Annotated in this window: 103 protein-coding genes, 1 pseudogene and 1 riboswitch (2 of these 105 only partly in view); of the genes and pseudogenes, 80 read left to right on the top strand and 24 right to left on the bottom strand. The window is 30.3% G+C overall.

Annotated features, from left to right (window positions below):
- The 6 genes from AXY43_RS07715 to AXY43_RS07690 form a co-directional block, all read left to right on the top strand.
- Positions 1-2,709, top strand: the 3' portion of a protein-coding gene (locus tag AXY43_RS07715; RefSeq protein WP_105411351.1) for a sigma 54-interacting transcriptional regulator. Its footprint begins 87 nt before the window's first position; 2,709 of the gene's 2,796 nt are visible here — the last part of the coding sequence; its start codon lies off the left edge, out of view; its stop codon occupies positions 2,707-2,709.
- Positions 2,710-3,173: 464 nt separating this feature from the next.
- Positions 3,174-3,596 carry a PTS sugar transporter subunit IIA gene (locus AXY43_RS07710; RefSeq protein WP_065416863.1) on the top strand — a complete coding sequence of 141 codons (423 nt, stop codon included), beginning with the start codon at positions 3,174-3,176 and terminating at the stop codon, positions 3,594-3,596.
- Between the two features lie 170 nt (positions 3,597-3,766).
- Positions 3,767-4,258 carry a mannose/fructose/sorbose PTS transporter subunit IIB gene (locus AXY43_RS07705; protein WP_105411350.1) on the top strand — a complete coding sequence of 164 codons (492 nt, stop codon included), beginning with the start codon at positions 3,767-3,769 and terminating at the stop codon, positions 4,256-4,258.
- Between the two features lie 52 nt (positions 4,259-4,310).
- The gene (locus AXY43_RS07700; RefSeq protein ID WP_041898903.1) at positions 4,311-5,102 is read left to right on the top strand and encodes a PTS mannose/fructose/sorbose transporter subunit IIC; all 792 of its coding nucleotides are present in this window, start codon (positions 4,311-4,313) and stop codon (positions 5,100-5,102) included.
- A gap of 21 nt (positions 5,103-5,123) precedes the next feature.
- A complete protein-coding gene (locus AXY43_RS07695) occupies positions 5,124-5,945 on the top strand; it encodes a PTS system mannose/fructose/sorbose family transporter subunit IID (RefSeq protein ID WP_105411349.1) in 822 nt (273 codons plus the stop codon).
- A gap of 361 nt (positions 5,946-6,306) precedes the next feature.
- The gene (locus AXY43_RS07690) at positions 6,307-10,335 is read left to right on the top strand and encodes a GH32 C-terminal domain-containing protein (protein WP_105411348.1); all 4,029 of its coding nucleotides are present in this window, start codon (positions 6,307-6,309) and stop codon (positions 10,333-10,335) included.
- Positions 10,336-10,511: 176 nt separating this feature from the next.
- Here the strand turns inward: AXY43_RS07690 and AXY43_RS07685 are convergent, their stop codons facing one another.
- Positions 10,512-10,703, bottom strand: a complete 192-nt coding sequence (locus AXY43_RS07685) for a hypothetical protein (protein ID WP_181246145.1) — start codon at positions 10,701-10,703, stop codon at positions 10,512-10,514.
- A 150-nt stretch (positions 10,704-10,853) separates the two neighbouring features.
- Here AXY43_RS07685 and AXY43_RS07680 point away from each other — a divergent pair, with 150 nt between their 5' ends.
- Both AXY43_RS07680 and AXY43_RS27755 read left to right on the top strand, forming a co-directional pair.
- Positions 10,854-11,459, top strand: coding sequence for a DUF2087 domain-containing protein (locus tag AXY43_RS07680; RefSeq protein ID WP_242986347.1), 606 nt, complete (start codon positions 10,854-10,856; stop codon positions 11,457-11,459).
- 2 nt (positions 11,460-11,461) lie between these two features.
- Entirely contained in the window at positions 11,462-11,653 is a 192-nt protein-coding gene (locus AXY43_RS27755) for a hypothetical protein (protein WP_242986348.1), read from the top strand.
- 196 nt (positions 11,654-11,849) lie between these two features.
- Here AXY43_RS27755 and AXY43_RS07675 read toward each other — a convergent pair whose 3' ends face one another.
- Both AXY43_RS07675 and AXY43_RS07670 read right to left on the bottom strand, forming a co-directional pair.
- Positions 11,850-12,173: a hypothetical protein gene (locus AXY43_RS07675; protein ID WP_105411347.1), complete on the bottom strand. Its 324-nt coding sequence runs from the start codon at positions 12,171-12,173 to the stop codon at positions 11,850-11,852.
- Positions 12,174-12,564: 391 nt separating this feature from the next.
- Positions 12,565-14,922, bottom strand: coding sequence for a PEP/pyruvate-binding domain-containing protein (locus tag AXY43_RS07670; RefSeq protein ID WP_105411346.1), 2,358 nt, complete (start codon positions 14,920-14,922; stop codon positions 12,565-12,567).
- 420 nt (positions 14,923-15,342) lie between these two features.
- Between AXY43_RS07670 and AXY43_RS07665 the strand changes: the two genes are divergently transcribed.
- Positions 15,343-16,644 (top strand): IS110 family transposase, encoded by a 1,302-nt coding sequence (locus AXY43_RS07665; RefSeq protein ID WP_105410909.1) that lies wholly within the window; start codon positions 15,343-15,345, stop codon positions 16,642-16,644.
- A gap of 125 nt (positions 16,645-16,769) precedes the next feature.
- Here the strand turns inward: AXY43_RS07665 and AXY43_RS07660 are convergent, their stop codons facing one another.
- Positions 16,770-17,393, bottom strand: a complete 624-nt coding sequence (locus AXY43_RS07660; RefSeq protein ID WP_105411345.1) for a TetR/AcrR family transcriptional regulator — start codon at positions 17,391-17,393, stop codon at positions 16,770-16,772.
- 470 nt (positions 17,394-17,863) lie between these two features.
- Here AXY43_RS07660 and AXY43_RS07655 point away from each other — a divergent pair, with 470 nt between their 5' ends.
- From AXY43_RS07655 to AXY43_RS27740, 4 genes are all read left to right on the top strand, one after another.
- On the top strand, positions 17,864-18,316 hold the full coding sequence (locus AXY43_RS07655; RefSeq protein WP_105411344.1) for a MarR family winged helix-turn-helix transcriptional regulator: 453 nt from the start codon (positions 17,864-17,866) through the stop codon (positions 18,314-18,316).
- A 289-nt stretch (positions 18,317-18,605) separates the two neighbouring features.
- A complete protein-coding gene (locus AXY43_RS27750) occupies positions 18,606-19,904 on the top strand; it encodes a PEP/pyruvate-binding domain-containing protein (protein ID WP_242986338.1) in 1,299 nt (432 codons plus the stop codon).
- A 36-nt stretch (positions 19,905-19,940) separates the two neighbouring features.
- Positions 19,941-21,005: a hypothetical protein gene (locus AXY43_RS27745; RefSeq protein ID WP_242986337.1), complete on the top strand. Its 1,065-nt coding sequence runs from the start codon at positions 19,941-19,943 to the stop codon at positions 21,003-21,005.
- A complete protein-coding gene (locus tag AXY43_RS27740) occupies positions 20,915-21,148 on the top strand; it encodes a PEP-utilizing enzyme (RefSeq protein WP_341457897.1) in 234 nt (77 codons plus the stop codon). Before AXY43_RS27745 ends, AXY43_RS27740 begins: the two co-directional genes overlap by 91 nt.
- Positions 21,149-21,630: 482 nt before the next feature.
- On the opposite strand, the gene AXY43_RS07640 is transcribed toward AXY43_RS27740, so the two are convergent.
- The gene (locus AXY43_RS07640; protein ID WP_105411343.1) at positions 21,631-22,227 is read right to left on the bottom strand and encodes a TetR/AcrR family transcriptional regulator; all 597 of its coding nucleotides are present in this window, start codon (positions 22,225-22,227) and stop codon (positions 21,631-21,633) included.
- 464 nt (positions 22,228-22,691) lie between these two features.
- Here AXY43_RS07640 and AXY43_RS07635 point away from each other — a divergent pair, with 464 nt between their 5' ends.
- The 26 genes and pseudogenes from AXY43_RS07635 to AXY43_RS07510 all read left to right on the top strand — a co-directional run bounded on the left by AXY43_RS07635 (position 22,692) and on the right by AXY43_RS07510 (position 49,403).
- Positions 22,692-23,669 carry an alpha/beta fold hydrolase gene (locus AXY43_RS07635; RefSeq protein WP_105411342.1) on the top strand — a complete coding sequence of 326 codons (978 nt, stop codon included), beginning with the start codon at positions 22,692-22,694 and terminating at the stop codon, positions 23,667-23,669.
- A gap of 428 nt (positions 23,670-24,097) precedes the next feature.
- Positions 24,098-24,864: pseudogene (locus AXY43_RS07630) on the top strand (ABC transporter ATP-binding protein).
- Complete coding sequence (locus tag AXY43_RS07625; RefSeq protein WP_105411341.1) at positions 24,854-26,845, top strand: FtsX-like permease family protein; 1,992 nt, start codon at positions 24,854-24,856, stop codon at positions 26,843-26,845. Before AXY43_RS07630 ends, AXY43_RS07625 begins: the two are co-directional and overlap by 11 nt.
- A 26-nt stretch (positions 26,846-26,871) precedes the next feature.
- Positions 26,872-29,118, top strand: coding sequence for a M1 family aminopeptidase (locus AXY43_RS07620; protein ID WP_105411340.1), 2,247 nt, complete (start codon positions 26,872-26,874; stop codon positions 29,116-29,118).
- Between the two features lie 231 nt (positions 29,119-29,349).
- Complete coding sequence (locus AXY43_RS07615) at positions 29,350-31,338, top strand: FtsX-like permease family protein (RefSeq protein WP_181246138.1); 1,989 nt, start codon at positions 29,350-29,352, stop codon at positions 31,336-31,338.
- Positions 31,339-31,366: 28 nt separating this feature from the next.
- Complete coding sequence (locus AXY43_RS07610) at positions 31,367-32,230, top strand: ABC transporter ATP-binding protein (RefSeq protein WP_105411338.1); 864 nt, start codon at positions 31,367-31,369, stop codon at positions 32,228-32,230.
- 2 nt (positions 32,231-32,232) lie between these two features.
- Positions 32,233-34,431 (top strand): M1 family aminopeptidase, encoded by a 2,199-nt coding sequence (locus AXY43_RS07605; RefSeq protein ID WP_105411337.1) that lies wholly within the window; start codon positions 32,233-32,235, stop codon positions 34,429-34,431.
- A complete protein-coding gene (locus AXY43_RS07600) occupies positions 34,424-35,134 on the top strand; it encodes a hypothetical protein (protein ID WP_181246137.1) in 711 nt (236 codons plus the stop codon). The genes AXY43_RS07605 and AXY43_RS07600 overlap by 8 nt, the downstream gene beginning before the upstream one ends.
- Before the next feature lie 126 nt (positions 35,135-35,260).
- Complete coding sequence (locus AXY43_RS07595; protein ID WP_026886939.1) at positions 35,261-35,932, top strand: response regulator transcription factor; 672 nt, start codon at positions 35,261-35,263, stop codon at positions 35,930-35,932.
- Complete coding sequence (locus AXY43_RS07590; RefSeq protein WP_105411335.1) at positions 35,929-36,948, top strand: sensor histidine kinase; 1,020 nt, start codon at positions 35,929-35,931, stop codon at positions 36,946-36,948. The genes AXY43_RS07595 and AXY43_RS07590 overlap by 4 nt, the downstream gene beginning before the upstream one ends.
- A gap of 146 nt (positions 36,949-37,094) precedes the next feature.
- Entirely contained in the window at positions 37,095-38,024 is a 930-nt protein-coding gene (locus AXY43_RS07585) for a tyrosine-type recombinase/integrase (protein ID WP_236897329.1), read from the top strand.
- Positions 38,025-38,028: 4 nt separating this feature from the next.
- Positions 38,029-39,183 (top strand): IS91 family transposase, encoded by a 1,155-nt coding sequence (locus AXY43_RS07580; protein ID WP_105411058.1) that lies wholly within the window; start codon positions 38,029-38,031, stop codon positions 39,181-39,183.
- 384 nt (positions 39,184-39,567) lie between these two features.
- Positions 39,568-39,834 (top strand): hypothetical protein, encoded by a 267-nt coding sequence (locus tag AXY43_RS07575; RefSeq protein WP_105411334.1) that lies wholly within the window; start codon positions 39,568-39,570, stop codon positions 39,832-39,834.
- A gap of 162 nt (positions 39,835-39,996) precedes the next feature.
- Positions 39,997-40,620, top strand: coding sequence for an HAD family hydrolase (locus AXY43_RS07570; protein WP_105411333.1), 624 nt, complete (start codon positions 39,997-39,999; stop codon positions 40,618-40,620).
- A 142-nt stretch (positions 40,621-40,762) separates the two neighbouring features.
- Positions 40,763-41,581: an EFR1 family ferrodoxin gene (locus tag AXY43_RS07565; protein ID WP_105411332.1), complete on the top strand. Its 819-nt coding sequence runs from the start codon at positions 40,763-40,765 to the stop codon at positions 41,579-41,581.
- A gap of 200 nt (positions 41,582-41,781) precedes the next feature.
- Positions 41,782-42,639, top strand: a complete 858-nt coding sequence (locus AXY43_RS07560) for an AraC family transcriptional regulator (RefSeq protein WP_105411331.1) — start codon at positions 41,782-41,784, stop codon at positions 42,637-42,639.
- 627 nt (positions 42,640-43,266) lie between these two features.
- Positions 43,267-43,767: a DUF5673 domain-containing protein gene (locus AXY43_RS07555; RefSeq protein WP_105411330.1), complete on the top strand. Its 501-nt coding sequence runs from the start codon at positions 43,267-43,269 to the stop codon at positions 43,765-43,767.
- A gap of 239 nt (positions 43,768-44,006) precedes the next feature.
- Positions 44,007-44,681: a hypothetical protein gene (locus AXY43_RS07550; RefSeq protein WP_105411329.1), complete on the top strand. Its 675-nt coding sequence runs from the start codon at positions 44,007-44,009 to the stop codon at positions 44,679-44,681.
- A 96-nt stretch (positions 44,682-44,777) separates the two neighbouring features.
- On the top strand, positions 44,778-45,248 hold the full coding sequence (locus tag AXY43_RS07545; protein WP_105411328.1) for a GNAT family N-acetyltransferase: 471 nt from the start codon (positions 44,778-44,780) through the stop codon (positions 45,246-45,248).
- 171 nt (positions 45,249-45,419) lie between these two features.
- Entirely contained in the window at positions 45,420-46,019 is a 600-nt protein-coding gene (locus AXY43_RS07540) for a sugar O-acetyltransferase (RefSeq protein ID WP_105411327.1), read from the top strand.
- A 150-nt stretch (positions 46,020-46,169) separates the two neighbouring features.
- The gene (locus tag AXY43_RS07535) at positions 46,170-46,457 is read left to right on the top strand and encodes a YciI family protein (RefSeq protein WP_105411326.1); all 288 of its coding nucleotides are present in this window, start codon (positions 46,170-46,172) and stop codon (positions 46,455-46,457) included.
- Positions 46,458-46,629: 172 nt separating this feature from the next.
- Positions 46,630-46,953 (top strand): DUF3784 domain-containing protein, encoded by a 324-nt coding sequence (locus AXY43_RS07530; protein ID WP_242986333.1) that lies wholly within the window; start codon positions 46,630-46,632, stop codon positions 46,951-46,953.
- 23 nt (positions 46,954-46,976) lie between these two features.
- A complete protein-coding gene (locus AXY43_RS07525) occupies positions 46,977-47,288 on the top strand; it encodes a DUF3784 domain-containing protein (protein ID WP_105411324.1) in 312 nt (103 codons plus the stop codon).
- Between the two features lie 57 nt (positions 47,289-47,345).
- Complete coding sequence (gene plsY, locus AXY43_RS07520; RefSeq protein ID WP_105411323.1) at positions 47,346-47,939, top strand: glycerol-3-phosphate 1-O-acyltransferase PlsY; 594 nt, start codon at positions 47,346-47,348, stop codon at positions 47,937-47,939.
- A 118-nt stretch (positions 47,940-48,057) separates the two neighbouring features.
- Positions 48,058-48,513 carry a GNAT family N-acetyltransferase gene (locus tag AXY43_RS07515; protein WP_105411322.1) on the top strand — a complete coding sequence of 152 codons (456 nt, stop codon included), beginning with the start codon at positions 48,058-48,060 and terminating at the stop codon, positions 48,511-48,513.
- 242 nt (positions 48,514-48,755) lie between these two features.
- The gene (locus AXY43_RS07510) at positions 48,756-49,403 is read left to right on the top strand and encodes a DUF975 family protein (protein ID WP_105411321.1); all 648 of its coding nucleotides are present in this window, start codon (positions 48,756-48,758) and stop codon (positions 49,401-49,403) included.
- 156 nt (positions 49,404-49,559) lie between these two features.
- Here AXY43_RS07510 and AXY43_RS07505 read toward each other — a convergent pair whose 3' ends face one another.
- The 4 genes from AXY43_RS07505 to AXY43_RS07490 form a co-directional block, all read right to left on the bottom strand.
- Positions 49,560-50,300 carry an acetoacetate decarboxylase gene (locus tag AXY43_RS07505; protein ID WP_105411320.1) on the bottom strand — a complete coding sequence of 247 codons (741 nt, stop codon included), beginning with the start codon at positions 50,298-50,300 and terminating at the stop codon, positions 49,560-49,562.
- A 72-nt stretch (positions 50,301-50,372) separates the two neighbouring features.
- A complete protein-coding gene (locus tag AXY43_RS07500; protein WP_105411319.1) occupies positions 50,373-51,038 on the bottom strand; it encodes a 3-oxoacid CoA-transferase subunit B in 666 nt (221 codons plus the stop codon).
- Positions 51,039-51,692: a 3-oxoacid CoA-transferase subunit A gene (locus tag AXY43_RS07495; protein WP_105411318.1), complete on the bottom strand. Its 654-nt coding sequence runs from the start codon at positions 51,690-51,692 to the stop codon at positions 51,039-51,041.
- A 91-nt stretch (positions 51,693-51,783) separates the two neighbouring features.
- Positions 51,784-53,190, bottom strand: coding sequence for an aldehyde dehydrogenase family protein (locus tag AXY43_RS07490; RefSeq protein ID WP_105411317.1), 1,407 nt, complete (start codon positions 53,188-53,190; stop codon positions 51,784-51,786).
- Positions 53,191-53,757: 567 nt separating this feature from the next.
- Between AXY43_RS07490 and AXY43_RS07485 the strand changes: the two genes are divergently transcribed.
- The 19 genes from AXY43_RS07485 to AXY43_RS07400 all read left to right on the top strand — a co-directional run bounded on the left by AXY43_RS07485 (position 53,758) and on the right by AXY43_RS07400 (position 77,697).
- The gene (locus AXY43_RS07485; protein ID WP_105411316.1) at positions 53,758-54,402 is read left to right on the top strand and encodes a tRNA-uridine aminocarboxypropyltransferase; all 645 of its coding nucleotides are present in this window, start codon (positions 53,758-53,760) and stop codon (positions 54,400-54,402) included.
- Between the two features lie 1,073 nt (positions 54,403-55,475).
- Positions 55,476-55,868 carry a hypothetical protein gene (locus AXY43_RS07480; protein WP_105411315.1) on the top strand — a complete coding sequence of 131 codons (393 nt, stop codon included), beginning with the start codon at positions 55,476-55,478 and terminating at the stop codon, positions 55,866-55,868.
- Positions 55,869-56,118: 250 nt separating this feature from the next.
- A complete protein-coding gene (locus AXY43_RS07475) occupies positions 56,119-56,697 on the top strand; it encodes a DJ-1/PfpI family protein (RefSeq protein WP_105411314.1) in 579 nt (192 codons plus the stop codon).
- 294 nt (positions 56,698-56,991) lie between these two features.
- On the top strand, positions 56,992-57,243 hold the full coding sequence (locus AXY43_RS07470; RefSeq protein ID WP_105411313.1) for a kinase to dihydroxyacetone kinase: 252 nt from the start codon (positions 56,992-56,994) through the stop codon (positions 57,241-57,243).
- Between the two features lie 532 nt (positions 57,244-57,775).
- Positions 57,776-58,888 (top strand): helix-turn-helix domain-containing protein, encoded by a 1,113-nt coding sequence (locus AXY43_RS07465; protein WP_105411312.1) that lies wholly within the window; start codon positions 57,776-57,778, stop codon positions 58,886-58,888.
- 4 nt (positions 58,889-58,892) lie between these two features.
- Positions 58,893-59,810, top strand: a complete 918-nt coding sequence (locus AXY43_RS07460; RefSeq protein ID WP_105411311.1) for an ABC transporter ATP-binding protein — start codon at positions 58,893-58,895, stop codon at positions 59,808-59,810.
- 18 nt (positions 59,811-59,828) lie between these two features.
- On the top strand, positions 59,829-60,623 hold the full coding sequence (locus AXY43_RS07455) for an ABC transporter permease subunit (RefSeq protein ID WP_041898819.1): 795 nt from the start codon (positions 59,829-59,831) through the stop codon (positions 60,621-60,623).
- 330 nt (positions 60,624-60,953) lie between these two features.
- Positions 60,954-61,502, top strand: coding sequence for a GNAT family N-acetyltransferase (locus tag AXY43_RS07450; protein ID WP_105411310.1), 549 nt, complete (start codon positions 60,954-60,956; stop codon positions 61,500-61,502).
- Positions 61,503-61,913: 411 nt separating this feature from the next.
- Positions 61,914-62,759 (top strand): methyl-accepting chemotaxis protein, encoded by an 846-nt coding sequence (locus tag AXY43_RS07445; RefSeq protein ID WP_023975638.1) that lies wholly within the window; start codon positions 61,914-61,916, stop codon positions 62,757-62,759.
- A gap of 666 nt (positions 62,760-63,425) precedes the next feature.
- The gene (ltrA, locus tag AXY43_RS07440) at positions 63,426-64,340 is read left to right on the top strand and encodes a group II intron reverse transcriptase/maturase (protein ID WP_012059836.1); all 915 of its coding nucleotides are present in this window, start codon (positions 63,426-63,428) and stop codon (positions 64,338-64,340) included.
- Between the two features lie 132 nt (positions 64,341-64,472).
- Positions 64,473-64,769, top strand: coding sequence for a group II intron maturase-specific domain-containing protein (locus tag AXY43_RS27735; RefSeq protein WP_171786255.1), 297 nt, complete (start codon positions 64,473-64,475; stop codon positions 64,767-64,769).
- A 526-nt stretch (positions 64,770-65,295) separates the two neighbouring features.
- The gene (locus AXY43_RS07435) at positions 65,296-65,658 is read left to right on the top strand and encodes a hypothetical protein (RefSeq protein WP_065419141.1); all 363 of its coding nucleotides are present in this window, start codon (positions 65,296-65,298) and stop codon (positions 65,656-65,658) included.
- A 371-nt stretch (positions 65,659-66,029) separates the two neighbouring features.
- The gene (locus AXY43_RS07430; protein ID WP_017211971.1) at positions 66,030-67,355 is read left to right on the top strand and encodes a TIGR00366 family protein; all 1,326 of its coding nucleotides are present in this window, start codon (positions 66,030-66,032) and stop codon (positions 67,353-67,355) included.
- A 187-nt stretch (positions 67,356-67,542) separates the two neighbouring features.
- Positions 67,543-68,481, top strand: a complete 939-nt coding sequence (locus AXY43_RS07425; protein ID WP_077310144.1) for a 3-hydroxyacyl-CoA dehydrogenase family protein — start codon at positions 67,543-67,545, stop codon at positions 68,479-68,481.
- Between the two features lie 58 nt (positions 68,482-68,539).
- Complete coding sequence (locus AXY43_RS07420) at positions 68,540-70,066, top strand: acyl CoA:acetate/3-ketoacid CoA transferase (RefSeq protein ID WP_017211973.1); 1,527 nt, start codon at positions 68,540-68,542, stop codon at positions 70,064-70,066.
- Between the two features lie 210 nt (positions 70,067-70,276).
- Positions 70,277-72,100 carry a two-component system sensor histidine kinase AtoS gene (gene atoS, locus AXY43_RS07415; protein ID WP_105411309.1) on the top strand — a complete coding sequence of 608 codons (1,824 nt, stop codon included), beginning with the start codon at positions 70,277-70,279 and terminating at the stop codon, positions 72,098-72,100.
- A gap of 333 nt (positions 72,101-72,433) precedes the next feature.
- Positions 72,434-74,404, top strand: a complete 1,971-nt coding sequence (locus tag AXY43_RS07410) for a methyl-accepting chemotaxis protein (RefSeq protein WP_031276040.1) — start codon at positions 72,434-72,436, stop codon at positions 74,402-74,404.
- Positions 74,405-74,642: 238 nt separating this feature from the next.
- Positions 74,643-76,121 carry an ISLre2 family transposase gene (locus tag AXY43_RS07405; RefSeq protein WP_077870071.1) on the top strand — a complete coding sequence of 493 codons (1,479 nt, stop codon included), beginning with the start codon at positions 74,643-74,645 and terminating at the stop codon, positions 76,119-76,121.
- A 157-nt stretch (positions 76,122-76,278) separates the two neighbouring features.
- Positions 76,279-77,697 (top strand): sigma-54-dependent transcriptional regulator, encoded by a 1,419-nt coding sequence (locus AXY43_RS07400; protein ID WP_105411308.1) that lies wholly within the window; start codon positions 76,279-76,281, stop codon positions 77,695-77,697.
- A 148-nt stretch (positions 77,698-77,845) separates the two neighbouring features.
- Here the strand turns inward: AXY43_RS07400 and AXY43_RS07395 are convergent, their stop codons facing one another.
- The 7 genes from AXY43_RS07395 to AXY43_RS07365 form a co-directional block, all read right to left on the bottom strand.
- Entirely contained in the window at positions 77,846-78,061 is a 216-nt protein-coding gene (locus AXY43_RS07395; protein WP_105411307.1) for an IS3 family transposase, read from the bottom strand.
- Between the two features lie 28 nt (positions 78,062-78,089).
- Positions 78,090-78,482 carry an IS3 family transposase gene (locus AXY43_RS27730; RefSeq protein ID WP_279220087.1) on the bottom strand — a complete coding sequence of 131 codons (393 nt, stop codon included), beginning with the start codon at positions 78,480-78,482 and terminating at the stop codon, positions 78,090-78,092.
- Between the two features lie 176 nt (positions 78,483-78,658).
- Entirely contained in the window at positions 78,659-79,339 is a 681-nt protein-coding gene (locus tag AXY43_RS07385; protein ID WP_105411305.1) for a helix-turn-helix domain-containing protein, read from the bottom strand.
- A gap of 288 nt (positions 79,340-79,627) precedes the next feature.
- Positions 79,628-80,854: an L-lactate MFS transporter gene (locus AXY43_RS07380; protein ID WP_039773734.1), complete on the bottom strand. Its 1,227-nt coding sequence runs from the start codon at positions 80,852-80,854 to the stop codon at positions 79,628-79,630.
- 173 nt (positions 80,855-81,027) lie between these two features.
- Positions 81,028-81,750, bottom strand: coding sequence for a LytR/AlgR family response regulator transcription factor (locus AXY43_RS07375; protein WP_039773735.1), 723 nt, complete (start codon positions 81,748-81,750; stop codon positions 81,028-81,030).
- Between the two features lie 4 nt (positions 81,751-81,754).
- On the bottom strand, positions 81,755-83,410 hold the full coding sequence (locus AXY43_RS07370) for a sensor histidine kinase (protein ID WP_171780461.1): 1,656 nt from the start codon (positions 83,408-83,410) through the stop codon (positions 81,755-81,757).
- Positions 83,411-83,681: 271 nt separating this feature from the next.
- On the bottom strand, positions 83,682-84,422 hold the full coding sequence (locus tag AXY43_RS07365; protein ID WP_242654939.1) for a GntR family transcriptional regulator: 741 nt from the start codon (positions 84,420-84,422) through the stop codon (positions 83,682-83,684).
- Between the two features lie 180 nt (positions 84,423-84,602).
- Here AXY43_RS07365 and AXY43_RS07360 point away from each other — a divergent pair, with 180 nt between their 5' ends.
- From AXY43_RS07360 to AXY43_RS07340, 5 genes are all read left to right on the top strand, one after another.
- Positions 84,603-85,991: a glycoside hydrolase family 1 protein gene (locus AXY43_RS07360; protein ID WP_105411304.1), complete on the top strand. Its 1,389-nt coding sequence runs from the start codon at positions 84,603-84,605 to the stop codon at positions 85,989-85,991.
- A gap of 16 nt (positions 85,992-86,007) precedes the next feature.
- Positions 86,008-87,309, top strand: coding sequence for a PTS sugar transporter subunit IIC (locus AXY43_RS07355; RefSeq protein ID WP_023975629.1), 1,302 nt, complete (start codon positions 86,008-86,010; stop codon positions 87,307-87,309).
- 38 nt (positions 87,310-87,347) lie between these two features.
- Positions 87,348-87,650 carry a PTS sugar transporter subunit IIB gene (locus AXY43_RS07350; protein ID WP_105411303.1) on the top strand — a complete coding sequence of 101 codons (303 nt, stop codon included), beginning with the start codon at positions 87,348-87,350 and terminating at the stop codon, positions 87,648-87,650.
- A gap of 11 nt (positions 87,651-87,661) precedes the next feature.
- Entirely contained in the window at positions 87,662-87,985 is a 324-nt protein-coding gene (locus AXY43_RS07345) for a PTS lactose/cellobiose transporter subunit IIA (protein WP_009172400.1), read from the top strand.
- 157 nt (positions 87,986-88,142) lie between these two features.
- Positions 88,143-89,036 (top strand): ROK family protein, encoded by an 894-nt coding sequence (locus AXY43_RS07340; RefSeq protein WP_105411302.1) that lies wholly within the window; start codon positions 88,143-88,145, stop codon positions 89,034-89,036.
- A gap of 394 nt (positions 89,037-89,430) precedes the next feature.
- Here AXY43_RS07340 and AXY43_RS07335 read toward each other — a convergent pair whose 3' ends face one another.
- From AXY43_RS07335 to AXY43_RS07325, 3 genes are all read right to left on the bottom strand, one after another.
- Positions 89,431-90,270 (bottom strand): methyl-accepting chemotaxis protein, encoded by an 840-nt coding sequence (locus AXY43_RS07335; RefSeq protein ID WP_105411301.1) that lies wholly within the window; start codon positions 90,268-90,270, stop codon positions 89,431-89,433.
- Positions 90,213-90,965, bottom strand: a complete 753-nt coding sequence (locus AXY43_RS07330; protein WP_105411300.1) for a methyl-accepting chemotaxis protein — start codon at positions 90,963-90,965, stop codon at positions 90,213-90,215. The genes AXY43_RS07335 and AXY43_RS07330 overlap by 58 nt, the downstream gene beginning before the upstream one ends.
- Positions 90,966-91,288: 323 nt before the next feature.
- On the bottom strand, positions 91,289-92,734 hold the full coding sequence (locus AXY43_RS07325) for a hypothetical protein (RefSeq protein WP_105411299.1): 1,446 nt from the start codon (positions 92,732-92,734) through the stop codon (positions 91,289-91,291).
- 530 nt (positions 92,735-93,264) lie between these two features.
- A riboswitch (cyclic di-GMP riboswitch) is annotated at positions 93,265-93,348 on the top strand.
- 84 nt (positions 93,349-93,432) lie between these two features.
- On the opposite strand from AXY43_RS07325, the gene AXY43_RS07320 reads away from it, so the two are divergent.
- Complete coding sequence (locus AXY43_RS07320; RefSeq protein WP_242986284.1) at positions 93,433-94,983, top strand: methyl-accepting chemotaxis protein; 1,551 nt, start codon at positions 93,433-93,435, stop codon at positions 94,981-94,983.
- A gap of 321 nt (positions 94,984-95,304) precedes the next feature.
- On the opposite strand, the gene AXY43_RS07315 is transcribed toward AXY43_RS07320, so the two are convergent.
- Complete coding sequence (locus AXY43_RS07315) at positions 95,305-95,793, bottom strand: MogA/MoaB family molybdenum cofactor biosynthesis protein (RefSeq protein WP_012059968.1); 489 nt, start codon at positions 95,791-95,793, stop codon at positions 95,305-95,307.
- 276 nt (positions 95,794-96,069) lie between these two features.
- Here AXY43_RS07315 and AXY43_RS07310 point away from each other — a divergent pair, with 276 nt between their 5' ends.
- The 12 genes from AXY43_RS07310 (at position 96,070) to AXY43_RS07255 (ending at position 107,613) form a co-directional block, all read left to right on the top strand.
- Positions 96,070-96,420, top strand: coding sequence for a Na-translocating system protein MpsC family protein (locus AXY43_RS07310; RefSeq protein WP_023975240.1), 351 nt, complete (start codon positions 96,070-96,072; stop codon positions 96,418-96,420).
- Positions 96,421-96,693: 273 nt separating this feature from the next.
- Positions 96,694-98,835, top strand: a complete 2,142-nt coding sequence (gene fdhF, locus AXY43_RS07305; protein ID WP_105411298.1) for a formate dehydrogenase subunit alpha — start codon at positions 96,694-96,696, stop codon at positions 98,833-98,835.
- 217 nt (positions 98,836-99,052) lie between these two features.
- Positions 99,053-100,264 carry a molybdopterin molybdotransferase MoeA gene (locus AXY43_RS07300; RefSeq protein ID WP_023975238.1) on the top strand — a complete coding sequence of 404 codons (1,212 nt, stop codon included), beginning with the start codon at positions 99,053-99,055 and terminating at the stop codon, positions 100,262-100,264.
- Positions 100,242-100,820, top strand: a complete 579-nt coding sequence (mobB, locus tag AXY43_RS07295; RefSeq protein ID WP_023975237.1) for a molybdopterin-guanine dinucleotide biosynthesis protein B — start codon at positions 100,242-100,244, stop codon at positions 100,818-100,820. Before AXY43_RS07300 ends, mobB begins: the two co-directional genes overlap by 23 nt.
- Entirely contained in the window at positions 100,798-101,589 is a 792-nt protein-coding gene (gene fdhD / locus AXY43_RS07290) for a formate dehydrogenase accessory sulfurtransferase FdhD (RefSeq protein WP_023975236.1), read from the top strand. Before mobB ends, fdhD begins: the two co-directional genes overlap by 23 nt.
- A gap of 423 nt (positions 101,590-102,012) precedes the next feature.
- Positions 102,013-102,567 (top strand): 4Fe-4S dicluster domain-containing protein, encoded by a 555-nt coding sequence (locus AXY43_RS07285; RefSeq protein WP_023975235.1) that lies wholly within the window; start codon positions 102,013-102,015, stop codon positions 102,565-102,567.
- A gap of 367 nt (positions 102,568-102,934) precedes the next feature.
- On the top strand, positions 102,935-104,320 hold the full coding sequence (locus AXY43_RS07280; RefSeq protein WP_105411297.1) for a [FeFe] hydrogenase, group A: 1,386 nt from the start codon (positions 102,935-102,937) through the stop codon (positions 104,318-104,320).
- On the top strand, positions 104,321-104,890 hold the full coding sequence (locus AXY43_RS07275; RefSeq protein WP_039773742.1) for a 4Fe-4S dicluster domain-containing protein: 570 nt from the start codon (positions 104,321-104,323) through the stop codon (positions 104,888-104,890).
- Positions 104,891-104,894: 4 nt separating this feature from the next.
- On the top strand, positions 104,895-105,506 hold the full coding sequence (locus AXY43_RS07270) for a molybdenum cofactor guanylyltransferase (RefSeq protein ID WP_077868231.1): 612 nt from the start codon (positions 104,895-104,897) through the stop codon (positions 105,504-105,506).
- Between the two features lie 235 nt (positions 105,507-105,741).
- On the top strand, positions 105,742-106,698 hold the full coding sequence (gene moaA / locus AXY43_RS07265) for a GTP 3',8-cyclase MoaA (protein ID WP_023975231.1): 957 nt from the start codon (positions 105,742-105,744) through the stop codon (positions 106,696-106,698).
- 4 nt (positions 106,699-106,702) lie between these two features.
- A complete protein-coding gene (moaC, locus tag AXY43_RS07260; protein ID WP_023975230.1) occupies positions 106,703-107,173 on the top strand; it encodes a cyclic pyranopterin monophosphate synthase MoaC in 471 nt (156 codons plus the stop codon).
- An 8-nt stretch (positions 107,174-107,181) separates the two neighbouring features.
- Complete coding sequence (locus AXY43_RS07255) at positions 107,182-107,613, top strand: MOSC domain-containing protein (RefSeq protein WP_039773827.1); 432 nt, start codon at positions 107,182-107,184, stop codon at positions 107,611-107,613.
- A gap of 220 nt (positions 107,614-107,833) precedes the next feature.
- Here AXY43_RS07255 and AXY43_RS07250 read toward each other — a convergent pair whose 3' ends face one another.
- The 4 genes from AXY43_RS07250 to AXY43_RS07235 are packed head-to-tail and all read right to left on the bottom strand — an operon-like array spanning position 107,834 to position 110,134.
- Complete coding sequence (locus AXY43_RS07250; RefSeq protein ID WP_105411296.1) at positions 107,834-108,337, bottom strand: hypothetical protein; 504 nt, start codon at positions 108,335-108,337, stop codon at positions 107,834-107,836.
- 4 nt (positions 108,338-108,341) lie between these two features.
- On the bottom strand, positions 108,342-108,647 hold the full coding sequence (locus AXY43_RS07245; protein ID WP_105411295.1) for a hypothetical protein: 306 nt from the start codon (positions 108,645-108,647) through the stop codon (positions 108,342-108,344).
- The gene (locus AXY43_RS07240; RefSeq protein WP_023975226.1) at positions 108,628-109,164 is read right to left on the bottom strand and encodes an RNA polymerase sigma factor; all 537 of its coding nucleotides are present in this window, start codon (positions 109,162-109,164) and stop codon (positions 108,628-108,630) included. Before AXY43_RS07240 ends, AXY43_RS07245 begins: the two co-directional genes overlap by 20 nt.
- A gap of 4 nt (positions 109,165-109,168) precedes the next feature.
- A complete protein-coding gene (locus AXY43_RS07235; RefSeq protein ID WP_105411294.1) occupies positions 109,169-110,134 on the bottom strand; it encodes a LiaF transmembrane domain-containing protein in 966 nt (321 codons plus the stop codon).
- A gap of 663 nt (positions 110,135-110,797) precedes the next feature.
- On the opposite strand from AXY43_RS07235, the gene AXY43_RS07230 reads away from it, so the two are divergent.
- From AXY43_RS07230 to AXY43_RS07215, 4 genes are all read left to right on the top strand, one after another.
- Positions 110,798-112,069: a sensor histidine kinase gene (locus tag AXY43_RS07230; protein ID WP_039773747.1), complete on the top strand. Its 1,272-nt coding sequence runs from the start codon at positions 110,798-110,800 to the stop codon at positions 112,067-112,069.
- Between the two features lie 2 nt (positions 112,070-112,071).
- Complete coding sequence (locus AXY43_RS07225) at positions 112,072-112,734, top strand: response regulator (protein ID WP_105411293.1); 663 nt, start codon at positions 112,072-112,074, stop codon at positions 112,732-112,734.
- Between the two features lie 107 nt (positions 112,735-112,841).
- Complete coding sequence (locus AXY43_RS07220; RefSeq protein ID WP_105411292.1) at positions 112,842-113,609, top strand: hypothetical protein; 768 nt, start codon at positions 112,842-112,844, stop codon at positions 113,607-113,609.
- Between the two features lie 271 nt (positions 113,610-113,880).
- Positions 113,881-115,343 carry the 5' portion of a beta-glucoside-specific PTS transporter subunit IIABC gene (locus tag AXY43_RS07215; RefSeq protein WP_105411291.1) on the top strand. It continues 382 nt past the right edge of the window, so 1,463 of the gene's 1,845 nt are visible here — the first part of the coding sequence; its start codon is at positions 113,881-113,883; the stop codon falls past the right edge of the window.

Here is a 115,343-nt window from a genome sequence, read left to right as displayed (position 1 = left end):
AGTGCGCAGCAAGTTGCTGAACACTTGGGAATATTAAGAAGCAATGCTTCTAGAGAGCTTAATGTTCTTTGTAGGGAAAGGAAAATAATTAAAATTAGAAATAGACCTGTTCTATATTTTGATAGAGAACAGTTTATTAGAATATTAAATGTAAACTTAAATGATGAATGTGAAGAGGGGATAGAAATTAATGATTTTATCAATTTGTTAGAGGATAAAGAAGAGAAATCACCTTTCGACTCGTTAATAGGATTTAATACAAGTTTGAAAAATCAAATAGAACAAGCAAAGGCTGCTTTATTATATCCACCGAATGGGTTGCATACTCTAATAATCGGTAGTACTGGTGTTGGTAAAAGTTTATTTGCCAATATGATGTACAAATACTATAGAAATATAAAACAGTCACAAGAGGATCCGCCATTTATAATATTTAATTGTGCTGATTATTCTAATAATCCTCAACTTCTTCTATCACATATATTTGGACATGTCAAAGGCGCTTTTACAGGAGCTGAAAAAGAAAAGGAAGGGATAGTTGAAAAAGCTGATAGAGGCATATTGTTTCTAGATGAGATACATAGATTACCACCAGAAGGGCAAGAAATGGTATTTTACTTTATGGATACGGGAACCTATAACAAATTAGGCGAAACAGATAGACAGCATAAAGCAAATGTGCTATTAATTGGAGCTACAACAGAGGATCCAAATTCTACGCTGCTTAAGACTTTTATTAGAAGAATCCCTATAACAATAACTATTCCACCTTTTGATGAAAGACCTATTAATGAAAAATTGGATCTTGTACAATATTTACTTTCTAAAGAAGCACAGAGAGTGAACAAAACTATTAAGATTTCTTCGGAAGCAATTAAAGCCCTCATAGGCAGCACTAATTATGGAAATGTGGGACAGCTAAAATCTAATATACAATTGGTTTGTGCAAAGGGATTTTTTAATTGTATTAACACAAATAAGGACATTGAAATAAATTTAAGTACATTACCTCCAAATATAAAAAGCGGAATATTAGCTTTTGGGAATCAAACTAAAGATAAAACGACTATATGGAATATGATTCCTAATAATATTACGATTCAGCCAGATGGAAATAGAAAATTTTTAGAAACAGATGATTATGAAACACCATTTAATATTTATAGAATAATAGAGAGTAAAACTTCTGTGCTTCAAGAAGAGGGCATGAATGATGAAGAAATAAAGACATTTATTACTACAGATATTAGCATTCATTTAAAACAATTCTATGATCGATTCAACAATGATATAAGTCGTAGAGAAGGCCTATTAAAGATTGTTGATAAAAATATTGTAGAATTTTCAGAAAAGATAAAAATATTAGCTGAAAACAGATTGAATAGAAAATTAAATGAACGTTTTATCTATGCAACAAGTCTTCATTTTAGTGCATTATTTAATAGGATTAAGAAGAATACTGTTTCCTATGAATCAAATATTGATTTATCGATACCAATTGAAAGCAAAGAATATGAGGTCGCTAAAGAAATTCATGCACTTATTGAGAAGAACTTTAATCTAAGTATACCTAATGTTGAGATTGAATATTTAGCATTATTATTAAATTCAATACGAGAATCATCTCGTCAAGAAAGAGTTGGAATTGTAGTAGCATCACATGGGTCAGGAATTGCAACTAGCATGGTTAGTGTAGCTAAAAAGCTATTTGAAGCTGATAATATTCTTGCTGTTGATATGCCTCTTGAAAGATCACCATCGGATGTTTTAGATAATGTTATAGAAAAAGTTAAGCAAGTTGATGAGGGAAAAGGCGTATTGCTTTTAGTAGATATGGGATCGTTAAATAGTTTTGCAGATGTTATTACAGAAAAAACAGGGATAAACATAAAAAGTATTGATATGGTTTCAACTCCACTAGTTCTAGAAGCTGTTAGAAAGTGCTCTGTTTGTGACGTTGATTTAAATTCAGTATATTCGTATTTACTTACTGATTTTAGGGGATACACTAATAATATTAACACGCAGACAATTCAAGAAACTAAGGAAAAAAATAAGGCTATAATTACAGTATGTTCTACAGGAAAAGGGGCAGCTATAAAGCTTAAGGAATTGGTAGAAACTGTTACAAACAATATTGGTATTAAGAACATTAATATTATTTCACTTGGGCTTAAGAACTTAACTAAGTCAATTAAGAAAATTCAGGAAGAAAATAATATTTTGGCTATTATAGGTATTGCAAATCCGAATCTTGGAATTCCATTTATATCTATAGAACAATTAATCGATGGAACAGGGGAGAACATATTAATAAGTATTATCCAAGGTAAAAAGATAGAAGCTATAAAAAATACGGGAGATAAGCAAATAATATTTGAAAATATTTGTAAAGAAACCATTGCCGAGTTTATAACATTTCTTAATCCACAAAAGATCTATTCCCTATTAAATGAATTCTTGAATTGTACTGAAAGGTTATTGAGTGAAAAATTTGAAAATCCAGTTAAATTACGAATCATGTTTCATGTTGCATGCGCATTGGAGAGAATGTTGCTGAATAATGGATTAGTATATGATGAATGTGATATAAATTTTGACAAAAAAATTATAGAAGCATTAAAAGAAGCTAGCGTGATTTTCAAAAATGCATTATCAATAAATCTAACAGATGATGAAATATATTATATTGCTGATATAATTGGATGAAACTTGGTTTAGTATAGGACTTTAACTAAAACATTAAATTTTAATTAGTATATATGTTGTGATAATAATTTTAAGCTCAAAACTCTATTAAGCTGAGTGCACGATTAAAACCAGGATTTGGAAAATTAATCGCAATATATAAAAAAATTATGACTTGAAAATATGAAATTTAGAAGTTTACTGCCATTAATACATGGATTTAAAAGGATCGTGTGTTAGTGGCAGTTAATTTTTATATACATGTGTGTTAATTCTACAAAATTATTTAATAAACTGTGTTAAATGTGATTTGAAGTATGTAAATCTTAAATTCATAGTGTAATTAAAAATATTTAAATATCAAAAAAAGGTAGTTATAGCCTTAGCTTTGGATGATTTTTTTATTTACATTCTTAGTTGGCATAGGAATTGCTATGTATATAAATATAAAAATAATATATGTAGCAAGAAAGGATGATAAAGTAATGATCTCAGTAATTATAGGTACCCATGGTATATTTTCAGAGGAGATTCTTAAATCAGCAGAAATGATTTTTGGAACTCAGGAAAATGTAGGTGCCGTTACATTTAAACCAGGTGAAGGAATTGAATCACTTGTAGAAAAATATAACACTCTTATAAAAGAGTTAGATTCAACAGACGGAGTACTATTTATGGTAGACCTGTTTGGAGGAAGTCCATTTAATGCGGCAAGTATAATTGCAATGCAACATGAGAATATGGAAATTGTAGCAGGTGTTAATCTGCCAATGATTTTAGAGGTTCTAGGAAGTAGAGATTTTTCAAGCATAACCGAATTGTTAAGAGTAGCAGAAAACTCTGGAAAAGAGTCTATAAAAGTTTTAACTAAAAATATCAATATAGATGAAGATGAAGAAATTATATAAGTATTTCAGATAACTGCATTTTTAGTTCCATAATTATAATAGGTAAAGTTAATTGAGAATGCTAATACATAAGTTCTTTGGAAGATAATATTGAAAATTTATGCAACAAGTTATATCAATATAAGCGCAATTTAAGTAAATATAAAAATTAAAAGATAGGAGATAAAAAAATGGAAATTAGCTTTGTAAGAATAGATGACAGATTAATACATGGACAAGTAGCAACAGTTTGGACTAAGGAGAGTGGGTGTAACAGAATATTTGCCTGCAGTGATGAAGTTGCAGCAGATGACTTAAGAAAACAATTAGTAATTCAAGTAGCACCTCCAGGAATAAAAGCATATGTGCTTCCAATAGCAAAAGCAATTGAAGCATATAATAATCCTAAGTTTGACAGTTTTAAAACTTTATTTTTATTTACAAACCCTACAGATGTATTAAGAATGGTTGAAGGCGGAGTACCTATTAAATCTGTAAACGTTGGAGGAATGTGCTATAAGGCTGGTGATAAACAGGTTACAAATGCATTATGTATGAATGATAATGATATTGAGGCGTTTAAAAAGCTTAATGAAAAAGGTATCGAATTAGAGGTAAGGAAACTAGCAAAAGATACTAAGATAAACTTAATGGACAGATTAAAAGAATTACAATTTATATAAGTATATAAAAACTTTTTTATATAAATTAAAAAAAGAAAGAGAGGAATTATAAATGAGCACTTTACAATTAATTTTATTAGTAATAGTTGCAGCAATTACTGGTATGGCAAGTGTACTTGATGAGGCACAGTTCCACAGACCAATAATTGCATGTACACTAGTAGGCCTTGTACTAGGGGATATTAAAACAGGAATTATACTAGGTGGAACACTTGAAATGTTAGCATTAGGATGGATGAATGTTGGTGCAGCTATGGCACCAGATGCAGCACTTGCAAGTGTAATTTCAGCAATACTTGTTATAATTGGTAAACAGTCAATTGGAGCAGGTATAGCAGTTGCGGTTCCAATAGCAGCAGCAGGACAAGTTCTTACTATATTTGTGAGAACAATTACAGTATTTTTCCAACACTTAGCTGATAAATATGCTGAAAAGGGTAACACAAGAGGAATAGAAATGTGTCATATACTAGGTTTATCACTTCAAGCAATACGTGTGGCTATTCCAGCAGCTATAGTAGGAGTACTTGCAGGAACAGATGCAGTAAATGCGGCACTTGCAGCTATACCACAAGTTATTACAAGAGGACTTCAAGTTTCAGGTGGATTTATAGTAGTTGTTGGGTACGCAATGGTAATGAATATGATGAATAGTAAATCATTACTACCATTCTTCTTCATTGGATTCCTACTAGCAGCATTTACAAACTTCAATTTAATTGGTTTTGGTGCTGTAGGTGTTATTGCAGCAATATTCCATATAAAATCAATAGCTAATGAAGGTAAAGTAGCAGTAGCTGGAACTGGAAGCATTGATGATATCGATGATTCAGACTTAATGTAAGTACAGAAAGGAGATAAAATAATGAGTGAAAAGAAATTAAATAAAAGTGATATAGTAAAAATGTTTATCCGTTCAAATTTCTTATTGGGATCATTTAATTTTGAAAGAATGCAAGCAATAGGTTTTTGTGTTACATTAATTCCAGCTTTGAAGAAATTATATAAAGGTGACGAATTAAGTGCAGCACTTAAAAGACATTTAGAATTCTTTAATACACAACCATTTATGGCAACACCAATTATGGGAATAACAGCAGCAATGGAAGAACAAAAAGCAAATGGTGCAGATATAGATGAGGGATCAATAAGTGGTGTTAAGATTGGTCTTATGGGACCACTTGCTGGAGTTGGAGACCCAATATTTTGGGGAACACTAAGACCTGTACTTGCAGCATTAGGGGCAGGACTAGCACTTACTGGAAGTATAATCGGACCACTAATTTTCTTCATAGGATTCAATGTAATAAGACTTGCAACAAACTGGTATGGAATGTTCTATGGATATGAAAAAGGAACTCAATTAGTTGCTGATATGGGAGGAAATAAACTTAGATATCTTACAGAAGGAGCTTCAGTACTTGGATTACTTGTTATAGGTGGTCTTGTTTCAAAATGGACAACTGTTAATATACCTTTTGTTCTCTCTAAATATACACAAGCTGATGGAAAAGAAGTAGTTACAACCATTCAAAGTGTATTAGACAGCTTAATGCCAGGATTAGTTCCACTTTTACTAACATTTTTATGTATGTATCTACTAAAGAAGAACGTGAATCCATTAATAATAATCTTTGGATTATTTGCAGTAGGTATTTTGGGCGTAGCTTGTGGAATATTACAGTAACTATAAGTTCAACCTATAACTTAATTTAAAAAACTATAAGTATAAACCAACTTGTACAATAAAATAGCATAGATTACTAATTATTATATATTTGGATTTAGATTCAATATAGTATAGTTGTGAAATCTATGCTATCAAATTACTCGAATCATATCTTGATAAATTAAAGTCCATATGAAAAATTTGATTACAAAGTAAACGTTATCTAAACGAGGGGCTTTTATAATAAAGTAAATTCATATGAGGTCTTTAGATAGAAATACAAAATGTAAATTACTTAAAAATTATATTCATAAGATTAATTTGTTTAAGGAATAAAAAGATAAACATTATTAAAAGTAATGAGAAACGGGGTAAAGAAATGAAAAAATTAAAGTTAAAATTATTAGCGATAGCGGTAGCAACTACTACAACGGCAACAGCAGTTCCTTTGATAGGAGTGTCAGCAGCTTGGAAACAAAATCAGGGAGAGTGGAAATATTTAAATGATTCTGGAGAAGACAAAACAGGTTGGATTAATGACAATGGTACATGGTATTATTTAGATAGCTCAGGAACAATGAAAACAGGTTGGGTAAATGATGATGGTACATGGTATTATATGCAACCATCAGGGGCAATGAAAATAGGTTGGATTAATGATAATGGTACGTGGTACTATCTAAATAATTCAGGAGCAATGAAAACAGGCTGGGTAAATGATAGTGGTACATGGTATTATATGCAACCATCAGGGGAAATGAAAACAGGTTGGATTAATGATAATAATACATGGTATTTTTCAGATATATCAGGAGCAATGCAAACTGGAGTAGTTCAAGTAGATGGAAAAGTTTATTATTTAGATGAAACTACAGGAGCTATGCAAATCGGAAATATAACGGTAGCTGGAAAAAATTATATATCTAATCAGAATGGAGAAGTAATAGGAAAAGATTTATTACCAACTAAAATATTTGATTCAAATGGAATTAAAGTAAGTGGTAATGCAACTACTACTAGTAATAATACACCAGCAGCAAATGAACAAAATAGTTCTAGTAGTAATGGTAGCAGTAGTGGTCATCATCATAACAATGATAATAGTCAAGTTAATAAAGTGTCTTTAATAAATGCAATAGCAGCGGCAAAATTAAAATATACAGCAGCAGTAGAGGGGACAGAAGTAGGGCAGTATAAAGTTGGGTCAAAGTCCACATTTAAAATAGCTATTGATGCAGCACAGGCAGTTGCAGATAATACAGGTTCTACGCAAAAAGATATAGATTCGTCAGTAACAGCAATGGCAACTGCTACGACTATATTTGATAACAGTATCAATAAAGATGTTGATTCCAGTACTTCGACTAATTATTTAGAAAATTATCGTGAACAGTATCACTATTCTCCGGCTAAAGCTTGGGCAAATGACCCGAATGGAATGGTTTACTTTAATGGAGAATATCATTTATTTTATCAGTATAATCCAGATGCCTCAGTATGGGGACCAATGCACTGGGGACATGCTGTTAGTAAAGATTTGATTCATTGGACAGAGTTACCTATTGCTTTAGCACCAGACGATGGTGGAACAATTTACTCAGGATCAGCAGTTATAGATAAGGATAATACTACTGGTTTCTTTGATGGAATTGCAGGCGGAGGATTAGTCGCGATTTATACTCAAGATTATATGGATAACGGTGCAGAAAGACAAAAACAAAGTATTGCTTATAGTAAGGATAATGGAAGAACGTGGATTAAGTATGAAGGTAATCCTGTAATAGCATCAGACGCTGATCCATTAAATAATTCTGCATTTAGAGATCCTAAAGTATTCTATAATGAAGAAGCTAGAAAATGGTTTATGGTAGTAGCAGGAGGTCCATTAAGATTTTTCTCATCAGATAATTTAAAAGACTGGCATCCAGAAGGAATGCAAGATGAAATTCAAACAGAGTGTCCAGATATATATAAATTAGAAGTTGGAGATACTGGAACATATAAATGGGTATTAAGTGAAGGTGGCAGATATTATCGAATTGGAGATTTCAAAGAAGTAGATGGTGTGTGGAAATTCGTTACTGATAATGATGAACATTTGCCTATGAATTTTGCTAAAGACTCATATGCGGCCCAAACTTATTATGGTACTAATGAAAACGGTACACCAGATGGACGAAGAATTATGATTAATTGGATGAATAACTGGGATTACTGTAATAATGTTGCTCCTATAACAAAAATTTTTAATGGATCTTTTGATTTACAAACTGAATTAAAATTAGTTAACACAGATGCAGGAATTCGTTTAATACAACAACCAATAGACGAATATAAAACTTTACGTAAGGCACCTACGACTTTTAATAATGTTACAATTTCTCCAGATCAGCCTAATGTTATGAGTAATTTATCAGGTAGCCAATATGAAATTGTAGCAGAGTTTACACCTGATGCATCTACAAAAGAAGTTGGATTCAAATTAAGAGTTGGAAAATCTGCAGATCAGGAAACTATAGTTAAATATAATACTCAAACTGAAGAAGTAACACTTGACCGTTCAAAATCGGGAAAGTCACCAAGTGCAGATAAATTCTTACAAGCTTATAGTCAAAAAATGGGTAAAACATCTGACGGTAAGATTCAATTACACATTTTTGTAGATGCAGCTTCAGTAGAAGTATATGGAAACAATGGTGAAGTAACTGGTTCAGCTCAAATTTTCCCTAATCGTTCTAGTGATGGCGTTGAAGTATATTCAGTTGGTGGAAATTCGACAGCTACAATTCAATATTACCCATTAAGTAGTATTTGGAATAATGAGGTTGCTGGTAAAGATTCTGCATTAGTATCATTGAGTGAGGGTGATCTAGGCAAAAAAGTAGGTGATGAATTTACTATTTATACAGCTACAGTTCCAGAAACAGCAGAGCAAGGTGTTACTTGGGAATTTAATCATGATGTCTTAGAAATTGTAAGTCAAGATGATGAAAAAACAACATTTAGAACAAAAAGTGTAGGAAGCACAACTTTAACTGCTGTGTCTAAGGATCAAAAGTCAAGGAAAACAATTAATATAAACGTATATGATAGTAACCCAAGTAGTATAATTGCAAGTTTAACTAATTTTGCTACTGCTGGAGACTGGTATGTAAAGGATGATATCTATATAGGAAATAGTTCGGGCGATGGATTTGCGGTAGCAGAGCAAACTTATAATAGTGAAGTAGCATCTACATTAGAAGTTAATGCAGATGTATCAGATGGAAATACTGCAGGTCTTGTGCTATTATCTCAAACTGCAAATCCCAAAGAAGGATCTATTATAGCAAATGTAAATAAAAATGGTGAATATAGAGTGTTTGTATTCACAGGGATTGATGGGAATGGAAATGCCGCTGTTAGTGATTTAAATAGTGGTATAGTTCCAAAAACTGAAGATAATATATATAAATTAAGAGCCGAAGTAAATGGTGCACATATTAAGTATTGGATTAATAACGAATTAGTTTGTGATACTAATCAAGATTTTACAACAGGAAGATTTGGATTAAATGTTTATGGAGGAGCTACATCATTTAAAAATGTAACCCTTAAAAACAATACTCCAAGCACTGAAACAAGTGTTTCAGGTTCAGGTTTAACTTTTGATAATACACCAGAAGACTTACATGTTTCTGATGATAGTTATGTAGTAGATGGTGGCAAGAACAACAATGGTTTTGCAATTTCAGACCAGAATATAGATACAAGTCAAGGAACTTATATTTTAGATACAGATTCTAAAATTTTAGGTGACTGGCATAATCAAAATCCAGCAAATGGTGATGTAGTAGGAGTTGTATTACTTGCTCAAGGCGATAATTACTTTGGAGATGGAGGAATTATAGCTAATGTTGGAAAATGGGGTCATTATAGATTGTTTGGACAAGTTCCAGATGGAACTGGCGGCATGAAAGAGGTTACATTTGCAGAGGGTGATGTTCCAGAAGCACAATATAATAGATACCATTTAAAAGTAGAGCTAAATGGAGATCATATTATTTATTGGATAAATAGTAAAAAGGTATGTGATATAACTCAGGATTATTATACAACCGGGAAATTTGGATTGAATGTATGGAATGGAGCATCCGAGTTCAGGAATATAGTACTTAATAGCAATTCTATAGGAAGTGAAATAGTGAAAACTGAGACAACAACAGGAGCGGCAGTCACAGTAGATGAAACAGCAGGAATAGAGAAAACGGAAATCGCGATGACAGGAGATAAAACTACATCGGCTGAAATAGTAGCAACAGATGTAGCTGGAACTGATACTTCAGGAGATAAAACAACAGGAGCAGATGCAACTGAATCCGGCGTGACAGAAACAGCAGAAAAAGTAAATGAAAATATAAAAAAGTAAAGTTTTGATTGTGTGGAAGTAGAGAAATTTAAGCCTAATTATATTTAAATTACTGTAAGAAAATGAGACAATACTATCTCAAACTGAAAGGTAGTATTGTCTTTTTAATGAAGAAAAGAAATATATAGTTTGTAGTTTTTATTGAATTTGTTTCTATAACAAAAATTCTAATTAAACTATTCCGTAGTTAAAACAGCTCTAAAGTGAACCTTAGCAGTCATCATTTTTTCATACGCTGAATTTATTTGTTCTAGTGGAAAAGTTTCAACCATTGAGTGTACATTTGTTAGAATACTAAAATTTATAGTATCTTTTCTAGCATTAGCATCTGTGGCTAACCATCCTTGTATACTTTGTCTTCCAACCAATAATTGATCAGGAGAAATTTGAATTGGATCATTTATTTAAATTATAGTATTTCCAATATTAATATAACATACGAAGTATTCAAATTTGACGTAGCAATTAATAAAAATTATGTTCTTATGAAAATTAAATAAATAGACAAGGAGAATAAAATGAAAGAGATTATTCGTGATGCAACTATTGACAATTTTAAAAGAGGCTACATATGGGATAGTAAAAAAGCAGAATTTGTTTGTTTGGTATTCGGAAAATATGTTGGTAAAAATAGTGGTAGCATAAATACTCATACTGCAAACCATGGGAATCCTATTAATAGATTGTTGATGGTAGATAAAAAATACACTGGGCTTACAGAAATTCAGAAAGAGCTTTTAGAAATGGTATCAAACAAGTATAGTAATAACGAGATTGCAATTAGGCTTGGATGCGTAGAATCAACGGTAAGAAATATGAGATTTGCTTTGAGAGAAAGAGCAAGACAAGCAAGAGCTTTTTTGGCAACTATGGAGTTAGTTGAAGAAGAGAATATCAAAACGGCAAATCCAAAGCTTAGAGTTTCTCCTGTTAAACAGGAGAAGAGAAAAGCACTATTACCAAGATTTACTGATTTATTTGAACCTAATAAGGAATATTCGGAAGCTGAAGTAAAGAAAATTATTAAGCTTATCTATGAGGATGATGCAACAATACGACGATACTTGGTAGATTATGGGTACTTGAGAAGAAACGTTGACGGAAGCAAATATTATTTCAGCTAAATTTGGGTAGAGGTAAATCTAAAAAACTAAAGGAAGATTGGGCTGCTTATGGAGAGAGTGCCTTCGAGTTCAAAGTTGTTGAAAAACTTAAACCTAATGAAGGGGCTACAGATAAGGAAAAGATTGAGGAGCTAAAAGAACTTTTAAACTTGTGGATTGAGAATCAAGGAAATAATTTAAAGCTATATAAATAAATAGTTTAATTTATAATTTTATATGGATATTTTATAAGATTATTAGTGATAAAAATAGTAAAAGCCCCTCAAGGGGGGCTTAAAAGTCACTAGGTGAAAGCCAAAAATGACTATGAATAAAAGAGTGAGAAAAAGAGTAATAGCGAAGAGGTTTCTTTTAATTATGTTAATATTAACTTCAAGTAGTTTGATGCTATTACTCTGTGAGGGTTATTGCACCAGGACCTAATATTACAAGTTTATCATCATATTTGAAAGGACCAATGTTGTATTTAGCTGAGTTTGCCGGCAAACGACGTGATTCTATTATCTGCTCGTTATCATCTACTATGATCATAAAAATGGTTGCGGAAGAGCCATTTTGAATATTGTATATAATATTTTCCATTAAGTCTAAGTCTTTCATTCTATAGATACCTTCAGACAAGGTTTTATTTAAAGGCTGTGCCATAACAATTGGACTTTTTATATTAAATGACAAAAATAGAAAAATAGAAAATATAGCAATAAATTTTTTCATTAGATTATCCACCTTTCAAGTTCCTTATAATAAATAAAATATTAACTCATTTAATTCTTATTATGTGAAACTTAAAAAAAACTATTCGAATATTAAGATGTTAAGTAAATTATTGCACAATGTTAAAGTATTAGGGATTATAAAGAAAATACATATATAATGGGTGAGCTCAAAAAGGAAGGTACAAATAAGAAAGTTGATTTGGTCTAGCTATTCTTATAAAAAATCCGTGCATCAAATAGTGATGCACGGATTTTTTTCGTTATGTTTCAAGAAATTATGCCACGCTATAAATCTTTACATCTGGGTCAGCACTCCAAAGTGGCTTTAAGCCTACGAATACATCATTTTGGAACATTGAACTTGATAGGTAAGAGTAAATTTATTTTAATCAACTATTTAAAATTTGTACCACTCCATGACCACCGTCAACTATGACTTTATCTCCTGTTTTAAGTTTTGTGGTCGCATTGCCACATCCTACAACAGCTGGAATACCAAGCTCTCTGGCTACTATAGCAGCATGGGATAACGGTGCTCCAATGTCAGTAATTATAGCTGAAGCCTTAGGAAAAAGAGGTGTCCATCCAACATTAGTAGTTGACGCAACTAAGATTTCGCCTTTTTTAAGGTTTTCTCCTTCTTCAGGATTTGTTAAAATACGTACAACTCCTTCAATTTTTCCTGATGCTCCTGCAAAACCTTTAAGAGTTTCAGAATCTTGTGTAGTAATAGGCATAGATTCGTCATAGTAATCAACTCTTCTATTAGAATTTTTTACCCATTTAAAGGGATCAAATCTTCCGCGAATAATTGATGGTAATGGTGGAAGTGATTTATATTTTTCATAATTTTCCTTTCTAACTGCGATATGATTTAATGCTAAGTCATTTCCTGAAAGCAAATCTAAAACTTCATTGATGTAAAGAAAAAATATATCATTTCCTATGCCTGTAAGTTCCCCAGTTTTTAGTGCAAAAGCACGATTAACTCTAAATGCTCTAGTCCATTCTGAACGAACAGACTCTCTAAGACGAGCTGCTTCAGCCACTTTTACAATTTTCTTTTCAAAATTATTAGCTTCTTTAGGAAAATTTTCTTTTAATCTTCTGAGAGCTTCTTCATATTGATCATGTTGTTTATTAAGAAGATTTTCTACATCTGTGTTTGAATTCTTAAATTCTTCTATCTGCTTTTCAAGCCAAGTTTCATCTTCTCCAGGATGAGGTATGGATAATTCAAACTCATGTGGCCCACGATGTCCGTATTTCATTCTGTATTCTTCACGATTCATTTCTCCAGTTATAATCTTTGATATACCAATAATAGGTCCAAGGCTCTCGAGGGATGAATCTCCTCTAAAATTAGACATAAGTGTATTTGTATCTTCAATTCCTGCTACTTTTATTAACTCATCCTTTAATTTATTAGCTATGACCATTTTTCTTCCACCAGCAAGTGCAATCCACAAAGCCTTAAAATTAAAAGGTAAAATTTCAGTTTTCCATAAATCAATTAATTCTTCTTTTGTCTTTACTTCTTTAATAGTTTCAGTCATCCTTCTACACAAATTTGGAGATTCATTCAAATGTTCTGGAATTTCCTTAGAAGCTTTAATAATATTTTTTAAACGATGTTTTAATTTTGGGGCCATCCCTTTTATCAAGCCTAGTTTTGAAAATGGATAAATAGGAATTTCTATTTCCTCAGGCATTTGACCAAAGACTTCACTCATTGTTTTTATTAGACTCTTAATATCTTTGCCGAAGGCAGGGTATAAAGACAATGCATAACTGATGTTTGTATATGCTCTTCCACAAATGTTGCCTGAAAATAAATAATATCCAGGAATGGTCATTTGTTCTTCATCCAAAGCCCTTATTATAGACCAGCTTAGGGGAGTGAAAACATCAGACATTGCTTCTCCAACATTAGTATTAGTCCATAAGAAATCCCCATCCAAAGTATCGTTCCATTCATATGTATCTGGATTACCAGTTATCAAGGTTGTAATAGGTCTTGCTTGTAATATATATAACTTTCCATTTGATACTGCCCATTCAATATCTTGATGAGCACCATATTCCTTTTCAAGTTTAGATGCATATTTATATAACTCTGGGGCATATTTCTTAAATTCAGATGGTCCTTCATATTTTCTTTTAGGTCTCATAATATTAAATGGATATGCATTTGCTTCTCCTGATACAAGCTGTTCTCCTAATCCAAATACAAAATTACCGGTCATGCTCTCGTGACTGCCTGTAATTGGATCAGCAGTAAATAATACTCCTGAAATTTCAGACTGTATCATGATTTGAATCACTACCGCTATCTGATGAGATTGATCCATTCCTTGAACTGAACTGTACGCTTTTACTCTTTCTGATTCTCTTGAGCTAAAAACTTCATATATTGCGCTTTGAATTTCTTCATCTGTCTTAACATTTAAAACTGTTTCAAATTCTCCTGCAAAAGAAGCTTGAGCAGAGTCTTCACTTAAAGCAGATGATCTTACTGCAAATAAAACACTTTCATTATCTTTTCTAATTTCTTTTAAATAATGTTTGATTTTATTCCAAGCATCCTCATTAAGACTATTCTCATTAAAAGCTGATGGTAAGATCACAAATCCGTCAGGAACAGGATATCCCGCTTGAAACATTTTTGATAACATACATCCTTTTCCACCTGCAAGTGATTGGAGTTCAGGGGTTAATTCTTTAAAGCTTTTGACCATATCCAACATTTTAATACCTCCTTGTATAATCTAGTTGTAACATTTGATAGAAAACTATTTATCTTTCTAACGAACATTACACCTCTTATTATTTTTAATATTCTAATTTATTACTTTGCCTACGCCCCGATAGGGAATATGCATTTCATATCTTAAATAGTTTTTTATTTAAATTCCTTAAAGGAATCTAACCAAGTTTTATATAGTCTAGTATAATACTCCTGAATAGAAGATAGATGTAAACCTCCTGGGAGGTCTTTTAGAACCTATACCCGTAAAAAAGCGTATCATTTCATCAGGTAGAATTCTATGTTTAGCTGGTTGGGTTTCCCTTCGGGAATTACCCGTGTCACAAACAAGGTTATAAGCTATCTGACAGAGTGGAAGTTCTATTCTATATCTAAAATTTAATTTAAGGAGATATATACAATGTCTAATTTTTTTTATAGTCCTGTAATAGGAATTGATGTTTCAGCTGATTTTTCATATACTGCAATACTCGCACCGAATGGTGATATTTATAAGAAGTCATTTAAAATAAAGCATGATCTCAATGGCTTCAACCACTTAGTTGATGAAATAAAAAAAGTGGAAGAAGAGTTTAACATGAAAACTGCAATTTTCATGGAGTCCACTGGCGTGTACCATTTATCTCTTTTCCACTATCTTAATAAATATTTCGATAACACATTTGTTATCAATCCACTCGTTACTAAGTCTAACAAAAATGGCGACATAAGAAAAGTGAAAAATGATAAAAAAGACGCTTTATCTATTGCAACAATAGGAAAATTTCAAAACATTAAGTTATCACAACAACTTAGCCTTGATATTTTTCTTCTGAAAAATCTTGTAAGAGAGTATTACAAACTTACAGATACTAGCTCTACTTTTAAGAAAAAATTATCCGCTGATTTAAGAGTTATTTTTCCTGGCTATAATACTATATTTTCAGATTCAACATCTAAAAGTTCAATTGAGCTTTTAAGTCAATACCCAACGCCACAATCAATTTTAGAGGCACCTAAGGAAAATATAATTAAGATTTTCCTTAATAGCTCTAAAAAGGGCATTATCTGGTCGGAAAATACATATTCCAAATTATTTAAGGTTGCTAATGAAGCTAAAATAATTGGCTTACCGTTAGACGGTTTAGCCGTCAAAATAGCCAGCTCTATAACATTAATAAAAACTATTCAATCAGAGATTGATACATTGCTACAGAAAATTAACAATTTTATACAGTCTGAAACTTTTCCTGAATCTATTAGAGCTAATATTGAACTAATTGATTCAATTCCTGGCATAGGGCAATTAACTGCTATTACTATAATAGCTGAAATAGGTGATATTGATGGTTTTCTTAAGCCCAAACATCTTGTAGCTTTCTTTGGTATTGATAGCTCAGTTAATCAATCAGGTAATTTTAAAGGCGATGATAATAAAATTTCAAAAAGAGGAACTCGAATCGGTCGAAGAGCATTATATTCTGTTGCACTAGCTTCAATCCGTAACAATCGTAATGGAGTTCCTATAAATAAAGTCCTATTAGATTATTATCAAATAAACCTTAAAGGCAAAAAGCCTAAAATCGCCTTAGTCGCTATAATGCATAAAATTATAAACTACATTTTTGCTGTTCTCCGAAATCAAACTCCGTTTGAGCAAAGAGATCCAAAAATACATAAGCAAATGTTCCTAGAAAATAACTCTTTAAACAAAGTCGCTTAATTTTATTCCAATTTCTGTAACCGTTCGTGTTTTGAAACGGTTTGTTTGCCATACTCTTTTTCCAAAAACTATTTTTTTTAAAATTAACTTGACTATTATTAGCTGGTCTTTTTAAAACTCAATACTTATTTATAAAAACAACTTTTAAGCATTTCTGTATAAGCTTCTGCTTCAATAAAAGCCTTATCATAATTAATTTGTTTTGAAGATGATAACTTTGCTTCTTCCAGAACTTTTGCATTAAATCCTTGAAAGGACCATATAACAACGTTTATTGCCTTTTCTATATCTATTCCATATCTAAACTTAGATAAATCTATACCATCAAATACTCTTTTTGAAGCACTTTCCAATTCTTCTTTATTTATCGTATTTAAATCATTTTCTATATCACTTGATTTTTCCATATTTGCAACTTCAATAAATTTAAGCATTTTAGGATATTTATTCAATAATTCTGCTTTAATCAAATGGATTTGACGTAACCTAACGAAAAAATCTCTTTCGTTTAAATCAATCTTTTTGTAAAATTCAGTCATGCTAACATCTATGCAATAATCATATAAAAATAGAAATAATTGCTTCTTATTTTTAAAATAGTGAAATAATAACCCTTTAGATATACCAGCATCTTTAACAATTTCATTTGTAGAGGCATTCTCATAACCTTTCTCAGCAAATTCATTTATTGCTGCATTTAAAATACGATTTTGTTTTTCTGAATCTAAATTTAAAAACTTCGATACCACAGTATTACCTTCTTTCAGATTTATGTAAGATTAATAAAGAATTTTACATAAATATTTGTTCTATTAAGTCATGCTCATTACTTTAATGAAATATTAGTATTGTAATTTAAGTAGTAAAAAAATAATTCTTTTTATTATTTAAGAGGATTATAACCCTATTGACCAATGCGGTCAACAAATAAATTTAATACTTAAAAGTAAAAAATTGTATTATCACTTAATCATATAATCAATATCAAGAGGTGTTTGAAAGAATGATTGATGCTGTGAGAGAAGTAAGTTTATAGTAAGTAGATTTCTTTCTATTATTAAAAGTTGCCTCTTTCATTTTTTGCAACCTTAAACAACTAAAGAGAATAGGTTAAATCTATGATAAAAATGATACTGAAATTTAAATTTATTGACAATAAGATATATTGTATATATTATTAAGTAGAGGTCTACCTAATTTGAAGTGAGGAGGATAAATAATGAAGAATAGAGAATGGGAATACCCATATGACTTATTTATAAAGAGCATTGCTCAAAAGATGAGATATATAAATGACGAAAAATTAAAGGAATATGATCTGACTTCACCTCAAGCTTTATTGTTGGAGCTTATCCAAAGAGAAATAAGACACGGAAAAGAGATAACTCGCAAGAATTTAGAGAGTGTTATGAATTTAAAAGGCTCATCTATAACAAACCTTTTAAATGGATTAGATAGAAAAGGTTGCATCATACGTAGTGCTGGGATATCAGATGGGCGTACTTTTCAAATCCAAGTTACTTCAAAAGGAAAAAATATATTAACAGAGATGGAAAAGGTTTTTGAAGAAACTGAAGAACAGTTATTAAAAGGAATGTCACAAGAGGATAAAAAAGTTTTTTTGGATCTGCTTATTAGAGCTTATAAAAATTTATATGGAGAGTCTGATTAATAATAAAAAGCAAATTGCTGCTTTTTATTTAGATAATTATGTAGAAGTCTACATAATTTCTTAGTTCCTATGAAGCTTTGTTTTATTACTTATTAAATGTGTTAACTAACTTTGAAAAATTTAATTGTTTATAAATTAAGTTATGCAAATACTTTAAAGAGTCCTAAGTTAACTCTCATTTAACAAAATAAGTAGAAGTCTACATATATCATCAAATATGATATCAGATATTTTAAATTAAGGCATTATAAGCATTAGGATTAAATTCATTAAGATAGGAGAAATAATTATGTCAAAATATATGAAAATATTAAAGGAATTAAATAAAGATTCATTGCCTGAAGCGGGAGGAAAAGGAGCTAACCTTGGAATATTAATAAATGCTGGACTTCCTGTACCACCTGGATTTGTGATTACAACAAGTGCATATGATGTTCATCTTGAAAGCTCTGGTCTTAAAGAGAGAATAACAAAAAGGCTTGAAAAGATTAAGGGACAAAATATTAATGAAATATCAGAGGCAAGTAAAGATATCTCATCATGGATTGAAGAAGCACCAATGCCTATTGAAATTCAGAAGGAATTAAACATAGCTTTTGACGGTTTGTATAAAAAAATGGGAGCAAGTGAAAAGATGTCAGTTTCAGTACGATCAAGTGCAACGGCTGAAGATTTACCAACAGCTTCATTTGCAGGGCAGCATGAAACTTATCTTGGCATCTATGGAAAAGAAAATGTCATTAAACATGTAAAAAAATGCTGGGCAAGTCTTTGGTCATCACAGGCAATAAATTATAGAATAAGTATGAATTTTGAGCACCTTAAGGTGGATCTTGCAGTTGTAGTTCAGGCAATGATAGATTCAGAGGCGGCTGGAGTGATGTTTACTGCAAATCCTGTAAATGGAAAGAGAGATGAAATATTAATAAGTGCAGGATATGGACTTGGTGAAGCAGTTGTTAGTGGTTTAATAACTCCGGATTCATTTGTTCTAAGCAAAAAGGGAGATATAAAAGAAAAGAGTCTTGGCTCTAAAGAAATTAATATTAAATTAACTAAAAGTGGAGTTGTTACAGAAAAAGTACCTGATTTAAAGAGAAAATCCTATTGTCTTGGGTCAAATGAACTTAAGCAGCTTACAAAGCTAGCAGAGCTTGTTGAAAAACATTATGGCAGTCCTCAAGATACAGAATGGGCTCTTTCTGAAGGTAAGATATATTTACTTCAAGCAAGACCAATTACAACAATGGAAGCTGAGAGTGAGGATTTTAATATACTTGGATCTGAGGAGAAAATAATTTATCAAGGGAAAAAGGCAGATTTTGGTCTTCAAAGTGTAATGGAACATAGTCCATATCCACATACTCCTTTGGATTTTGCATGTTTTACTCATTTTTATCAGGGTATATATACTTCTTTCTCCGAAACAGGCTTTAAGATGCCTAAGGAGCAGAATATACCTATAGAAAGAGAAAGTGGATGCGTGGCCTTAAGCTATCAGGCACCATCAATATCTCCAGCTATAATATGGAAGGGGCCTAAATCAGCAATTAATAGTTTATTTAAAGATACAAATATCCTATGGTAGGATTTTTCAAGAGAAGCTAATGAGTGGATTAAGAGGATGGATACTGCGAAAAAGAATACAAATGATGCAGAGAAGCTTATAAAACTTATTAAACAGGGGATGAAAGAATACGAGAAATTTGTTTATAAAAGATTTTCTTTAATTGGTATGCCTGGTGGGATTACTGAGTATAAGTTCAATAAACTTATTAAAAAAGCTGTAGGAAAGGAAAAATTTGAAGAGGTTAAAGAAAATCTTCTTAGAGCTTTGCTTTTTAGGACTGCACTTCAGAACAAAGAAATGATAAAAATAGCACAAACAGCAGCCATAAACGGAAAGGGTAGCCAAGCTTTCAAGGATGCAATTGATAATTTCTTGAAAGAATATGGAGATAGGCCTTCTATAGGTGCGGGACGTATGATATCACCTTCTACATGGAGTGAAAAACCTGAAATGATAAATGAAATTATTGATGCATTATTATGCGATGCCCCCATATTAGATTCGGAAGAAAGTTTTAAGAAACAGGAAGAAGCTTATAAAGTTGCAAAAGACTTAGTTAAGAAAGGTCTAAAATGTGATGATTATAAAAAGTTTACTAAAATTCTAGAGAGAATACGATATATGGTAATAATCAGAGAGGAAAGTGTATTTTACTTAGAAAAAATAGCAGGTTGTTTGCATAGAATGGCTTTAAAGCTAGGAAGCCTTTTAGTTGAGAAAGATTATATTAATGATGCAGAAGATGTATTTTTCATTTTTCTTGAGGAACTTAATTCAGTGGCAGAAGGCAAGTTAAATATAGAAGAAAGATTAAATAAAAGAAAGAAAGCTTTTGATAAGGTTTATGAGGCTCATGAAAAAGGCGTGCATTGGCTGGTAGCTACAGGGTCAATTCCAGTATTTGAGTCAAAGGAAAAAATTAAACAAGATAAGAACGATGCTTCTAATTCAATTAAAGGAAGTGCTGCAAGTCGTGGAGTATATGAAGGACAAGTATGTATAGTAAGAAATCCTTCTGAATTTAAAAAATTAAAAAAGGAGATATATTCGTATCGCCATACACATCTCCGATTTGGACACCTCTTTTTAAGGTTGCATCTGCAGCTGTTACTGAAATAGGAAGCCCAACTTCCCATGCAGCAATTGTAGCTAGAGAGTATGGTATACCTGCTGTTGTGGCTATTGATAATGCAACAAGTATATTAAAGGATGGACAAAGAATAAGAGTAGATGGAACAAATGGAGTAATAACATTATTATAAATAATTGTGAATATAATCCGTCTAATTAGAGAGTTTTATAAATGTATTAAAGGATTTAGAGTTTGACATTTGTTTTCCAGGACACTCATCACCTATAAATAAAACTGAGATCATTGAATATTTAGATTCACAGCATAAGAAAATCTATGAAGACAATAAATAGCTATTTATTCTTTAAGTAATTAAGATCTGTTTATTAGTGCTGTATTCTAATATTCTTTACAATAAATATTGTGAAGAATAAATATTCTAAACCATATATATTCTGAAGAATATATATTCTAATATTCTTCAGAATATGCTTGAATAATGCGGGTTTGAAGGCTGTGGACGTAAATAAACCATATGTTTTATGCGATTTAAGAGAGAAAATCTATGGCCATATTTAGTAGAGAAGAATTTTAATAGGTGTTCATAAGAATACTAAATAGATTATTAGGAAGAATTCATGTATGAGTTAAATAAATTGAGATTAATTAAATTTAATCTAATTCGGATGTTAGCCAAGAAGTCATGAAAGAAAGAATCTCATCAGCTAATGCAGAAATTGCAGAAGCATCTTTCAAGTTACCTTTACTATGCCAACGTTTTGTAGCGCAATATATACCGCTGCTCATCATAACAGTAATCAATTCTAATTTTTCTTCTTCATTCTTTGAACAAGTTCTAGTATTGTTGAGCATATTTTGTACTATATCTTGTAATTTAAGCTGAACTCTCATATCAATTAACATATTGGCAGATTTATATAATCTTATATAGCTAGTGCCCACAGTCTTATGATAATCACACATAATAAAAATTAAATCACGCAAAGTTTTCTCATTTAACTTTGCATCAGGACTAATCCTGCTGGATACAATTGTCATGAATTTATCTGATATAAAAGAATCTAATAAATCATATTTATCTTTAAAATGGGCATAAAAGGTTGCTCGGTTTACGTTAGCTCTTTCTGAAATATCCTTCACGGTTATATTTTCAAAGGGTCTTTTATTAGCTAATGAAAGAAATGCATCTTGGATGAGTTTACGAGATTTAGTTATGCGTTTATCATTTATTTGAGATTTTTGTATCATACCTGCTGCTCCTTTCTAAATATATATTCTATAAAAATATTAATTTATAGAAGTTTGCCTTAAACTATTGGAAAATTCAAATCAGACAACCTTATAACGAATGAATTATATTATTTAGAATTTATATAGTGTGGATATTTTAAGTAAGTCCTAAATTATAATTTTAATTGAGCACTTGGTTTAGTGCATAGATAACACAATCATAAATTATATTATTCATTTCGGTGAGCTATACGAATAAGTATAGATTATATTTGGTTTATTATTGCAATATAAATATTTTTTAATAAATTCTTGTTATTAATATTTTTTCTTAATAACCGACATTTCGTGATTTCTGTTGGTTGAATAGCTAATTTTAGTACATTATAATAATAGCATGCATAAATCGCTACAACAACACGTGTTTAATAATTTGACGATTAAGCTGCTATTTACAATTATGTATACGAGGAGAAAGTAAAATGAGTGAATTAAAACATAGAATTATTGAAACAAATGGTATAAAAATGCATATAGCTGAACAAGGAAAAGGGCCTCTTGTATTATTACTTCATGGATTCCCTGAAATATGGTACTCATGGAGAAATCAGATACCCGTTTTGGCTGAAGCAGGTTACCATGTAGTGGCGCCAGATTTAAGAGGATATGGTGATACAGAAAAACCAGAAAATATTGATCAATACACTTTACTTCATTTAGTTGGAGATATAGTTGGATTGTTAGATGCATTAAATGAAGAAACAGCAGTAATAGTAGGAAATGATTGGGGAGCAACAATAGCATGGAATGCAGCATTATTAAGGTCAGATAAATTCAAGGGCGTTATAGCTTTAACGGTTCCAATGATGCCTCAACCACCAATTCCGCCAACCACTGTTTTCCCACAAACTAGTGAGGAGTTATTTTATACTTTATATTTTCAAACACCAGGTGTAGCAGAAAAAGAATTTGAGAAAGATGCACGATCTACAGTTCATAACTTACTGTATTCAGCTTCTGGAGATGCAGGGCCACGTAAAGGCAATGATGGAACTCCAAATCCATTTAGTATGGTATCAAGAGAGAAGGGATTGCTTTCAGCATTACCAATGCCTAAAATAACATCTTGGCTTAAAGAAAAAGACTTAGAGGTTTATGCAGAAGCATTTGCTAAAACAGGCTTTAGTGGCGGATTAAATTATTACCGTAATTTAGATAGCAATAGAGAATTATTAAGCTGTTTCAATGGATTAAAAGTAACAATTCCTGCATTATTTATAGTAGGAACTCGTGATGTTGGCTTAAGCATTCCAGGAATGGACCAAATAATTTCTGAAATGAAGAGTATTGTTCCAAACATTCGTCAAACTATATTTCTTGAAGATTGCGGACACTGGGCTCAACAAGAAAAACCAGAAGAGGTTAGTGCAGAGATAATTTCATTTCTTAATAGTTTATAATACCTTATGGAAATTAAAATAAAAACTTGTGGGCTTTGAAGTCATCACTTCAGCGTCCACTATAAAACCCATGAAAATGATATGCTCACTTTATAGGAGATAGTTAAAATAATAAAACTGTTTCTATAAAGGGGGCATTTTATTTTTTAATTATATTTGCCTAATTATATCAACATAACAAAAATGTAATATTAATGAAATGTAGTTAAATTGATGAAGTGGTTATAATCATATAAAATGATTAACATAGAGCCAAGTTAAGTACATTTATTATAGATATATATTCAAAGCAAAAGTTAGAGATATCATGTTTAATCTGAAATTAAATACATATTTATTCCAGCGAACGTATGAAATTTTTACTGGATGAGTCCTAAGTGAAGGAATGGATACAAAGCAAAGGTTTAAGAAAAAAGGGAGAATTATAGATGAAAAATATATTGAATGTAGAAAAAATCGAGAAATATTATGGCAATAAGGGGAATTTAACAAAGGCAATAGATAATATAAGCTTTAAGGTAGATGAGGGGGAGTTTGTTGGAATAATGGGACCTTCAGGAAGTGGTAAAACTACACTTCTTAATTGTATATCAACTATTGATAGTGTTACCGCAGGAAAGATATTGATAAATGGTAGTGACATTACAAGGTTAAAATCAAAAGAATTAGATAAGTTTAGGCAAAATGAGTTAGGATTTATATTTCAGGACTTTAACTTATTAGATACACTTACAGCTTATGAGAATATTGCTTTAGCCTTAACAATAAAAGGAGAGGACACCTATAAAATAGATGAAGAAATACAAGCAGTAGCAGAACATTTAGAAATAGGACAAGTGCTTAATAAGTATCCTTATGAGATGTCTGGGGGGCAAAAGCAAAGAGTTGCTTCAGCAAGAGCAATTGTAACTAATCCATCTTTAGTTCTTGCCGATGAACCAACAGGGGCACTAGACTCTAAGTCAGCTAGGCTGCTACTTGAAAGGTTTGAAAACCTAAATGATAATTTAAAAACTACAATACTTATGGTTACTCACGATTCTTTTACAGCAAGTTATGCTCATAGAATACTCTTTATTAAGGATGGTAGAATTTTTAATGAACTCATAAGAGGTAAGGACACAGAAAGGAATTTTTTAATAAAATCATAGAAGTTATATCTCTTCTTGGAGGTGATGATAACAATGTATTTTAAGCTGGCCTTTGGCAATATAAAAAAGAGTTATAAGGATTATACTATATACTTCTTAACATTAATATTAGCTGTCTGCATATTTTATAGCTTCAATTCTATAGATTCCCAAAAAGCACTTTATGATATAAAATCTTCAAATGCTAATTATATAGAAAAGTTAACAGTTATTATGTCTTATTTTTCAGTATTCGTATCAGTAATACTTGGAAGTTTAATCTTGTATGCTAATAATTTTCTAATAAAAAAGCGTAAAAAAGAATTAGGGATATATATGACATTAGGAATGGGAAAGAGAAAAATATCTAAGATTTTAGTAACAGAAACTTTTATGGTAGGCGCTATATCTTTAGTTGCAGGACTTACATTAGGAATAGCAGCTTCACAAGTCTTATCTACTCTTATCTTAAAGCTTCTCGATGTTTCTATGAATGAATATAGATTTACAATTTCCATAAATGCTATAGGAAAGACTATATTATACTTTGGAATAATGTTTTTTCTTGTAATGATTTTTAATGTATTTGTAATTTCTAAATATAAAATAATAGACCTACTAGCAGGAGAGAGAAAAAATAAAACAATGAAATTTAAAAATCCATATATATATTTAGCAGCATTTCTTATAAGTATAGTATCTCTAGGGATTGTATATAAATTTCTATTAAAGATAGGTATAGAAACATGGAATCCAATGTTTACACCTTCGATAGTAATTGGTGCTATGAGCACAGTATTATTCTTCTTTAGTTTATCTGGAGTTATATTATATTTTTTAAATAAAAATAAGAAAGTATATTTCAAGGGATTAAATATATTCGTTATAAAGCAGGTAAATAGTAAATTTAATACACATTTTTTATCCATGTCAGTAATATGCTTAATGCTGTTTATTACAATAATTGTATTATCTACAGGAATAGGTCTTAAGAAGAATTATGAAGCAGGCCTTGAAAAAATAACACCTTTTGATGCAAGTGTAGCCATATATCCTAATGATGAAGATGTTACTTTAGATGAAGTGTTTAATAAAATTGACTTTAAGTTAAGCGAAAATGAAAAATTTCTAATTTATAATGAATATACTTCATCAATAAAATTGAAAGATTTATTTAAAGCTGATGATGAAGCCTTTAAAGATGGTGGGGCAAGCTTTGTTAAAATATCTGATTATAATGAAATGTTAAAACTCAAAGGCGAAAAAGAAGTTAGCTTAAATGATGATGAAGTTTTAATCCTATCGAATTACAATAAATTAGTTGATCCAATTAATGAAAAATTAAAGCACAGCCCCAAAGTTAATATTAATGAAAAAGAATATCAAGTTAAAAATCATGAAGCTATACAAGGAAATCTTGAAACCTCTATAATGGGAGAAAGTTATTGCATAATAATAATAAATGATGAGTTTTTGCCAGATAGTAAAATTTATAAATCAGTCCTCAATGTAATGTATATCGATGAGAATAGAGAAGGAAATAATAAAAAATATGAAGAAATGGACAAGAATTCTTGGATTGGTGGAAAGTATGACAGTTTAAATCTCCCACATATAAGGGCTTATTCAAAGGATAGAATTTATTCTAACGAAAAGGACTCTTCAACTTCTGAGTTATTTCTTGGATTATATTTAGGTATGATATTTTTAATATCAAGTATGGCTGTATTAGCACTTCAGCAATTATCAGAAGCTAGTGACAGTATAGAAAGATATAAAGCTTTAAAGAGAATTGGTGCAAATAAGAAAATGATAAATAAAACCATCTTTCTTCAAACCTTAATATATTTCAGTCTTCCAGTAATTCTTGCGTTAATTCATTCAGTAGTTGGTATTATAGTAGTTAACAAAGAAATAAATGATTTTAATCAAATAGATATTAGATTTTCAGCGTTAATGACAGCTGTAATATTTATGATAGTATATGCAGGGTATTTCTATACAACATATACAGGGTATAAAAATATTGTAAAAAATAACATATAAGAACTAGTCAAGGAGGTGAATTAATCATGAAATTTCTTTCATATTTAAGGGTGGAATTAAAACGTATTTTCCATTCAAAAATTGTTTATTTAGTAATGATACTAACCATATTTAGCCCAATGGCTGGCTATAAATTGTACAATGATGGCATGCTGGACGAAACTATAACAGGTCACTTTATTGGAAACCCAACTGTTGCAGGTGCTCTAATTGGAGGAATTTTATTTGCTATGTTGACTTTTCTTAAGTTTGATCAGGGACGTAAGTATAAAACTGAGATATTATTGAGCAGCATTGTATCTCCATTAGCTCTAAATGCGGTTAGATTAATTGTTATAGAAGTATCAGCAATTATTACTGTTTCTATTGAAGCTGTATTTTATTATCCATATACGGTTATGAAAATGGGAAGAGTTTTTGATGGATATACGTATTGGAATAGTTTCTTTCTTTTAATACTCCCATCTGTGATGTTGTCAATTTTAGCAGCTTCAGCTTTGTATCAGATTTTTCAAAGAGTAGATCTTAGCGCTGCTGTATTTATTGTACTTGTCTTACCTAATTTATTTCAACGTGTTCCTATTGGTAATATTATGCGTTGGATAAAGCCTGCAGTTCCAGAACTTTCAGATTATTTCAGTAATACAGAAGTATTTCGTTTAATGGAGCATAATAGATTATTTTGGTTTTTAATGTTTGGAGGAGTATGGTTAATTTCGGTATTAGGTGTACGTATTTATGGTAAAGGATTATTTACCTCTATATTTTATAATTCCAAAAGAATAATTTATATTCCTCTAATTGCTGTGGTAATGATAAGTGAAGCAGGCTATGCATTTGTAAATCAACCAGGTGTCTATATATTATCTAAGAATCAAATTGCTGATTTGCTTGAAATATTTAAAGATAAATCAGAAGATAATCGTTATAAGGTGAATAAAGAGCTCCAATTATTAAACAGTGATTTTAAGATTTCATTTGATGGAAGCAAGGGAAGTCTTTCTGCAAAAGCGGTGTACTCTTTTAATAATCTAAGTGATAGTGAGCAGGTGTGTAAATTGAAGCTTAATCCAGGATATTCTATTAGAGTGGTAAAAATAAACGATAAAGTTGTTCCTTTAAAAAATTTGGACACATTAGAAGCTAATGCTGAATTTATTATTCCTGTTGGAAAAGATATTAATGTAACTATGGAATACGAAGGAAAGTCTAAGATTTTTTATATGGTAAGTGATGATATTCTAGATACAACTATTAGTGATAAATATATAGATTTAAGCAGTAAAGAAATTATTCCTGAAATGCAGGTTACAGATAGCAAAGATAATTCAAATATTACAGCTGAACTTACCATGTCTTCAGGTCTTATGCCAATAATTAACCCATGTCAGATGGATGAGAATGGCAAAGGAATTGCTAATATTACAGGTGATACTACCAAGTTAATCTCAGAAGAGGGGGATAAAAAAACTTGGCTTGTTAAACTTAAAGGTACTCGTTTTGATTTAATGGCAGGGGATTATGTTATGAAGCAGCTAGGAAGTAAAGAAATGCCAGTGCAATTTTATTATAGCAGTAAACATGGTGATAATATGAAAAAAATGAATGCTGAAAAGATAATGAAATATACTATAGATTATTGTACTAAGCATTATGGTAAGCTGAAAAAAGTTTCTGAAAATAATCCATTAAAAATAGTAGAGAAAACAGCATTATTTCCAGGAGGATTGGGATTCCCTAATTATAGTACAATGACAGAAAACTGCTTTAGTGATGAGAATTTAAGTGATATATCAAAGGGATCTTCAGGGGCTGAAGTATTAGCTCATGAACTTGCTCATCAATGGTTTGGAGTGGAGACTGTTGGATGGCATGGTAATAATGAAAACTGGTCTGCTGAAGGACTTGCGGTATATACTACCTATCGAATTGCTAAGGAAAACTATGGAGAAGAATATGCTCAAAAAAATTATGTAGATAAGTGGAAAGATGACGTAAAGTATAGTGAAAAAAACTTTTATTATAGGCATCCAGAATATTTGAATTTATTGTCAGCAAGATATGTTGAAAAGGTTCAAGGAGAGGATAGAAGTGTACGTTTATATTCAAAGCTTCCACTTCAAATTTTAAAGGCATCTGAGCTTGTTGGTGGTGAAGATAAAATGGATGAAATTTTAGCTAAATTATATGAAAATAGCTCAAAAGAAAAAATCTCATGGCAGGGCTTTTTAGATGCATGCAATCTTAAAGATGAGGATTTAAATCTTGATTAAATTATTTAAATATGAATTTAAAAGACTTATTATAAATAAATTCTTATATCGAATCAGAGCTGTTTGTACTAATATAACAAAAATGTAATGTTAATGAAATGTAGTTAAATTGATGAAATAAATAGCTTCATATAAAATAAGTTACATGAAATGAAATTAAAAAATACTGATTAGCTAAGTACAAAAATAAAATCATAGAAGTGATATGCCTTGTTGGAGGTGGTGATAATGATGTATTTTAAGCTAGCTTATGACAATATAAAAAAGAGTTATAAAGATTATACTATATATTTCTTAACATTAATATTAGCTGTCTGCATATTTTATAGTTTTAATTCAATAGATTCACAAAAGGCACTTTTTGATATGGAATCATCGACTGCAAATTATATGGATAAATTAATTGAGACAATATCTGCTATATCAATGTTTGTATCAGTTATATTAGGCAGTTTAATATTATATGCAAATAATTTTTTAATAAAGAAACGTAAAAAAGAATTAGGTATATATATGACTTTAGGCATGGGAAAAAGAAAAATATCTAGAATTTTAGTGACAGAAACCTTTATGGTAGGGGGAATATCTTTAATTGCTGGTCTTATATTAGGAATAGTAATATCACAGGTTTTATCTACTTTTATATTAAAGCTGTTTGATGATTCAATGGATGGATATAGATTTATAGTTTCAATAAGTGCTATAAGTAAGACTATATTATGTTTTGGAATAATGTTTTTACTTGTAATTATATTTAATATATTTGTCATTTCTAAATACAAAATAATTGATTTATTGGCAGCATATAAAAGAAATGAAAATATGAAATTTAAAAATCCATTCATATATTTAACATCATTTATATTAAGTGTGGCATCACTAACATTTACATATAAAACTTTCTTAGGGATGAATTTATATTTGTGGGATTCTATTATCATACCAGCATTAGTCTTTCTAATAGTAGGCACAGTACTATTCTTCTTTAGTTTATCTGGAATTATATTATATATAATAAGTAATAATAAAAAGGCATATTTTAAGGGATTAAATATATTTATAGTAAAACAAATATATAGCAAAATTAATACAAATTTTATATCAATGTCAGTAATATGTCTAATGTTATTTATTACAATACTTGCATTAACTACAGGAATAGGTCTCAAGAAAGGTTATGAAGCAGGATTTGTAAAACTAGCACCTTTTGACGCTAGTGTGATTTTATATACCAACGATGAAATTAATAATGTAGAAGATGCGCTTAGTAAGATTAATTTTAAAAAAGATGGAAATGAAAAATATGCAATTTACAATGAATATGTTCCGGTCATAGATTTGAAAGATTTATTTGGAACTAAAGATAAAGCCTTTGCGGTGTTTGGTGGAAGTTTTGTAAAAATATCTGAGTATAATGAAATATTAAAATTAAAAGGAGAGAAAGAAATAAATTTAAATAAGGATGAGGTATTGATTTTGTCAAACTTAAATAAATTAGTTGGACCAATTAATGCAAAGTTAAAAAGTAGTAATAAAGTTAAGATTAAAGGTGAAGAGTTTACTGTTAAAAATCATGAAGTTATACGAGGAAATCTTGAAGATTTTAATGTTACAAATAATGAGTGCACAATAGTTATAAATGATGAGTTTCTATCAGGCTATAAAGTTTCTAAATCAGTACTTAATGTTATGTATACAGATGCAAATAGAGAAGAAAACAATAAAAAGTACGATAAGATCCAGAAAGATTATAGATCTGGAGAGTACGAAAGTTTAAATCTTCCAATCATAGATGCTTATTCTAAGGATGATATTTATTCTATGGCAAAGAGATCATCAACAGGAGCATTGTTTATTCGCTTATATTTAGGTGCGGTATTGTTAATAACCAGCATTGCTATATTGTCTCTTAAGCAGCTATCAGAAGTCAGTGATAGTATGGAAAGGTATAGAGCATTAAAAAGGATTGGTGTAAATAAGAACATGATAAATAAAACAATATTTATTCAAACCTTGATATATTTCAGTCTTCCTATGATCTTAGCATTAATCCATTCCACTGTTGGGATTACGGTAGTTAATAAAGAAATTAACTCTTATGGTCAAATGAATATTAGATTTTCAACATTAATTACAGCTTTGATATTTGTTGTAGTTTATATAGCTTATTTTTATATAACGTATACAAGCTATAGAGATATAGTAAAAAATAATATTTAAAAAAGAAGGAAGAAAGGATAAGAAGAATATGAAAATCTCAATTAAAAATTTAAATATGGATTATAAAGGTGGTAAAAGAGCCTTAAAGGAGGTTTCACTTGAAATGGGAAGTCCAAGCCTTATTGGACTTCTAGGACCAAATGGAGCAGGGAAATCAACTCTTATGAAATTGCTTGTAGGAGGCCTAATACAAACTAGTGGTGAGATTCTTATGGATGATATGCCAATACTTAAGGATGAAAAAAAGTTAAAAGGAAGCCTAGGATATCTACCACAAGCTTTTGGACTGTATGATGAACTTACAGTATGGCAGTTTCTAGATTACATGGCAGCCCTTAAAGGAATTAAAAATAGTAAGAAGATTATTGAAGAAGTCATTGAGAAAACAAATCTTAAAGAGAAACGTAAAGCACGTATTTCTACTTTATCAGGAGGTCAAAGGCAGCGTGTAGGAATTGCACAAGCTCTTCTGGGAAATCCGAAATTATTAATTTTTGATGAGCCAACTGTTGGACTAGATCCTGAGGAACGTATTAACTTTCGTAATCTATTTTCAAAGATGGCACAGGATAAGATAGTCTTATTATCTACTCATATAATTGAAGATGTACAATCGGTGTGTGATAAACTGATTGTTATTAATCATGGGCAAATTTTGTTTACTGGAACTCCAGAAGAATTAATTGCCTTAGCTCACAATCATGTTGGAGTTTTTGAAGAAAAACTAGGGGAAAGTTCAAAGGAAGAATATAAGGTGACAGCAAGAGTTAACACAGTGCGTGGTATTGCCTGCAGGATTGTAGGGGAAACACTACCAGCATTTGCAGAGACTGTAGAGCCTACCCTTGAGGATGCATATATGTATCTTATCATGGGAAAAGAGGCGATGTAATCATGAAATTCATTTCCTATTTAAGAGTGGAATTAAGTCGTATTTTTCACTCAAAGATTGTTTATCTAATTATGGTATTAACTATGATATGTCCAATAGCAGGATATAAATTGTATAAACCAGCAGATGCTTCAACTTTATCTGGTGATTTGATTGCAAATCCAGTGATGGCAGGAGCAATAGGTGGTGGAATATTATTTGCAATGTTAACTTTACTAGAATTTGACAGAGTAAAAAAATACAAGACTGAAGAACTAACCAATAGCATTGTCTCACCATTAACCTCAAATATAGTCAGATTACTTGCCTTAGGAATAACAGCTATTGTTACTGCTTTTATTACAGCAGTATTTTATTTTCCGTATACATTCAACAAACTTGGGAATATTTTTGATGCTTATACGTATTGTAATAGTTTCTTTCTTTTGATGTTACCTTCAATTTTATTATCAATTGTATTAGTTTCTGCACTTTATCAGATTTTCTGCCGTATGGATATCAGTATGATTTTATTTTTTATATTTTCGGTATTAGGTATTTGGAGATTGTTTGAATCGAAAAATATTCTTGAATTATTGGGAGATAATAATATTCTCCATTGGATGGAGCCAAGCGTTATAGCACTTTCAGATTATTTTGGCAATGAAGTGGTATTTCGTTTGATGAAGCAAAATCGTTTGTTTTGGTTTTTAGCATTTGGAAGCTTTTGGATTATAGGAGTATTATGTGTCCGTCGTTATGGCAAAGGTTTATTTGGATCAATGATTTACAATTCAAAGAGAGTTTATATTCCCATATTGGCTATTATGTTAATCGGCGGTAGTTGTTATGCTTATTTAAATCAACCTTTTGTTTTTAAAGAATATGGAGAGGATGCATCAGATGAAATAAATGAAAAACTTCAGTTATCAAATACTGATTTTGAAGTATCCTTTGATGAAAGTAAAGGAAGTCTTTCAGGAAAGGCTGCTTATTCTCTTGAAAATTTGAGTGGAAGTGAACAGGAATGCAGGCTCACCATGATGAATGGGTATACTTTTCAACATGTTGTTGCAAATGGAAAAGAGGTTAAATTTGAGTTTTTAAATGATTATAGAGGCAGTATTAAATTTAAAGTACCTAATGAAAAAGAAATAAACCTTGAGATAGAATATCAAGGTGTCCCCAAAATTAATCAAGAGCTTAGTGACTTTGCTTATGAAACTAGTATTAGTGATGAATATATTGATTTAAAAAGCTATCAGCTTATTCCCAAAATAAGAGTGAAGGAGAATGAGGATAACGGTGAAATTACAGGTAAGGTTACTATGTCTTCTGCACTTATGCCAGTTGTAGATTGTAAGAAAAAAGATAAAGATGGTAATTATATAGCAAATCCGATTGGCTCCACTGTAGAATTACTTTCTGAAAAAGAGAATAATAAAACTTGGCTTGTGAAGGCTAGAGGTAATGGAGTAGATTTAATAGCAGGCAATTATGTGGTGAAGGAGTTAGGAAAGCAGGATATGCCCGTACAATTGTACTATAGCAGCACAATTGAAGATAAGATGCAGAAGATGGATGCTGAAGAAGTTATGAAGGATACGATTAAATATTGTTCCAATCATTATGGTAAGTTATATAATGTGTCTGAAAATAATCCACTAAAAATACTACAAGGAACTGTATTTTATGGCGGTGGACTAGCATACCCCAATATAAGTATTATGGATGAAACTTGTTTTAGTGATAAAAATTTAGCTGATAAATTAAAGGGAACAGAAAGTGCAGAAATACTGGCCCATGAAATTAGTCATCAGTGGTTTGGCGTAAAATGTGGAGGTTCAGGTGAAGGACTTGCAGTATATACAACCTATCGAATTGCAAAGGACAAGTATGGTGAAGAATATGCACAAAAAAACTATGTAGATCATTGGAAGAAGCATATTAAGGAGAAGCGTGATAATTTTTATATTAGACACCCAGAATATTTAGATGTATTGCCAGAAAAATATGCTGAGGCAGTTGTTGATAATAGAGCCGTAAATCAATATTCAAAAATGCCTCTTCAAATTCTGAAAGCCAGTGAATTAGTTGGTGGCGAAAATAAAATAGATGAAATTTTATCTAAGCTATATGCTAAGACAGAAACACAAAGGATTTCATGGCAGGACTTTTTAGATGCATGTAATCTTAAAGAGGAGGATTTAAATGTTGATTAAATTATTAAAATATGAACTAAAAAGACTTATTATAAATAAATTTTTCTTAGGACTGCTTATAATTTCAGCTATATATAGCTACGAAGTTATGACAAGTGATATTATCCTTGGAGTAGCAAACACTGCGCCATTTTCAGGCTGGAGTTATGGAGAATACCTTGCTAAAGTGTTGCCGATTTTACTTGTTACCTTATTATTTTTTATCTCATTTCTTTATTCAAAACAGGAAAAAAATGTACAAGATTTGACGAATGCAACTCCTATTGATCAATTTAAGTTTCAGATGCTACGCTTTGGTACTATTATTATAGGATTTGTTTTGATTTCTATGATACCAATTTTATATAGTGTGTGGTTTTATAGTGTGAATTTTCACTTCTTAAGCTTTGGAGGTCTTGTTCTACCAGCATTTATAACGCTTGTTCCATCAATGCTGTTTGTGTTTGGCATAGGAAGTCTTGGCGGACGATATCATCAAGGATTAATTTTTGGATTAATGGTAGTAGTATTGATTATAAATTATGTTCCGTTACCATATGAAGTTGATCTATTTGGAGGAAATTTCTTTGCACAATACCCTATGTCTCTTAGCGTAGTAGAACCAGAATTCTCAATACCTATAGGTGTAGCAATTGGGAAATTGATATTTGGATTAACTGGGCTCTTGATGATAATTTTATCTGCAACTGCAAAGAAAAAGTGAAGGTATTATAATGATATTGAGTAAAATTGTGGTAAAATGTAGTATTTAGTTTTATAATAATTATTAAGGTTATTAAGTTTTGGATTTCAAAATTTAATAACCTTATATTTCTAGTAGGGGGATATGATGAGGAAAATTATTATTATTGAAGATGATGAAGTTATAAGGGAGGAATTGCAAAGTTTTTTAGAGAGATATGGATATGAAGTGAAGGCTCCTTTAGATATGGATAACATAATAAATTATATTGAAAGTGAGAACGCTGAACTTATATTACTAGATATTAATTTGCCTATGTATGATGGATATTATATATGTAGGGAAATACGCAAGACTTCAGAGGTTCCAATTATAATAGTTACAAGTAGAGATAGTGAAGTAGATGAACTGATGAGCATGAATTTAGGGGCAGATGACTTTATTACAAAACCTTATAATACAGAAATACTACTTGCAAGAATAACTAATATTTTAAAAAGGACTTATGGAAATATAAAGAATAGTAATATATTAAGCTACAGAGATTTTAATTTAAATCTTTCAAATGCAACAATTATTTATAAAGATAACTCTCTAGAGTTAACTAAAAATGAAGTTAAAATACTATCATTTTTAATAAATAATAAAGGAAATATAGTAAAAAGAGATTCTCTTATGGAGTACCTTTGGAAAGCAGATTTTTTTGTAGACGATAGCACTTTAAATGTTAATATAAATAGATTAAGAAAGAAGCTTGAAGAAATAGGAATAGAAAATCCAATAGAAACAAGAAGAGGAATGGGGTATATTATGCCATGACTATAAGTGAATTTCTTAAAGATAAAGCTATTGTAATACTGTGTAATAGTCTCATGTTTATTATATTGTCAATAATAATGCTTGTTATAAATGTTAAATTAATTATAGTTATATTTGTTTTTTGTATATGGTTTTTCCCGTTAGGATCTTACATGGCTTTAGAATATATAAAGCATAAAAAGTATTTTGGGGAGATTGACAGTTTATTAGAAAAATTGGACAAGAAATATTTAATTCCAGAGATGTTAAATGAAGCAGAATCTGTACAAGGAGAAAAGTTTAACTCTCTACTTAAAGAATTAAGTAGAGATATGTATGAGCATGTAAAATATTATAAGGATATGCAGGAAGATTATAGAGAATATTTAGAAGCCTGGATTCATGAAATTAAAACACCAATAGCTTCTTCAAAGCTTATTATTGAGAATAATCAAAATGAAGTGACTAATAAAATAGACTTTCAGATAGATAAAATTGAAAGGTTTGTTGAACAGGTACTTTACTATTCTAGAAGTAATAATGCTTATAAAGATTATATTATAAAACAAATTAATCTAGGTGATATAGTAAAAAATGTAGTAAAAAGAAACTATAGAGATTTCATTCATAAGAAAATAAAAATCAATATAAATGATATTGAGGAAAATGTATATAGCGATGGAAAATGGGATGAGTTTATCATTAATCAGATAATAGTAAATTCAATAAAATATTCAAGCAATAAAAATCCTCAAATTAATATATCATCAATGAAAAAAGCCAATTCAGTAATGTTATTTATAGAAGATAATGGAGTAGGGATAATAGAGAAAGATATAGATAGAGTCTTTGAAAAAGGCTTCACTGGTGAGAATGGAAGAAGATTTAGCAAAAGTACGGGCATGGGTTTGTATTTATGTGAAAAGCTCTGCTTAAAGCTGGGACTAAAAATTTCAATTTCCTCTAAGGTTAATAAAGGAACTAAAGTTACATTAATATTTCCACTATCAGGTATGGAAACTTTTAGTGATGATTAATGGGGAAGCTAATGATTAAGAAGAGATTTGTTCAGAAACGGAATTGTAGTATATTCACCAATTATATTATAATTGATTCAGAATAGTAATTAAGAACTAAATCGCTAAAAGCGCCGGCTTGGTTTGGCGATTAAATCAAAGTTTATATGGAAAAAATAAGAAGTGAAGTTCTTTCTCAAGGAACTTCACTTCTCACATTTTACACGCCTTTTAAAAGGAGTGATAAAATGTATCAAAAAATCGAAAAAATGATTAATGATTTAGAATTACGCGGACATAGTGAAAAAACTATAAAAAACATGGTTTGCACTATGAATGCTTTTTCTAGGTATTATAACAAGCCGCCTGAATTACTAGGTGAGCCTGAAATCATTAATTATTTAGAGTATTGCATAAAAAGGAAAAAATTATGCAGAGGAACTGTAAATTATATTAATAGTACTCTAAAATTCTTTTATGTTGTGACACTTGAAGGATCATGGAGTGATTTAAGAGTTCCAAGACTTAGATATGATAAGAAGTTACCTAAATATTTAACAAAAGAAGAAGTAAAACTTCTATTGGAATCTACTACTTATTTAAAACATAGAGCAATATTATCAACTATATATTCTGCCGGCTTACGCGTTAGCGAAGTTATAAACTTAAGAATATCTGATATTATGAGTAAAGAAATGAAAATCAGAGTTAGAAACGGTAAGAGGAATAAAGAAAGATATACTTTGTTATCTCAAAAGAATTTAGAGTTGCTAAGGGTATATTGGAAGAAGTTTGGTCATAGAAATTATTCTCCAGATGACTATTTATTTATATCTAGACTAACAAAAACTAAGTTAACTAGTCGAGGTGTACAAATGGCTATGGATAAAGCAATGAAAAAAGCTGGAATGACTAAAAAGGCAACCATTCATACTTTAAGGCATTCTTTTGCTACACATTTGATGAATGATGGTATTGAACTCGCCAATATTCAAACTTTGATGGGACATTCTAATATTAAAACAACTTCAATATATCTACATGTAAAAGATTATCAGCTATTGAATATAAAAAGTCCATTAGATACATTGGATTAGGTTTATGAATTCACTTCAAGATATCATTAAGTTACACGGCGAATCGTACACAAAATCAAAGAAACTACCATCCAATATTTTAAAAGCACTATATTCTATTAAGGATTGTAGAACTGCTGCGCTTGGCGGCCATGTATATGAGTGTGATGAATGCGGAGATACTATGATTTCATATAATTCATGTAGAAATAGGCACTGTCCTAAATGTCAGACTTATGCAAAAGAGTTATGGATTTATGAAAGAAGCAAAGCTTTATTGCCAACTCATTATTTTCATATTGTTTTTACAATTCCAGAACAGTTAAATTCATTAATAATCTTTAATCAAAAAGAAATATACTCTATTCTTTTTACTTCTGTTTCCGAGACTTTGCTAGAATTAGCAAAGGATAAAAAATACTTAAGTTCGAATATTGGATTTACAACAATATTGCATACTTGGGGACAAAATTTAATGTTTCATCCACATATTCATTGTATAGTACCAGGTGGTGGATTAAGCCTTGATAGCACAAAATGGATAAGATCGAAAAAGAAATTTTTCATTCCAGTAAAAGTTTTATCAAGAAAGTTTAGAGGAAAATTTATCTATCATTTAAATGAACTTTATCTAAAGAATAAACTTAAATTTCCTAGAAACATAAGTGAGTTATCATCAAGGAATATATTTGGTTCATTTAAAGATGATTTATATAAAAAAGAATGGATTGTTTATAGTAAAGCACCTTTCAGTAGTGCCGAGTATGTGCTTCAATATTTAGGTAGATATACTCATAGAGTTGCTATATCAGATAACAGAATTATAAAAGTTGATAATGAAAAAGTAGTATTTAAATGGAGAGATTACAAAGATAAAAATAAGGAAAAAGTAATGTCTTTAAAACCAGCAGAATTTATAAGACGTTTTACTATGCATATCTTACCAGATAGATTTGTGAAAATAAGACATTATGGTATTTTAGCCAACAGAAATAAAAATCTAAAGTTTAAGCGATGCATAGAAATATTTAGAATAAAACCAAAAGAAGTAGAAATATTATCGACAGCGGAGCTATTCTTTAAATTAACTGGAATTAGAATAGGTAAGTGTAAAAATTGTGAGAAGGGAAATTTAATAAAGATAGGTAAGATAATGCCTCGGAGTGATTCATCACCTTAGATTAAGGTAAAAGTGAATAAATACTTAAGCATGGGGAGGGGGAATCTATGTTCAAAAATAAAATAACTATATATTTTTGTGGAGTAAAGTCTTAAAATATTAATATATACATGAAGATTATGGAATTTAAGGTGAGTTGTGAATTATTGAATCCCCATACGGGGCGGTCTGCTTTTAGCGACTTCGTTCTATAAATTGATTGCGATATTGAGATGTGCATATTTAAAATACAGCTATAAAATTAAGTATAGATTTATTTTAATTATGTGCTATTTTTAGGTCTCAACATCGCAATCAACACAACTCATATGATGTATTAAATAATTTTAAAGATATATAACTATAGATTGTAAGTAGTCTAATATGGCTATAGGAGGGATTGCGTTGAGATATACTGAAAGGTTTATTAGACAGTGGTCTAAAAAAAGGGAAAAGGGAAAATTAAAATTTATTCTAATCAATAGTGCAATATATTGTATAGTGTATTGGATAGTTGCAATCTTATTTATTTTAGTTCGAGGTAAAGAATTACATAGACTAATAGAGAATTCTGATGTATTTATAATTCCTTTTATTATATATATAATATCTTTATTTAGAATATGGAAAAAGAATGAAGATAAATACAATAGTGCAGTAAACAATAAGTGAATACAAAGTTGTATTTTTACTACTGCACATTTTTCTTTCATTTGATGTAGCAAGTTAAAAGGGCATCTTTGAAAACTGAGCAATCTGGCATTTACAATTTATGCTATGATTAACTTGTAATAGTAAAATGCTGAATAATAAATTTTAATACTGGAGGTTGGTATGTATAATTGTATTATATTTGATATTGATGGTACGCTTTTAGACACCGAAATCGCAGTTCTTTCATCACTTCAAAAATTAGTATTTGAAGAACTAAATGAAAATTTGAGTTTTGATGAATTAAAATTCGCTTTAGGTATTCCTGGAGAAGTAACATTAAACAAACTTGGAATAACTAATATTTTAGACTGTAATGTTAAATGGAATAAATACTTAAAAGAGTATTTTCATAATGTAAAAGTTTTTGATGGTATTAAGGATACCTTGATTAAACTAAATGAAATTGGAATTCTAACTGGTATAGTTACTTCAAAAACCAAAGAAGAATTTCTAAATGATTTTGCACCATTTGAATTGAATAATTATTTTAAATTAATAGTTTGCGCAGATGATACAAAAGAGCATAAACCTAATCCAGAGCCAATTTTAAAATTTATTGAGCTTTCAGGTGTAAATAAATCAAAGACAATATATATTGGTGATACTAAATATGATATGGATTGTGCATTTGGTGCTGACATAGATTTTGCATTAGCATTATGGGGGGCTAAATCATCAATAGGAATTAATGCAAATTATATTCTTGAAAATCCTAAGCAAGTATTAAAACTTGCAAAAGTTTAGCTCGCATTGTTAGAAAGTGAGAATTATTATGGAACTGTGGGATATTTATGATAAAGACAGGAGATTAACTGGCAGACAAATGGAACGAGGTAGCAAATTATTGTGTAATAATTATATTAAGTAAATATGGGGTTGAATAACTATGTTAATTAGTTCAGTAACAACAATATATTTTTCACCAACAGGTACAACTAAAAAGATTGTCAATTCAATTGTAAAAGGAATGGGAATAGTTAATGATAAAATAGTTGATTTAACATTACCTAAAGCAAGAAGAGATAATAGCATTCCTTTAATTGATGGAGAAATAGTATTAATTGGAGTGCCTGTTTATGAGGAAAAAATTCCTGAAATAGTATATCCTTTTCTAGCAAACTTAAAAGGGAATGGGAGCCCAGTTGTGTTAGTTAGTGTTTATGGAAATATTGGCGATGGTATAGTCTTAAATCAACTCGATTCTATAGCTCAAAAGTCAGGTTTTAAGGTGGTAGCAGCAGGTTCGTTTATAGGAGAACATTCATTTTCCACAGAAGAAATACCTATTGCGCAAAATCGCCCTAACAATGATGATCTAAATAAGGCTGAAGAATTTGGAAAAAGTATAATGGGAAAAATGCAAAATATAAATAGTTTAAAGGATGTTTCATTTAAAATTCCTCAAGGAAAGTTACCATTAATGGCAAAGATAGTACCTAAAAATGGTGCCAGATTATTTACAAAGACTCCTTGTGCAGATATGAGCAAATGCAGTCATTGTAATATATGTGTAAAACTATGTCCTGTGAGTGCAATTGACAAAGGAACTTTAGAAATAGATGAAAAACAATGTTTACGCTGCTTTGGTTGTGTTAAAAGGTGCCCTAAAAAGGTAAGAAAAATTATTTATAAACCGAAATTACTGGTTTCAAAAGTGTTAACAATAAAAAACAGAATTATAAAGGAACCCAAAATATATCTGTAAAATTTATCAAATGATATTCGTGAATAAAAGAATGTTTTTAGAAAATTATTTATATAAAGAGCGTAAATGAAGGCAATTATTATATATCTAATCAAAAAGAGTTAAATGACAATATTTCTATAAGGACAAAACATAACACAAAAAGTCGGGAATAACCGTTTGAAAAGAGATAAGATATATGTACAGACAGGGGGATAATTATGAAATGGATTGAAGGAATTGGTGAAGCTATCAGCTATATTGAGGAGAATATTACAGAAGAGATCACAATAAAAAATATTGCAGAAAAAACATTTATGTCTCCATTCTATTTTCAGAAAGGCTTTGCAATGCTTTGTGGTTTTACGGTTGGAGAGTATATCAGACAACGCAGGCTTACTCTTGCTGGCAGTGACCTCGTTTCTACTGATGAAAAAATTATTGATATTGCATTAAAATATGGATATGCATTACCAGATAGTTTCACAAAAGCTTTTACTCGATTTCATGGTGTCACACCTACTGCTGTTAGAAAAGATGGGGCGATGATTAAGTCATTTGCTCCGCTGAAAATCAAGTTTTTATTGGAAGGCGGTTATATTATGGATTACAAAATTGTTGAAAAAGATTCGTTTACTGTCATGGGCGTATCAAAGGTGTTTAAGTATGAGAATGCATTTGCAGAAATTCCACCGTTTTGGACAGAGCATTATGAAGCTGGGAAGGGAAAATTTGTGTGTGGAATGTATGGAATATCCATAGATGAGAGCATGGGATCAGATGAGTTTGAATATTTGATTGCAGATAATTATAATCCATCCATGGAAATACCTAATGGTTTTGTCACAAAGATTATTCCTAAACACACATGGGCTGTTTTTGCTTGTAAGGGTGCAATGCCAAAATCGTTGCAAGATATCAACAGAAAAATCTTCTCAGAATGGCTGCCTAATTGCAAGGATTATGAAATTGCAGCAGGTTATAATATTGAAATGTACACTGATATAGCTGATTATCCTAAGGGTAATCAAGATGAGAATTACTACAGCGAAATCTGGATTCCTGTTAAGAAAAAATAGTAACGTAAAAGAGCATGATTTGAAGCTCATCAGATTCCAAGTTTGTAAGTTTGATGCAGAATAGTTTTAAATCTAGTTCTGTCATATTTTTTATAAGCTATAAATAACTAAAAATAAATAGAAAATTAAAAAATCGTATTATTTAAAAATTGATATGCTCCATTTAAGGTCGACAGATAAAAAGATAAAATCTGTTACTTGAAAGGGAGCAGTTCAAATAATTGAATTTGCGATTTTTTTATATGCAAAACTAAAATTCCATAAAATAAGAACTGTAAAGAATAGCCAATATAACAAAACCTATAATAGAGAATTGAGCAAAGAATCTCTGATTATTAGTTAATTTGGAATTAAAAAACACATATTTATAATTATTTTATCCAAAAAATGGAAATGTGAAGATGAAATATCTGCTATTATTGTAATCTGTTATTAAATCGAGTGAAATAAAAAATACATTCAAAAGTACTATAAAAACTACTTTAATATTTGACATAGATCTTCTCCTAAGTACCATTTTACAAAATTATACCATAAGTTTAGATAAGAAATTATAATAATGTAATATTTACAATATATGTTATAATAGATTAATAATGTTTAATTTTAAATAGTGAGGTGCATCACTTGAGTGAGTTTTATGGATTTTCAATTTTTGCTATAGTGTTATTTATTCTTGGAACAAGAATGTTATTAAAAGATTTATATACATCATGTATTCATGGCAGAAATATTTTAAAAGTAGAAAAAGGAATAGGATTAGCCATTTTTTGGTTGGGATCGATAATAGTTTGGTGCCTATTAGTGTGGAAAGAAGTAAAGTTTTATGTTAGAAATGAAAATAACGGTATGATTAATAATATTGTTACTAATATATTTTGGATAGAATTTTCAATCTCTAATATAATAAAAGCATTAAAGAGTTCAGGAATAAGAGAAAATGGAATATATATATCAGGAGATTTTTATAAGTGGCCTAAGGTCAAGAGTTATAATTGGATAGCACCAAATATAATTGAATTTAAAGTTAAAGCTTTCTTCAAAAGTAATTCAAGTCTTGAACTTACAATAAATGAAGAAGTTAAGGCAGAAGTAGAAGAAGTGATTCAAAGAAATATTATTTTATAGTATTACTAGGTTAATAAAAACAAAATATTCATTAGATTTAGATGTCGCATTAGTTGAATAGAAGAATGGGGCATTTTTTATATTTGATGTGTAGATTTGATGTAGCAATTGATATAAAATATGTTTTTTTTTAATTGAATAACACGGTATTACAAATAATATTATAATTGATTCGATATAGGAAAGTATTGTTAAATTAAAATTATTTACTGCTTGTTTAAAAGGGGATGTGTGAAAATATGGGGATTAAGTTTAGGGTTATTCTTTTAACAACATTAACGTTTATCTTATTTATTTCTATTTTCTGTATAGTTTATAAAAATGACAATAAAGATAAGAAAATTGTTGGATTTAATAATCAGCAATATTCAGCGATAAGAAACTTTCAAGTAAATCAAAATTATTTTGACAATAATAGCAGGCTTAAAAGTGAGTATGCGACTCATATAGCAAATATTAATGGTAGTAAGGTTTACTCCGTTAGTGGACTTGATGTGAAAGATTGGATATATTATGATAATGCTAATTGTGATGTGAGTTTCTATCTTTCAAAAAATATTTATACCAATCTTGATTATAGGTATTTCAATTTTTTAAACAAATTTCAGTTAATAAAATATAACTATACTATAGAAGATGGTCTACAAAAAGTAATAGATACAACCATTGAAAATGAAGAGATAGTTTCTTACGCTTATAAAATTGCTTCTTCAGATGGAAATTCTGACATGGGGGTAACAAGCGATAAAGTAACAACCTATTCTCTGTTGTTAACACCAAAGGATTTCCCAGCTCTACAGTATATTATTAATTATTATGAATGTGAAAATGGATATTTTATCGGTTCAAATACTAATGGTTTATGTACTAAAGTTGATGACTCAATCCATGAAATGATTATTAGATTAAAGTAAATGTATATGGAAACTGTAATATTAATTATCAGCATAATTTAGAAGTTATTTTGCTTCGCATTGTGTAGATATGACAAATGGGCAGGGAGATATGAAATGAGATTGATATTGGAAGAATTTACAGAATTACATGCGAAAGAAATTTGTAATTGGAAATATGATGGGGAATATTCTATATATAATTATCCTTCGTGGATTAAAGTACTTGATAATAAATGGGCTATAACAATAGAAAAGAAAAGGAAAAAGGAGTTTTTTGCTGTAATTGATGAGGACTATAAGTTATGTGGTTACATAAGGCTACAAGAGAAAAATGAATGTATTCTTGTTGGAGTTGGATTAAAACCATCTCTATGTGGACAAAGATTAGGAAACACATTAATGGAGATAGTAAAACAGCAATATGCTAATTTATATCCAAAGAAAATAATTGCCTTAGAGGTGAGATCTTTCAACGAGCGGGCGATTAAATGTTATAAAAGAGCAGGATTTATAGTAAAGGAAACATATAAAAAAGATACACCTATTGGGTATGGCGAATTTATAAAAATGGAATTTATCTGCTGATTAATTGGTGATTTGTTAGATAAATTGCAATTTAGGCTTGGGGGGAAAGTAAGCTATATGCATTTACTATCTACCATTTTTTATATGATTTTAGAACTGAACAGTTCGGAATTTATAAAATATGCTACAATTAAATAAAAGATAAATCATAATTTGAAAGGAATTAAGATAATGGATTTTAAAGAAATTATGAAACAAAAAAGAGGATATTGCTCAAAGCACACAGATATGCCATCAGAATTACAACTGAAAGCGAAAGAATTATGCTGGGAATATAATCAGACTGGACCATCAGAAAAAGAAAAGAGAAGTAATATTTTAAAAGAATTGCTTGGAACTTGCCATCCGCTAACATTTATTGAGCCGTCATTTCGTTGCGATTATGGTTTTAATATACATACCCATGGGCTTGCCGTGATTAACTATAACTGTGTAATATTAGATACATCGCCAGTTTACATTGGTGCAAATGCATTCATAGCTCCTGGAGTTTGTTTGGCTTGCTCGGGACATGCTGTATTTCCAACACAAAGGGCAGAAGGGATTGGAACCTCAAAACCTATTACAATAGAAGATGACGTATGGATTGGTGCTAATTCAACTGTATGCGGTGGAGTTACTATAGGAAAAGGTAGCATTATTGGGGCAGGAAGCGTAGTAAATAAAGATATTCCAGCAGAGGTAATTGCAGTAGGTAATCCTTGCAAAGTATTACGGAAGATTACAGAAGAAGACATAATTAACTTGTCAGTTGATCAAGGCAATTTCTAATTTGTAGAGTTTATTATATTTTTTTGTAATAATAAAACAAATGTGCAGGTAGAAGTTTAAATAATGTAATTTGAAAAGTTAATAGTGCGATATTTACAAGTATGTTATAATTTATAAAACAAATTGTAATTTAGACTTGGGGGAAAGAAAATGTTTATAGTAAATTTAACTTATGTTAAACCACTAGAAGAGGTTGAAAAGCATTTGGAAGATCATATTACATTCTTAAATAAATACTATGCTAGCAACAATTTTATATGTTCAGGGAGAAAAAATCCTAGAGATGGTGGGATAATTTTATGCATTGCAAGAAATAAAGAAGAGGTAAATGAGATTATTAGTGAAGATCCATTTCATAAAAATGGAGTTGCTAATTATGATGTAATAGAATTCCAACCAACAAAGTATTCTGAAGGTTTTAAGGAGTTTGTTGAGTAAAGTTTGCTTTATAGATTAATATAACTCTTAAAAAATAAATAAGAATTTTAAATATCACATTATTCAAAATAATAAATGGGTAATGTGATATTTACTATTTATGTTAGAATTAATTACAATAGAAATTAGTTAGAAACTAGATATTTTCTATTTTTACTTGAGGAGATGGAAAATGATGATTATTGGCTTTATTATGTCAGCTATTTTTGGAGTGCTTGGAATGGTATTTCTGATTTTTAAAGAAAAAGCATGTATTATGATATCGGGATATAATTTGAAAACTAAGAAAGAACGAGAGAAATACGATGAAGTTCGTTTAAGTAAAGATGAACGTAATTTCTTCTTTACATGTTCAATTATATATCTTATTGGTGCAATAGCATCAATATTTTGGGGTAAATTATGCTTTTGGATTGCTTTTTTAGTTTGGCTCATATATCTTTTTAAAAATATTCATTTTAATCCAGAAAAAGCATTTGATAAATATAAAAGATAATAATTTCATTGGGAGATGAGTACGTGATTAACTTGATATTAATGATTCCAATAGGACTACTTTCTATATTTTTAGGATGGCGTATTTGGAAAAAAGAGAAGATAACATTGATTCACGATTATCATTATGCAAGGGTTGCTGAAAGTGATAAGAAACCTTATACTGAGGAAGTTGGAAAAGGATGCATTATCATGGGAATTGGAATTATACTGACAGGCATTATTAATTTAATAGGAAACACAAAATATGGATGGATATGTTTTGTAATATTTGCTGTATTGGGATTTAGGATGATGTTTAGAGCACAAAAGAAATATAATGGAGGATTGTTCTAATTTTAGGGCATCTCACTATTATAAATTAAAAAAATAGAATAAAGTTAGGGAGAATATATGATTATTATTTTATCAATTATAGTATCTTTTTTATGTGGTTCAATTCCAACAGGATACTTAATTATCAAAAAGTTGCATGGAATTGATATAAGGACCAAAGGTAGTGGGAATATAGGATCTACCAATGTTAATAGAGTAGCAGGACGTAAAATATCTATTATTACGCAAATAGTAGATATTTCAAAAGGTATAATTCCTATAGCTTTAGGAATTTGTTTGGCAAAGATTTTTGAACTACAAATATCAATGGATACTTATCTTTCGATTATTGCTATAGCGGTAATTTTGGGACACGATTTTACTCCATTCCTAGGATTTAATGGTGGGAAGGGAGTTAATACAACTATTGGTGCATTCTTTGTAATTGTACCAATTCCAACATTGGTTGGAGTTGCAGTTCATTTTATATTGCGTTTATTTACAAGTATAGTTTCTATAAGGTCAATTGCAATAGGGGTAACAATACCTTTAATGTGTATAATTATAAAAACACCTGTTTCAATAATAGTAAGTAGTTTAATAGCATGTGTTTTAATGATATATAAACATAAAGATAATTTAATAAGACTTTTAAATAATGAAGAAAAATAATCTTAAATTATCATTAATTAATTAGAGAATGGATTTACCACTATTTACAATACTGTTATAATTTGTTTATATAGCAAGCTAGTTTGTATTAAATATTAATTGAGTAGTGGGAGGGTTTATGAATATTTCTATTGTTGAAAAGGGAATAAAGGAAATTGAGTTAATGAAACCATTATGGGAACAACTTAATTCTATTCACTATAATAAATCTGTGCACTTTAAGGATAAATATGACAGATTTACTTTTGACAAAAGAATAGAATCTATTTGCAAAAAGGCTAAAAACGGTGTTGTTAAGTTAGATATGCTTCTAGACAATGAAACGGGAAATTATGTAGGATATTGTTTACGCTCAATTGAAAATAATTTGGGAGAAATAGAATCTATATTTGTTGAGAAAAAGTATCGAAAGCTTAAGCTAGGAGACAAGCTTATGAAAAATGCTTTAAGTTGGTTTGAATCTAACTCCATAACAGATATTGAAATTAATGTGGTATATGCAAATGATGAAGCTTTACCTTTCTACAGTAACTATGGTTTTAAGATTGGAAATTACATTTTAAAAAGGACATAATTCTAAAAACTTACAGTCTTGTATTTACAAAAGTATAATTAGATTGAAATTTATATATCACATTGCGTGAAATTAGGAATATGATATTTTAGACAAAATTTCAGAATATGTACTAGTATTAGTAGCACTAGAAATAATTAAATTTGAACTCAATCAATAGCAAGTTAGTAGAAAAATATTTTATGGAGATTGATAAAAGGTCTAGTTTATTATTAATTTGAGAGAAGTTTAGAGGGAGATATATGGATATTGAGAGTAAAGAAATAAGAAAAAGTGCAAGATACAGTTTGAAAGGTAATTGGAAGATTGGAATATTAAGTACGCTAGTGTACAGTGGTGCAGGTATTATAGGAGGCTTATTTCAAGATTTTAGTGTTATATGGAATTTGATATTAGAAATTATATTTGGTGCATTATTTACATTTGGATATTTTAGTATAATATTAAACATAGTTAGAGGAGAACAAGTTAATTTTTCAGATATATTTACTGGCACAAAGAAATTCACTAAAGCATTAGGAATTACGCTAGCAGTAAATATTCTTACACTATTATGGTCATTATTATTAATAATCCCTGGTATAATAGCAGCTGCAAAATATTCTATGACATACTATATATGGGCTGAAAATCCTAATATAAGCATTCAAGAAGCAATTGATAGAAGTATTAAAATGACAGATGGACACATTTCAGAAATATTTTGGTTATATATAAGTTTTATAGGATGGAGCTTATTAGTAATAGCTCCATCAGTAGCTATAAAATATTGGCATCCCGAATATTTTGATGTATTTATGTCTTTTGGAATGATTTTTGTAAATGTGTATGTCAATGTATCTTTTGGATCTTTATATACTAAGTTACTTCAAGAAGGGCAGAGAGAGTAATTTTAAATTGTTCTAGTTTTTTTCAATTATTAATGTCTAGGTAAATAAGATATAAGCAAAAACGGCAGTACTTTTACAGATGCTGCCGTTTTTATTTATATATTATTTTAATGATTTATGAGATTAGAATATGGGTTTCAATTTTGCTATCATTTTTTAACTTTTGGAAAGATAGTCATGTACAATCTTAGGTGTTCCAAGAGTTAAATCTGTGAGGATATGAGATGCTGATACAATCTCTAATACAGGTAAATCAGCAAGAGGAGCTAGTGCATGGCTAAATAATTGTAGACGTGCACTTCCAGTCCAAGCGCCATGAATAGTTATATCAGTATTTTCTGCACATATGAGTTCACAAATTCTTGGCTTACCATCATAACCTTGAATGATTTTTAGCATAAAATTGGGTCTTGCAATTTGAGCGTAGGCTTCTTTAAGATCTAGAGGCTCGTGCTTATATCCCATTGTTGCAGTAGCTACTGGTAATGTACCATACTTAAGGGTGCCAACTAAAGTGTCTGAATCAACAAAAAGCTTTGGATAGCCAAACTTTTTTGGATAAGCACTGCTTTCTCTGCCAACAGCAATAGCAGGTTCATTATCTAGGTACATCATATGCAAGTAGTCACCTTTAACCCCATTATATTTTACTGGAATGGCTTGACCACATTCTGTATATGAGCCTAGTCCGGTTGTATCAGGCATGGCCATCATCTCAAATCTAACATATGCTCCATCTAATTCAAGTGGCTCTGGTACTATTTTTCGAAGAGCATCTAAATCAGTTCGATAAATAATGTTTAGATATTCTCTATTGTGAAATCTATATGGTCCTCTAGGAAACGCTGGAGCAGCAAGTGGAGTTGTAATTTGTTTAGATACTTCACTTTCTAACATAAAATAATCAACCTCTTTTCTCAGATTGTAATACATAATATTTTTAAAGTTATATATTTAAAATAGAATGATTCATATATCCATAATCTTTAAGTTATTTGGAATAATTAAATCTGCATCTGTTAAAAATTTTATTTCATCAATAGTTGTATCTTTATGAATTTCTTTTAAAAGTAAGCCGTCATTTGTTACATCAATTACACAAAGTTCTGTGACAATTAAATCCACCTGAGCTTTAGCAGTAAGTGGGAGAGTACATTTTTTAACGATTTTAGGTTTACTTTTTCCTGTATGTTGCATCGCCACTATTATTTTTTTTGCGCCTATTGCTAAATCCATAGCGCCACCCATACCTGGGACAATTTTATTTGGAACAATCCAGTTAGCTAAATTACCTTTTTCATCAACTTCTAGAGCACCAAGAACAGCAACATCAATATGTCCTCCTCGTATTAGTGCGAAAGACATTGAACTATCAAAAAATGAACCTTGAGGTAATAATGTTACATATTCCCCACCAGCATTTATTATATCTGGGTCATTTTCACCTGATGATGCCATTTGTGCCATACCAACCATGCCATTTTCTGATTCAAAAGTAATGTTCATTTCTTTTGGAACATAATTTGCTACTAAAGTTGGAAGTCCTATTCCAAGGTTTACGAGTTGGCCTTTTTTTAGTTCTTTTGCAACTCTTTTTGCAATTATCTCTTTTGCTAAAACTTTATCTACAATCAATTAAGCCGCCTCCTTAACGATATAATCTACTAATACGCCAGGAGTCATTATGGCATCTCTTTTTAAATCTTCACATTTAACTAAATTTTCTGCTTCAACTATAACTGTTTTTGCAGCCATTGCCATATATGGATTGAAATTTTTAGTAGCAGCTCTATAGAAGGTATTTCCAAATTCATCTACAACGCTACCTTTTATTAATGAAACATCAGCAGATAAAGGAAGTTCTAATAGATATTCTTTGCCATCGATAGTAACTTTTTTCTTACCTTCTTCAACGATAGTCCCAAGTCCAGTTGGAGTTAATACACCTCCGAGTCCAGATCCAGCTGCACGAATTCTTTCAATCAGTGTTCCTTGTGGGGAAAGCTCAACTTTAAGTTCACCAGAGCTCATTTTTTTTCCAGTTTCAGGATTAGTTCCAATATGTGAAGCAATTACTTTAGAAACTTGACCATTTACAATAAGTTTTCCTATTCCTTTATTAGGAAAAGCTGTATCATTGCTTATAATAGTCAGATTTTTTATATTTAAATCAACTAGCATATCTATAATATTTTCAGGAGTTCCACAATCTAAAAAACCCCCAATCATAATTGTCATGCCATCTTTGAAAATGCGCTTTAAATCTGTTAATTTTACTAATTTATTCATTTTAATATCTCCCTTCTAAATAATTTTTAATATTTTGTGGGAACATTGCATATTAAAGTTATGTGAATAAATGTATAAATTTAGCAAGAAGTTAGCCGGCAAGTACACATCTTCTTTGTCTTGTAAAATTTCTTGCAGAGGTTATTCCTTCACCAGTAGATCCAGCAATAGTGAAAGTTGTAAATCCTTCTGCTTCATAACCAACACCAGCAAAAGATTTAGCATTCTTTACAAAAATAGTAGTATCAATTTCTCTTTCAAATCTATTTAGGTTGTCTATATTTTTAGAATAAATATAGGCACTATGTTTTCTATTTTGTTCTGCTATCTTTGCATATTTAATAGCTTCATCTATATCTTTAACTCTTACAATTGGTAATATTGGCATCATGAGTTCTGTCATGACAAATGGATGATTTGCATTTACTTCGCAGATTATGCATTTAACATTTGAAGGAGACTCAACATCTATTTCATCTAAGAATAATTTTGCATCTTTTCCAACCCATTTTTTGTTTATAAAGTATTCTTGAGTTTCATTATTTTTTTGTAATACTAAATCTATTAATTTTGATACTTGATCTTCATTTATAATTACAGCATTATTTTTTAGCATGTTAGATATTAAATCATCTGCAACATTCTCAAAAACAAATACTTCTTTTTCTGCAATACAAGGTAAATTATTATCAAAAGAACAGCCTTCAATGATGCTCCTACCAGCCTTTTCTATATCAGCAGTATCATCTACAATAACTGGTGGATTTCCAGCACCAGCACCTATAGCTTTCTTACCAGAATTTAAGAGGGTTTTTACCATTCCTGGACCTCCAGTTCCGCAAAGAAGTTTTATTGAAGGATGCTTAATAATTGCATCTAGAGACTCCATAGTTGGATTTTTTATAGTTGTTACTAGATTTTCAGGACCGCCACATGAAATAATTGCTTTATTTATCATTTCAACAGCAAAAGCAACACATTTTTTAGCGCCTGGATGTCCGTTAAATACTACAGCATTTCCAGCAGCTATCATGCCTATGCTATTACATATTACAGTTTCAGTTGGATTCGTAGAAGGAGTTATTGCACCTATAACACCGTATGGAGACATTTCCACGACTGTGAGCCCGTTATCTCCTGACCAGGCAGTAGTAGTTAAATCTTCTGTGCCAGGAGTATATTTAGCTACCAATTTATGTTTTAATATTTTATCCTCATATCGTCCCATATGTGTTTCTTCTAGAATCATTGTAGCCAAGGCCTCTTTATTTTGTAATGCTGCCTTTCTTATCTCAGTTATGATTTTTTCTCTTTGCTCTTTTGTATAATGAATGGATAATATCTTTTGTGCGTGTACAGCGCTGCTTATAGCATTTTCAACATTTTCGAATACTCCGAAACATGAAGAATTATCCTTGTAGTTCTTTAAATTAATATTTTCATCATTTGTTTTTACTTTTAAATCTTTAGTTGTAGGTATTAGTGTGTCTTTATTCATGAACTATTCCTCCTTATGATTTAAAAATTAATAGACATCAAAAATTTTATATGAAATATTAAATTTTTAATGTCATCAAATATATGTTATCACTAAAATTTACAGAATCAACCTATTAAACCAAAAAAGTAAATATAAGGAAGACAAAACGTTATCAAATGACAAGACTATATGATATTTTTTTTATATAGTCTTTACAGATAAAATATCGTATTATTTTGGAATTATTGTTATATATTGTTTATAGGTAGAGCTTGTTTAGTATTTGAGTGAAATTTCGAATAAAGACTGTAATATTGTAATATAAAATAAATATTATTGATAATATTCTTTATAATTATACATTAAATGCATAAATTTTAATAAATGCAATCAATAAGCAAAACATGCATCTTAAAAAGTTCAACCTTTTATTAATAAAATATTGACATAAATCCAGAAATTAATTGGTAATTCATATTGTCAGTGTTTTGAAAAGCAGTCAAGAATATATTGAATGCATATGTTATAATCAGTTAGTAATAGCAAGAAGATATGACATACTAACTAATTAATAATGGAGGTAAAATGGAGTCTGAATTTAAAGTTAAGCAAATTACTAAGTTATATGAAAGTTGCAATAAATGTGGGGTGCCAATAATAAATTGTATCTGCGATATTGTACCTAAAATAAAGACAAAAGCAAAGATATTGATATTATCAACAGAAAGAGAATTTCGTAGGCCTTCAAATACCGCTAGATTATTGAAATTGGTGAATCCAGAATCAACTGAGTTAATTCTTTGGGAGAGAGTAAAGACTCCTGAAAAATTAATTGAATATATTAATAGCGATGATTATGAAATACATATATTATTCCCTATGGATGATGATGAACCTCTAGAAAGAAAGTCTAAATGCAAAGATTCAGAAAAAATTCCAGCATTTATTATCTTAGATGGCACATGGAAAGAAGCAGAGAAGATACTAAGAAAGAGCGATTACTTAAAGAAGCTTCCAAGAATATCATTAAATCCAATTAATAAATCAGAATATACTTTAAGAAAAGGTGCTTCAGAAGGAGAACTTTGCACTATCGAAGCAGCAATTGAAGTACTTAAGTTAAATTCTGAGTTTGAGAATGCACAGCTAATTAAAGGTACTTTCGATTTATTTATGAGAAGTTTTAAAGCAGGGGTTAGTGGAGTAGAGCTAAAAGATATAAAGAGATAGGGTTTTCATGTTGTCATTTCACTATAGATAGATATCCAACTTTAAAACTACATTTAGGTGATGACTTACCGAAATCATAAATATTTTGATTCTGAAAAGCTATGAAAATATCGCTGAAGGTTCTAAGCCTCAGGTTGTATCCAGTTTAACATGCTCCAACTTTCATAGGGAAGCTCGACTCATTACATTCGCTGAGGAAGTTCGAGAAACCAAAATAAAATTTTGGACTCTCATTTCACAACCTAAAGCTAAGAACCTTTAGCAGCTCATTTTCAAATATTTTCTCCATATTATGACCCTTGTGGTTACAAATATATTTATGATTTCTAGTAAAAATATGACATTAAAGTTTTAGCAACTTTGTAAATATATCAATCTAATAAGTCGAATTATTAAATTGTTTATCCATATAAATGTACATAATTGATAGTTGCTACTTATAGAAGATATACTCGCATTATAAGCAATCTTAAAAATATTGAAGAAGTTAAGATAGAAGATCTCAAATTCATATTGTGAAGTTGGGATCTTTTTGTATAATTTTGAGATTGTATTTGATATATAGTGTTCCACAATGATATTCAAACTTATAAAATTTCAATATCACTGGTATTCATGAAATTGAAACAGTAGATATGTATTGTTATCAATATGGAACTTATATAGATAAGCCAATTATAAGTTAGATTTATATTATGAAATATATCCCAACTAGAAATGAGTAATATACTTTTGTAACCACAAGGGTTATAATATGGAATGTTTCATTGGTAATTATGATGGATGTGATTCTTTGGCTATAAGTTGTTCCAAATGTGCTAGTTCAAAGCTTGTTCTTTGAGGCTAGCACTTTGGGTGCAACTTTATAGCCTTAGAATCACCCATCATAATTACCTAGAAACTGGAACAAAAGTATGTTATTCATTTTGGCGAGTTATATGCATAAGTTCAGGTTTTAGTTGGGTTATCTATAAATATGCGAATAATAAAACTACATTTACAATATATGTTATAATTTATTTGCGATGGAAGTTTATTGTAAATTATTATAGAATACGGGGGAGTGAGTGCACGTGAAAAGAAAACTACCTATGATAGTGATGTTTATTGGAGACATGAGTCTGCTTTATGCAGACTTAATTATAATATCAATTTCACCTATGAAAAGTATTATGGAGAAGATTGGAGTTTATCCAATTCCTATGTATAATTTTTTAGATGGTGCGCTTAGAGTATTAAGCGCTATAGTTCTATTAACAATAGCCTATGGATATTTTAAGCTTAAGAAATGGGCATACTTAGAAATCATAATTTATAATGTATTTTTTTTAGCAGTATCTATGTTTTTTATAGCCATGAAAACAAGCAATCCATATAATACTCCAAATATTATAGAATCACTGTTAGGACTCATAATTGCATTTCCATCCAAGAGATATTTTTTTAAAGAGGAATATAATTCGTAATATATATTGACGTAATATATTTATATTTAAAATTCTGCTAAGCCAAAGGTTAGGATAGGAATGGTAATGTAAGAATCAAATTGAAAGTGACAATACATAAGCTAATATGTAGATTATATATCACAAAAATTTATGTGAGACAAAAGTGGTATACTATGTTGATGCAAGAAGTACTTGGTTTAAAATACATACTTCTAACTAACAAGATTATAGGAAAGTTTATGAATACGAACATAGGGAAGGTGATTATATGGGGAAAATATTATTTTTTATTTTTGATGAAATGACAGACTATGAAGTTACATTTATCAGTCATTTATTAAGTTCAGAGGCAGGTAAAGAAATAATTACAATCTCCTATGAAGATAAAATGATTAAAGGACGCTCTGGTTTCTTATATAAACCAGATAAATTAGTTAAAGATGTCTTAAATTATGACGTAGATGGCTTGATAATTACTGGAGGATGGTATGGTGAAGTAAGAACGGAATTAATAGAGCTTATCGATAAAATGTATTTAGAGGGGAAACTAGTAGGAGGTATATGTGGAGCAGGAACCGTTTTTTTAGCAAAGTCGGGAATTTTAAATAATGTTAAGTATACTACGCCTATTAATCAATGGACACAAAAACATATTGATATATATGGAGAAAATGACCCATTTCCAAGAGAAAATTTTATTTCTGAAAGAGTAGTGAGAGATAAAAATGTAGTAACGGCTCAGGGAACAGCTTTTATTGAATTTGCAATAGAAATATGTGATTGGTTCAATTTATTTGAAAGCCAAGAAGATAGAGATTATTTTGAAAAAGAAATTAAGGGATTATAAGTTAATAATTTTGGAAAAGAGACTTAATAATTGGAGCATGTCTTACGCAAGTTTCTCAGCTAGGCTCAATTAGATCAATTATTCTGTTTATTACCATATTAATTTTTTGGATTATGAATTTTAGACTAAGAAAATTGGCAATAATTAAAAAGTATGCTCAGATAAAGCAATAAGTTCTTGTCTAACTAAGATTTTTAGTAATATCATAAATTAAGGAGAGTATAAGAAATATCTGTATTAAAGTTTATTATATTTTTAAGATCATTTATTTAAAGAGGAAGAGGAGAAAAAAATATGATTGAATATAAATTTGATACGCAATTATTAATTGAAGGAAAAAATCTTTCAGAAGATGAAATAAATGAATATATAACAAAAAACATTGAGGGAGATTCTCTGCTTGCAGTTGGAGATGAGGAATTGATTAAGATTCATTTCCATACAAATACTCCGTGGCAGGTACTTGAGTATTGTTCCTCTTTAGGGGAGATATATGATGTTGTGATAGAGAATATGGAGCGACAAGCAAATGGACTCAAAGGCTAAAATAGTGAATTATTGAAATTAAATATAATTCTGAAAAAATCGTATTATTCAAAGAAGATGATATGCTCCCTTTAAGGTAAACAGATAAAAAATAAAAATCTGTTATTTTAATGGGAGTATTTTTATATCTAAAAATGTGAAGTTTAAAGTTAGTATAGATAAACAACTTAAGAATTTGATTTATAATTTACAATAAATACCATACTAGAAAGTAGAAACATTTTTATGCAGTAGGCATTGAAAATGAGCTGTTAAAAGCTCTTAATCGTAGGTTGTTCAACTAATGCTTGTCACAATGAAATTGGGAGAAGCATTAGTGGTGCAACCTGCAATTTAGCACTTTCAGCGAAATTTTCATAGTCCTGTGAAATAACAATGTTTTTACTTTCGGTGGATTATTGCATAAGTCTAGGTTATATATTGTTTATCTATAATTAAGTTTCTTGTAGGTTAACTTTTTCTACTAATATCAACTAGGAATCCATTTACGGAAAATGTAGAAACACATAAAATATTATTAGAGGTGAGGAATATGAAAAAATTAAATATAGGAGAATGTATTGCTTATAAGAGGAAGGAGAAGGGTATAACGCAGGAGCAATTAGCAGAGTATATTGGAGTTTCTAAAGCATCTGTTTCTAAATGGGAATCTGGATTAAGTTATCCTGATATTTTACTTCTTCCTGAGCTTGCGACTTACTTTAATATTTCGGTTGATGAATTATTAGGATATTCCCCGCAGCTTACAAAAGAAGATATTAAAAAGATTTATAAGGAACTTTCAAATGAATTCACTATAAAGCCATTTGATGAAGTAATAAATAAATGTGAGAAGCTAATAAAAAAATACTATTCTTGCTTTCCTTTTTTGATTTCTATGATTCAGTTATTAATAAATTATTCTATATTAGCAAAAACTGAGGATATAAAAAATGAAATTTTTCAGAAATGTATATTATTAAGCAAGAGAATAAAAGAAGAATCAGATAATATTTCTGAAATAAAGAGTTCAAATACAATGGAAGCATTGGCACAAATGTTATTAGGAAATAGTGAAGAAGTTATTCGATTATTGGATAATAAATTAATACCGTATAGTGGTGAGGATGTAATGCTAATTAATGCATACAAGATGCAGGGAGAAATAGATAAAGCAAATGAGGTCAATCAAATACTAGTATTTAATAATGTAATAAACATGTTAAGACTTTTAAACAACTATCTTTCAATAAATATTATGGAGCAAGTTTTGTTTGAAAAAATTTATTCTCAAGGTATTAAGATTATTGAGTCTTTTAATCTTAATGAGATTTTGACAAATGATGTTTTAGGAATTCACATTGTTGCGGCACAAGGTTATTTAATGCATAAAGAGAAGGAAAAGGCCATATGTGCCCTAGAGCAGTATGTAAATACTGTCTGCAAGATAAAGTTTCCATTGAAATTTAAAGGAAATGAATATTTTACTAAGGTTGATAAATGGCTTGAGGATAATAGCTATATTGGAACGAGCACTCCTGTAGATGAGATAACAATAAAGAAAAATTTTGTTGCTGCAATTACTGAAAATCCGGCATTTGTATCATTAAGAGAAGAGGAAGAGTACGAATTCATTGTTAAAAAACTGAAGAGAAAGTTGGAGTAATAAGATGAATGCAATAAATATAGAAAATCTAAACAAGTCTTATGATGGAAAGACTAATGCTTTAAATGATATAAATTTGAGTATACCAAAAGGCGAGATATTTGGCTTTCTTGGACCTAACGGTTCAGGAAAAACTACAACAGTTAGAATTCTAAATGGAATTCTTTCAGCAACATCTGGTCATGGCGAAATTTTAGGGATTCCTGTTTTAGAAAATAATATTGAAATTCATAAATTATGTGGAGTTATGACTGAAAGCTCAAGCTGTTATGAGAATCTCACTGCAAAACAAAACTTAATGTTCTTTGGAAAAATGCACAGAGTTGAAGAAAATTTACTTAATGAACGTACTGATTCTATATTAAAAAGGTTAGAGCTGCTAGAGGTGAAAGATAAGAAGGTGAAATCTTTCAGTACAGGAATGAGAAAGAGAGTTTCATTAGCTATAGCATTAGTTCATAATCCCAAAATTTTATTTCTTGATGAACCAACATCTGGTTTAGACCCAGAAAACGCATTAAATGTTACAAAGCTTGTAAAGGAACTTGCAGAAGAAAACGAAGTTACAATATTTCTTTGTACCCATCAATTAAAATATGCTGAAGATATATGTACTCAGTATGGTTTTATAGACAATGGAAATATCCTTGGGGTAGGCACCTTTGATGAGCTTGCATCAAAGAAAAATGCAAAACTTCAACTAAAAATTAGAGGGAAAAATATTTCTGATAAATTTGGATTTGTATATGAAGGTAATGATATATATAGCAAACCTATTTCAGGAGACCAAGAGGTAAATACTCTAATACAAAGCATAATGAAAGATGATGGAGAAATTTATGAGGCAATGCAGCAGAAATGGTCTTTGGAACAACTGTATTTCAAATATATAAAAGGTACATCTGATGATGTGTCTTTATAAATCAGGAGTGATTAGAATATGAAGAGTAATGAAAAAGCACTTATATATAAAGATATAAATGAGTTAGTAAGTTCAAAACGAGTAATTCTTCCTATGACTATTGTTCCAATTATCTTGACAATAATAGTGCCTCTTGGAATACTCATAGGCGCAAATTTTATTGGAAGTGACTCAAGCACTATTACAAAAATGGCTCCTCTTATAAGGAAATTACCTTATGAATATACAACGTACACTCCAGCTCAATTGCTAGTAAAAGTGGCTATAAACTTCATGTTTCCATCATATTTTCTTATAATACCTATAATGTGTTCAGCAGTTATTGGGGCTAGTAGTTTTGTAGGAGAAAAGGAACATAAAACTCTAGAGTCCTTGCTTTATACTCCAACATCAATGGAGCAATTACTTAGAGCTAAAATTCTAGGTGTATTTATTCCATCGTATATTGTGACTTTGATCTCATTTATAGCAATTGGAATAATATTTAATATAGGTGGATTTATATACTTTGGAGAACTTATCTTTCCAGATATAAAATGGCTGATAATTATACTTTGGCTTTCACCTGCAATTAACTTGCTATCGTTGATACTTACAGTTATGGTGTCAGCAAAGTCGGAAACTTTCCAAGAAGCACAACAAATAAGCGGGCTTCTTGTAATTCCAGTTATTCTTGTATTAATTGGTCAGATGACAGGAGTACTATTACTTAGCAATTTTATAATGATTGTAGCAGGAGGAGTTCTATTAATACTTGATTATTTTCTAATAAAGAGAATTTCCTCAAAGTTCATTCCAGAAAAGTTAATCTAAAATAAGAAAATTTATAAGATTAGATTCAATAATGAAAGTATTTATTTAAAATTTAATAGAGTGATACCTTGGTGAAAAAGTACTGCGATAAAATCTGTTTTTAAACAAATTTCTTGCAGTACTTCTTCACCATTATTTTATTCTATAGGAATTTATATTGGAGTGAAATCTATGAATAACTATTGAAAGTATAAGAAGTACATAATCTGAGAAGGAGATTTTCTTGTAAATTAATATGATGTTTTAAATGTGTGTTATAATATGGTAAGGTTTCAAAATGTTATATAAAATTTGGACAGACTTATGTTATAATGAGTGGAGTTGTTAATTATGATATTTGAAGACAAAAAAGTAAAATTGAAAAATGGAGAAGAATGCATATTAAGAAGTCCTGATGTAAAGGATGCAGAAAAATTAATTGATTACTTAAGAAAGGCATCATCAGAAACAGACTATATGCTTAGGTATCCAGAAGAAATTACTATGACTATAGAAGATGAAGAAAAATTCATCAATGACATTAATAAAAGTAATAAGGATGTAATGATTTCAGCATTTATTGATGATAAACTTGTTGGAAATTCAAGTATATGTATTATTGGAAATATGATTAAAGTTTCACACAGAGCAAATTTTGGAATAGCAGTTATTAAAGAAGCTTGGAATCTTGGGGTTGGAAAAGCTTTGTTAACTGAAATCTTAAAATATGCAAAAAAAGTAGGATTTGAACAAGTTGAATTAGAGGTAGCATGTGATAACTATAAGGCAATAAACTTATATGAAGAATTTGGTTTTAAAAAGTATGGGACAAGAAGCAACTCTTTTAAATTAAAAGATGGATCATATTACACAGAATATTTAATGATGAAAAATTTATAGGTATTCAAGATTTAATATTATTCGCTTATTCTTAATAAAGCGTTATTTTTGTTGTGTGAGTATTTTAAGTTATATAATAAAAAAATGAAATTGTAGTTTTTGTTTATATAAAATTCTGCTAGGCACAGTGGTGTAATGTTACAGAATCTGGGGTTAATAGAAAAATATTATAAGCTTTACTAACAAACTAAATAGAAGATGAATTCTATAATTTATTTACATTCAAATTACAAAGATAACTTAGAGATTTATTTGAGATTAAAGTGATATTATTTATAGTTTATTGTTTAATTATATTAATATTAATAAGTTAATATTTGCAAAAAAATAAAGGAATTTGGCTACTTATGTAGAATGATAATATTATAAGAAGATAACATAGGTTAATATAAATATTTGAGGAGGATTATCATGGGATATAAAGAACATTTAACTGAAAATTTAACGGACGAGGAAATTTTAAAGGCATTTTCTATTGTTTTGCCATATCTTAACGATCTATCAAGAGATGATACAGCATTTGGATTAACAGATACTGAAAAATATATCGAATATGAAGATCCTAAGGAATTTCAGTTGCAGCTTAGAGCTGGCTCTGAACCATTAGATGTTATAAAAGATTCTTTAAGAAGTGGAAGACTTGAAAAAGGTGATACAAATGTATCTGGCAAAGAAATAAAAGTTATATCAATACCTATTAGAAATTCAAAAGGGAAGATTATTGGAACAATTAGTGATGGAATTGATTTAGATGATACTACTAGATTGGTAAATAGTGTTTCAGAAATATCAGAATCATTAGATCAAGTTTCTACAAGTGTTAGTGAATTAGCTAATTCGGCCTCAAATTTTGCTCTAACTGGACAAAAGACTCTAAAGCAGGCTCAAGATGTTATGGAGACTTCAAAGAAAACATCAGACGCTATAGAAATTATTAAAAGTATAGCTGATCAAACAAATTTACTAGGATTAAATGCAGCTATTGAATCTGCAAGAGCTGGTGAGCATGGAAAAGGATTTAATGTTGTATCAACTGAAATAAGAAAGCTTGCAAGCCAAAGTAAGGAATCAACTAGAACAATAAATGATATTGTTATTAATATGAATCAGTCAATAAATACTATAATTGGAGCTGTAAATGAATCAGCATCAGAAAGTGAAGAACAAGCAGCAGCCATTGAAGAAATAAGTGCTACTATTGAAAGTATAAATGCTAATTTAAAAAGATTAAATGAATTTATTGAAAGATTTGCATAATTTTAAGCAACAATAATAAATAATATAGATATTAAAATATCGCGGTATTCATATGAATTTGCGATATTTTTTATTTAGGAATTTTATAATATATAGATACCTAAATTTAAAACTGCATTTATGTGATAACTTACCGGTACGCCAAGCAAGGGCGTAAAAGATAATGAGGGCTAACCTTCCTCATTATTACTATATAGCAGGTGGGAATCCTGCATGACAAAGGCCAGCAACCAGTCATTAGTTAGTCTTGGGCTTATTATGGCGATGTAATAAGTTAAGTGTAGACAAACAAGGTACCAGGCCGCAAGCGAATGCTGAAACTACTAGCCACGAAATTATCACAAAGTCAGAAAGGACGATAATATCGGTAAATTAGAAGTCAGAACATAGATAATCATTATTGCAAGAATATCTGTGCTTTCTCGTGGTTTTAAGGTGTAGCATGGTATACATTGATATAGTACGTCAACTTGGGAGGACTCATTATTCTCTGACTTCAGAGTATGGAAAACAATGATTAGAAATCAGAGGTATTCAAATGATAATGAGTAGTCGGATTACACCATAGTACTGAAGAAATGAGTAATGACCATGGAGGGAAGGGTGTAACATATTATAGACCTTGAAAAGAGAAACAGAAATTCTCACACAGAGGAGGAAAAAAAAATGTACACAAAACTTGAGAGGATAGCAGAAATAGCTGGAAATAATCCTAAAGAGAAATTTACATCACTAATGCATTTAGTTAACAAGGAAATGCTAATTTTATGCCATTATGAACTGAGCGGAAATAAGGCTACAGGAGTGGATAAGGTAACAAAGGAAGAATATGAAACTAACTTAGAGAATAATATTGATAATCTACTAATTAGAATGAAGACTTTTAAATATAGACCGCAGCCTGTAAGGAGAGTATACATAGATAAGTCTGGTTCAAACAAGAAAAGACCTCTAGGTATACCGGCATATGAAGACAAAGTTGTACAATTAGCCATTAATAAAATATTAAAATCAATATATGAACAAGATTTCATTGATAGTTCTTTTGGGTTTAGACAAAATAGAAGTTGTCATGATGCTCTTAAAATCTTAAATGTATATTTATCTGAAAAGAATGTGAATTATGTTGTAGATGCTGATATTAAAGGATTCTTTGATAATGTTGACCACAAGTGGTTGATGAAATTTCTTGAACACAGGATTGCAGACAAGAACTTACTTAGATATATAGGTAGATTTTTGAAAACTGGAATAATGGAAAACGGAAAGTTTTATAAAGTATATGAAGGAACTCCACAAGGGGGAATAATATCTCCAACATTAGCAAACATTTATTTACATTATGTTTTAGATATATGGTTTAATAACTTTATCAAAAAGAAGTGTAAAGGACAGGCGTACATAGTACGCTATGCGGATGATTTTGTTTGCTGTTTTCAGTATGAAGACGAAGCGAAAGCTTTCTATGAAGCATTGAAAAACAGATTAGACAAATTTAACTTGCAGGTAGCTGAAGATAAAACTAAAATATTATATTTCGGTAAGAATGCCTACTATGATAGAAAATTCAAGAGAGCATGAAAGTTAGAATCATATAAAGATAGAACTTTTGATTTTCTAGGATTTACACACTTCTGCAGTTGCAGAAAGAATGGAAGTTTTAGAGTTAAGAGGAAGACTAGCTCAAAGAAATTTGGAGCTAGCATAAAGAGATTGAATGAATGGTTAAAGAATAATAGAACAGTGCCGCTCACATTATTAATGGAGAAACTGACACAGAGACTAATAGGATATTATAGGTATTACGGAATCACTGACAACAGTTTAAGTCTCGCAACTTTCAGATATTTAGTAAGAAAACTAACTTTTAAATGGCTAAACAAAAGAAGTCAGAAAAGAAGTTATAACTGGAGAAGTTTTGACACTATGTTTGAGTGCTTCAAAATACCTAAAGCTAAAATATATGTTAATATTTTCAACTTAAAAGAAGATATATCATATATACTGTGAATTATAATGTGGGGAGCCGTATGCGGGAAATCCGCACGTACGGTTCTGAGAGGGGTTAGGGAAGTGATTCCCTAGTCTACTTACCAAATCATAAATATTTTGATTCCGAAAAGCTATGAAAATATCGCTGAAGGTTCTAAGCAGCAGGTTGTATCCACTTTATCATGCTCCAACTTTCCTAGGGAAGCTCGACTCATTACATTCACTGAGGAAGTTCGAGAACCCAAAATAAAATTTTGGACTCTCACTTCACAAGCTAAAATGGAACAACCTACAGCTAAGAACCTTTAACAGCTCATTTTCAAATGTTTTCTACACAAATATATTTATGATTTCTAGTGAAGATACGAACTTAAAGTTTTAGAAACCTTGTAAATATGTTCATCTAATAAATAAAATTCCTAAGTTGCTTATCTGTATATACGCTGAAATAATAAATTTGCACTTGACCTCTAGCAAGTCAAATGCTCAATTAAACATAGAATGTAGAAAATTAATTACAATATGTATATGGAAGGAGATAGTCATGGATTTTTATATATTTACTTTAGCTATATGTTCAATAATATTTTTGATATATGCTCTTAATGGGGTATTTTACATATTGAAAAAACCAGAAGCCATAATTAATAAAAAATTATCAAAGACAAAAAAGATATATGAAATTACAAATGTTAATGAGTATTTAAGTAATTTAGGAAAATTAAATTTATATTCAGCTATTATACTCTATGCAGGAGTTTTAATTTCACTTTATGCTGATAAGTACAAATACCAGATTTCAATGTATATCTATATTGTAATTTACTTTGCCTATTTTTATTTGATAAGAAGTAGATTTATGAGAAAGATAGAAAAATATCTAATTCGCAAGGATACTAAAGATTAAAATAAATGCGCTACTGATCAAGAATTTATTCCTGACCAGTAGTAATTAAGTATTTTTGAAGAATAAACATTAAATAGAAAGTGCGCATAGTTTTGCACATATATTGTATAAAAAGTTCACACTTATTTTTGCAAATAAATATAAGTGTGAACTTTTCGCTTTTTTATGTTTTAATTTTTGAAAAATTTTTCTTAACATAAAATCGTCAAAGTGTCTTAATAAGGCAAAATTTGTTTTTTAACGACATTAATTTTTAAAAAGTTATTTTTAATTCTTAGAAATATGAATTTGGCATATGTTTTGCTTATTAAATAAGGTGTAGTAACAAAGCAAGCTTGTTTGTTAAATATTAAACATAGGGAGGCAAAAAAATGATAAAAGGATTATCTAAATTTTTTACAGCTATTGTTCAAAAATTTCTTCCAGACCCACTTGTTTTTGCAATGATTTTAACATTGATTATGTTTATTTCAGGTATTATATTTACTGGCCATACTCCAATTGATATGATAGGATTTTGGGGGAAGAGCTTTTGGAATCTTCTAGCATTTGGTATGCAAATGGCGTTAATTTTAGTCACTGGTAATGCATTGGCTAGTTCTCCGCCTGTTAAACGTATTCTGCAAAAGATTGCAGGAGTGCCTAAAACACCAGCTCAAGCTATTATGCTTGTTACATTTGTTGCAGCGGTTGCTAATATTATTAATTGGGGATTTGGTCTAATTGTTGGTGCTTTACTTGCAAAAGAAGTTGCCAAAAAGGTGCGACATACAGATTATCGTTTATTGATCGCGTGTGCCTATATTGGTTTTATGACTTGGCATGGAGGCTTATCTGGTTCAATTCCACTTCTGGCAGCAACTAAAGGGAATCCAATGGAAGCGACAATCGGATTAATTCCGCTAGGTGATACTATTTTTGCTCCGTTTAATATCTTTATAACTGTTGCTTTAATAATAATATTACCTTTAATGACAAGAATGATGATGCCTAAAGATGAGGATGTTGTGGAGATTGACCCAGCATTATTAGCAGCAGAGGCAGCAAATGAGACTAGTACTGATACTATAACTGAAAAAACATTTGCAGTACGCGTTGAAAACAGTAGAATTATTGCATGGCTAATTGGTATTCTTGGGGTTTGCTATATGGTTTATTACTTCATGAATGGTGGTTCTATGGATGTAAACGCTGTAAATATGATTATGTTTTTTGCAGGTATCATTCTTCATGGTAGTCCTGTATCTTATATGCAGGCTATAGTTGATGGAGCAAAAGGAACAGCTGGTATAATGGTACAATTTCCTTTCTATGCTGGTATACAAGGCATGATGGATTTGTCAGGATTAGGTGGAATGATTACAAGTGGCTTTGTTAGTATATCAAATACTCATACATTCCCAATTTTTGCGTTTTTAAGTTCAGGAATAATTAACTTCTTTGTTCCATCTGGTGGTGGACATTGGGTTGTACAAGGACCATTCATAATGCCAGCTGCGCAAGCACTTGGTGCAGATATGGGGAAAGCAGCTATGGCAATTGCATATGGTGAAGCTTGGATGAATATGGCGCAACCATTCTGGGCACTACCAGCTTTAGCTATAGCAGGTCTTAAAGTTCGTGATATTATGGGATTTTGTGTAACAACCTTAATTGTAGGTGCTTTAATATTTGGTGTTGGATTAGCTTTATTTTAACAACTGAAAAAAGTAAAAAGTACGTTTAAATCTAGCCCTTATAACTTATTTGATACTTGCGGATTTTATACGTATTTTTATCAGTTAATAGTATCATACTATAGTCTGAAATCTGCAAGGTTAAAGTTTGATTATATTAACATTATTATATGGAAAATTAAATATATGGAGAGAAAGGATGATAAAAATGGATATAAAGAATATAGCAGTATTAGGTACCGGAACTATGGGACATGGTATAGCATTATTTTCTGCCAAGGCTGGGTTAAATGTAGTTATGTATGGTAGGTCAGATGCAAGTTTAGAAAGAGGCTTTAATAGTATAAAGGCTAGTTTAAATCTTTTGAAAGCTGAAGGAAAATTAGAAGATAGTGGGTATAAAGAAATCCTAAATAAAATAAAAGGAGTTAAAAGTATTGAAGAAGCTACTAAAAATGTTGACCTTATAATAGAATCGCTAGCAGAAGATTTAGAGCTTAAACAAGAAATATTTAAGCAATTAGATGAGCTTTGTCCACCAAGTGTAATTTTAGCAACTAATACGTCCGGATTAAGTCCAACAGATATAGCTAAATATACAAAAAATCCAGAGAGAATAGCAGTTGCGCATTTTTGGAATCCACCACAATTAATTCCTTTAGTTGAAGTAGTTCCAGGAGAAAAAACATCAGAGGATACAATAGTAAAAGTTATGAAATGGGTTGATTTTATAGGAAAAAAATCTGTTCGTATGGAAAAGGAATGTCTGGGGTTTATAGGAAATCGCCTACAACTAGCGTTGCTTAGAGAAGCTTTATATATAGTAGAAAAAGGCTGGGCAAAGCCTGAGGAAGTAGATAAAGCCATTGAGTATGGTCATGGAAGAAGGCTTCCTGTTACTGGACCATTATGTAGTGCAGATTTAGGAGGTTTAGATATATTCAATAATATTTCTTCATACTTATTTAAAGATTTGTGCAGTTATACTGAGCCATCTAAGTTATTGCAAGGTATGGTTGAATCAGGGAATTGTGGAAAGAAGAGTAAACAAGGATTCTATAATTGGTCACCAGAATTTATAGAAAGTAAAGAAAAAGAGCGTGCGGAAGTACTTTTATATTTCTTAGATAGAGATGCTAAAAAATAAGCTGAAGAAATTAAGGATGTTGAATAAATAAAGTAAGATAAAGTGGGAGGGATTAATTATGAAGTCAAAGGTAATCTCTATAGAACAATCGGTTGATTTAATAAAAAATGGAGCTACTGTTGCAGTAGGTGGATTTGTTGGATGTGCCCATCCAGAACAAATTACATTAGAAATAGAAAAACAATATTTAAAAAGGCATGTTCCTAACAATTTAACATTAGTCTTTGCAGCTGGTCAAGGTGATGGTAAAGATAGAGGATTAAATCATCTTGGTTATGAGGGGTTAGTTCACAGAATAATAGGGGGACATTGGGCATTGACACCAAAGCTTCAAAAACTAGCTTTAGAAAATAAAGTAGAAGCATATAATTTACCTCAAGGAGTTATATCACATTTGTATAGAGACATTGCAGCTGGAAAGCCAGGAACAATTACTCATGTTGGATTGAAAACATTTATAGATCCTAGAATTGAAGGTGGTAAACTTAATGAAATTACAAAAGAGGATATTGTAAAAGTAGTTAATATTGAAGAGAAGGAATATTTGCTATATAAAGCGTTTCCGATAGATGTTGTACTTTTAAGGGCTACTTATGCAGATGAAGACGGAAATGCAACAATGGAAAAAGAGGCTTTAACACTTGATGCAACAGCAATGGCTCAAGCTGCTAAAAATTCAGGGGGAATAGTAATACTACAAGTTGAAAAGGTTGTAACTAAAGGTTCACTTGATCCAAGAAAAGTTAAAATCCCAGGAATATATGTTGATGCTATAGTTGTTGCATCAACAGAAAACCAAATGCAAACTTTTAGTGAAAACTTTAATCCAGCATATTGTGGAGATACTAAGGTACCAGTGGATTCAATAGAACCATTACCACTTAATGAAAGGAAGGTAATAGCAAGAAGATGTGCTAAGGAACTAGTACCAAATGCTGTTACTAATTTAGGTATTGGCATACCAGAAGGAATAGCTATAGTTGCTAATGAAGAAGGTATTGCAGATCAAATGACTTTAACTGTAGAGCCAGGTGGAGTAGGTGGCGTACCAGCAGGTGGACTAAGTTTTGGAGCTTCAACAAATCCGGTTTGCATACTGGACCAATCCAGTCAATTTGATTTTTATGATGGAGGCGGTCTTGATGTAGCTTTCTTGGGATTAGCACAATGTGACAAATCGGGTAATATAAATGTTAGTAAGTTTGGACCTAAGATTGCAGGTTGTGGTGGGTTTATTAATATAACTCAAAATGCTAAGAAGTTAATATATTGTGGCACATTTACAGCTGGTGGTTTAAAAGTAAAAATTGGAGAAGGCAAATTAATAATAGAAAATGAAGGTAAGGCTAAGAAATTTGTGAATGCTGTCGAGCAAATTACTTTTAGTGGTGAATATGCATCAAGCATTGGACAAACTGTCCTTTATGTTACAGAAAGAGCCGTATTTAAGTTAACTAAAGAGGGGTTACTTTTAGAAGAAATAGCTCCAGGAATAAATTTAGAAAAGGATATTCTAGATAATATGGATTTTAAGCCAATAATATCTCCTGAATTAAAGCTTATGGATGAAAATATGTTTAAATAGTTGATTTAATAAGTTCTTAATTGCAATTCGAAGAATATACCTTCTCCATAAATACCCTGCTAAGTAGATTTCAACACAAACGATTACTTAGTGGGGTAATCTAATTATTATGCCGCAAGGATTCGCCCTTGCTTGACACGAAAATGTAGAAATATCATAATTATAAATGAGATATATGTATAAAATATTAATATTTATGGGGGTATCTTGATGAGGCTTCTTAGTATGCGTTATAAGCTTATAATTATTCTTGCACTTGCGGTGGTAGTACCGCTTATTGGAAGTGGCTATATACTAATTTATAGTGCGGAAAAAGCTATGAATTCAGAGAAGGAAAGCAAGCTCTATGGAATAGCAAGAACTTTGGATGCTAGTATGGAAGGTGATTTTGAATCCTTATTATCTATAGAAGCTAAGAGTGCTTCGCATGACGAAAAGGTACGACTACTTAATCAAAGATTATCAGGAGTTACGGAAAAAATTGTTTCGGGAAATCCCGGAGTAGGAGCTGGGTATTATTCTAAAGATCTCGATTGTATTATTACATATGGACCAGGTTCTGAATATGACACCACGGTTGGACAATCAATAAGTCAAGAACATTTGGGCCGGGAAGTAATGGAAAAGGGGATACCTTTGACTGCAAGTGGTAAGATGGTTAGAGGAAACATTCTAAATGCCATGGTTCCGATCATTCGAAATAATAATGTAATCGGATACGTATGGGCTAATGAAATGACTGAAAGCATAGAGCGTCAAATAAATGAGATGGAAATTGTGATGTACGAAGGGTTGGCTATTGCTTTAGTTGTTGGGCTAAGTATAAGTATGACTTTAGCAAATAGAGTTTCTAATTCCGTTAATGGTATTATTCAAGGACTATCTAGTTTGGGCAATGATTTAAGTCAACGATTGCCAGAAATTAATGGTGAATTTGGAAAGATTGCTTCTGCCATTAATGGAATGGCTCAAAGTCTAATGAATACACGTTCACATACAGAAATTATTATGGAGAGTATGGTAGATGGAATTATTACAATTAATAATGATGAAAAGATAACAGAGATAAACGCTGCTGCTTGGTCTATTATGGGATTAAATAAAGATGTGATTGGAGTTAATTATAAAGATCTATTCTCCGGGAATGCTAAAGTTCTTGACATAGTGCTAGAAACTTTACGTGTCGGTAAAAAAATTATTGGATATGAAGCAGAATTTACTCGTTCGGACGGTGCAATTATTCCAATTAGTGTCAGCACATCTATGCTATGTAATAATAATAATGTATTGGGTGTAGTTTTAGTTTTCAAAGATTTATCAGAGCATAAGGCTTTTGAGGATTATGTAAGGAGATTAGATCGTCTTGCCGCAGTTGGAGAGCTTGCTGCCGGTGTAGCTCATGAAATACGTAATCCTCTATCAGCTATTTCAGGGAGTGTGCAAATTTTGGTGGATGAATTGCCAAAGGATAATTCGACACGGATTTTTGGAAACGTTGTATTGAAAGAGGTTGATCGTCTTAACGGCGTTATTGAAGATCTCTTGTATTTTGCTAAACCTTCAAAACACTATGTGACATCAATCAATATCAACGAACTTGTGGAAAATTCTCTTTTTTTACTTTTACCGAGTATAAAAAAGGAGATTGTTGTTTTAGAAACACATTTTGATCAATCAATTGAAGCTATTTCAGTTGATGCTCAGCTTATTAAACAAGTTTTAGTTAACCTATTACTAAATGCGACACAAGCTATGCCTCAAGAAAACGGAAAAATTACAGTTACAACACAAAGGGTGATTAAAGGGATTGAGATTATCATAGAAGACAATGGAAAAGGGATTGATCAGGAAAGTTTACCTAGGATTTTTGATCCTTTTTTTACTACAAAGGATACAGGTACGGGACTAGGACTTGCTGTTAGTAACAAAATCATAGAAATTCACCAAGGATACATTCGAGCCGAAAGTATAGTTGGTATTGGAAGTACATTTACAATATACTTGCCTTATGAAAGTGGAATTAAGGAAGTATAGTGTAAATTTAAATATAGAAAAATATATTAAATACAATTTAAGACTTGTAATCTTAAAAATAGATAAAATTATGTTGCATAACAGAGCACGTTAATATTAATAGTATGACAAGCTAATGCTATTAATATTGCACTGATGGTAAAGTAGCTCAAAATAAATAGAGTTCACAAAAAATAATCTCACTCTTTAATGTCGCTTTTTGGTATAGGGATTTCAACTGTAATATAAAATTTTAAAAGTATCATTTGAAATACAAAAAATGTCTGAAGTATTTATGCATTAAGAAAAGTAATTTATTACGTTATATTAATTATAAAAAGATGGGATGATTTTATGAAAAGTATTAAGACTTTACTCACGGTTGTTAGTATAATTATTATTTGTTTATCTATGACCGTACTGGAGGTTACAAGTTATATAGAAACGAAACAGATGGTTGAAACAGAAGTGAAGACAAGCATGACTTCTACCACTCAATCAACAGCTAAAGAAATTGGATTGTGGCTTGATATTAGAAAGTCGGAGATGGAAAGTATTGCAAGTTGCCCAGTTTTTGTGAATGGGAGTAGGCAGGATATAATAGATTATATGTCTTCTGAAACAAGTCGTCTTCCTCTATATAGTGCATTTTGGCTTTCAGATGCTAATGGAGATTGGTATTCGGCTACAGGTACAACAGGGAGCATAAGCGAAAGACCTTATTATAAAGAATTACTAGCTACAGGAAAAACAGTGATATCAGATCCTTTACTTGGTAAGGCAGATGGAAAAATGGCTGTAGTTGTTGCTGTTCCGATAAAGGTTAATGGTACTATTAAAGCTATCTGGGGTGGTAATGTAAAACTTGATGAATTAGTACAATACATATCTTCTATAAAAGTAAAACAAAATGGTTATGCTTCACTTAATTTAACAGATGGAACAGTAATTGCAAATCCTAATAAAGATTTAATTCTTAAATATAATCCATTAAAAGATGAGAAAATTGAACCAAAACTAAAAGAAATATATGAAAATATGTTCAAAGGTGAAACTAATGTTGAATATTATGGCTTTAATAAGCAATATATATCATATAAGCCTGTTTCAGGAATTAATTGGACAGTTAGTCTGATAGTGTCTAAAAGTGAATTTACTGGACCACTTACACAACAAATTTATAAATCAGCTTTAACTTTAATAATCACTTTAGTAATAGTAATAATTTTATTTCTATTTATGTTAAATAAAATTCTAAAACCATTAAAGGCTATAGAAGATATGGCGTTATGTATCTCAGATGGTGATCTTAGTGTTGCAAAGGTGAGAGTTAATTCAAAAAATGAATTTGGCAGACTCGCTAAAACTTTTGAAAATATGATAATAAATTTGAGAGGATTAATTGAACAAGTTTCAATATCATCTGATAATGTAGCAACTGCCTCAAAGCTGTTAACTGAAAGTTCTGAGCAAACTTCGGATGCATCAAATCATATAGCAACAACTATTATGAATATATCAGAAGGTGCTAATAAACAAATGGAAGTTGTAAATGAAACTTCTTCTGAAATTAAAGAGATGGATAAAAAAATAAAGAATATGGCAGAGAACACAGACAGCATGATAGAAACAGTAGGAGAAACTGCAAATGCTGCACAATTAGGAAGTAAAGCTGTTAGTGAAGTAATTGTCCAGATGGCTAAGATTGAAAAAGCTGTTAACAGCTCAGCAAATGTAGTTGAAATATTAGGTGAAAGCTCAAAGGAAATAGGACAGATAGTAGATACAATATCTACTATAGCTAAACAAACAAATCTTTTGGCACTAAATGCAGCAATAGAAGCAGCATGCGCAGGAGAAGCAGGAAAAGGATTTGCCGTAGTGGCAGAAGAAGTACGAAAACTTTCTGAGGAGTCTAGTATAGCATCAATGCGGATAGCAAAACTTATTGGCGATATTCAAAGAGAAACTGACGATGTTATAATTGTAATGAAAGAAGGAACTCAAGAAGTAAAAAATGGAACTGATGTTGTAAATTCAACAGGTAAGGCATTTAGTCAAATATCACAGGCAGTTGAGTGTGTAGCAGCCCAAGTAAGAAGTGTATCTGAGACGGTAGGACAAATATCATCAAACAGTAATAAGATTGTTACTTCAATCCATAAGATAGAAAAAATTGGGGGTGACACTGCAGAGAAAACACAAACAGTAACTGCAACAACGGAAGAACAATCTGCATCAATGTATGAAATTGCTGGATCAAGCCAGAACTTACTAAAACTATCTGAAGACTTGCATGAAGCTATAAGTAAATTTAAATTATAGATACTTTTCTTTTAAAAATGAAAAGTTTTTTGTGAAAAGTTTATTATTATATTCAACTAAATTCCATATTTTAAATATTTGATTTAAATATGGAATTTGGGTTAGAGTATAATTTTAGTAGGCAAAGATAATAAAGAATACTATATAAATAATAAAGGAGATGCAAAAGCATCTCCTCAATACATAAATTATCCATTATAATTAAGTTGACGAAACTAAATAGAATAGAGTTAGATTTATGTATGAATTAAGTTTAAATGATAATGGATTTACTTTCAAGGAGTTAGAGAAAAGAATTTATAAATATGCTTGTGATGAAGCTTGCAATGCATTAAAAAGCATATTAGAATCCTTGGATGAAAAACTACTTAATGAAAGAGATAGCAAGGTTTACCGTAATAAAGGCCGTAAGCAAACTTGTTTGAGGACTATTATGGGGAATGTAGAGTATTCTAGGCGTGTTTATGAATTAAAACTTGAGGATGGTAAGAAAGCAACTAAATACCTTTTGGATGAGTATTTAGGAATGGATACTATAGGAAATGTTTCTATAAATCTCGTAGAAACTATTTTGACTAACGTGGCGGATGTTTCTTTTAGAAAGACATCTGAGAATATTAAAACTATGTGTAATCAAGAAATTAGTGCTCAAGGCGTTTGGAACGTAGTTCAAACAGTTGGAGAAAAGATTAAAGAACTAGAAAATCGTAAAATTGAACTAGATGATAAAGGTGTGTTAAAAGGCGAAAAGGAAGTACCAGTATTGTTTCAAGAGCAAGATGGAGTTTGGCTCTATCTTCAAGGTAAAGATAGACCAAAAGGGAAAAATAAAAAGAAAGAGTTAAAACTAGCAGTATCATATACAGGCTGGACTTTACGTCCAGGAAGCAAAAAAGAATATGTAGTTGTTGATAAAACTGCTTGTGCAAGTTTTAGTAATTCTAGCCACTTTAAAAAGCTTGCTAGCGCAACAATTTCAGAAAAATACAATGTAGACGAAATTCAAACTAGAATATTAAACGGTGATGGAGCAAAGTGGATTAAGGCAACTTGTGAGGATCAAGACATTCATTTTCAACTAGATCCATTTCATGTAGGTCAAGCAATTATGCGTAAGGTAAGTGATAAAAGAACCCAAAAGCAATTATTAAAACTATTTAGAGAAGGTAAAATTGATGAAGGTCTAGAAGCTATTGTAAATATGATGACACTTACAAATGAAGAAGATGTTTCATTTAAGAAGCTTACTGAGTTATATGATTACTTAGCTCACAATAGAGATGGATTAACACCATATAAATTAAGAGGTAACATAGACATGCCTACGGCGCCGGAAGGCATAGAATACAGGAATTTAGGTACAATGGAACATAATATTTGTGATGTATTAGCTCAAAGGATGAAGGGCAGAAAAATGAGCTGGTCTATTAATGGTGCAGATAATTTATCTAAAATATTATCTGAAAAATTTAGTAATAGGTTGTTTGATACTGTGGATAAAATCTATAGAAATATTATTCCTGATAATGTTATTGATACAATAGTTACAAAACTACCATTAACAGTATTTCAAGCAAATAAAGAATCTAATAAATGTAAGGTATATAAGTGTAATAGCGCACAAATTCCGTACAGCGGAGCTGCCACAACGCTAGGTAGAAAAATAGTGCGTGATTTATGTGGATTAAAATCATTTAGTGATATTAGTTATAGTTAAGTATAAAGCGTGTGTAGGGAAATTCTAAAAATATGATGTAAAATAATGGATAATAAATTAAATAAAATTCTTGCCAACTTTTACTTGACTCAAACGAATTTGGTTGAATATTGATATATACTGTAAAATGTTGTATAACTAAAGTAGATTAATAATTATGTTTATAAAAAGAAAGGCTGATTACAATATGACAGAAAGTGTTCGTGTTTTAGTAGCTGATGATGAGCTAAGCTTGAGAATGGTACTTCAAACAGCATTAAATAAGGCTGGATATGAAGTAGATACTGTTAAAAATGGAAAAGAGGCACTTTGTATGGCGCAGGAAAATCACTATGATGTCGCTATCCTTGATATCCGTATGCCAGAAGTGGATGGGTTGCAGGCATTTTATGAAATTCATAAAATTAAGCCTAGCTTGCCAATTATTCTTATGACTGCATTTGGAAGTTCGGAAACTGCAGTTAATGCTATGAAACACGGTGCTTATGACTATATATTAAAGCCTTTTAACCTTGATGAAGTTAAAATTATTGTAAGTAGAGCTATTCGCATGCAACAATTGACTAAAGAAGTTGTATACCTTACGCAGGAAGTAAAAGAAATGGGAATGACAGCAATGACCCCAGGTAAAATTGTTGGGGAAAGCTCTAAAATCCAAGAAGTATATAAAATAATTGGACGAGTAGCGAATTCAAAAGCTACGGTATTGCTAACAGGCGAAAGTGGGACAGGTAAAGGAATGGTTGCTAAGGCTATTCACTATGCGAGTGACAGGAGAGAAAAGCCATTCATTCAAGTGAATTGTGGTTCGATTCCAGAAGGTTTATTAGAGAGTGAGATATTTGGACATGAGAAGGGAGCATTTACAAGTGCATTTTTTCAAAAACCAGGGAAATTTGAACTGGCTGAAGGAGGGACACTTTTTTTAGATGAGATTGCGGAGATGAGTCCAAATCTTCAGGTAAAACTTCTTAGGGTGTTGCAAGAAAAAGAGTTTGAACGTGTTGGTGGTACAAAAACATTTCATACAAATGTACGTATTATTGCAGCAACAAACCGTGATCTGAATAAAGAGATATCTGAAAAGTCTTTTCGGAAGGATCTATATTATCGACTTAATGTTGTTTCAATATGTTTACCTCCACTTTGCGAAAGGGGAGAAGATATTGTTTTACTAGCTGATTACTTTTTAAAACGTTTTTCTGTAGAAGTAGGACGGAATGGTATGTTTTTCGCTCCAGAGGTTTTGGATATTTTTCGTAACTATTCTTGGCCAGGAAATATCAGGGAATTAGAAAATGCAGTAGAACACGCTATTATTATGAGCAACACCCGTGTTATTTTGCCGGAAAATCTTCCACTTAGCATAAAAGTAGAAGATGTAGAAGCGGATGGTACCATTATTCTGGGAGATGATTCTTTCAAACCTTTGCGAGAAGTATTGCTAGAAGTTGAAAAGCGTCATATATCCGAAGCTATAGAACGAACAGGTGGAAACCGCACACAGGCTGCAAAGCTCCTTCAGATTTCACGGAGAGCCCTTCTGTATAAAATTAATGAGAATAATATCGATTAAATCATTATATGTAAACATGGATTGAGTTCGCGTTAATAAATAATTCTTTTTTGGATTTTAAGGGCCATGCCTCGCCTACATTATGAATCCCACGAAAATCTAAAATTGAACTGCCCCCTGTCAAGTAGACAGATGAAAAAACAAAAAATTATGAAACCAAGGTCTGATTTCGATATTCAATTAGAGTCAGACCTTTTAAGTTTTTCTGTAGTCTTTTTGTATTATAGAAAACTATGTATTCATCAATTGCTTGTCTCAATTCTTCATATGTATAAAATTTTTGCAAATAGTACATCTCACATTTTAGAGTTCCCCAAAAACCTTCCATTGGTCCGTTGTCGATACATCTGCTGACACGTGACATGCTTTGAGTTGCTTTGATTTTATCAAGTTTAGCTTTGAAAGTCCTTATTAGTATACTGAAATCCTCTGTCACTATGAAACAGTGGCTTTGCAGTCGGATTAGCACTTACTGCTAAATCAAATATTGCGCTAAGGTAAGCCTTTTTACCATTAAGTAGTTTAAATTCAGTAACATCTGTTAACCATTTTTCATTTGGTTTCTTTGCATAAAATTCTCTATTTAATTTGTTTTCTGCTGTAATTTGTGGAGTACTTTGAATATAATGCTTTCTCTTTTTTCTTATAACTGATCTCATGTTAATAGATTTCATTAATCTATAAATTCGTTTATGATTATACTGTTTATCCAGGAGTCTATTTATATTCATTGTTATCCGACGGTATCCATAGATACCATTTACATCTTCATAAAGCTTAACAATCTCTTTTAGTATTATTGAATTTTCCTTATCTAATTCAGTCTCTGAACGGTTAATCCATTTGTAGTAAGATGATCGTGCAATCCCAGCTAAATTGCATAGATCAGCTATTGGATAGCCATTTTTTTCATGTAATTCTTTTATAGAAATATATTTATATTCTTGGAGTCTTTTAGTGCTTATCGCCTTCTTTCTACTTCTTTCAATTTTTTTAAGAAATCAATCTCCATCTTTAAACGTCTATTTTCTGCTTCAATAAGTTTTAATTGTGCGGATAATTTATCAGACTCAGTAATCTCATCAGTATCTTTACGCTTACCGCGACGATCTATTAGCTCTTCATATCCATTAGCTTTGTATTTTCTTACCCAGGTATAAACTTGTTGATAAGAAATATTAAATTTATCAGCAGTAGCTTGATAATCATCATTATTCGAAATGCAGAATGCAACAATCTCAATTCTTTCTTCATAAGTAGTCTTTCTTCCATTAGTCATAATTCTATTCCCTTGCTTATTATGAGATTTAATTGTTTTATGACCATTATACTTCTTAATCCAATCGCTGAGAACACGAGGAGATGAAATTTCATATGTGCAGCATATATTTCTTAAAGAGCCTTTTCCAGCTAGATAATCTTTAACTGCATTAAGTTTAAGCGAATCGCAATAATATTTGTTTTTTGTAGAAACTATTAAATTTGCTTCACCAACATCATTATATATTTTCAACCAGTCATAAAATGTGGCACTATGAATTCCCATCTCATCGCATATCTGTATAACTGCTTTTTCTCCTGATAGGTATTCTTTAATTACTTTCAATTTCTCTTCCAGAGAACATTTCGTTTTTCTTGACATTAAAATACTCCCTTTATAGAAACAGTTTTATTATTTTAACTGTTTACTATAAAGGGAGCATATCAAATTTGGATTTTCGTGGGTCTTTTATTTTGTATATTTAGAATTATTAATAGTGAATCGCGCTATAAGTAACATAGAATATTTTAATTGATAGAAAGCAGTAAATTAGAAAGAAAATAAAAATACCTACAAGATATCGCTAATATATTTAATTTTTAAGAAATAATTGTTAGCAAATTTATTCATGGTTGAGAAGATGCAATATATGTGTTAATTGGGCAATGTTTATGAAATTTCTTCTACTAATCTATGAGTTCGTTCAAAATAAGTATTAAATTTTGTTGGGTTCATCATATAAGTTAAAATTATCGATACTATGCATAAACCTCCAACAATTATAAAGGTAGGTATAAAGCCTCCTGCTAATGTTGCAATGAACGAACCCGAAAGAGCTCCAAAACCAAATCCTTGATATATAATTCCATAGTTTTTAGTTTGATTTTTAGAACCGAAGAAATCACCTACGATAGTAGGAAATACTGTAATATTTCCGCCGAAGCAAAATGCAATTGAAGCAACACATATAAAGAAAATTATAAAATCTAAATGTACAAAGCTTAAAACAAATACTGAAGCAGTTGTAACAGTAAGGGTAAAAATTAGTACGTTTAATCTGCCAAGTTTATCTGATAAAGCTCCTAATATAATTCTTCCAGCTGTATTAAAGATTGCAACCATAGCTACTGCATTTGCTGCCACAGCAGGTGTAAGTCCAGCTAATTGAACACCGATATCTTTAACAATTCCTATTAAATAAAGACCGCTCATGCAAGATGTGAAGAATATTAAAAATAAAAAGTACGCATCTTTAGTCTTAAGCATTTCTTTTACTGAAAAATCTTTTTCATTTGAATTATTATTAGTGTTATTAATAATAGAACTTACTATTGGAGCATCTTTTAATAACTGGGCACCAATAACAACCAATATCATAGCTATAATTCCCCAATATAAAAATGCTTCTGAAACACCATTACTATATATTAAACTTCCATTAATATATTTAAATATTAAACTTCCAGTTCCATAGGCTCCAACTGATATTCCTGAGATAAGTCCTTTTTTTTCTGGAAACCACTTAATACAATTTGAAAGTGATGTAAGATATGCAATACCATCTGCGGCTCCAACTATTATGCCAGCTGTAACATATAACATTGTTAGTGAAGTTACTTTAGATGTTAATATTAGACCAATCCCTAAGATTAAACCTGAAATTGATATAAGTTTTCTAATTCCTAGTTTTTCTTGAAGTTTACCTCCAGCTAATGTAGCGAATGCTAAAGCAAAACTAGTTATAGAGAAAGTAATAGTTACTTTATTTAACTGCCATCCAAATTTGTCTACTAGAGGCTGATTAAATAAACTCCAAGTATAAATTGTTCCGAGTCCCAATTGGGCAATTACTGTACCTAAAACTATTAACCAACGGTTTTCATGTTTTTCATTCATATCGTTCATCGCTCCTTAATTAATATATTAACAAGTAGATTTTAGAAGGTATTTACAACACTATTGAAATTTAACTTTTTATGTTGTCTGTTTCATTACCATCATTATAAATCGGTGTAATATAAAATTATTCTTTATTGAACGAAATGCATAGAAAATTACATAGAATACATTTATATATTCATAAGCTGTTTAAACTCTTTTATGTTACTTCTGCTTACAGGTATTTGATAATCTATATCTTGAAGTTTTAAATTATAAGTATTATTAAACCAAGGTATTATTTCTCTTATTTTATTTATATTAACAATATAAGATCTATGGCATCTAAAGAAAATATCTTTTGGCAGGCTGTCATAAAATTCAGCTATACCTAAGCTTACTGAATACTCGTCTTTCTTCGTAAAAACATGGGTTATTCTTTCTTCAGCAACGCAGTAATATATATCATCTATATTTACTACAATTATTTTTTCGTTTTTCCATAAATTTATCTTATTTTGTATGTTAACTTTATTTAAGTTGTTTTCTTTATATTTATTAAGGTCCTCCAATTTTTTTAGCATAGATACAATTCTGGATTCTGAATAAGGCTTTAGTATATAGTCAAAAGCTTCTATTTCGAAAGCTTCTGCCGCATGTTCCTTGTAGGCTGTTATAAAAACTATATATGGTTTTTTAGAAAACTTGCTTATACTTTTAGCAAGTAACACACCATCCAATGAGGGGATATTTATATCCATGAATATAACATCAACTTCGTTATTTTGGATAAATTTAAGTACATCTATTCCGTCCTCAAATTCATCTATTATTTCTATATTGCTATAATTTGTAATAAAATATTTAAGCTCTTCTCGTGCTAAAAACTCATCTTCAACTATTATAGCTTTCATATGATCACCTTCTCTTTATGTAAAATTCTATTTTAGTTCCCTTTTCTAATCTTTCTATAATAAGTCCTTCCCCATAAATAAGTTTAATTCTTAAATGTACATTGTAAAGTCCTATTTTATTTTCAGGCACTGCATCTTTATATATATTTTTAATTGCCTCTTCACTTATGCCAACACCACTATCTATTATAGAGATTTTTACTTTTTCACCTCTATCCTTTACAATTATTTTTACTGTGCCCGCTCCCTTATCTTTTAAAATACCATGAATTATAGCATTTTCTACTAGAGGCTGTATTGTAAGACTTGGTATATCGATATCTACATTATCTACATCATAGACTATATTTAATTTATTTCCAAATCTCGCCTTCTCAATTTCTATATAATCTTTAACTTGTTTTAATTCTTTCTTAATATCTATAAATTCACTGTTTATCTCTAAATTATATCTCAAATAACTAGCTAGGTTTATTATAAGTTCTCTTGCTTTATTTGGATCTATTCTAATAAAGGAAGTTATAGCGTTTAGGGCATTAAATAAAAAGTGTGGGTTTATCTGCCTCTGAAGAGCTTTAAGCTCTGCTTTATTAGCCATTGTTTTCATTTGTTCAACCTTTGATACTTCCATTAATGTTGATATAATTTGAGAAAGTCCAACAGCAAGAGCTTGTAGAGAATAAGTTATTCTATGAGAGGTTTTATAATATATTTTTAAGGCTCCTATAACTTCGTTCTTCACTTTAAGAGGTATTATAATTGCAGACTTTAACATTAAGCTTTTATCTTGCAGTCCATTATTTCTTATAATTATTTTATCGCTATTTATTGCCTCTTTAGTTACTTCAGTTATTATTTCGTGTCCAATGTTGTAATATTCTTTTCCAACTCCGATATAAGCTAATATATTTTTTGTATCAGTTATTGATACTGCGTCAGCATCAATATCATCTCTTATGACAGTGCATATCTTATTTAGAGAATCACTATTTATATTTCTAAAGTAAGGGAGAGTCTTATTAGCTATATCAAGTGCCAGTTTTGCTTGTCTAGCAGCTATTTTCTCTTTATCGTCCTCTATACTTTGAATTAATTGAACAATAAAGCCTACACTAATTTGACCTAGTATCATTGGTAATGCTATTTTAGATACTATATCAATGCCTAAAGAAAAAGGTCTGCTTAATAAAAGTATAAGAATCATTGTAATGGTTTCAGAAAACACCCCTGCTATTATTCCAGATATCCATCTATAGTTTCGTTGAATCTTTCTGTTAATATATCCAGATATTATTCCTGCTGTTATACTGCTTATAAGACATGGGATTGAAGTTATACCCCCTACATCTATTAAATATCTATGTACACCAGATAGTACTCCGGCTACAATTCCAACTACTGGTCCAAATATTATACCTCCAGATACTATAGTTATTGTCCGAACATTTACGAGAGAGCCTTCAACATTAAGTCCTGTATAATTAGCTATTATGGCAAATAGAGAAAATACTATACAAGCAATTAAATAGTCTCTTTTACTATAATTGTCCCTACTAAATATTTCTCTAAAGCCTCCAAATCTTGTTATAACAAATAAACACATAAGCAGTAGTGCGACTCTATCTACGAATTGAACTAATATGTTATATACGTAATTCAACTAGAATTCATCTCCATTCATTCATTAATTAGTATAGAATAAGTAATATCATTTTAATTATAATATAGAATAAGGAAGCAGTCGAAAAATAAAATTTATGGTGGATTTAAAAGGTGGTGTATCACCTCCAACATGAAACCCACGACCAATTGTATGTGGCTTAAATAGCTGCTTACAGTTGGTCGTGGGTTTTTATTGTCACTGGTAGTCCATAAATCATGAATTTTAATTAGATGATAATACAATAAGCTACACAGAAGAAGGAATTAATTTAAATATTATTTACTAAAACAGTATTGAATTTGAAAACGTCATATCTATGGTGCGTTTTCGAATATTCGAAAATCTTACCATTTTCTAAATAACATATTTTCTCAAGCTCTATAATAAAGTCAGACTCTGTCAAATTTAAATAAAGTTTATCGTTAGAGTTAGCCTCATCACCTTTTATAGAGATGTGGGCGCTTTGAATTTTAAATCCAAGTTCATTTGTTATGTAATCATAAATAGAGCCTTCTAAATGGTGTTCTTTTAGTCCAGGTATAACATAAATAGGCATATAAGTTTCTTCTAGTATTTGTGGGTCATTATCCACAGATCGTAATCGTAAAATTTTATATATATATTCATCGGTGATGTTAAGTTTTTCTGCAATTTCTTTAGGTGGTGTGATAATAGAAAAATCTATCACAGTTGATTTTAGATGCTCTGTACTAAATTTTTTAGAATAACCTGAAATATTATCTAATTCTATAGTAGTCCTGTTGGACAGATTTTCTTTAACGTAAGTACCAGAGCCCTGTCGTCTTATTAGCATACCTTCTTGAACTAATAAATCTAATGCTTTAGCTATTGTAAGTTTACTGCAATTATAGCATTCAGCTAAAGAATCTCCATCTGGAATTTTTTCATTGGTTTTATAAATATAATTATTTATCTTATTCTTTATATCTTCATATACTACTTTGTATTTAGGCGGCATATATAATCTTCCTTTCTCAATTGTTTCCACACATATATTATATATCAGATATAAATAAAAATATACTGGTATTTATATATCTTTTTATAAAAGGTATATATCTTTTGAAAAAAGGTATTGATTATTTTTGAAAGGACATATATAATCATAATTGAAAATGTTTTCTGCTCGAGACGAGAAACATAATATATATTAAGATGGGAGTTACTTATGAAAAAATTTTATGAATTTCCAGAAGGATTCTGGTGGGGGAGTGCCTCATCAGCAGAGCAATCAGAAGGCAAAGGTAATACTGATAAAGGAAAAACTATTTGGGATCATTGGTTTCAATTAGAAAAAAACAGATTCTATGATGAAGTTGGACCAGATATTACTTCAGATTTCTTCTATAGGTATGAAGATGATATCAAATTAATGAAGGAACTTGGACATAATTCATTTAGAATGTCTATTTCGTGGGCTCGATTATTTCCAAATGGAGATGGAGAAGTTAATGAAAAAGCAGTTGAATTTTATAATAATGTAATTAATTCATTTATAGCTAATGATGTAAAGCCTTTTATTAACTTATATCACTTTGATATGCCGTTAGTAATGCAGGAAAAGGGAGGATGGGAAAGTAAAGAGGTCGTTGAGGCATATGTGAACTATGCAGATAAGTGTTTTGAATTATTTGGAGACAGAGCTGAGCATTGGTTTACATTTAATGAACCTTTAGGACCAGTACTTGGAGGGTACTTACAAGATTTTCACTATCCAAACATAATAGATTTTAAGAGGGGTGCACAAGTAGCTTTTAATACAATTCTTGCACATGCAAAAGCCATTGAAAGATTTAAAAAACACAATCTAAAATCTAAAATTGGAGTAATATTAAATCTTAGTCCTACTTATCCAAGAAGTTCAAATAAGTATGATGTGGAGGCAGCAGAATATTGTGACTTATTTTATAATAGAAGCTTCTTAGATCCTTGTGTAAAAGGCGAATTTCCTAAGAAGTTAGTTGATACTCTTAAAAAATATAATCAAATTCCTATATATACAGATGATGAGCTAAAAATAATTAAAGAAAATACATCTCAAATTTTAGGAATAAATTATTATGAACCAAGAAGAGCAAAGGCGAGAGAAAATGCTGTTAATCCTAATTCTCCATTTATGCCAGAATGGTTTTTTGATCCATATATAATGCCAGGAAGAAAGTTTAATAATTATAGAGGATGGGAAATATACGAGAAAGGAATACTAGATCTTTGTAATGATGTTAAAGAAAATTATGGAAATATAGAAGCTTTTATATCCGAAAATGGTATGGGTGTCACTGATGAAGAACGTTTTCTTGAAAATGGACAAATTAATGATGAATACAGAATTAATTTTATTAAGGGACATTTAAAATATGTTCATAAAGCAATTGAAGAGGGATGTAATATAAAAGGATATCATCTATGGACATTCATTGATTGTTGGTCATGGATGAATGCATATAAAAATAGGTATGGTTTAGTTAGTTTAGATTTAAAAACTCAAAAGAGAACAGTAAAGAAAAGTGGAGAGTTTTATAAACTGTTAGCTACAAATAATGGTTTTGAAGAATAAAAAAGGGGGAATATTGATGAACAAATTTTTTGAAAAACTAGGGAAAGCATCGCAAAAGTTAGGTGGAGAAATACACTTGAGATCACTTAGAGATGCATTTGCATCACTAATTCCATTCATTATTATTGCAGGCTTAATGATTTTCATTAACTATGTTGTTATTGAACCAACAGGATTTATGTCTAAAATAATTAATCCAGCAACATTAACTACTTGGCAAGATGTTGGAACATCTATTAATAATGGTACTTTAAATTTCTTAGCAGTATTGCTAGCGGGTGCATGTGCATATCATCTAGCAATAAATAGGAAATTTGAAAATCCAATAGCACCAGCGCTTCTAGCTATTTCAATATTTGTTGTTTTATTACCATTTGTGATTTCAACTACACCTGTAGGAGTTAAAGAGGCAGTTAAAGTTGCAGGAGTTATTTCTTATAGTTCCACTAATTCAGGTGGGATGTTCGTAGGTATTATAACGTCACTATTATCAACTGAATTATTTATGTGGTTATCTAAAAATGAAAAACTTAAGATTAATATAGGTGGAGAAGCAGTACCTCCAGCCGTTACAAAGTCTTTTAATAGTTTAATACCTATAATGATTACTATTCTAATTTTTGCTGTAGTGTCATTTGCAATAAAACAACTTTTTGGGACAGATATAAATTCACTGATCTTAAAAACAATACAACGACCATTGGTAGCTCTAGTTACTAGTTTACCAGGATTTATAATATTAATGCTGTTGTCTAATTTATTATTTGCAATAGGGATACATCCAGGAGGGGTAATTGCGCCAATTATGGATCCAGTATTATACACAGCTATGAATGAAAATATGACTGCTTTTGCTCAAGGTCAACCTATCCCTCACATAATTAGCATGTCATTTAAGGACACATTTGGAGTAATGGGTGGATCAGGTAATACTATTGCGTTATTAATTGCTATATTCTTATTCTCAAAGAGAAAGGATTATAGAGATATTGCTAAACTTTCCACAGCACCAGGTATATTTAATATTAATGAGCCAGTTATATTTGGTTTACCAATAGTATTTGATTTAACACTAATGATTCCATTTGTATTAGCTTCACCAATTTGCTTAACTGTTGCATACTTAGTGACTGAGGCAGGATGGATGTCACCAGTAGTAATTCAAACACCTTGGACGACTCCACCAATTTTATCAGGATTTCTAGCAACCGGTGGAGATTGGAGAGCTTCAGTATTTCAAATAATTATGATTGCACTTACAGTCTTACTATATATTCCTTTTTTAAAGGTTGCAGAGAAAAAACAGATTGAAGAATAAATAGAAAGAATATAAAAATAAAAGGGAGATGTTTTGTTATGAAAAAAATATTATTAGTATGTAATGCAGGAATGTCAACATCAATGCTTGTACAAAAGATGATTAGAGTGGCAAAAGAAAAGGGTATAGAAGTAACAATAGAAGCTATACCTTCGACAGATTTATCTAAGTGTTGGCAAAGTGCTGATGTAATTCTACTAGGACCTCAAATTGGATTTATGAAAGACAGTGTAAAAGAGATAGTAGAAAATAAGATATCAGTAGAAGTTATTAGTATGGTTGATTATGGCAGAATGAATGCTGACAAAGTTTTAACTTTCGCTATAGATTTAATGAAATAAGGTGGTTTAAAATGGAAGGAATGGAGTTAATAGCTTTCAATATTATTAGTAATGTTGGAACGGCAAAGAGTATGGGAATCCAGGCTTTAATTAAAGGAAGAGGCGGAAATGTAGAAGAGGCAGAAAAATTACTTGAAGATGCATCCGTGTTTATGAGAGAAGGACATAAGTCACATGCACAACTTATACAAGAAGAAGCAAAAGGAAATAAGCAAGAGCTTTCATTAATACTTATGCATGCTGAAGATCAATTAATGGCAGCAGAAATAATTTTATCTTTAGCTAAAGAGATGTTATATATGCAGAAAGAAATAAATGATTTAAAGAAAAAATAGTAAAAAGCCGAGGATTTATCTCGGCTTTTAATAAAATAAGCTTATAAAAAGTTTGAAACGAATAAGAAATAACAATTTTAAGTAAGTGCACAATTAAAAAATATCATAAAAGATTTTATTTAATCAAATAGTTTTGTTAATATTTTAGGAGGTCAAGATGAATTATTATTTGGGAATTGATATAGGAGGTACCAACTTAAGAGCCGCTATTTTAGATAATGAATATAATTTAATAGATAAATTTAAAATATATAATATCGTTGAAAAAGGTGCGAACTATAATGTAGATAATTTAATAAAAATAATTAGGGAAAAGTGGAATACATATAACATTCAGGCTATTGGGGTGGCGTGTCCAGGTCCTTTAGATATAAGAAATGGAGTAATAATTAATCCACCTAATTTAAAAGGATGGGAAGGATTTGAAATAAAAAAATACTTTGAAGAGCGTTTTAAATTACCTACAACTGTAAATAATGATGCAAATGTGGCTGGATATTGTGAAGCTAAGATAGGAGCAGCTAAAAATGCTGAAAGTGTATATTATATTACTCTATCAACAGGAGTAGGTGGCGGATTTGTTTATAAAAATGAGATAATTAATGGCTTTAATAACATAGCTGGGGAAGTATGTAACATGATAATAAATGAAGATGAATATAGTCATGCGGGCTTAAACGCTGGAGGATTAGAAGGACAGTGCAGTGGAGTAAGTATTTCTAGAATTGCTAGTAAGAAGTTAGGACAGGAACTCACTGCCAAAGATGTTTTTGACAGAGCTAAGGATGGAGAAGTAAATTGCAGAGAGGTTTTAAATGAGTGGTCTGTAAATTTATCTAAAGCAATTGCTAATATAATAACTATTGTAGATCCAGAAGTTGTAGTACTTGGCGGATCAGTTATATTAAACAATTCTAATTACTTAGAAAAATTAATTAATGAAGTTAAGCTAAGAGTATTTAACAATACTAATGTAAATATTAAATTGGCTAAAATAGGTGATGATGCAGGATTACTTGGAGCGGGGATTCTAGCATCTTGTTTAAAATGATAGATATAATAAAAATAAATGCAGTATTGAAGATTAAAGAGAAGAAGTATATAAAAGAATCTACTAGGGATTAATGATATGTTCTCCTTAAGGTAGACAGTTAGATAAAAATTTTTATTATGGACAAGTTAAGAATTTTATATTAAGTGCAGGTGGTGGATTTTAAAGATTATGCTTCGCCTTCATCATAAAATCCACGAAAACGAACTGCGCCCTATCTACTTGACAGGTAGCAGTTCATTGTCGTGGGTTATTTTAAGTGTCAAAAGATAAAATTAATAGTGGGAATGATAAGAGTATAAATTTAAATATTACAATTTATTTTAAGATGACATTGAATTAATGAAAATAAATGTGAAAATTAAGTTAGGGGATAAATGATTTTTAAAGAACCTTAGCCGAGTATTAGGTCTCCCATTAATATTCCTACAATTTGCTTTTGAGAATTTAGAACAGGTACAGATATTGCGATACAATAATTATTTGTATCTACAGAAATATAAGGCTCTGATTTGAAAAAATTTCCTTCAATTGCTTCTTTAAAGTATGGCCTATGAGAAAAGTTTACGTAAACTTCATTTTCAGTATAATCTAAAGTTATAGCTTTTCTTAAACCATCTTTTTGCATTAAAGCAAAAAGATCAAAATATGGATACTCAGCTATCTTTTCTTTTAGTATTTTTGTAGCACTATTATAGTCCATATCCAGTAAAATATCATTTTTAGATAAGTTTATGAGAATTTCTAATCCATTATTTATATACTGGTTTGTTTTATCATCTATAGTATAATCTTTTGCAAAGGAATCAATATGTCCTTTTAAATTGCTATTCATATCAGCTAAAGCGGATGCAGAAGTGGAAATATTGATTATAGAGTTTAATTGCTCTTCGGAAGCAGCAGCAACTTTTTTTGTAGAATCTGATATAGCAGTGGAAACAATTTCGATATCATCAATGAATCTACCTATTTTATCTATCTTGTTTCCTTGAATATCAATTATTTTATTTATATTTTTTACTGAAATTAGCGTAGCTTCATTTTTATCTTTAATAGTTTTCAATTTATCTTTTGTTATACTTGAAAATTCAATATTATCATTTATTACTTTTACCTCAGTAGCCATTGATTCGGATATATCTTTTATTATGTTATTTATGTCACTTATTATATTTTTTATATCCTTTGATTGTTCAGAGGATATTTTAGCAAGTTTTTGTATTTCGGTTGCCACAACTGCAAATCCTTTTCCTTGTTCTCCTGCTCGTGCTGCTCAATGGATGCGTTTAGCGCTAACAAAGTTGTATTTTCACTAATACTGTTTACTGCATCTGAAATACTTTGAATTGTATACACTTTGTCGTATAGTAATTTAGTTTTATGTGCTAAATTTTCATTAGAAAGTGCAGAATTATTAAGTTTTTGTATCAGTTGATCATAAATTTCATTTGTTTTATTTATTTCAAGTGTCATGTAATAAGACATATCTTCAATTGAACTTCCGTTATTTATTATAGATTTATTTTCTTCAACGATTTCTGCGATAAAATTCTTGGCTTGTACTATATCATTGGTTTGATTTTCAACAACAGTAGATATTTGATTTATTACCGTTGTCGTATTATTGGCAGCGAATTCAACCTCTTTTGAATATTTTCCTAAATCTTTGCAATAATCTATTAACTTATCATTAAGTGTTGCGGTTTCATTTATAAATTTTCTTATATATAAGATAAATGTATTTATATTTAAAGAAAACTTTTTAAAAATCCCCATTCTGTTTAAAGTTAATGTTTTTGTTAAATCACCTTTAGATATCTTTTCTAAATGATTACTTATTGTATATAATTTTTGAGTATTTGATTTAAAAATTATTGCGACTAGTATTAAGGTTATTAATACTGATGTAATTATAGTAACTATAAACATACTAATGCCCCCTTATGTAATAATATCCGACTAAAACTATATGTTTAATATATATTATAATAAATATTGGAAATTGTAAACATATTTTTCTTAAATCATTTTACTTTAAATAAAGTGAGGAAATAGTATATAGTAAATTTTGTGTCAAAATATCGAACGATTAAAGCGTGTATTAGAATTACATTGAAAAATTATATATATAAATTGATGAAATGATTAAGAGTAAATTAAAATTGCCCTCCATTTTGCACGAAATCGGAGGCAGTTCAACTAAAAAATTAGAAATGCAAATTAATATACATTTCTAACTTTTATATTACTGTTTAATATTGATTCTTTTTCTTAAATAAAATAGCCTGATCCCAAATGACATCATAAGGTGCTGGACCAACTAATGTTTCTTGATTTAAATATAGTCTAAAGGCTATAAATGCTTCTTGATAGTTATTAACTCCGTAGCATGCCCCTTTTGGATTTCCTGTACTATAAGGGATAATAGCTACACAATCGCCACAACCTTTTCTGGCCATTTTATACACATAATAATTATTTGATACTTCGCAATCTTTAGGAAAAAATTCATTTGCTGATCCTTCACAATCAGGCGAGTAAATAACACTAACACCGTTAAGTTTTTTAGCACCATAGAAACTAGAATTATAGTAAACTGCTTTTCCAGTTTGGGTGTGATTAACTCCGTAGGTGATTACAAAATCATCATCAGATGTTAATTCGAAATTGTTTGTTCGGAGGTACAAGGCATCTCTACTTTCGCCTAGTACATTCACATCCATTAGAATTCCTTCAAAGCTTTCCATAACCCAAATATTAGTTTTAAGATCTATAGCTTCATAGTCATTACTATAATATTTTTCAAGAATCTTATACCTTAAATAATTTAAATCATCTCTAGCATGTGGTAGTAGATTAAATTCTGTTTTGCATGTTTCACGGATTTTAAGTGTAGGTACTGGCCAAGAATGGTTGTTTTTAATTGGCTTTTTAGGTGTAATTCGAAGTACATGCCAGTATTTGTCCAAATTATCTAAATACTCTTGTCCAATGTCTCTATTTTCCCATATTGATGCTCTCATGAGTATTGCAAAGGTATCCTTACCTCTTTCAAGTCCTAAGTTGACAAGACCCTCTGGTATATTATCATTATTCATGATATCGGAACTAAATCCAGAATTAATTAAAGCCTTCCGCACTTGGTGGTTAATATATTGGTCAGCAGTTGTAATAATAATTGTAGAACTATCATAGGGATATCCTAGTGTTCCATCAGGTGTATTTTCAGTGTTAATATTATAGTTATTAATAGTATCACCTAGGCTGCCAAATATTATATGGTATTTTCCGGTTTGATTATTACCTACAGTAGTATTATCACTATAATCTTTTCCTATTTTGTTTTTGGCAAAGAAAAGAAAACTTCTGAAACTGTAGTAATATGCTTTAGGTGGTGTTTTTCCGATTAAAACAATAGCCTCATCAGGACGTAATTTGTAGGGAACTCCTTCTTCTATAAATTCTATAGAAGACTCTTGATTAGGAGAAGGTGGGACTAGAGCAAGAGCATATGGAGCACCTGCATTATTTCCCAAAGCAGTATTGACTAAACCTTCGCTGCAATATTTTAAAATATCTACATATTTTAATTCTCCTTCTTGAACTATACAACCTTGATGCTCTAATGAATTAATGAATTCCTTAACTTTTTTTTCATTGTTCTTATCACAATTACAATAATTATAATCTTTATGCATTTTGCTACTCCCTTTTTTCTTTGATTCTTTTCATTTGTTATTTATTATTATATGCTGAATGTTTAAAGTGGGTGCCATAACAGACAGGATTGTAACTGACCAAATAAAATTAGATACAATGCCAGTGCAGAAATAAAAAAAGTTATGAAATGCAAGGATATAAGTAATGGCTAATTCAAATTGAAATGCGATTATTGTAGTGAAATAAAGATAAGTTGATTTTATAAACAAAGGCATTAATATGTAATATATTGAGGATTAAAATGAGATTAAATTCAGTGTTGGATTTTAAAGGTAGCATTTCGCCTCCATCATGAAACCAATGGAAACTACAATTTGGATTTTCGTTAGTTTATTTTTGTATTTTGAAGATGTTCAGTTAAAAATTATGAGCTTTAGAATACGTTTAAACTATTTTTTGGAAATTTAAATATTTGGACAGCTAACCAATATATTTAAATTATTGATTTTTTAATATCTATATGATAACATGACATATATATTAAAAAAATGACAATTATTAATGAAATATAGTAATTGAGAGCTATGAAGAATTCTTTTTATGTGGATATTTTAAGAATTTCGAGCTATCTGTGCAGTCGACCAATTTAAACTAATAAGTTCTTTTTTGATTAGTTTAAATTGGCCTTTATTATTTATAAAAATTATATAAAGAACAATATTTTTAGGGGTGGAGTATGAGTAAATTTGGGAAGAAAATATTAAGAATGATGTTGGTTATTTTATCATCTATAGCTATAATCTTAGTTTCAGTAAATCTGATTATGTTTGAAAAATTTAAAAAGGAACTTAGGCAAACAGTTACTCAATGTATTTCAGATTTAACTGTTTCTATTGATGGAGACAAGCTTGAAAAGCTTATAAAAGAACAATCAGATGACAGTGTAGAATATCAAGATATATTAAATTCAATGAGTTTGGCTAAATCAAAAAGCGTTGCAAGGAATTTTTATACACTTGAAAGAGTTCAAGGAACACAGGCTAAGTTTTTAGTTGATGTTTCAGTAGATGCATCTGAATTTTTAGAAGATTATACTATGGATAGCGGCATGAAGGAAGCTTTTAATGATAAAGTTGTAGTAACAAATGAATCGTTTACAGATGAGTATGGGACTTTTATTTCTGCTTATGCACCAATTAAAAATTCAGAAGGAAAGGTTATAGCTATTGCTGGAGTAGATGTAGACTCAAGTATGTTTGAAGGCATGAGAAGTGCGTTGCTAAATGCAACAATTCTAACAATAGTTATTGTGAGTATTTTAGCTTTTGTTATGATTTATTTATATTCTAAGAAATTAAGTAATAATATTGTAAAAATACAAAGTGTTTTAGGTAAAATGAGTGATGGTGATTTAACTAGTAATATAAATATAAGAACAAAGGATGAGATTGAGGATATAGCTATATCAATAGATAAGGTTCAGAATTCTTTAAAAGCTCTGATAAACGATGTAGCAATTGTATCTAAAGATATGAATACTGTTAATGATACAGTAAATGATAAAGTGAAGCATCTAAATAATGATGTTGAAGAAGTTTCAGCAATTACAGAAGAAATTTCAGCGAGTATAGAAGAGAGTGCAGTATCTGCAGAAGAGATGTCAAGAACTTCAAAGGAAATAGGAATTATAGTTAATTCTATAGCTGAAAAATCACAATACATTGAAGAGAAATCAAATCAAGTAAGTGAAAAAGCTAAAAATATTATGGGAACTTCAAAAAATAATCAAAAGGAAACTGAAAAAGTGTTTAAAGAAACAGGTATTAAATTGAAGCAATCCGTTGAAAAAGCTAAAGCTGTGGAGAAAATAAATGTATTATCGGAATCTATACTTCAAATAACTTCACAAATTAACTTACTTGCACTTAATGCAGCAATAGAGGCAGCAAGAGCTGGAGAAGCTGGCAAAGGATTTAGCGTAGTAGCAGAAGAAATAAGAAGGCTGGCAGAACAATCTAATGAAACTATAAATAAGATGCAAAATACAACGTCAATTATATTATCTTCGGTTGAAGATTTAACTAATAATTCTAATAATATGCTTAGTTTCATGGAAAACAGAATATTAAAAGATTACGAAACTTTAGTTAATGCAAGTCATGAATATAATAATGATGCGTTATATTATAAAGAATTTTCCTCTGAGTTAGGTATAACTTCGAAAGAACTTTTATTATTCTGTAGAAAATATACTAGAAACCATAGAAAATGTAGCAGATGCATCTAATGAAGGTGCAAGGGGAGTTTCAGATATAGCAAATAAAGTCGGAAATATAACTACTCAATCTAATGATGTATTGGAAGAGGCATTAAAAGCTAAAACAAGTTCGGAAAAACTAAAACAAGAGGTATTTAAATTTAAAATTTAAAAAATATGACAACACCCACAAAAATCTGAAATTAGGATTTTCATGGGTGTTTTATTTTATAACATAGTTTTGCTATTACACTGTTGTGCAAGTTATCACTTTCAGCAAAATTTTCATAGTCCTGCGAAATAAGAATGTTTCTACTTTCGGTGGATTATCGTATAAATCTAAATTCAATATTATCTACTGCATTCAGAAGCTTCACCTGTTAGAATATCAATTCCATGAGGAAGGGCTGGCAGTATAACTTCTAGATTTTCTACAGCGCCTTTTGGACTTCCAGGTAAATTTACTATTAAGGTACTTTTCCTAATTCCGCTAACAGCTCTTGAAAGCATAGCTTTAGGAGTTATTTTTAGTGAAGCACTTCTCATTGCTTCAGGGATACCAGGCACTAATTTTTCGATAACACTTGTTGTGGCTTCTGGAGTAACATCTCTCTTTGAAAAACCTGTTCCACCATTTGTTAAGATCATATTAATACCTAAGGAATCGCAAAGATATATTAGTTCTTCTTTTATCATTTCAACTTCATCAGGGATTATTTTATAATAATCTACAGAAAACTTATCACTTGGTAGAATATCTTTTATAGCTGGACCAGTTAGATCTTCTCGTTGATTGTTGTAGCCTTTATCACTTATAGTTAATATAGCTGTACTTATCATTTTATATTTACCTCCTGCGGGAAAATTTATATTAATAAACATTTGAATTTAAATATTATACTATAGTTTAGTTATAGATTAAATTAATAATATCAATTATAAGCTCATTGAAGAAAAAATGAAAGACTTAAAATAAACGATGATTAGTTAGAAATATGTCGAAATAAAGCTTTAAATAAAAAATTCAATCAACATTCAGAGTTGACTAAAATATTATGACAAGGTAAAATTTATAGAACTGGATTTTGTTAATAAAATAGGAGATTTAAATAGAAAATGAGTGCTATAAATCTTGAATTGCAAGAACAAATTAAAAAAGTTACAGTTAAAATTATAAAGCATTATAGAGGTAGAGGGCCAGAATATGTTAAAGTGAAGGTTGATTCCCTTGACACAATAACTTTAGAGATAAAAGGGATACTTTCAAATCTTAGTGAAATTTTGGTTAATGAAGGTGCTGTCAATATGGTAGCAGATTATTGGAAGATAATGAAGCCCCATCTTGAAAAAAATTTCCTTCAGGAAGTGAAAGATATATTAAAAAAAGACTTTACTTATAGCTGGAAAATTTGTAATATAGAAAACGATAATAGAACAGTTGTTATAACAATAAAATTAATAGATTAAAATTAGAAAAGTTAATAAATTAAGGTTGGATTGAAAAGAAAAATATTAGGCACTAGAAAGAAAATATGCTAGTATACTTACTTGTTATTTTTTGATAGTGCCGAGTTTATGTTTTAGCTTTTAAATAAACCAGTACTAAGGACCGTTGAAACAAACAGTCTTTGTACTGGTTTTTTGTTTTTTTTAGATAATATTTGATTTAGTGATTGAATAATTAAGGCATATGATGATTTATTATTTTTTGATTATGCCTAAAAAGGAGTGTATTAGAATATGGAAAAGAAAGTGTTAACGGTGTGTCCTTATTGTGGAAGTGGGTGCAATTTATATCTTGTAGTTAATGATGGAAAGATTGTAAGAGCGGAACCTGCAAATGGTGATAATAATGAAGGAAAATTATGTTTAAAAGGATATTATGGCTGGGATTTCTTAAATGATCCTCAAATATTAACTTCTAGAATTAAAAAGCCTATGATAAGAAAAAATGGGGAATTAGAAGAAGTTTCATGGGATGAAGCTATTAAATTTACAGCAGAAAACCTTATGAAGATAAAAGCAAAATATGGACCTGATGCAATTATGGGAACGGGTTCAGCTAGAGGTCCAGGAAACGAACCAAACTATGTAATGCAAAAATTTATGAGAGCAGTTATTGGAACTAACAATATAGATCATTGTGCTAGAGTATGCCATGGGCCATCTGTTGCAGGACTTACTTATTCACTAGGTGATGGTGCTATGTCAAATTCGATTCCAGAAATTGAAGATTCAGACGTTTTATTTGTATTTGGATATAATCCAGCAGAAACTCATCCTATAGTGGCAAGAAGAATAGTTAAGGCTAAAGAAAAGGGTGCAAAAATAATTGTAACAGATCCAAGAAAGACAGATGTTGTAAGATTATCTGATTTATGGCTTCAACTAAAAGGTGGAACTAATATGGCTTTAGTTAATGCCTTTGGAAATGTGTTAATAAATGAAAATTTATATAATCATGATTATGTAGAAAAATACACTGAAGACTTTGAAAAGTATAAAGCAGAAGTAGAAAAATATACTCCAGAATATGCTGAAAAAATAACAGGTGTAAAAGCTGACTATATAAGAAAAGCGATGAGAACTTATGCAAAGGCTAAAAATGCCACAATATTATATGGTATGGGAGTTTGTCAATTCTCGCAAGCTGTTGATGTAGTAAGAGGACTCGCATCTATTGCACTTTTAACAGGAAACTTTGCAAGACCGAGTGTTGGAATTGGACCAGTTCGTGGACAAAATAATGTACAAGGAACTTGTGATATGGGGACAATCCCTAATAATTATCCAGGATATCAACTTGTAACAGATAAGAAAGTACAAGAAAAATTTGAAAAGGCTTGGGGTGTTGAACTTTCAGATAAAAATGGGTACTTCTTAACTCAAGTGCCTGAGTTAGTTCTTAAGGAAGATAAAATAAAAGCCTACTATATATTTGGAGAAGATCCAGTTCAAAGTGATCCAAATGCAGCAGAACTTAGAGAAGCTTTAGATAAAATTGAATTCATAGTGGTACAAGATATATTTATGAATAAAACAGCTCTTCATGCAGATGTTATTTTACCTTCGACTTCTTGGGGGGAACATGATGGAGTTTATAGTTCAGCAGATAGAGGATTCCAAAGAATAAGAAAAGCAGTAGAACCTTTAGGGGATGTAAAAACTGATTGGGAAATAATAAGTGCAGTAGCAACAGCTATGGGTTACCCAATGAATTATAAAAATACAGAAGAAATATGGGATGAAATGAGAAGTCTATGTCCTAAGTTTGCAGGAGCAAGTTATAAAAAGATTGAAGAACAAGGAATTGTTAGATGGCCTTGTCCTACGGAAGATCACAAAGGAACTTCTTATTTATATGAAGGAAATAAATTTACTACTCCTAGCGGTAAAGGAAGATTATTTGCTTGTGAATGGAGACCACCAGTTGAATTAACAGATGAAGAATATCCTTTAAGTTTATCAACAGTAAGAGAAGTTGGACATTATTCAGTAAGAACAATGACAGGAAATTGTCGTGCCCTTCAAAAGCTTGCAGATGAACCAGGCTTTATACAAATGAGTATTGAAGATGCAGAGGAGTTAAATATAAAAGATCAAGAACTTGTAAGAATAACATCTAGAAGAGGAAGTGTATTATCAAGAGCACTTATTACTGAAAGAGTTAAAAAGGGTTCTACTTTTATGACATATCAATGGTGGATTGGTGCATGTAATGAGTTAACTAATGATAGTCTTGATCCTATTTCAAAAACTCCTGAATTTAAATATTGTGCAATTAAGGTTGAAAGAATCGAAGATCAAAAATCAGCTGAGGAATATATAATAACTGAATATGAAAACATAAGAAAGAAAATGAGAATAACATCTGAAAAATAGTATATATGTTGCAATTCACAATTACAGCTAAAATTCTTTTAATATTTTTAAAATTATGCTGAAGAATTATTTTTGCAATATATATTAGGAATTTAAAAGAAAATGATAAGGCACAAGCAAAAAAATAGATAAGTATGCTTGTATATTTTACTTCATATGATGAGAGATGTTTACCAAATAGGGCCAATCAGGTGAACATTATAGGGAGGAAACAGCAATGATTAGTGTAGAAGAAGCTTTAAGAATAATTTCGGAAGAATCTAAGGCCTTAGAATGTGAAGAGAAGGATATTTTATCTTGTTTAAATAAGGCATTAGCAGAAGATATATATTCTAGAGATAATCTTCCACCATTTGATAAATCAGCAATGGATGGATATGCCATAAAAAGTGAGGATACTGATTTATATGAAGATGGAGTTTCAATAGAGCTTGAGATAGTTGATCTTATAAAAGCTGGAGAGTTTAGTGATAAAGAATTAAAAAACGGGCAAGCAATGAAGATAATGACAGGAGCACCAGTGCCTAAAGGTGCAAATGCAGTAATACAAATTGAGAAAGTAGAAGTTCGTGAAGATACTCTTTATATTTCTGAGAAAGTTAAAGATGGATGCAATGTAATAAAACTTGGTGAAGAAATTAAAGTAGGAGATATTGCTTTAAGAAAAGGAACAATGATTAGGCCAACTGAAATTGGAGTTTTAGCTTCTTTAGGTTATAGCAAAATTAAAGTTCATAGAGATCCGGTAATATCAATACTTACAACAGGTGATGAACTTGTGGATATAAATGAAACTCCTAAGTTTGGACAAATAAGAAATAGCAATGAATATTCACTAAAAGCATTAATTCAGAATTTAGGATTAGAAGCTTTATGCCTAGGAATTGTTGAAGATAAAAAAGATACGTTAAAAAGTAAAGTTAAAGAAGCATTAGAAAAATCAGATATAGTTATAACTTCAGGTGGTGCTTCTGTTGGTGATTTTGATTTTGTAGAACAAGTGTTGAATGAAATAAATGCTGATATAAAATTTCAATCTGTAGCTATAAAGCCAGGGAAGCCAATAAGTTTTGCAGTCATTGATAAAAAACTATTTTTTAGCTTACCAGGTAATCCATTATCTGCAATAACTACCTTTGAAGAATTCGTAAAGCCAGCTTGTGAAAAAATGCTTGGTAAAAATATGGAGAGTGATGATACTCTCCAAGTTATACTAGCTGAAGACTTTAAAGAAAAAGAAGGCAGAAGTAAATACATATATGTAAATATAAAAGCTGAGAACGGAAAGTTATATGCATATAAGGTTGGATCTCAAAGTTCTAACCAGTTAATTACTATGAGTAAGGCAAATGGAATAATAATAATGCCAGCAGGAATTGGATATAAAAAGGCAGGAGAAGTTTTAAGTGGAAAATTCATCTTTAAATAAATCAAGTGAACTTAAAGTAATATCTATAGTTGCAACTAAATCTGGAACAGGGAAGACAACGCTCATAGAAGCATTGATACCTATATTAAAAGAAAAAAACTATAACATAGGAGTCCTAAAACATGATGCTCATAAATTTGAAATTGATAAAGAGGGAAAAGACAGTTATAGGTTTGTAAAAGCTGGAGCAGACAAAATGGTTATTTCATCAAAAGAAAAAATAGCTATGATAGAAAAGCTAAAGGAAGAAAAAGATCTTGAAGAAATACTAGAACTATTTGTAGGTATGGATTTGGTAATCATAGAGGGATATAAAAATAATGGATACCCTAAAATAGAAGTTCATAGAAAAGAAGTTGATTCAAAGCTTCTATGTGAAAATGAAAGTTCGGATAGAACGAAATTTTTAGCGGTAGCTACTGACGAAAAGCTAAATCTAGACATAGAACAATTAGATATCAATGATGTGAATAAGATAGCTGAATTTATTGAGGACAAAGTTATTTTTAAAGTGCGCGAAGGAGAAATAAATAATGGAAAAAACATTAGAATGTAAAGTTTTTAAAATAGAAGACGGCATTTGTAAAGCAGATGTAGATGAACTTCTAGTTAGAGAATACCCACTAACAATTTTTCTTAATGGAAAAAAATTAGCTACACTTTTATGTAGCCCAGAAAACTTAAAAGCATTGTCAGTTGGCTTTTTAAGAACAGAAGGTTTAATAAATACTAGTGAAGATATAATATCTTTTAATTTAAATGAAGAAAAAGGAATTGCAGAGGTTGAGACTAAGAATAAAGATGCTGCTCGCGAAAGCTTTTTCTCTAAGAAAATTGATTTGGAAAGTATAAAGGATCAATCAATTGATGGAATTGATAATTTCTTAGATTCCTTAAACTGCAAGCCTGTTGAAAGTGATGCTAAAATGCATACTGAAAATATATTCGAATTTATGAGAACAAATTTAGATTATTCGGATGTTTTTAAGAACACAGGAGGAGTTCACTGCGTTGCATTATGTGATAGCAATGAAATGCTTGTAGTGTATGAAGATGTAGCTAGACATAATGCCTTGGACAAGGTCATTGGAGAATCACTTATGAAAGGAATATTCCTTAAGGATAAAGCGGTTATACTTAGCGGAAGAGTCTCTCTTGAAATGATACTAAAGGCGGCAAAGCTAGAGATACCAATAATTATATCTAAATCAGCGCCTACAAGTCTTTCTGTAGCTCTTGCAAAAAGATTAAATATTACCTTAGTTGGATTTGTAAGAGGGAATAAAATGAATATATATGCTAATGGATATAGAATTATGAAATAATTCACCGAAATGACAGGTACTCAGTTGTTTCGGTTACTGAGAATAAGTTGAGGATTTCTAACAGTAGAAGTTGCACCATTTCTGCATGCTCCTAAAGACAAGCTTCAGGACAAGCGAAAATGGAACAACTTCTACAGAAGAAATGCCAGCAACTTGTTCTCTAATGTAACACTACACAAAAGAGTACCTCTCATTTCTGGTATGTGTATATTTCAAAATATAAGTGAAATTTAAGTTGTGGGTATATTTATGATTTTGGGAAGATACTACATAAGTCTATGTTTAAATTTGGATAGCTATAAGTATTAGGTACAAACCCCAGGAATATTAGATCAATATGTTTGCTATTTTATGTCATACGGCGTTTGGGTGGTCTATTATTTTCTTGGGAGTGCCTTGAGCGTACAAAGGAGTGAAATTAATATGGAAAATTACAATTCTTTTATTGTGGGAGATGCTAATAAGTGCGTTGGGTGTAAGGCTTGTGAAATAGCTTGCTTTAAGGCTCATAATGAATCAGTCACTGTTGGAAATATACAAACACCAATAATTTCTAGAATACATGTTATTAAAGAGAAGGACTTTACAGTTCCGGTTCAATGTAGACATTGTGAAAATGCACCTTGCGCAAAGGTCTGTCCTATAAATGCAATTAAAAATGAAGACAATGCAATAATAATTGATGAAGAAATTTGTATAGGTTGCAAAGCATGTGCAGTAGCTTGCCCGTTTGGAGCTATTGAAATGGGAACTAAATATAAGGCTGGAAAAGCAGTTATGCAAAATTTGCAAAAGGAATTATTTGAAGAAGTGCTAGAAGAGAAAGAAACAAAGGTTGCATATAAATGTGATTTATGTAAGGAACAAGGTGAACCAGCTTGTGTAAAAGCCTGTCCTAAAGATGCTCTTAAATTATTCGATGTCATAGAAGAAAAAAGAATAAGAAACATAAGAGCGGTGAGCAACTTAAATATATAACTAACCGAAATTGAATACATGTTTATTCCGTTGGACTAAGAAAATTTCACTGAATGTCACTAAATGTCAGGTTGCATCCATTTCAGTTTGCTCCTAAGACAAGCTTAGGACAAACCAAAATGGAACAACCAGCCATTAAGTGACATTGGCAGTTCATTTTCTAATGCCAACTTCACAAACATGTATTCAATTTCTAGGCGAGATATATTTTTAGGTATAAGTCGAAAAATTAGTTTGGAATTTAAATGGGTGATTTTAAATTTCAATGAAACATTACACACAACATGTCACTTATTTCTAGTGTAGATATATATTTAAGGAAATATAAAGTTTTTGATATATATTATAAAAGAAAGGAATTTAGTTTATGGATATTGGTTTTGTAAATATTGATAAAGAGTTATGTACTGGGTGTCAGCAATGTGTTGAAGTATGCCCTGTAAATGCAATACAAGGTAAAGCGGGACAACCTCAAGAGATTGATTATGATGTTTGTGTTTCTTGTGGACAATGTATACAGGTATGTAATTCTTATGCATTTGAAAATAGAGAAAACAGTCATGCAATAGAAGAGAAAAGAAGAGATAGAAGATTACTTGAAAGTGTAAAGGAGCCAGTGTTTGCAGCTTTTAACAAAGGAAATGCAGCTAAGGTGAAAGAGGCTTTACATAATGAAGAATTATTTACTATAGTTCAATGTGCACCAGCTGTAAGAGTTTCTTTAGGTGAAGAATTTGGGCTTAAGCCTGGTAGTTTAACGGCTGGTAAAATGGCAGCAGCATTACGAAGATTAGGTTTTAACAGGGTTTACGATACTAACTTTGGTGCGGATTTAACTATAATGGAAGAAGGCAGTGAACTTATAAAAAGGGTAACAGAAGGTGGAAAATTACCAATGTTTACTTCTTGTTGTCCTGCCTGGGTGAAATTTATGGAACAAAGCTATCCAGAGCTTTTGAATCATCTTTCAAGCTGTAAATCACCACAACAAATGGCTGGAACAATTTTCAAAACTTATGGTGCTAAAATAGACAAGGTTGACCCTAAGAAAATATATAATGTAGCTATAATGCCATGTACTTGCAAGCAATTTGAATGTGATAGAGAAGAAATGCAAGATAGTGGTTTTAAGGATGTAGATATAGTTATTACTACAAGGGAATTTGCTCAGCTTATAAGAGATAAGGGCATAGATTTTAAAAATTTAAAGGATGAAGAGTTCGATTTACCACTTGGAAGTTATACTGGAGCTGGTAATATTTTTGGAGTAACTGGTGGTGTAATGGAAGCAGCACTTAGAAGCGGCTATGAGATGCTTACAAAGAAATCTATTCCTAATTTGGAGCTTAATTTTGTACGAGGCAGTGAAGGAATTAGGGTTGCAGAAGTGAAATTGCCAAAGATAACATTAAAGGTAGCAGTAGTTTCAGGTTTGAAAAATGTAGTTCAAATACTTGAAGATATAAAAGAAGGAAAGTGTGAGTTTGATTTTATTGAAGTTATGACTTGCCCAGAAGGTTGTGTAAGTGGCGGTGGACAACCTAAGTTTATCTTGGATATAGATAGAAGAAATGCCTTGGTAAGTAGAAAAAAAGGTATCTATAAACATGATTCTGAACTTGAAATAAGAAAATCTCATGAAAATCCTTTTATAAAAAAATTATATGAAGAGTTTTTAATAGAACCTCTTGGTGAAAAATCTCATCATCTACTACATACAAAGTTTGTTTCAAGAAAGAAGGAGGAAATATAAATGAATAATTTTGTTATAGCAAATCCAAAAAGGTGTATAGGATGTAGAACTTGTGAAGCTGCATGTGTTGTTGCACATTCTGAAGAAAACATACTTGTACAAAGTAAGGATAAGGTTAATTTTAATCCTCGTTTAAAAGTTATTAAAACTGCAGATGTAAGTGCTCCAATTCAATGTAGACATTGTGAAAATGCTCCGTGTGCTAATGCATGTCCAAATGGTTCAATTATAAATAAAGACGGAGTAGTGTTAATAAATAAAGATACTTGCATAGGATGCAAATCTTGCGCAATAGTTTGTCCTTTTGGTGCCATTGATATAATAGTTGAACATAAAGCTGGAGAGAAAGTTATTCAAAAGGGGTTAATGTGTGATAAAGACGGAAAGCTAGAACATAAAGAAAGATTAGTTGCAAACAAATGTGATTTATGTATAGGTAGGGAAAATGGTCCTGCTTGCGTAGAGGTATGTCCTACAGAAGCATTAAGATTAGTTGAATCTAAAATTATAGATGAAGACATTTCGGAAAAGAGAAAAAATGCTGCAGCTAATTTAGTAAATATATTATAAGTGTATGAATGTGGAAAGTTTTAAAACAGCAGTGATACTTGCAGGTGGAAAAAGTTCACGAATGGGTTTTGATAAGCAGTTTTTAAGAATTAATGAAGTGAGAATTATGGAAAAGTTAATTCATGAACTAAGTAAAGAATTTGAAGACATAATTATTGTCACAAATAAGCCAGAAGAGTATAAAACAGCAGAAAACGGAATAAGAATAATTAGCGATGAAATAAAAGATATTGGTCCTCTATCTGGAATCTATGGTGGGCTTAAAGAAAGTAAGAGTAAATATGTATACTTTATAGCTTGTGATATGCCTAATGTAAACTTAAAGTATATTAAGTATATTAAGAAAGTGCTTACAAATAGTAAAGCAAATGCTTGTGTTGCTAAAAGGGAGAGTAAGTTTGAGCCTTTTAATGCTTTTTATTCTGTAGATATATTGCCTAAAATTGAAAAACTTATAACACTTAATAAAAGATCTATAGCGGGATTAATTGATATTATAGAGCCCCTTTTTATTGAAGAAAATGTTTTGAAAAAATATGATTATTCTTTTGATATGTTTATGAATCTTAACTCAAAAGAAGATTTAGAAATATATAAGGAACAATCAAAAAAATAACAAGTCCATTTGCCAGTCTACTTTCCATCATAGGAAGCTCGACTCGCATGTGCTCGCTGAGTAAGCGATTCACGCCAAATCATAGATTTGGGTTCTCTGCTCATCGGCAAATTGACCTAATAGGCCCGCTATGAGGGCAATTTATCTCCTTGTCTGATGAAAAATAGCCATGGTAACTTTGGAGTTGTTATTTATTTTCATGTTCCTAATAGAAAGAATAAGCAGGAGGAAAATTATGTTTGATTCGTATGGCAGAAAGATAAATTACTTGAGAATATCAGTCACAGATTTATGTAATTTAAGATGCAAATATTGTATGCCTGAAAAAGGAATTGATAAGATGTGGCATAAAGAGATTCTAACTTTAGAAGAAATAGAAGCTATTACTCAAAGCTTTGTTGAATTAGGTGTAGATAAAGTTAGGATAACTGGAGGAGAGCCTTTAGTAAGAAAAAATATTTTAAAGTTAATTAATGGCATAGGTAAAATGGACGGAGTTAAGGATTTAGCTATGACTACTAACGGAATTCTCTTAAAGGATTATGCTAAAGATTTAAAAAATGCAGGTCTTAATAGACTTAATATAAGCTTAGATACTTTGAATGAAGAAAAGTATTCACAGATAACTAAGGTGGGCAAACTCAAAGATGTACTTCAAGGTATTGAAGCAGCTAAAAAGAGTGGACTTGCTCCAATTAAATTAAATGTAGTTTTAATAAAAGACTTTAATGAAAATGAAATAGAAGACTTTATAAATTTAACAAAATATGAAGATATAGAAATAAGATTTATAGAGCTTATGCCAATAGGCACTTTGAAGCATTGGTCATCTAATAAATATATTTCTAATGATACAGTTTTAGAAAAAATGCCAGAATTAATAGAAATAAAATCAACAGATATTTCTTCTCCAGCAAGATATTATAAGCTTCCAAATGCAAAGGGGAAAGTCGGGCTTATTAATCCTATATCATGTAAGTTTTGTGGAAATTGCAATAGAATAAGATTAACAGCAGATGGAAAACTAAAGTCATGCCTTCACTCAAACTCCGAAGTGGATTTAAAGAAATTGCTTAGAGAGGGTAAAGATATAAAGACAGTGATTACCGATACTATTAAAAGCAAACCAAAAGAACATGAATTAGAGAACGGAAATTATATTAATAGAGAAATGACAGCAATTGGAGGTTGATTTTATGGAATTTACTCATTTTAATGAAAAAGGAAGAGCTCATATGGTGAATGTGAGTGAAAAGGATGAGACAAAGAGAGTTGCTATTGCAAGAGGATTAATTAAAATGAAAAAGGAAACTGTAAATTTGATAAAAGATGGCCTTATTAAAAAAGGTGATGTTTTATCAGTTGCCCAAATTGGCGGAATAATGGGAGTAAAAAAAACCTCGGATTTAATTCCTATGTGCCATAATATTTTTATAACAGGATCTGATATAAATTTTAGCATAGGCGAAGAAGAAATAGAAATTGAAGCAACAGTTTCAACAGTTGGGAAAACAGGCGTTGAAATGGAAGCATTAACAGCTGTAACAACTGCAGCCCTTACTATATATGATATGTGCAAGGCTGTTGATAAGGATATGGTAATAGAAAATGTTCGATTAATAAAGAAAACAGGCGGAAAAAGTGGAGAATATATAAGGGAGATTTAAATAAAATGATGGCTAAAGTATTATCAATAAATATCAGTGAAAAAAAAGGTGTTATAAAAACCCCTATAAAAGAAGGAATTTTCATAGAAGAGCATGGCTTAAAAGATGATGCTCATGCTGGAAAATGGCATAGACAGATAAGCTTATTAGCTCAAGAAAGCATAGATAAAATGATTAAAATGGGGATAAGTGACTTAGATGCTGGGAAATTTGCAGAAAATATAACAACTGAAGGTATTATTCTTCATGAATTGCCCGTTGGGACAAGATTAAAAATAGGAGAAACAATTCAGGAAGTGACACAGATAGGAAAAGAATGCCATAAAGGTTGTGCTATAAAAAATCAAGTTGGCACGTGCATTATGCCAACAGAAGGAATCTTCACAAGAATACTAAAAGGCGGAGTGATTAGATCAGGAGATTCGATAGAAATTTTATAGTGGCTAGACATCAGATAAAAGAGCAAAGGAATTTATGCAAGAATATTGAGAAAAGCTAAAGCAAACTCATTTGCCCAAGGAGATAGTTATTTTGAATTTTGCGGACAAGGGATAATGTACATTGTCTCCACCATAACCATGAAACCCACTACCATTTGCATGCTGCTTGAATAGCAACTTACAGATGGTAGTGGGTTTTTATGAGTAAGGTATTCAATTTTTAGTCTCTTTTCTTAAATAAAGTAAAAATACCTATGACAATAAATATTATAGGAATAAAATATTGCGAGGCATAAGATCTGATATATTTATAAATATCGCTATCTATAAAAACTTGATTTAAGATAGATAAGATTCCAAGAATAATTAAAAAAGAACCTAAGATTACCCAACCTTGTCTGTTAATTCTTTCGTTCCATGTAGGAGTTACGCTATAGGAATTTTCTGTGTTAACGTAATTCTTAAAGATAAATTCAGAATCAGGTACATATTCTCCGCGTTTTATTTTATTTGAAACAGCAAATGTATCGAAGAAAGTATAAAACCATATGCAAATTTTAATTAAATGAGATAAGAAACCAAGTCCTATAAAAGATAAAATAGGCCCAATAAGCATATATAAGAATAAAACCTGAACTCCTTTTTTAATTAGGCCATGATACATATATCCAACGCCAGGAATGCAGGCAGTTACAAAAGTAAGAAAACTATTTCTATTGTTCATATTTTCACTCTCCTAATTGTTTTATAAAATTAATAATAGAATGTTGGTTAATTTCAGTAATTACAGCTTTGTCAAAAAAACGTGATTCAAAGTTTGTAATGTGCACCTGAAGACTAGTAATACTAAGAAATATACTAAGTAAACCAGCAGCAATTAAAGCGTAGGAAGGGGTTAGATTATTTCTCTTAGAATCAGGAAGCTGCTTTTTATGAAGTTTTTGCATTAGTTTTTTATTATACTCATCAGATACGGTTATATTTTTAAAGGAATTAATAATTATGGTATCAAAATCATCTCTTTTGTTCTGCATAAAATGGAACCTCCGTTTCAATAATATTTTTTAATTTATTTTTAGCTCTATAAATTCTCCCTTCAATTGTTTTTAAAGGTAAGTTTAATATATCTGCAATTTCTTTTTGAGTTAATCCAATATAATAATATAGTACAAGCGGGGTTTTCAAATTTAGTGGCAGAGATTGAATGCTTTGCCGTATAAAATTTTGATTGTCTATATCCTGAGTAGATTCATTAGAAAAGATAAAGAGACCAGTTAAAAAATTCTTAATGCTTCTTTTTCTTGTATAATCTATACATTTTGAAGTTGTAATTTTGTATAAATAAGTGGAAAAGGAACTCTCTTCTCTAAATTTATCAATATTATTAAATACGCTTATAAAAACCTCTTGGGATAAATCTTCTGCCTCATAATAATCAGAGGTATAGGAATAACATAAGGAGAGAATTCTTTTTTTATAAACGTCTACCATGTAAATAAAAGCATTTTCATCTTTGGTTTTCATTTTTTCAACGAATTCTTGCTCCTCCATTTCTTCACTCTCCACTATTTATTCTAATGGTTCCATTATTTAATTTAGCTTTAACTATGCCCTCACCAGTACCGATATTTTTAGAAATTCCAGAGTTGACTCTTTTTTCATTATTTATTTTGCATGTACCATGGTTTATATCTGTATTGATTGATAAGTTTTTGTCTTTTGAGTCTAAAGAGATTGAACCATTATTCATAGAAATATCAATATTTTTACATAAATTATTGTTTAAATCTATTTTACCATTTTCTAACTTTAGAGACGAATTAGGAATGTCACCTTGTAAATCAAATTTTCCATTAGATGCATTTATATTTAAAGCATCAAGTCTTATATCACTATTACTATCTACATTAAGGTTAGCCCCCTTTATAGAAACATCATATCCTTCAGGTAAATAGATAGTGGCTTTAATTGAGTCTATATCATCATCTACAATTTTTAGTGTGTAACCATTTGAATCAGTTATTGGATTCAATTCATAATCCTTTGAAGTATTATCTTGCTTTACATATAATTCAGTATCTATAGTTATTTTATTGTCAGTTGCTTTTTCTATATTCAGTTTACCATTTACTGTTTCAAAATTTAGGTTACTACCAATGGGATCTAAAGTGATTTTTTTATCGATAGATTGTAAGTTTTTACTTGTAAAGACATTATCAAAGAAATTTGTATCTAAATTAAAGGAAGAATTATTTTGTTTTATATTATTAAAAATGTCTATAGATATATTTGTGAAAAAGAAAACTATTATTATAAGAAAAACGAGACCACTTATTCGTATTCGTTCATTTTCTTTTTTGACTAAAGTGTAATACAAAATTTCTATACCTATTAAGATAATAATTATTGGCCAAAATTTTATGAGCTTTCTTCCTAAATCTGGATTGTTAGAATTAATCATAATCCAAATGCCTAAAAGTATAAAACAGATAGCAGAAGTTGTTGTACCTATTTTTCGCATATAAAAATCCTCCGTGAATTTTATTTTCATATATTTAGACGTAAGAGATACATGTAATCCCACGTTTAAAATAAAAAATTAAATATATATTTAAAAGTTAGCCTTTATAAGGTTAAAATCCATATGGAAAGAAGTTAAGGATAATAAAATAATAATAATTAGGAGAAGTTGCAGAATTATTAGAGTAGGGAAAAAGAAGATATATTATAGAATTTGCAGAAGATAAGTTATTAGAATAATCTAAATAACTCTTCTTTTATTTATGTTATACTGGTTATAATAAATATTTAGGAAATTATGGATTTATTTTGTAAATAAGGTTGCTAATATCAACTTTAACACGATAGAAACAAAAGGATATCTTTAGAGTAATGAGCAAATTTACAGAAATTATAGATAAATCATTATAAGTTGGACTTATATTATAAAATATATCACAACTAGAAATAAGAATTATTCTTTTGTAAAATGTTCCCTTAAAAACTTCAGCGGTATTTTCATAGCTTTTCGGAACAAAATATTTATGTTTTCGGTAAGTTATCACATAAATTTAGTTTTAGAGTTGGATATCTATCTATGCTTATAAGAATTTTAAAAGATCTAAATGAAGATTTTAGTTGAGAATATTTTTATTAGATTTATATTATAGATAAGAGGTATAACATGAACCAGTTTGATGAGCTATTGTGGAAAAATGAAATAGAAACAAATAAAACAGTGTCAAAGGCGATGCGTATTGTTTTGTATTTTTGCTTTGCAGCAGGATTTTTAAATTTAATTCATGTATTTGATGCCGTGCAGAATGTTATGGTAAAAATGAATGTATTACTTATAATTCCTCTTTTGTTGCCAACAATTTTGGTAGATATATTTGAACTTAAGAAAGCATGGACAAAGTATTTAATACTTACTTGTGCTGTGATTTCTACAGGAATATGCTATACATTATTAACCTTTCAAACAGTTTTAATGTTTGTCATTCCAACAATATTAGCTTCTATGTATTTTAGAAAGAAACAGCTTATAGTAGTAATTATTGAATCAGTATTTAATATAGTGATGGCTCATTTACTTAGCTTTTATTTTTTGATGGAACCATGGGTTGAACCCTTTACTGGATTAAAAAATATAATGCTATATGGAGCTGTGCCAAGAATACTTCAATATTTATGCTGTGGAAGTTTGTTTTATATATTATGTAATCGTACTTCTGGACTCATGCTCAATTATCATAAGTTTATAAAAGATAAAGAGGTTTTTGAACTAGAAAAATCTATTGCTCTGCAGAAGATAAAATATGAGGAGAGGGAGCAGGTAAGCAGAGATATACATAATAGCGTTGGTCATACAATAATGGCAGCGATTATGAGTTTGGATGCAGCAGAAGCAGTTTACAATATGGATTCTAAAAAAGCAATTGAAAAAATAAAATTTGCTAATATAAGAATGCGTGAGAGTCTCGAAGCCATTAGAAAAGCAGTACGTGGGGTAAACACAAAAGAAAATGGACAAACCATAGAAGATGTGATGAAATTAATAAATGCAAATGTTGCGAAATTAAAAAAGGATTTTAATCTCAAAATAAGAACTAAAATTGATTATAGTGAACAGCAATTAAGAACGCAGATTATTAGTATCGAAAGAATTGACTTCTTAATAGGAGCATTGCAGGAACTAGTTACAAATAGTGTAAAGCATGGAAATGCAACGGCTATTATTGTTATTATAAATGTAGATAGAAATAATATAAATATAATAGTTCAGGACAATGGAACAGGTATAGAAAGTATGAGAAATTATGAGGAATTATTGGACTCTGGATTTGGAATTAAAAAAATCAGAAACTACTTAATTTCTATAGGTGGGATTTTAAAAATAGAAAATCAAGAAGGACTTCTGGTAATGCTAAAAATTCCAACAAGAGCAGGTGATTAATAATGAATAAAATTAGAATATTAATAGTAGATGATGAAAAACTTCTTTTAGAAAGCCTTGAGTTAATCTTATCTATGAATGAATCTTTTGCAATAACAGGATTAGCACACGATGGAAAAGAAGCATTAGATATTTTAGAGAAAGAACAAGTAGATATAGCATTAGTAGACTTAAATATGGAAGGAATGTCGGGACAGGAATTGATATTAAAGGTAAAAGCAGCATATCCTAAAATGAAAATACTTGTTTTGACAACTTTTTATGATGAAGAAAACATTGTTAAGGCAGTGATGCATGGGGCAGATGGATACTTATTAAAAGATGCAGGAACAAAAGTTATTGTCCAAGGAATTTTTAATGTTATGAATGGTCAGAGCATTCTTGATAGTAAAGTAATGACTGCATTAGCAAATATAATGTCAAAATGCTCAAGTGAAAATGCAGATAAAGAAAAACACCATAACGTTGACTTATTAAAAAATTTAACTGAAAGAGAAATAGAGATTTGTCAGTTGCTTTCTGATGGATATACAAATTCTCAAATAGCAGAATTCTTATATATTTCTGAAGGTACAGTTAAAAATTATATAAGTACTATTTATGATAAAACAGAAATAAAGGATAGGACAATGTTAGCCTTAAAGCTTGCAAAAATATTTTCTTGATAATTAAACATGACCAGAGTCATATGAAAGTAATGACTCTGGTTACTTTTTTATGAGCGATATTTTAGTTATTCTATAGAAAATGAAGAAGAAATGAGGAAAAAGAAATGAAAAGAAATGAATTAGTTAAAGTATTTGGAATTATTTTTATGATAGCCGCATTACTTATTTTTATTAATCTTATACCAACTCTTAGGTTAAAAACATCAAATATGCATATTATTGAGGGGGAATGGGTGAATGTTTATTATGAAGATGAAGAAGCGGCAGCTAAGGATGTTTTTCAGTTAGCCAATGCAAGAGCTGGTGAATTAGCTAAAAAATTAGGATTTAGTGAAAAGCAAAATATTAATATTTATATTTATGATCATCAGTCTACAATGCAAATGAAAAAATATGGACTAATAGGACCAATTTTAGGGCTAGACTGGTATATTGGTGACAATATAGGAACGAATGTTATACTAACATCGCCTGCAAATCCAGGAAAGGTCCATGACTATGATAATAATAAGCAAGCTGCTTTACATGAAATGGTTCATGCCTATGTAAGTATACTAAATCCACATATTAGATTATGGTTAACTGAAGGAACGGCTTTATATTTGTCCAATGCAGAGCCTTTTTACAAAAGATATGCCTATAATATGCACATTCCAACTTTTTCAGAAATTAAGACTAGCAATCCAGTTGAATTTTCAAAGATGGGAGGTTACACCTTTGCCAATACCTATATAGAGTATATAGATAAAAAATATGGATGGGAAAAATTAATGGAGATAATTAAAACAGAAGATTATGAAATGGTATTTGGAAAATCTGATGAAGATATATACAATGAATGGGTGGATTATATTAAAAACTATTATCAATGAAATAGTTAAATGGTTGTGAATGGCTTATAATCCAATTGAGATTATGGCTTTTTAGGAAAAAATGAAGATATCATAAAAATGTTGACGTTTACTTTAGTTCGTGGTATAATTCAGTCATAACATAAAAAGAATATAAATATCAGGCATGTGACTGGTAATGCAGGCAGGACTTGAATAAGCTAATAAAGTATATTAGTTTATTTGAGTCCTTTTTTATCTTGGCCAAATAAAAAAGTCTGTGAACATTATTTAATGAGAGGAGACAAATAATATGAGTTACAAAGAAGTAGCAGCGAAAATATTAAAAGCAGTAGGTGGAGATGAAAATGTTGAACATTTAGAACACTGCTCAACAAGATTAAGATTTAACCTTATTGATAATAGCAAGGTAAAAATTAAAGATCTTGAAAGTATTCCGGAGGTAATTGCTGTTAAACAAAATGTACAATGTCAAGTAATTATTGGAAATGCTGTTGTAGAAGTATATGATGAGGTTAAAAAGCTTATTTCTGATAAAGAAACAAGTACTAACAATAATAAAGAGAAAAGAAAAGTAGGCGCAATAATTTTAGACTTTGTTATAAGTGTATTCCAGCCATTGATTCCAGCTATAGCTGGAGGTGGTATTTTAAAGTCACTTTTAATGCTTTTTAATATGCTCGGAATTCTATCAAATACTACACCTACATATAAGATATTAAATTTTGTTGGTGATGCACCATTATATTTCTTACCACTATTAGTAGCATTTACAACTGCTAATAAAATGAAGGTAAATCCATTAGTTGCAGTATCTGCTGTTGCAGCACTGTTAACACCTAATTTAGCTAAGATGCTTGGAGATGGAACTTTATTTTTTAATATACCAGTGCAGAATATAAACTATGCATACCAAGTTTTCCCAGCAATATTATGCGTATTATTGTATTCACAGTTAGAAAAATTCTTTAATAAAATTAGCCCAAAGGTTATCCGTAGCTTTTTTGTTCCAATGATGTCATTACTTATAACTGTACCAATAACTTTACTTCTTCTTGGACCTATAGGTTATAATTTTGGTCAAGGGTTTGCAGGCGTAATATTATTTATTTTTGGTAAATTTGGATGGTTAGCAGTAGCAATTTTAGCAGCATTTTTACCATTTATGGTTGTTACAGGTATGCATAAAGCAATGATTCCTTACGTTATAACTTCTTTAGGTCAATCAGGAAGAGAATTAATATATAATGCTGCGTCACTCGCACATAATATTTCAGAAGCTGGCGGATGTTTTGCGGTAAGTATTCGTACAAAAGATAAAGCATTAAGATCTACTGCTGTATCAGCAGGTATATCAGCACTATTTGGAATTACTGAACCAGCATTATATGGTGTTACAATCTTACATAAACGTGTACTTTATGGTGTAATGGTTGGGTCTTTTATAGGAGGTGCTTTTTTAGGAATTCAAGCTGTTGAAGCATATGTAGCAGTAGGCCCTGGAATCGCAAGTTTATCTATGTTTATTTCTGAAACATTACCAAATAATCTGATGAATGCAATAATAGGATTAGGAATTTCATTTGTAGCTTCATTTATTGCTGTAGCAGTTTTATGGAAAGAACAAGCACCTAGTAATAAGGAAGAGGTAAAAATCGAGAATGAAGAAGATGTAAAAATCGAGAATAAAAAAGAAGAATTTAATGCACCGCTAGAAGGGGAATTAATCCCTTTAAGTGAAGTAAAAGATGATGT

The organism is Clostridium sp. MF28, assembly GCF_002969175.1.
Lineage (GTDB): Bacteria > Bacillota > Clostridia > Clostridiales > Clostridiaceae > Clostridium > Clostridium beijerinckii.
This window is presented reverse-complemented; position numbering and strand designations above follow the sequence as displayed.

Excerpts from the sequence above, each read along its gene's own strand:
- AXY43_RS27750 (WP_242986338.1), top strand. The coding sequence starts at position 18,606 with ATGTCAAAATATATGAAAATATTAAAGGAATTAAATAAAGATTCATTG.
- AXY43_RS07285 (WP_023975235.1), top strand. The coding sequence starts at position 102,013 with ATGGAAAATTACAATTCTTTTATTGTGGGAGATGCTAATAAGTGCGTT.
- AXY43_RS07395 (WP_105411307.1), bottom strand. The coding sequence starts at position 78,061 with ATGTCACGTGTCAGCAGATGTATCGACAACGGACCAATGGAAGGTTTT.
- AXY43_RS07320 (WP_242986284.1), top strand. The coding sequence starts at position 93,433 with ATGAGTAAATTTGGGAAGAAAATATTAAGAATGATGTTGGTTATTTTA.
- AXY43_RS07485 (WP_105411316.1), top strand. The coding sequence starts at position 53,758 with ATGGAGTCTGAATTTAAAGTTAAGCAAATTACTAAGTTATATGAAAGT.
- AXY43_RS07435 (WP_065419141.1), top strand. The coding sequence starts at position 65,296 with ATGGATTTTTATATATTTACTTTAGCTATATGTTCAATAATATTTTTG.
- AXY43_RS07535 (WP_105411326.1), top strand. The coding sequence starts at position 46,170 with ATGTTTATAGTAAATTTAACTTATGTTAAACCACTAGAAGAGGTTGAA.
- atoS (WP_105411309.1), top strand. The coding sequence starts at position 70,277 with ATGAGGCTTCTTAGTATGCGTTATAAGCTTATAATTATTCTTGCACTT.
- AXY43_RS07515 (WP_105411322.1), top strand. The coding sequence starts at position 48,058 with ATGAATATTTCTATTGTTGAAAAGGGAATAAAGGAAATTGAGTTAATG.
- AXY43_RS07385 (WP_105411305.1), bottom strand. The coding sequence starts at position 79,339 with ATGTCAAGAAAAACGAAATGTTCTCTGGAAGAGAAATTGAAAGTAATT.
- AXY43_RS07610 (WP_105411338.1), top strand. The coding sequence starts at position 31,367 with ATGAAAATCTCAATTAAAAATTTAAATATGGATTATAAAGGTGGTAAA.
- AXY43_RS07615 (WP_181246138.1), top strand. The coding sequence starts at position 29,350 with ATGTATTTTAAGCTAGCTTATGACAATATAAAAAAGAGTTATAAAGAT.
- AXY43_RS07580 (WP_105411058.1), top strand. The coding sequence starts at position 38,029 with ATGAATTCACTTCAAGATATCATTAAGTTACACGGCGAATCGTACACA.
- AXY43_RS07570 (WP_105411333.1), top strand. The coding sequence starts at position 39,997 with ATGTATAATTGTATTATATTTGATATTGATGGTACGCTTTTAGACACC.
- AXY43_RS07690 (WP_105411348.1), top strand. The coding sequence starts at position 6,307 with ATGAAAAAATTAAAGTTAAAATTATTAGCGATAGCGGTAGCAACTACT.
- AXY43_RS07510 (WP_105411321.1), top strand. The coding sequence starts at position 48,756 with ATGGATATTGAGAGTAAAGAAATAAGAAAAAGTGCAAGATACAGTTTG.
- AXY43_RS07270 (WP_077868231.1), top strand. The coding sequence starts at position 104,895 with ATGAATGTGGAAAGTTTTAAAACAGCAGTGATACTTGCAGGTGGAAAA.
- AXY43_RS07705 (WP_105411350.1), top strand. The coding sequence starts at position 3,767 with ATGGAAATTAGCTTTGTAAGAATAGATGACAGATTAATACATGGACAA.
- AXY43_RS07445 (WP_023975638.1), top strand. The coding sequence starts at position 61,914 with ATGGGATATAAAGAACATTTAACTGAAAATTTAACGGACGAGGAAATT.
- AXY43_RS07350 (WP_105411303.1), top strand. The coding sequence starts at position 87,348 with ATGAAAAAAATATTATTAGTATGTAATGCAGGAATGTCAACATCAATG.
- AXY43_RS07420 (WP_017211973.1), top strand. The coding sequence starts at position 68,540 with ATGAAGTCAAAGGTAATCTCTATAGAACAATCGGTTGATTTAATAAAA.
- AXY43_RS07450 (WP_105411310.1), top strand. The coding sequence starts at position 60,954 with ATGATATTTGAAGACAAAAAAGTAAAATTGAAAAATGGAGAAGAATGC.
- AXY43_RS07655 (WP_105411344.1), top strand. The coding sequence starts at position 17,864 with ATGAAGAATAGAGAATGGGAATACCCATATGACTTATTTATAAAGAGC.
- AXY43_RS07670 (WP_105411346.1), bottom strand. The coding sequence starts at position 14,922 with ATGTTGGATATGGTCAAAAGCTTTAAAGAATTAACCCCTGAACTCCAA.
- AXY43_RS07235 (WP_105411294.1), bottom strand. The coding sequence starts at position 110,134 with ATGCGAAAAATAGGTACAACAACTTCTGCTATCTGTTTTATACTTTTA.
- AXY43_RS07460 (WP_105411311.1), top strand. The coding sequence starts at position 58,893 with ATGAATGCAATAAATATAGAAAATCTAAACAAGTCTTATGATGGAAAG.
- AXY43_RS07340 (WP_105411302.1), top strand. The coding sequence starts at position 88,143 with ATGAATTATTATTTGGGAATTGATATAGGAGGTACCAACTTAAGAGCC.
- AXY43_RS07355 (WP_023975629.1), top strand. The coding sequence starts at position 86,008 with ATGAACAAATTTTTTGAAAAACTAGGGAAAGCATCGCAAAAGTTAGGT.
- AXY43_RS07550 (WP_105411329.1), top strand. The coding sequence starts at position 44,007 with ATGGGGATTAAGTTTAGGGTTATTCTTTTAACAACATTAACGTTTATC.
- AXY43_RS07470 (WP_105411313.1), top strand. The coding sequence starts at position 56,992 with ATGATTGAATATAAATTTGATACGCAATTATTAATTGAAGGAAAAAAT.
- AXY43_RS07560 (WP_105411331.1), top strand. The coding sequence starts at position 41,782 with ATGAAATGGATTGAAGGAATTGGTGAAGCTATCAGCTATATTGAGGAG.
- AXY43_RS07345 (WP_009172400.1), top strand. The coding sequence starts at position 87,662 with ATGGAAGGAATGGAGTTAATAGCTTTCAATATTATTAGTAATGTTGGA.
- AXY43_RS07315 (WP_012059968.1), bottom strand. The coding sequence starts at position 95,793 with ATGATAAGTACAGCTATATTAACTATAAGTGATAAAGGCTACAACAAT.
- AXY43_RS07590 (WP_105411335.1), top strand. The coding sequence starts at position 35,929 with ATGACTATAAGTGAATTTCTTAAAGATAAAGCTATTGTAATACTGTGT.
- AXY43_RS07380 (WP_039773734.1), bottom strand. The coding sequence starts at position 80,854 with ATGAATGAAAAACATGAAAACCGTTGGTTAATAGTTTTAGGTACAGTA.
- AXY43_RS27745 (WP_242986337.1), top strand. The coding sequence starts at position 19,941 with ATGGATACTGCGAAAAAGAATACAAATGATGCAGAGAAGCTTATAAAA.
- AXY43_RS07455 (WP_041898819.1), top strand. The coding sequence starts at position 59,829 with ATGAAGAGTAATGAAAAAGCACTTATATATAAAGATATAAATGAGTTA.
- AXY43_RS07540 (WP_105411327.1), top strand. The coding sequence starts at position 45,420 with ATGGATTTTAAAGAAATTATGAAACAAAAAAGAGGATATTGCTCAAAG.
- plsY (WP_105411323.1), top strand. The coding sequence starts at position 47,346 with ATGATTATTATTTTATCAATTATAGTATCTTTTTTATGTGGTTCAATT.
- AXY43_RS07680 (WP_242986347.1), top strand. The coding sequence starts at position 10,854 with ATGAAAGAGATTATTCGTGATGCAACTATTGACAATTTTAAAAGAGGC.
- AXY43_RS07300 (WP_023975238.1), top strand. The coding sequence starts at position 99,053 with ATGATTAGTGTAGAAGAAGCTTTAAGAATAATTTCGGAAGAATCTAAG.
- AXY43_RS07620 (WP_105411340.1), top strand. The coding sequence starts at position 26,872 with ATGAAATTTCTTTCATATTTAAGGGTGGAATTAAAACGTATTTTCCAT.
- AXY43_RS07400 (WP_105411308.1), top strand. The coding sequence starts at position 76,279 with ATGTTTATAAAAAGAAAGGCTGATTACAATATGACAGAAAGTGTTCGT.
- moaC (WP_023975230.1), top strand. The coding sequence starts at position 106,703 with ATGGAATTTACTCATTTTAATGAAAAAGGAAGAGCTCATATGGTGAAT.
- AXY43_RS07695 (WP_105411349.1), top strand. The coding sequence starts at position 5,124 with ATGAGTGAAAAGAAATTAAATAAAAGTGATATAGTAAAAATGTTTATC.
- AXY43_RS07325 (WP_105411299.1), bottom strand. The coding sequence starts at position 92,734 with ATGCATAAAGATTATAATTATTGTAATTGTGATAAGAACAATGAAAAA.
- AXY43_RS07530 (WP_242986333.1), top strand. The coding sequence starts at position 46,630 with ATGATGATTATTGGCTTTATTATGTCAGCTATTTTTGGAGTGCTTGGA.
- AXY43_RS07465 (WP_105411312.1), top strand. The coding sequence starts at position 57,776 with ATGAAAAAATTAAATATAGGAGAATGTATTGCTTATAAGAGGAAGGAG.
- AXY43_RS07310 (WP_023975240.1), top strand. The coding sequence starts at position 96,070 with ATGAGTGCTATAAATCTTGAATTGCAAGAACAAATTAAAAAAGTTACA.
- AXY43_RS07255 (WP_039773827.1), top strand. The coding sequence starts at position 107,182 with ATGGCTAAAGTATTATCAATAAATATCAGTGAAAAAAAAGGTGTTATA.
- AXY43_RS07635 (WP_105411342.1), top strand. The coding sequence starts at position 22,692 with ATGAGTGAATTAAAACATAGAATTATTGAAACAAATGGTATAAAAATG.
- AXY43_RS07225 (WP_105411293.1), top strand. The coding sequence starts at position 112,072 with ATGAATAAAATTAGAATATTAATAGTAGATGATGAAAAACTTCTTTTA.
- AXY43_RS07410 (WP_031276040.1), top strand. The coding sequence starts at position 72,434 with ATGAAAAGTATTAAGACTTTACTCACGGTTGTTAGTATAATTATTATT.
- AXY43_RS07330 (WP_105411300.1), bottom strand. The coding sequence starts at position 90,965 with ATGTTTATAGTTACTATAATTACATCAGTATTAATAACCTTAATACTA.
- AXY43_RS07230 (WP_039773747.1), top strand. The coding sequence starts at position 110,798 with ATGAACCAGTTTGATGAGCTATTGTGGAAAAATGAAATAGAAACAAAT.
- AXY43_RS07545 (WP_105411328.1), top strand. The coding sequence starts at position 44,778 with ATGAGATTGATATTGGAAGAATTTACAGAATTACATGCGAAAGAAATT.
- AXY43_RS07475 (WP_105411314.1), top strand. The coding sequence starts at position 56,119 with ATGGGGAAAATATTATTTTTTATTTTTGATGAAATGACAGACTATGAA.
- AXY43_RS07625 (WP_105411341.1), top strand. The coding sequence starts at position 24,854 with ATGTATTTTAAGCTGGCCTTTGGCAATATAAAAAAGAGTTATAAGGAT.
- AXY43_RS07240 (WP_023975226.1), bottom strand. The coding sequence starts at position 109,164 with ATGGAGGAGCAAGAATTCGTTGAAAAAATGAAAACCAAAGATGAAAAT.
- moaA (WP_023975231.1), top strand. The coding sequence starts at position 105,742 with ATGTTTGATTCGTATGGCAGAAAGATAAATTACTTGAGAATATCAGTC.
- AXY43_RS07710 (WP_065416863.1), top strand. The coding sequence starts at position 3,174 with ATGATCTCAGTAATTATAGGTACCCATGGTATATTTTCAGAGGAGATT.
- AXY43_RS07275 (WP_039773742.1), top strand. The coding sequence starts at position 104,321 with ATGAATAATTTTGTTATAGCAAATCCAAAAAGGTGTATAGGATGTAGA.
- AXY43_RS07375 (WP_039773735.1), bottom strand. The coding sequence starts at position 81,750 with ATGAAAGCTATAATAGTTGAAGATGAGTTTTTAGCACGAGAAGAGCTT.
- AXY43_RS07640 (WP_105411343.1), bottom strand. The coding sequence starts at position 22,227 with ATGATACAAAAATCTCAAATAAATGATAAACGCATAACTAAATCTCGT.
- AXY43_RS07585 (WP_236897329.1), top strand. The coding sequence starts at position 37,095 with ATGGAAAAAATAAGAAGTGAAGTTCTTTCTCAAGGAACTTCACTTCTC.
- AXY43_RS07490 (WP_105411317.1), bottom strand. The coding sequence starts at position 53,190 with ATGAATAAAGACACACTAATACCTACAACTAAAGATTTAAAAGTAAAA.
- AXY43_RS07675 (WP_105411347.1), bottom strand. The coding sequence starts at position 12,173 with ATGAAAAAATTTATTGCTATATTTTCTATTTTTCTATTTTTGTCATTT.
- AXY43_RS07220 (WP_105411292.1), top strand. The coding sequence starts at position 112,842 with ATGAAAAGAAATGAATTAGTTAAAGTATTTGGAATTATTTTTATGATA.
- fdhF (WP_105411298.1), top strand. The coding sequence starts at position 96,694 with ATGGAAAAGAAAGTGTTAACGGTGTGTCCTTATTGTGGAAGTGGGTGC.
- fdhD (WP_023975236.1), top strand. The coding sequence starts at position 100,798 with ATGGAAAAAACATTAGAATGTAAAGTTTTTAAAATAGAAGACGGCATT.
- AXY43_RS07495 (WP_105411318.1), bottom strand. The coding sequence starts at position 51,692 with ATGAATAAATTAGTAAAATTAACAGATTTAAAGCGCATTTTCAAAGAT.
- AXY43_RS07280 (WP_105411297.1), top strand. The coding sequence starts at position 102,935 with ATGGATATTGGTTTTGTAAATATTGATAAAGAGTTATGTACTGGGTGT.
- AXY43_RS07430 (WP_017211971.1), top strand. The coding sequence starts at position 66,030 with ATGATAAAAGGATTATCTAAATTTTTTACAGCTATTGTTCAAAAATTT.
- AXY43_RS07250 (WP_105411296.1), bottom strand. The coding sequence starts at position 108,337 with ATGAACAATAGAAATAGTTTTCTTACTTTTGTAACTGCCTGCATTCCT.
- AXY43_RS07595 (WP_026886939.1), top strand. The coding sequence starts at position 35,261 with ATGAGGAAAATTATTATTATTGAAGATGATGAAGTTATAAGGGAGGAA.
- AXY43_RS07425 (WP_077310144.1), top strand. The coding sequence starts at position 67,543 with ATGGATATAAAGAATATAGCAGTATTAGGTACCGGAACTATGGGACAT.
- AXY43_RS07360 (WP_105411304.1), top strand. The coding sequence starts at position 84,603 with ATGAAAAAATTTTATGAATTTCCAGAAGGATTCTGGTGGGGGAGTGCC.
- AXY43_RS07405 (WP_077870071.1), top strand. The coding sequence starts at position 74,643 with ATGTATGAATTAAGTTTAAATGATAATGGATTTACTTTCAAGGAGTTA.
- AXY43_RS07700 (WP_041898903.1), top strand. The coding sequence starts at position 4,311 with ATGAGCACTTTACAATTAATTTTATTAGTAATAGTTGCAGCAATTACT.
- AXY43_RS07565 (WP_105411332.1), top strand. The coding sequence starts at position 40,763 with ATGTTAATTAGTTCAGTAACAACAATATATTTTTCACCAACAGGTACA.
- AXY43_RS07245 (WP_105411295.1), bottom strand. The coding sequence starts at position 108,647 with ATGCAGAACAAAAGAGATGATTTTGATACCATAATTATTAATTCCTTT.
- AXY43_RS07605 (WP_105411337.1), top strand. The coding sequence starts at position 32,233 with ATGAAATTCATTTCCTATTTAAGAGTGGAATTAAGTCGTATTTTTCAC.
- AXY43_RS07665 (WP_105410909.1), top strand. The coding sequence starts at position 15,343 with ATGTCTAATTTTTTTTATAGTCCTGTAATAGGAATTGATGTTTCAGCT.
- ltrA (WP_012059836.1), top strand. The coding sequence starts at position 63,426 with ATGTACACAAAACTTGAGAGGATAGCAGAAATAGCTGGAAATAATCCT.
- AXY43_RS07505 (WP_105411320.1), bottom strand. The coding sequence starts at position 50,300 with ATGTTAGAAAGTGAAGTATCTAAACAAATTACAACTCCACTTGCTGCT.